This window comes from Streptomyces sp. NBC_01352, from assembly GCF_036237295.1.
Classification (GTDB): Bacteria; Actinomycetota; Actinomycetes; order Streptomycetales; family Streptomycetaceae; genus Streptomyces; species Streptomyces plumbiresistens.
The window spans coordinates 8,505,388-8,619,609 of sequence record NZ_CP108354.1 but is presented as its reverse complement, the minus strand read 5'-3'; the positions used below and the strand labels follow the sequence as shown (position 1 = coordinate 8,619,609).

Below are 114,222 nucleotides of genomic sequence, written 5' to 3'. Positions count from 1 at the left end.
GGACGTGGTGATCGAGGCGTCGGGGGTGGCCGCCGGGCTGGACACCGGGCTGCGGCTGGTGCGGCGCGGGGGCGTGGTCGTGCAGCTCGGGATGCTGCCGCCGGGGCAGTCGCCCTTCGCCGGGAACCTCGTCGTCAGCCGCGAGATCGAACTGCGCGGCGCGTTCCGGTTCGACGGCGAGTTCGACGAGGCACTGCGACTGCTCGCCGCCGAGGCCTCGTTCGACGGACTGGTCAGCGCGGTGCTGCCGGTGGCGCAGGCCGAGGCGGCCTTCGCGCTGGCGGCGGACCGGGGGCAATCCTGCAAGGTCCTCCTGGACTTCGCCTCTTGAGCACCCTTTGGCCCCTGCCTTCGCAGCCTGGGAGAAACCGCTTCCCGCCATGGGCCTGACGGTCCCATCATGAGCGGACGGTCCCCTCGCCAAGGGGACTTGAGGCAACGGGGGCGTCATGGCGGTCTCACTCGGGATGCGCATATCGGGCTTACTCGTCGCGGGAGCGCTCGCCATCGCGACGGCGGCGGCCTGCGGCAGCGGCGGCGGGGACGACGCGTCGGGGAGCGGCGGGGGCGGTACGAGTGTCTCCGGCGGGGTCGCCGACGGTGGCGGTGGTGGTCAGAAGGACGGCGGGTCGGGCGGGGGTACGCCTACCTGGGTGCCGCCGGAGGAGAACGGTGACGGTGGGTCCGGGGGATCAGGTGACTCCGGTTCGGGTGGCTCCGGTTCGGGTGGCTCCGGTTCAGGTGGCTCCGGTTCAGGTGGCTCCGGTTCGGGTGGCTCCGGTTCGGGTGGCTCCGCTTCGGGTGGGTCCGGTGGTACCAACGGGTCGGGGGGTTCCGGCGGGTCCGGCTCCGGGTCCGGGCAGGGGCCGGGTTCCGGAAGCAGTGATTCCGGAGGCTCGAGCGGCGGACCGGAGAAGGTAGAGGGGCCCGCGTGGCTTCCGCCCGGGCCGCGTTCGCCCAACACCGACGTGGCGCCCGACCCCGCTAGTGTGTACGACACGATCGGCGAGGCCCCGTCCGCGTGCGCGGGCACGGCGAAGGAGTACGCGAAAGCGAAGGAACCGGAGTGGCAGGTGCTCCGCGGTCTGGCCTCGGCGTGCGCGGCTGTCCAGGGCCAGGGCGGCAGCTGGGACACGGCGACTGCCGACTACTCCCGCACGCAGGGCGAGTTGACCTCCTGCAAGGGCCTGGCCGCCTATGAGGTACTCGGCAACCTCCTGGAGTTCCATCGCCGGCACCCTTCAGCCACCGTGCGGTTGAAGGGTTCGAAGGGCGCCGGCGGCGGGGCCGCCTGTGCCTTCCGGGTCGCCTCGGTGAACGTGGAGAAAGCGAAACCCGGCGACACGATCAGGATCACGTTCGAGGGCATCCACTTCGGCCTGACGAAGCAGGAGGTGGAGCAGATCGACGTCACGATCACGGACGGGGACCAGGAGGCGGAGCACCTCGGCGACCAGCCCGAGCTCGAGCCGGGCGGGCCCGTGTTGCTCGACGTCGTCGTTCCGAAGCTGAAGACGGGCCCCTACCCGAAGACGGTCAGCATCACGGCCACGTACGGCCCGTCGGCCACCCTGAACAGCGCCTTCACCGTCCTCGCCCCCGACCCCACCGGCCCGACCGACTCCTCGTCATCCGCCACGCCCTCGGTCACCCCGTGAGCGACCCCGACCGCCCGCGCCGCGTGCGCACGGTACTGACCCGCGCCCGGGACAGACTCCGCCGTACGCCTCCACCACCTACGCCTACGCCCGCCCCGGATCCCGAGCCGTCTCCCCCACCGGACCTACCACCGGTCCCACCACCGGTCCCACCTCCGGACCCGCCGTCCCCTCCTCCCCCACCTGGCCCTCCGAGATGGCTCGAACTCCTCGGCACCGTCGGTTCACTCGTCTCCCTCTTCACCGCGGTCCTCTTCTACTTCGGCTGGGCGAGCACCGACGCAGAGACCCGGGCGCTCGGCCTGCGGGACACCCTCTTCCGGTTCTCCACCGCCGACTACCTGCTGCGGAGCGTGGACGCGCTCTATCTGCCGGTCCTCGCGACGGCCGCCGCGGCCATGGCGGCAGCGGCGGCGCACCACCGGGTGCAGGACGATCCGGCGCGGGCCGCGCGCGTGTTGCGGGTGCTGCGGCACGCGTGGGTGCCGGCCGTCGTGCTGCTGCCGCTGTACTACGTCGCGCAGGGCGTCCTGAATCTCGTGATCCCGCTCGTGGCGCTGGTGGGCGTGCTGCTCAGCGCGTACGCCCGCACCCGCCCCGAGCCCGGCGAAACGTTGCTGCGACGGCCCGCGCGGATATGGACGCCGGCCCTTCTGGTCACGCTGGTGTCGCTGTTCTGGGCGGTGTACGCGTACGCCGGGATCGTCGGGCGCGGCCGGGCCGTCACGACGACGGCGGAGGTCGCCTCGGGCTTCCCGGCCGTGGTCGTGTTCAGCGAGCGGGACCTGCTGATCCGCGGCGGCGGCAGCTGTGTCGCCGCCGTCGCCGAGAAGGGCAGCCCGTACCGCTACCGGTACGCCGGGCTGCGGCTGTTCCACGTGTCCGGTGACCGGTTGTTCCTGGTGCCGCGGAACTGGGCTCCCTGGGACGGAACGCTGTACGTACTGCGGGAGCAGGAGGCCGGGGTTCGGGTGGAGTACGTCAGCGGGAGCGCGTACCGGGCGAGGGAGTGTCCTTGGTGAGCGGCCGGCTCAGAGGCGCCACAGCGGATGTTCCCGCTCCGCCCACTCCCGGCTCACCGCCCCCGTCCGCATCCCCCGCCGCGCCTCCGGATCGCCCAGCGCCATGCCGATGTGCCCGGCGAGGACGATGCCGATGGTCAGCGCCAGCCAGTCGTGGACGAAGGTCGCGCTGGTGCGCCACATCAGCGGGGTGAGGTGGGTGAACCACATGATCAGGCCCGTGCCGAGCATGACCAGGGTGGCGCCGGCGACCCAGGCCGTGTACACCTTCTGGCCGGCGTTGAACTTGCCCGCCGGGCGGGCTGCGCGCCGCTTGTCGCGGCGCAGGGCGGCGCGCAGCCAGAGGCGGTCGTGGGGGCCGAAACGGTTGAGGAAGCGCAGGTCGGCGCGGAACGCGCGGGAGACGAGGCCCGCCAGGACCGGCACCGGCAGGGCGAGGCCGGCCCACTCGTGGACGCGGACGACCAGTTCGCGGCGGCCGACGAGTTCGGCGAGCTGGGGGACGTACAGACAGGCCGCCGTCACCACGCACACGCCCATCAGGACGGCCGTCGTGCGGTGCACCCACCGTTCGGCCCGGGTGAAGCGGCGCACCCGCGTGGTCGGCGGGGTGTCAGCTCGTAGGCTCATCGTCCCGCCCGTTCGAACGGCCCACCCAGGCGTCGATGTCGTATCCCCGCTTCTCCCAGTAGCCCGGCTTCACGTCCTCGGTGACGGTGATGCCGGAGAGCCACTTGGCGGACTTGTAGAAGTACATGGGTGCCACATAGAGGCGGACCGGGCCGCCGTGGGAGTGGCTGAGGTCCTTGTCCTGCATGCGCAGCGCGACCAGGACGTCCGCGCGACGGGCCTGGTCGAGGGTGAGGCTCTCGCTGTAGGCGCCGTCGAAGCAGGTGAAACGCACCGCCCCGGCCGAGGGGCGCACTCCCGCGGCGTCCAGGAGCCGGGACAGGCGTACCCCCTCGAAGGGGGTGTCGGGGACCCGCCAGCCGGTGACGCACTGGACGTCCTTGACCATGCGGGTCTGGGGCAGCGCTCGGAGGTCGGCCAGCGTGTAGGTCTGCGGGCGGTCGACCAGGCCGTCGATGGTGAGCCGGTAGTTCTCGGCGTTCTTGCGGGGCACGGAGGACGTGACCGAGTAGTAGCGGAAGCCGCCGCCGTTCGGGAGCAGGCCCGTCAGGCCGGTGGGGTCCTTGTCGGCGGCGCTGCCGAGGAAGGCCTCCAGGCCGCGTTGCAGGGTGGGCGCGGCGACGACGCCCAGCGCGCCCAGGCCGAGGGTGCCGAGGAAGACGCGGCGGCCGACGGGGGTGCCGCGTGCCTCGGGCTGGTCCGTGCCCGTTCCGCCCGATTCCTCGGGCCGTTCGGTGTTCACGGGTTCATCGGAGTTCACAGGTTCATTCGAACACCCACGACCCGGGGGCGGCCAGGGGTCGCGGGTGCTCGTCAGGGTTCCGTAATCACTTCTTACGCGAATCTCAGGCGGTGGCGACGGTGATCACAACGGTCACGACGGTGGTCACGGCGTCTTCTCCGCCGCCTTCTCCAGCTGGAACGCCTCGTTGCCGAGCCCGATGCGGGCGTGCGCCTCGGGTGCCCTGGAGCGCAGGACCAGGCCCTGGAGCAGGCCGATCACCAGGGCGAGGCCGATGATGCCGGGCAGCGCCCAGCTCAGGGCGGAGCCGGGCCCGGCGCCGACCAGGACGTCGAAGTCCCTGACCGTGTAGCCGGCGATCACCAGGAGGGCGATGCCCGCGAGGGCGGAGGTGACCAGGCGCCAGGCCTGGGCGCCCGCGGCGCCGCGGCGGACGAAGAACACGACGACCGAGAGGGAGGCCGCCGCCATCAGCACGATCACGCCGAGCGCGCCGAGGTTGCCGCACCAGGTGAACAGGTGCAGGACGGGGGCGGTGGGGTCGCCGGCCGGCTTGTCGTCGGCGACCGCGAAGGCGGCCACGACCAGCACGGACACGGCCGTCTGGAGCAGCGAGCCGGTGCCGGGGGCGCCGCTCGCGCCGGTGGTCCGGCCGAAGGCGGCGGGCAGCAGGCCCTCGCGGCCCATGGCGAAGGCGTACCGGGCGACGACGTTGTGGAAGCTGAGCAGGGCCGCGAACATGCCGGTCACGAACAGGATGTGCAGGACGTCCGTGAAGGTGCCGCCGAGCCGGTCCTCGGTGAGGGTGAAGAGGAGTCCGGCGCTCTGCTGCCGCGCCTCGCCGACGATCGCCGCGGGGCCGGTGGCGACGGTGAGGGCCCAGCTGCTGAGCGCGAAGAAGACGGCGACTCCGCCGACCGCCAGGAACATCACGCGCGGCACCAGGATGTGCGGGCGGCTGGTCTCCTCGGCGTACACGGGCGCCTGCTCGAAACCGAGGAAGGCGGCGATGCAGAAGCACAGGGCGGTGCCGAGGCCGGCGCCGGTGAGCGTGTCCGGGTTGAAGGCGTGCAGGGACAGGCCCTGCGGGCCGGGGTCGGCGACGGCCGCCACGTCGAAGATGACGACCAGGGCGACCTCCACGATCAGCAGAACGCCCAGCACGCGCGCGTTGACGTCGATCTTCAGCCGGCCCAGCGCGCCGACCACGAGGGCGGCCGCCAGTGCCGGTATCCACCAGGCGATCTCCAGGTCGGCGTAGGTGGCGAACAGGCCGGCGACCTCGAAGCCGAAGATGCCGTAGATGCCGACCTGGAGTGCGCTGTACGCGACGAGGGCGACCAGGGCGGCGCTCGCGCCGGCGGTGCCGCCGAGGCCGCGGGAGATGTAGGCGTAGAAGGCGCCGGCGTTGTGGACGTGCCGGCTCATCTCCGCGTAACCGATGCCGAAGAGGACCAGGACGACGCCGAGGACGACGAAGAGGAGCGGTTGCCCGACGATGCCCATCACCGCGAATGTGGTGGGCATGACACCCGCGACCACCATGAGGGGGGCGGTCGCGGCGAGGACGGAGAGCAGCAGGCCGCCGGTGCCGAGGCGGTCGGAGCGCAGGGCGCGCTCCTGCCCCTTGAACGTACTGATGCCGCCCGGGGTGGTGGTGCTGCGCGAACTGTCCGTGGTCACGGGGAGACCGTCCTTTTCCGGGAGATGGGGCGTTACGCCGTGCCGAGCGCGCCGGCGCGGGCGGCACGGAAGGCGGGGCAGGGGTCGCGGTCCGGGTACGACCACGGTGCCGGGGTCACGTGGTCGCCGATGCGGTGGAAGAGGGCGGCCGCCTCGGCGCCCCGGCCCTCGCAGACCTTGGCGTGGGCGAGGAAGTTGAGGTCGACCAGTCGGCGCGGGTGGCCCTCGTGCTCCCACTCCAGCCACCAGTCGAAGGCGGCCTTCATCACCTGCCGGGCCCGGCGCCCGGCCCAGTGCCCGCAGGCGGCTGGGTCCGGGGGCTCGTGCCCGGCGGCGGCCAGCACGCGGTAGCGCTCGGCGTGCGCGACGACCGGGAGGATCGCGAGCGGGGAGTCGGCGGGGGCCTGCTCGGCGGCCCAGTGGGCGAAGTCGTACACCTCGTGCAGGGGGTCCGGGCCGGCCTCGGAGCGGCGCTCGGCGAGGTGGGCGACCATCAGGTGATGGGCGTGGTGGTGGTCGGCGTACCGCGCCCGGACCTCGCCGAACAGCCGGACGATCTCCTCGCCGGCGCCGAGGTCCCGCTCCAGCATGAGCAGGCCGAGCCAGGGGGTGGGGTCGGCGGGGGCGAGGGCGGCGGCGGTCCGGCAGGCCTCGCGGGCCATGACCGGTTTCTCCTTGCCCCGCAGGGTCCGCCGGACCTGGGCGAGGGCGAGCAGGACGGCCGCGTCGGCCGACTCCGGCTCGGCGAGCAGCCAGTCGCCGGCCCACGCGGCGCTGTAGGGCTCCAGGGCGAGCACCGTCACCCGGTGCCCCCGCCGGTCCCAGTCGTCCCCCGTCCGGGCGAGCAGCGCACGGGCGGCCTGCCATCGCCCCTGCGCCAGGGCGGCCCGGGCGGCGACGAGTTCGCTGTCGTCGAGGGCGGCGTCGAGGATCTGGGCGGCGGCGCGCTTGCGACTGCGCCCGAGGGGTGGCGGGGGTGGGGACACCGCGGGGACTTCCTCACGCGACGCGGCTCGTCGTCGGTATGCGGCCGACGTGGCGGCCGGCCTTCTGGTCTGGACGTTTCGGCTTGCCATCAGCTGATCACTCACAGCCAATCCTCAGCCAACGCTTTCCGTCAAGGGGGATACGGGCGTTACACGCGTCAACTTCCGTGACCTGAAAGGCACTTGTGGAGCGGCGGGCGAGACCGGGCACGGATCACCGGTTCTGTTGTGGCCCACGCCATGGCGCGGACCCGCCAGGACCCCGCACGATGGTCGGCACGGTCGCGCGCCCGCCCCGTCGAACGGGGCGCCGGGATCGAGTCAACCGCCCGGGTTCTCGGGCACTCCCAGGGGCATGGCGGACCCTGGGACGCTACAGTCGGCCGCCTACGCTCCCCGTGGCCCCGCCGGATGATCTCGAGGTACGCAGCGTGTCGGTTCTGGTCCTGGTTCTCGCCCTGAGCGCGGCCTGCTGTCTGGGCTTCGGATTCGTGCTCCAGCAGAACGCCGCCCGCCAGGCCCCGCTGAGCGACTTCCTCTCCCCCCGCCTGCTGCTCGACCTGATGAAGGTGCCGCGCTGGCTCGGCGGCATCGGGCTGATGGTGGCCGGCATGGCCCTCGGCGCGATCGCGCTGGGCCAGGGCGAGATCTCCCTGGTGGAGCCCCTCCTCGCCACCAACCTGGTGTTCGCCCTCGCCCTGTCCCGCAAGCAGAGCAAGCAGCCGCTGGGCCGCCAGGGCTGGGCGGGCCTCGTGCTGCTCGCGGGCGGGGTGACCACGTTCATCGTGGCGGGCGAGCCACGCGGCGGCACCGCGCTCACCGAACCCCTGCGCCACTGGCTGATCATCGGAGCCATGGTCGGCCTCGCCCTGCTGCTCACGACCTACGCCAAGCGCTCCCGGCTGAGCTCCGGCCCGGTCCTGCTCGCCCTGGCCGCCGGTCTGCTGTACGGCGTCCAGGACGCGCTGACCCGGGTCAGCGGCCAGCGTTTCTCCGAGGGCGGCCTGGTGGAGCTGCTGACCGGCTGGCAGCCGTACGCCGTGCTGCTGCTCGGCGTCACCGGGCTCATCCTCGTGCAGAGCGCGTTCGAGACCGCTCCCCTGCGGATGTCGCTGCCCGCCCTGACCGCGGCCCAGCCGCTGGCCGGGATCATCTGCGGCGTCGGCTTCCTCGGCGACCGGCTGCGCACCGACACGGGCGCGCTGGCCTGGGAGGCGGCGGGACTCGCGGCGATCGTCGTGGGCATCGTGGTCCTCGGCATGCATCCGGCGATGCCGTGCACGCAGACCGAGCGGGCGCGGGACCTTCAGCGCACCGACGCCAGGGCCTGATCCGGCCCCTGCTTGGATGGGGTCATGAGCGCTGCTGACGAGATCCTCGACATCGTCGACGAGAACGACACGGTCATCGGACAGTCGCCGCGGGGCGAGGCGTACGCGAAGGGCCTGCGCCACCGCTGCGTCTTCATCCAGGCCCGGGACGCAGAGGGCCGGATCTTCGTCCACCGCCGCACACCGGCCAAGCTGGTCTTCCCCTCCCTGTACGACATGTTCGTCGGCGGAGTGGTCGGCGCGGGCGAGTCCTACGACGACGCGGCCCTGCGGGAGGCCGAGGAGGAACTGGGCGTGAGCGGGCTGCCGCGCCCCGAGTACCTCTTCAAGTTCCTCTACGACGACGGTGCCGGCCGGACCTGGTGGTCCTCGGTGTACGAGGTCCGCTGCGATCTCCCGGTCAGCCCGCAGGTCGAGGAGGTGGCCTGGCACGACTTCCTGCCGGAGGACGAGGTGCTGCGCCGGCTGAGGGAGTGGGAGTGGGTGCCGGACGGGCTGGACGCGTACGAGCGGCTGCGGGCCTACCGCTCGATGGGCTGAGCCGCAGAGCCGACCGGTCCGCGGGTACTTCTACCGCCGCTCAGTGGGCTGTTGCCCGGAGCGGCCCAGTAGGGGCTCTCCCAGAAGGGATCCCCTCGGCCACCTCAGGGGCCGCCTCCGCCGTCATGCCCACGGCGACGAGCGCGGCGGCGATCCCTTCCACTGCCTCCTCCACGGGTGTCTCCGCGTCGCCGAACGCCGGGAGCAGCAGGAGCAGCCGCAGGCCGGGATCGCGTACGCCCTCGGCGTCCGCCGGGGCCGAGTCGGCGACGGCGACCAGATCCGGCCAGGACAGCCCCGGCCCGGTGAAGTGGCCCTCGATGGATGCCAGGGAGGTTTCCCGGGCCTGGTCGGGGTGGGTGAGCAGGTAGTCCGTGCCCGGGTCGTCGGGGAAGTTCCGGTGCACGATCCAGAGCAGGTGCCCGCCGGGCAGAGGTATGCGGTACGCGGGCCAGACCTCCGTCGCCCCGTACAACGCCTCGCCCGCCGCGTCCACGTCCGCCGTGTCGGCGCCGAACGCCTCTGGCTCGTCGGCGAATCCGTCCCAGGTGGGGCCGAAGTAGGCGGGCCAGAACCCGGGCAGGTCGAGCAGCCGCTCGGCGGGGGCGATGCCGTGCCCGGCCTGCGCGTACTGGGCCAGTGACGTGGGAACATCCATGCCCCCGAACGGTAGCGGGCGGCACTGACAACGCCCCGTGACAGTGCCCCCGGTAGGGTCCTGCACGTGATCGGTTTCGCACGCACCGTCCGGCTCTGGTTCGACCCCCGGGAGATCCGGCAGGAGGGCGTCACCCCCGACTACCGCTTCTCGCTGGCGAACGAGCGCACCTTCCTGGCCTGGCTGCGCACCGCGCTCGCGCTGATCGGCGGCGGCTTCGCCGTGGACCAGTTCCTGCCGGACCTGCGCTGGGGCTGGCGGGTGGGGCTCGCGCTCGCGCTGCTCGCTGCGGGCGTGCTGTGCTCGCTGCGGGCGGTCAACCACTGGGTGCGCTGCGAGCGGGCGATGCGCCGCGGCGAGGACCTGCCGGTGTCCCGGTTCCCGGCGCTGCTGAGCCTCGCGGTCGCGGTCGTGGCCCTCGCGATGGTCGTCGTGGTGCTCGTCGGGTGGGAGGGATGAGCGGGACGGCCGCCCGTCCGGCCTCGGACCGGGACCCCGGGCTCCAGCCCGAGCGGACCCGGCTGGCCTGGCGGCGTACGACCCTGTCCAGCACCGCCGCCGCCATCCTCGCCATGAAGACCACGCTGCACGGAGGAGTCTCGGCACCCGGGATCGTCGTCTGCGCCCTGTGCTGCGCCCTCTGGCTGGCCTTCCTGCTCATCGCCCACCACCGCATCCGCGCCCTGTCCGCCACGACCAGCCCGGCGGCACTCACCCCCCGGCACGCGACGGCGGGCGCACTCCTCACGGTAGGGCTCGCGGTGTGCGCGGCGGCACTGGTCTTCTAGGCGACGCACTGCCCGGAAGCCGGGCGCGGCCCTGCCAGCGAACCGGCACGGGATTCGTAGCGCACCGGCGTGGGCCCTGCAGGCCAACCGGCGACGGCCCCGTAGGCGATCCGGCGCGGATCCCGTACGCGCCCCGGCACAGACCTCGCATGCCAAACCGGCGCGGGCCTCTCGCCGGCAATCCGGCCACGGGCCCTCCTAGGCGATCCAGCGCGGATCCCATACGCGCCCCGGCACGGACTCGTACGCCAACCGACACGGACCTCGCAGCCCAACCGGCGCGGGCCTCATGGGAAATCCGGCGCGGGCCCTCCCGCGCGCCCCGGCGCGGATCTCGTACGCCCCCGGCAGGGAACCTCGTACACGACCTTGGTCCGTTCTTGGACCGCTCTTGGGGAGCGAGCCCTCTGGCGCCGCCTTACCGTCGGAGACGACGGGCTTCGTGGGCCCGCCCGCTCCTCAGGGGTGCCCGGACGCCACGCCAGGTCCGAATCGCCGGATACGCGGCGTTCGCGTGGCAGCCTGTCCGACGTCATCACCCGCACCTTCGAAGGTGAGCACCATGACCACCCTCCACCAGGAACACGCCTCCCACACGCACACGCACGGCCCGGACTGCGGCCACGCCACGGTGCCGCACGGCGACCACGTCGACTACGCGCACGACGGGCACATGCACCGCGAGCACGGCGGCCACTGGGACGAGTGCGAACCCTCCGAGCACGTCTCGCACGAGAGTCACGATCACCGGCACGGCCAGGACTGCGGGCACCCGAGCGTCCTGCACGGCGACCACGTGGACTATCTGCACGACGGCCACCGGCACGCCGAGCACGAGGGCCACTGGGACGACCACTGAGCCGACCTGGCCGAGAAGTCACCACCTGGCAGCTCCCCAGCGCCCTGCGCGGGGAGCTGCAGGCCTATCGTGGCCCCGATCACGTTCCGCCCACCTACTGGACGACATACCGACCGGTCGGCATCATGGTCATGTCGCGTTCACCCGTCCGTAGGAGCATTGATGAGTCTCGACCATCCGCCCGGTCTCGATCTCGACCGGCTGCGCGGCCTGCTCGACCGTGAGCGGCCCGGCCTGGTGCACGGCCCGCTGACCGGCCGGCTGATCGAGGGCGGACGGTCGAACCTCACCTACGCGGTCTCCGACGGCACCTCGAAGTGGGTGGTACGGCGGCCCCCGCTGGGCCATGTCCTGGCCACCGCGCACGACATGAAGCGCGAGCACCGGGTGATCAGCGCGCTGTACCCGACGAACGTGCCGGTGCCGCGTCCGGTGCTGCTGTGCGAGGACGAGAAGGTGTGCGGGGCGCCCTTCTACGTCATGGAGTTCGTCGAGGGCACGCCGTACCGCACCGCCGACCAGCTCGCCCCGCTCGGCCCGGAGCGCACCCGGGGTGCCGTGCTGGCCCTGGTGGACACGCTCGTGGAGCTGCACGCGGTGGACCCCGCCGAGGTCGGTCTCGCCGACTTCGGCCGCCCGGAGGGCTTCCTGGACCGCCAGTTGCGGCGCTGGGGCAAGCAGCTGGACGCCTCCCGCAACCGCGAGCTGGCCGGCATCGACGAGCTGCACGCAACCCTCGGCCGGCGGCTGCCGCACTCCCCCGCCCCGACCGTCGTGCACGGCGACTACCGGCTCGACAACGTCCTGATCGGCGACGACGACAAGATCAAGGCGATCCTCGACTGGGAGATGTCGACGCTCGGCGACCCGCTCACCGACCTCGGCCTGCTGGTGATGTACAGCCTGCCGCTCGGCATGCCCGACTCCCCCGTGTCCACCACCGCCGAGGCCGCCGGGCACCCGAGCCCCGCCGAGCTGATCGAGCGGTACGCGGCGCGTTCGGGGCGCGATGTCTCCGCGGTCGCCTGGTACACGGCCTTCGCCTGGTTCAAGCTCGCCGTGATCCTGGAGGGCATCCACTACCGCTACACCCTGGGCCAGACGGTCGGCCCGGGCTTCGACCGCATCGGTGACCTGGTCCCGGTCTTCATCGGGCACGGCCTGACCACTCTTCAGGAAGGCTGACGCAACATGGACTTCGCGTTCGACGCACGCACCGAGGAGCTGCGCGCCAAGCTGCTCGCCTTCATGGACGAGTACGTCTACCCGGCCGAGGCGGTCGCGGAGGAGCAGCGCGCCCTGCTGGCCTCGCCGTGGGACACCCCGGCCGTCGTCGAGGAACTGAAGGCCGAGGCGCGCAGGCAGGGCCTGTGGAACCTCTTCCTTCCCGGCACCGAGTACGGCGCCGGCCTCACCAACCTCCAGTACGCGCCGCTCGCCGAGATCACCGGCCGTTCCCCGCAGCTGGCGCCCACCGCGCTGAACTGCGCGGCCCCGGACACCGGGAACATGGAGGTGCTGACGCAGTTCGGCGACGAGCAGCAGAAGAAGCAGTGGCTGGAGCCGCTGCTGGCGGGTGAGATCCGCTCGGCGTTCGCGATGACCGAGCCGGAGGTGGCCTCCTCGGACGCCACGAACATCACCACGCACATAGAGCGGGATGGCGACGAGTACGTCATCACGGGCCGCAAGTGGTACATCTCCGGGGCGATGAACCCGGACTGCAAAATCTTCATCGTGATGGGCAAGACGGACCCGGACGGGTCCGACATCCGCCGCCAGCAGTCCATGATCCTCGTCTCCCGCGACACCCCGGGTGTCACGGTCGAGCGCGCCATGCAGGTGTTCGGCTACGAGGACCACTCCCACGGCGGCCACGCCGAGGTGGTCTTCGACCACGCGCGCGTGCCGGTGTCCAATCTGATCGGCGAGGAGGGCGGCGGCTTCGCCATCGCCCAGGCCCGGCTGGGTCCCGGCCGGATCCACCACTGCATGCGGCTGATCGGCATGGCCGAGCGGGCGATCGAGCTGATGTGCCGGCGGGCCGTGTCCCGTAGCGCCTTCGGCAAGGCGCTGGCCCAGCAGGGCGTCGTCCACAACTGGATCGCCGACGCGCGGGTCACCGTCGAGCAGCTGCGGCTGCTGGTGCTGAAGACGGCCTGGCTGATGGACACGGTCGGCAACCGGGGCGCCCATGCGGAGATCCAGGCGATCAAGATCGCCACGCCCCGCGCGGTCGTCGACATCATCGACCGGGCCATCCAGTTGCACGGCGCGGGCGGCGTCAGCCAGGACTTCCCCCTCGCCGAGCTCTACGCCGGCGCGCGCACGCTGATGATCGCGGACGGTCCGGACGAGGTGCACCAGCGGTCGCTGGCGCGGCGCGAGCTGAAGAAGTACGTGTGACGTGAAGGATGCGGGGCGGCCGCCTGGGTGGCAGCCGCCCCGTACGCGCGCGTGGCTACGGCCGCAGCGCCCGCAGCAGGAGGTCCGCGAGGTGGTCGGCGACCTCCTGGGGGCTCATCGGGCCTTCGGGGCGGTACCAGGTGGACAGGTGGTGGACCGAGCCGAAGTGGTAGTCGACCACCAGGTCCGCCGGAGTCGCCTTGGAGAAGACGCCCGACTGCTGGCCCTCCTCGACCAGCGCGCGGAAGCGCTCGTGGTAACGGCGGCGCTCGGCACGGACCTGCTTGTTCTTCTCGGGGCTCAGGTGGTGCATGGACCGCCAGAAGATCATCGCGTCGTCGAGGTTGTCGATGGTCGTCACCACGACGTCCGCGGCCGCGGCCCGCAGCCTCTTCTCCACCGGCTCTCCGGAGGCCGCGACGGCGTCGAGTCTCTCCTGCTGGACGCGCAGCACGCGCGCGTACACCTCGTGCAGGAGGTCGTCCTTGGAGCCGAAGTAGTGGTACAGCGCCCCCTTGGTGACACCGGCCGCCTCGACGATCTCCTGCACCGAGGTGCGGTCGTAGCCCTGCTCGGCGAAGAGCCGGGTGGCGGCGGCGAGGAGCCGCTGCGGCACGGGGGTACCGTCACCGTCCGTAGTCCTGGGCACTGCCGCCACCTGCCTTCCGAGACTTTCTTCTGTTGCTGTTTCTAGCCGTACGGGCGAGAACGCAGTTCCCGCCGGAGGATCTTCCCACTCGCCGTCTTCGGCAGGTCGGGCAGGATCTCCACCTGACGCGGGTATTTGTAGGCGGCCAGTCTCTCCTTGCAGTACGCGGCGAGTGCAGCCGGGTCCGTGTCGGAGCCCGGACGGAGGCTGATGTACGCCTTGACGGTCTCCCCGCGGTAGCCGTCGGGCACCCCGACGACGGCCGCCTCGCGCACCGCCGGGTGGGTGTAGAGCACGTCCTCGACCTCGCGCGGCCACACCTTGAAGCCGGACGCGTTGATCATGTCCTTCTTGCGGTCGACGACGTACAGCCAGCCCTGCTCGTCCATGAAGCCGATGTCCCCGGTGCGCAGCTCGCCGTCCGGGAAGGTCTCGGCGGTGGCCTCGGGGCGCCGCCAGTAGCCGGGGACGACCTGCGGCCCCCGTACGAGGATCTCGCCCTGCTCCCCGAAGGGGACCTCGGCGCCCTGGTCGTCGACGATGCGGACCACCGTGTCGGGGCCGGGCGCGCCCACGGCCAGTGTCCCGGAGGCCGGGTCGACGGGTGCCTCCACGTCCGGCGGTACGGAGGCGCAGGGCGCGGTGCACTCGGTGAGCCCGTAGCCGTTGCGGATGTACGGCCCGAAGCCGGCCCGGAACTTCTCCACCAGGGCGGGCGGCAGGGGGGCGCCGCCGGAGGAGATGTTCACGAAGGACGAGAAGTGGTCCGGGGTGACGTCGGGATGGGCGGCCAGCGCCATGAAGGCGGTGGAGGGGCCGACCGTGTAGTGCGGCCGGTGCTCGGCGAAGGCGTCCAGCACGGCACCGGCCTCGAAGCGGTACGCCAGGACGAGCGTGCCCGCGCTGTTCAGACAGGCGCCGAGCTGGCAGACCATGCCGGTGATGTGGAACAGCGGCGCCATCGCGAAGTAGACGGGCGCCTCGGGCAGAGCCAGGCCGGTCCGCTGCCGCTCGGCGTTGTGCATGATGTTGCCGTGCGTGTTGGTGGCGCCCTTGGGTGCACCACTGGTGCCCGAGGTGTAGCTGATCAGGGCGATGTCGGCCGGACCCGCGTCGCGGTCCTCGGGCGCCTTGTGACCTGCGCGGGCGACGGCCGTCAGGTCGTCGGCGTCGGCGGCCGGAGGCAGCCGCTCGAAGGTCAGCACGCGCGCGTCCTGGCGGTTCTGGAAGTCCAGCTCGCAGCCGGTCAGCACGATGCGTACGGGCGAGTCGGCCGCCGTCTCGCGCAGATACGACTCCCAGGCCCGGTCCGAGCAGACCAGCGCGGCCACCTCACCGTCCCGCAGGACGTGCCCGACCTCCCCCGACTTGTACATCGGGTTGACGGGCACCACGGTCGCGCCCGCCTTCCAGGCGCCGAGCAGGGCGAGCACGAAGTGCGGGGAGTTCTGCAGCAGGATCGCCACCCGGTCGCCGCGCTCCAGGCCACGGGCGGCGAGGTGCCCGGCGACGGAGTCGCTCAGCTCGTCGGCCTCGCGGTAGGTCAGACGGCCGTCGAAGTAGGTGAGGAAGGCGCGGTCCGGGGTGTCGGCGACGGCCCGGCGCAGGGCATGCACCAGCGAGTCGGCGGGGTCGATCGGGGCGCGCTGGGCGTCGTTGAGCAGGCCGAGCCAGGGCTTGGCCGCGTAACGGGAGTCGGTCACCGGCTCGCCTCCCACTTCTGCTGGAGGTGGTTCATGTTGGTCAGCCAGCGGTCGGGGTGGGCGGCCCTGGCCTGGTAGTACCCGGCGACCTCGGGGTGCGGCAGGATCAGGAAACGGTCCTCCTCGATGCCCTTGAAGAGGGCGTCCGCCACCTCCGCAGGGGCGATCGCGGTCGGCTGGAGGACCAGGTCGCCCGCACTGCCGGTGGCCGCCAGCATGTCGGTGCGCACGCCCTGCGGACAGATCGCGTGGACCTTCAGACCGCGGTGCCGATACGTCAGCGACAGCCACTCGGCGAAGGCGTACGCACCGTGCTTGGTGACGCTGTAGGGCGCGGCGCCGATCATGGTGAGCAGTCCGGCGGCGGACACGGTGGAGACGAAACGGCCGCTGCCGCGCTCCAGCCAGCCCGGGAGCAGTTCGTGGGCCGCGCGGACGTGTGCCATGACGTTCACGTCCCAGGACAGCGCCCAGGGCCGCTCGTCGAACGCCTCGCCGGTCTCCCCGCCCTCGAAGGCGACGCCCGCGTTGGCGCAGTACACGTCGACCGTGCCGCCCAGCGCCTCACGGGCCTCGCCGACGATCGCCGAGGCGTCACCCGGAACGGCGATGCCGCCGATCTCCTCGGCGACGGCCTTCGCCCGCTCGGCGTCCAGGTCGTTGACGACGACCCGGGCCCCCTCAGCGGCGAAACGCCGGGCAAGCGCGGCCCCGATGCCACCCCCGGCCCCCGTCACGACCACACCAGCACCCTGCACGGCTTCCACCATCGGTCTCCTTCGACGCGACGAGAATCGGATCCACCCCGTGACGCCCAGACTAACCGGTCGGTATGTAGCAAAGGAAGGGGACTTCGACGCCCTAGGGGCGCGGGGAACGGCGCGACCAGCCACAGACGGCCCGCACCTTCCACACAACCCGCGGAAGCACATACCGTGCCCATGCCGACGTCCAGATTCAAGGAGGTCACATGCGCCTGACCAGACGCAGCCTGCTCGCCGCGACCACGGCAGCAGCAGCACTCCCCACGGCGTCCCCCGCTTCCGCGGCCACCCGCCGCAGGCAAACCGGCTTCGAGCGCCTCGCAGAGCACGGCTACGCCCAGCTCAGCGGCCAGCGCACCGGCATCGTCACCAACCCCACCGGCGTCACCAGGGACGTACGCCACATCGTCGACGTCATGCACGCGGACGACCGGGTGAACCTCACCGCCGTCTTCGGCCCCGAGCACGGCTTCCGGGGCACCGCGCAGGCGGGCGGCTCCGAAGGCCGCTACGACGACCCGGCGACCGGCCTGCCCGTCTACGACACGTACCTGAAGAGCGGCCGGCCGCTCGCCGACATCTTCACCGCGTCCGGCGTGGACACCGTGGTCTTCGACATCCAGGACGTGGGCGCGCGCTTCTACACGTACATCTGGACGCTGTACGACTGCATGGAGGCCGCCCAGCTCGCGGGCAAGCGGTTCGTGGTCCTGGACCGGCCCAACCCGGTGACCGGACGGGCGGCCCTGGGCCCCGTACTGCACAAGGAGTTCGCGACCTTCGTCGGGCGGCAGCCGATCTCGCAGGCGCACGGGATGACGGTCGTGGAGCTGGCGCGGTTGTTCAACGGGGAGTTCCTGGCCGCGCCGGTGGAGCTGGACGCCGTACTGATGAGCGGGTGGAAGCGGTCCGAGTGGTACGACGACTCGGGGCTGCCCTGGGTGCCGCCGAGCCCGAACATGCCGACGCCGGAAACCGCCCTGGTGTACTCGGGGACGTGCCTCTTCGAGGGGACGAACCTCTCGGAGGGGCGTGGCACGACCCGCCCCTTCGAACTGCTCGGCGCGGAGGGCGTCGACGGGCGGTGGGCCGAGGCGGCGAACGGACTCGGGCTGCCCGGGGTGCGCTTCAGGGAAGCGTACTTCGCGCCCACCTTCTCCAAGTTCCAGGGGAAGACGATCGGGGGCGTGCAGGTTCATGTGCACGACCGGGACGCCTACGACCCCGTACGCACCGGGATCGCGCTCCTGGTGACCGCCAAGAAGGTGTGGAGCGGCTTCGCCTGGCGTGCGGACAACTGGATCGACAAGCTCACGGGTTCCACGCTGGTGCGCACGATGATCAACGCGGGGGCGGGTACCGACGAGGTGGTGGCGGGCTGGGAGGAGGAGCTGGCGGCCTTCCGGAGGGTGCGGCGGGAGTACCTCGTCTACCGGTGAGCCGGTGATTCACCCGGATGAGTCACGACGTATGGCCAACTCCGACCGGTAGCGGGACGATGCGCGCACATCGCACCGTTCCGGGGACGAGGGGGCCCGTCATGGCAGAGCCGGCAATGAGCGTGAGTCCGTACTGGGAGCTCACTTTCGACGCGGACGGGGACACGGACGGCGGGAAGCGGGACCGGCTGCTGGCCGGCGTCGCGCAACACGACGTGCGCGATCTCGTGGTCTTCTCGCACGGCTGGAACAGCGACCGCTCGGGTGCGACCCGGCTCTACAGCCGCTTCTTCGCGCCGATCCCGGCGCTCGCCCCGGCGGCCCGACTCGGGTACGTCGGTGTCGTGTGGCCGTCGATGCGGTTCTCCGACGAGCCGATCCCGGACTTCCCGCGGGCCCTGGCCGCCGAGCTGCCGCCGCGCCCGGCGCTCGACAAGGACACCCGGCACGCGCTGCTGGAGACCTTCCCCGGGCGGGCGACCGTGATCGACCAGATCGCGCGCATGCTGGACCAGCAGCCGCGCGAGGAGCGGGAGTTGGAGGAGTTCGGGCGGCTGGTGCGCCTGCTGGTGGACGTCGTGCCGCCGGGACCGCAGGTGCTGTTCGCGGCGGACACGATGGCCGAAGGGGTGCAGCAGAGTGAGCCCCTGATGTTCTCGGGGTCCACGGCGGAGATCTGCGAGGAGTTCGCGCGGGCGCTGGCGGAACTCGAGTCCCCGGGCGGTAGGGCCGGGTTCTCGCTGCCCAATCCGTGGGACGGCGCGCACGAACTGCTGCGCCAGGCGACGTACTACGCCATGAAGCGGCGCGCGGGGACCGTCGGCGAGCGCGGACTCGGGCGGGTGGTCGGGCAGTTGGCCGCGAAGGCACCGAACACGCGGGTGCACCTGGTGGGGCACAGCTTCGGCGCCCGGCTGGTGTCGTTCGCGCTGCGCGGGCTGCCGCAGGGCGTGCGCACGGTGAAGTCGGTGACGTTGCTCCAAGGGGCCTTCTCCCACTACGCGTTCGCGGCGCGGCTGCCGCACGACCCGCGCGCGGGAGGGGTGCTCCAGGGGCAGCACCTACGGATCGACGGGCCCTTGGTGTGCTGCCACTCCCGGCACGACTCGGCGCTCGGGACCATCTATCCGCTGGCCTCGCGGATGGCGGGCGATGCGCAGGGAGCCGCCGCCGAACTGGCCCTGGCACGCGGCCTCGGTGCCAAGTGGGGGGCGATGGGCTACGGCGGCGTGCAGGCGGTGCCGGGCACCCAGTCGTTCAAGCTCGCCGCCGCGTTGAAGGCGAAGCTGCCGGCCTCGGGGTGCGTGAACGTCGACGCGGCCGAGGTGGTCAGGCGCGGCGGAGCGCCGTCCGGCGCGCACAGCGACATCGTGCACCGGGAGCTGGCCCAGCTGGTGGTGGCGGCGGGCCGCATCCGCTGACCCGCCGCCACCCGCGCCCCACCGGCGCGATCGCCCTACCGGTGCGAGGTGAACTCCACGACCTGCTGGAACGTCGGCCGGTTCTGCCAGCTGATGTTGCCGTGCTTGATGCCGCCCAGCGTGCGCTGGACGATCGAGTCGGCGCACCACTGGTTGCCCGCCGAGCACAGGTCGTCACCGGGGTAGACCTGGGCGGCGGTCCTGCCGGCCGCCTCCTTCAGGGTGCTGATCAGGACGTCCCGGCAGGCGGTGAGGCTGCCGCCGCCGCAGTACTTCCGTGCGAGCGGCCCCTGGACCGACTCGCCCAGTACGGCCCGGATGTCCTTGTCGACATAGCTCCACCAGCCGTACTGGAAGGCGCTGCCCGCGTGCGCGCCGGTCGGGCCGTGGGCGGCCGACGGGGTCTCGTCGACGGGCAGGTTGGCGGTGAAGGCCGTGTACAGGTCGCTGCCGAGGCCGGGTTCGAACTCGGCCTTCACCAGCAGCGGCCACCACGCGTCCAGGATGCGGATCGCGTCGGCGTCGGCGTACGTCTTCGAACCGGCCGTCGCCTCCGTGCGCTTGGCGCCCGCCGTCACCCACGCCTGGAGCCTGCTCACCGCCGCCGCGGCCGTCGAGTCGGTCACCGGCGAGCTGGTGACCACCTTGAGGAGGTCCGGCAGCACGTCCTGTGCCCTCAGGTCGGCCAGCCCGGCGTCCGCCATCGCCTTCACCAGTGAGGCCCGGGTGACCCCGCCCGCGGCGACCAGTCTCTTGACCCGGTCGTCGAGGAGATTGCCGCGATGGACCGAACCGTCGCCCCAGGAGGCGGTCGTGTAGTCCTTGGCCTGCTTGTTGTTCCATGAGATGTAGTAGTCCTGGTCGATCGAGTTGGGGTGGGCCGAGGCCGGCGTGTACTGCGCCGTGTTCGTCGTCGGGTCCCAGTTCCGCCACTCGTACGCCGGCTGCGCCCACACCGGGAACTCGGCGTCGACGCCGGGGGCCCGCACCGGGTTGTCGCCGCTGTTGTAGTACGCGGTGTGCTCGGAGTCGGCGTAGAACCAGTTGAAGGTGTAGTTGATGTGCTGCGCCGCGCTCTGGAAGGTCTCCGGGCCGTTGACGTAGTCCGGGTCGTTCAGCATCTGGAAGCCGATGATCGAGTCGGCCTCGTGCATGAAGGACGAGCGCAGGGTGGTGTAGGCGACCTTCTTTCCGCCCACGGTCGCCCGGTACTCCACGGGGCCGTACTTCGTACGCCACACCCGCATCGTGTACGAGCCGGCCGCGGTGCCGTCGGCCGTGGTCGGGGTCCAGGCGTTCTTCCGCTCGACCTTCTCCATCGCCGTGCAGGTGCCGCGGTAGAGGTAGTGGTAGTCGTCCTGGCACAGCTCGACGGCGTAGGAGTCGATGATGTCCTGGCCCGAGGTGGTGGCACTCCACGCGTAGTCCTGGCCGCGGCCGAGCTCGACGTACATGCTCAGGCCCGCGAAGGAGGCGCCGCGGGCGCTGAGGCCGGGGCCCTGGATCTCCTGGAGCATGAGCAGCTGCGGCGCGAAGTAGCCGGTCTGCGGTCCGAAGACGGCAACGGGGTTGCCGCTCGCGGTGTGCTCGCCGCTCACCACGAGGGCGTTGGACATGCCGCGCTTGGCCGAGGTGACGGCCGTCTTCGCGGCCGTGGTGGAGGCGCCGGTGGCGCTCGACGTGGCCGCGCTGCCCGTACGGTCGTAGACCAGCTGCTCCGCGGCCACCGAGCCGGCGTCGGGCAGGGCCTCGCCCTGGGCGTCGTCGGGCTTCGAGGCGTAGGGGAAGCTGCCGTCGTGGAGGGTCAGGACCGCCTCGGGGTCGTTGCGCTCGCGGAAGGACTCCCACACCTTGGTGCCCTCGCTCACGCCGTACTTCTGCTGGGCGGCGAGCAGCGACAGCGCGTTGTTCACCTCGCCGCCGCCCCCGGAGCCGAAGAGCGCGCCGATCACGGAGGCCAGCGCGACCAGGTCGGTGGGCTTGAAGCGGTCGATCGTGCCGGCGTTGGTGACGGAGTCCTTGTGGCCGGTCAGGACGTACTCGCCGGGGAAGTAGCGGCCGCTGTCGGAGGCGTCGATGTAGGCGTTGATGCCGGCGACGTAGGCGTTCACGTCGGCGAGGGCCTGCTGCCCGCGGGCTCCGTTGGTGGCGACCGCGTTGTCGATCTGCGCCTGGAGATCGGCCTCGGTGTACGGGGCGGTGCGCCAGAACTGCTGCTCCAGGCCCTGGTTGGACGGGTCGCCGCCCGCGAAGGGAGTCAGCTGACCGCGTCCGACGTGACGGAAGACATCCATGAGCCACAGCCGATCCTCAGCCGCCGCATAGCCCGCACCGAACTCCGTGCCGTATCTGGTGGTACCGGTGATGTGCGGTACGCCCGTCTTCTTGTCGCGGACGATCGTCACGTCGCTGCGACCGGCGGGCTGGAGCGTGGAGGCGACTTGATCGGCAGGGACCCCGAAAGACGCGTCGTTGAAGAAGGTGTTGATCGTGGCGTCGGTGAGCGCGGGATAGCCCTTCGCCAGGTCGGCGTACGGGCCGAGTTGGTCCTCGGCGTGCGCGGGCTGGGCACCGAAGGCCTGGTTGAGCAGGATCTGCGCGAGGGTGGCGTTGCCGTTCTGACCGGGCGGCAGGATGTCGGAACACCCGCCCCCGCAGTAGTCGTTCGCCACCACGGCCTCGACGGTCGCAGTGTCCGCCGCCGCGGCCGCTTGGGAAAGCGGGGACAAAAGACCGGCAATCAGGACGCATACGGAGGCGGACTTCAGGAACCCGGGGAATCTGCCGGGAGTTCTCAGTCTGTCGAGTGCGGTGCGTGAGGTGCGCCGAGGCATGACAGCTCCTACCGACGGGGGCGGGCCGGACGTTACCGCCGGTATCCCCGGGATTGAAGATGAACATGCGTCACTTTTCGGAGTCGTTGGCATCGCTTATGGGGGTCATCGGAAATCGGATGGAGCCGAATCGCTTGTCGATACGTCTATTCGGCAACGTCGCGCGAAGTCCGTACGACGACGCCGAAGTGACCGAAGTACAGGTGCAGGTGTGACGGAGGTGCAGGGCGATGGCCGGTTTCCGGAGTTTGGCGAGACAGGTGCGCGATCCGCGATGCGATCTGGCGCTCCGGCGTTATTCGCTGCGCAAGTGCCTTGAGCGGTTCGCCCCTTACGGCCACAGGGCGACCTGGGACCATTTGTGCTCGCGAGCCGGGTTCGGTCCCGAGGACCGGTCCCCCGACCCAGCGCGGCTCGTGGCCGCACTGGAGGAGTTGGAAGAGGCGCGTTCGGTCTGGCTGGCCTACGAGGCCGGATTCGCCGAGCGACGCAAGAAGGAGAAGCACGACGGGCTGCGCAGGCCCGGCACCGTGGACGACTGGCACCGCCTGACCTGGGGCGGTTTCGGGGTCGCCTGGTGCGACGACCCACGGGTCCACCCGCACGAACCGCTGGCGGAGGTGCTGCGCCGGCTGATCTCCGCGCTGGAGCGGGAGCCGGGCGCGGAATGCCCGGTGTGCGGCGGGGAGCGCCTCCTCTGGAAGTACGAACTGGACCACGAACCCTCTACGGGTCCGGTCTGCACGGACTGCGGAATTCTCGTACCGCGTCCCGTGCTCACACCCGAGGCCCTGGCGGACGCCAGGCGCGGACGGTTGCTCGTGTCGGCCTGACCAGACTGACCGACTGACCCGACTGACCCGACTGACTCGACTGACCGGAACGAACCTAGGAACCGTGCGTGCGGGGGTGCGCCGGGGATGCCGCACCCCCTGTTTTGTCAGTGGTGGCTGGCACCATCGAGTCATGGTGCAGGTGTGTCTGAACGGGCCCCGCGGGGCCGCCGACGGTGCGGTGGTGCCGCTCACGCCGCAGGCGCTGGCCGAGTCCGCGGCCGAGGCCGTCGCGGCCGGTGCCACGGACGTGCATGTCCATCCCAAGACGCCGTGCGGGCAGGACAGTCTGTCGCCGCGCGTGCTCGCGGCGACGCTCGAGGCGATCCGAGCGCGGGTGTCGGTGCCGGTCGGTGTGACCACGGGCGCCTGGGCGGAGCCCGATCCGGTGGCCCGGCTGGGGCGAGTCCGGAGCTGGACCGTGCTGCCCGACCACGCCTCGGTCAACTGGCACGAACCGGGCGCCGAGGAGGTGGCCACCGCGCTGATCGACCTCGGCGTGGGCGTCGAGGCCGGCATCTGGTCGGGTACGGACGGGGCCGCGCGGTTCGCCGTCTCGCCACTCGGCCCGAAGGTGCTGCGGGTGCTGGCGGAGGTGACGGACCCTTCGTCCGAGACCGCCGAGGACACCGCGCGTGCACTCCTGGCCGACCTCGGTTCCGCGCACGGCCGCCCGGTGCTGCTGCACGGCGAGGACGGCGGCGCGTGGCCGGTGCTGCGGCTGGCCGGACGCCTCGGCCTCGCGACCCGAGTGGGCCTGGAGGACACGCTGACCCTTCCCGACGGGCAACGGGCCCTGTCCAACGCTCAGTTGGTGGCGGAGGGGCTGGTCGAGTACGGATGGGACCGGGCAGGTCGGGTGTCGCCGTCCGCCGAAGGCCGGGACCCTACCAGGCGATAATCCGCTCGCTCCAGCGCTTTCGCGTTGGACATTGGGAGGCGATGAGACACCGTTCCTAGGGACTGAGCGGGAGTGATTCCTGTTGCCAGGTCTCATGCTCGGCCGAACGCCCCGGACGGTGTTGGGCGTTCTGGTGGCCCGCGTTCACTCCGCGCCCGGGCGGCACGGATCGTGTCCGTGGTCCGGGAATGCGGGGGCGGGTTCCCTCACGCCCAGGGACCCCCGGTCGGGCCTGGACGGTCCGATGCCCCACCGCATCGCTCCGGTGCTGTGGGGGCGGTGCCGTCCGCCGCCGGATCGGGTGTCCCTGGGCGCGCCTTCCGATCGCCACAGCGGCAGCATCGTGGCGAGTGGTCTTACGAGTCGTGCTAGTGAGGGGCTTCTGCCAGTGCTGGGCGCCCCAGCGGCTGGTGTAGGCCGGGTCGACGGCGATGACCGTGATCCCCGTCTGGTCGGCCATCGAAGACAGCCGGACGCGGAGCTTCCCGGTAGGCATGCCGGAGACCAGTTGCCGGAACCGTTTGTGGCGCCCGTGCTTCTCGCGGGTCTTCTCCGCGGCGAAGTCCAGGTCCTCGACCGCGATCGCCTTGACGCCGCAGGTGCTGGCCCAGTGCAGGAGGCGGGTGAGGGCGTGGCGGACCTGGGCGTCACGATGGGGCGCGGTGCCGGACAGGTCGTAGAAGAAACGGCGCGGGCCGCCGGTCGGGTTGCCGTGGGCGTCCAGGCGCCAGGCGGCGAGGTGGTCGGCGTTCATGTCGACACCGATCACGCCGTGGGCGAGCACCGTCTCGATCGGGAGGGTGGGGGTGGGCGGGATCTGCCAGGACGCGGTCAGGTACCAGCGGTCCCGGCCCGTATCGAGGTGGATGCGGTAGGCGATCGCCCGGTTGGCCGCGACGCGATCCGCCCACTCCTCACCCCGGTGCGCGAACGTGACCCGGCAGGCCAGGACGTACCGTCCGTGCGGGGCGTTGGCCAGATGGGTCAGCGGTGCGGGCAGCTTGATGCTCACCTCGCCGTCCGGGCTGACCCGGATCGTCTCGTTGCCGTACCGCTTGCCGGACTCCCCGTCCGCCTGGCAGAACCAGCGCTCCGCCTCCCAACGCCCGCGCCACGCCGACTCCGTGAGTCCGGCGGCGTCCAGGTGGTGCCGGGTGCGGGCCAGATGTTTGCCGCCCCGTACGACCTGCACGAGGCCGGCCTCGCGGTCGGCCCGCGCGGTAGTCAGCCGGTCCTGCAGCACCCGCAGCCGCCTCGACTTGGCATGCCACTCCCGCTGGGACCGGTAACCCCCGGGCGCCTTCTTCGTTCCCTTCTGGCCGACCGGCTGGGACAGCCGGTGCTCGATGGTGTGGATGCCCGCTTCCAGGTTGTGGATGTGCGCGAGCTGGCAGCGGCGGGCCAACGCCCACTGGTCGTGCGTGGCCTTGGTGATACTGCCCGCCCACCGCGACGACGAGAACGGTGTCAGCTCCCGTTTGCGCACCGCCCACGTCCCGCCGGAGTGCTCCAGTCCGTCCCGGCAGCGCGCCTTGAGGTCCTTCGAGGCCAGCGATCCCAGATGCGCGCCCACCAGACGCAGCACCTTCTCATCGCCGGCTGTCAGGTGCTTGAGGCGGGTCCGCACAGCCACACCACTCGGACCGGACGCGACGAACGGCGCCGCCATGCTCCTCAGCTCACCCACCCGTCACTCCCGACCCGAGCCCACCAGAAGATCCCGTCGCCATGGCAAACGAGCGCCACCCATGAAGGTCACGCATTCGATGCGAGAACGCCAGTTCCCCACAAACCGACCTCACCGCCGAGGCACGCCACGACACAGACCACCCCCACTCATTCCCGCTCACCAGAACGCTCTTGAACGCACTCCATCGCCAACAGGTCCAAACCCCTGAGGAACTGGAGGAGTCCCGATGTCGACGCTCCGCGTCACCGCCGAAGTGCTCACCGTCCACGAACCTCCCAAGCCGACGCTCTCGAACTGGCGGAGGTGGGCCTCTACCGGGCCATCGTCACCAAGCGCGCATACCGCACTGGTGAGGCCGCCGGTACATCTCCGAGCAGTCCGTGCCCGGCCGGGCGGATCAAGGAGTTGGGGCTGACCGGGCGTACCCGCGCTTGCGAGGTGCTGGCATCTGTGGCCCGGGAGCGCCCCAGCGGCACGACCGCCCGCAGCTGCGACGGCGCGGGTGGACCTGCGGCTGGGACGGGTGCAGACCCCAGCCTACGGCGGCGCGGGCAGGCACGGCTGGGGGCGGCGCCAGTCTCCCCGGCCGCTGCCCCGCGGACGGACCCGCCGCTACGCCTGTCGGTCCCTCCGCTGCTCGACCAGCAGTCTCGAACCCGTCAAGCGTTCGCCGAACACGTCGTCCGGGTTGGACAGGACGCAGGTGTCCAGGGAGAGGCAGCCGCAGCCGATGCAGTCGGTCAAGTGGTCGCGGAGGCGGTTGAGCTGCTTGATGCGTTCGTCGAGTTCGGAGCGCCAAGCCTCGGAGAGGCGGGCCCAGTCCTCGTGGGTGGGGGTGCGTTCCTCGGGGAGCTCGGCGAGGGCCTCGCGGATCGTGGCGAGCGGGATGCCGACGCGCTGGGCGGCACGGACGAATGCGACCCGGCGCAGGGCGTCACGTGAGTAGCGGCGTTGGTTGCCCGCGGTGCGGCGGCTGCTGATCAGGCCCTTCGACTCGTAGAAGTGCAGGGCGGAGACGGCGGCGCCGCTGCGGGCGGCGAGCTGGCCGACCGTGAGCTCATGGATCTTCTCGTGAATCTGGGGCACTCCTCGGAGCCTACCCACCCCCTCCTCGCGCCGGTCCGTTGACATGGGGTTCGCGGCCGACCATGCTAAGCAGTCGCTTAGACATCACACGAGAGGCCGGGACATGGCAGAGCCGAGGATCTTCGCGTCCGTCGACGACCTGAAGGGGGCGGTGGGCGAGCAGCTGGGGTACACCGACTGGCTGGAGATCGACCAGAAGCGGATCGACCTGTTCGCGGAGGCCACCGGTGATCACCAGTGGATCCACGTCGATCCGGAGCGCGCCGCCTCGGGGCCGTTCGGGACGACCATCGCGCACGGGTACCTGACCCTGTCCCTGCTCCCACTCTTCGGGCCTCAGCTGATCAAGGTCGAGGGCATGAAGATGGGCGTCAACTACGGGTCGAACAAGGTCCGTTTCCCCGCCCCGGTCCCGGTCGGCTCCCGGCTACGCTCGACCGCCACGATCACCGGCGTCGACGATGTGCAGGGCGGGGTCCAGGTGACCGTCGCCTTCACCGTGGAGCGCGAGGGCGGGGACAAGCCGGTGTGCGTCGCGGAGTCCGTGTCCCGGTACTACCTCTGACACACCGCCGGCACACCGCCGGGCTTACTTCGCCCCCACCATCCGCAGCACGAGGTCGGCGTAGAGCGCGCCGACCTCCTCGGGTGTGCGGGGACCGTTGACGCTGAACCAGCGGGCCACGTCGACGCACAGGGAGAGCACGGCGAGCGTGGTCCCCTGGACGTCCAGGACGTCGAACTCGCCCGCCGCCACGCCGTCCTCGATGATGCCGCGCACCGCGGCGTCGCACTGCCGGCGCAGGGCGAGGATCTCGGCGCGGGCGTCCGGGCCGAGGGAGTCGAGTTCGTACTGCACGACCCGCGCGGTGGTACGGCCACCCGCGTGCCAGCGGACGAAGGAGCTGACCGCGTCGGCGAGCCGCTCGGCCGCGCTGCCCTTGCCCCCGGCCGCCACGCGCAGGATCTCCACGGCCTTCTCGTGGCCGATCCTGCTGATCCGGTGGAGGAGTTCTTCCTTGGTCTTGTAGTGGATGTAGAGCGCGGCCGGGCTCATGCCTGCGCGGCCCGCGATGTCACGGGTCGTCGTGGCGTGGTAGCCGCGCTCGGCGAAGGCCTCCACCGCGGCGACGAGCAGCCGCCGGGCCGCGTCGGGCGTGACCTCGCCCCACGCCGACGTCTCGCCGCCGGCCGTCTCCTCCGCCGTATTCATCACTGGCCCCTCTCGACTGGCACGACCCACACCATACCGCCGAAGGTGAGCGGGCGCTTAGCGTGGCCGCTCAGCGCTGCGCGAAACGGGTTCAGAGCTTCTCGAACGGGTTGTACGCCCCGCTCGCCGCCTCCTGGCGGTCCCGGATCACCTTGGACAGGGTGAAGGTGGAGGTCACCAGGTACAGGACGGCGATCGCGAGGAAGCCGCGCACCCAGGCGTCGCCCTGAAGGTTGTAGATGCCGATGCCGGTGGCCGCCATGGCCACGGAGAAGGACGCGACGGCCTGCCCGTAGAACGCGGCCGTGTTCTGCTGCTTGCCCTGTGTGTCACTCATGGGGACAAGGATCGGCGGACGTGGCCCGTGCCACATCCGCCGAAGTACTCAGAGAACGTACTCAGAAGGCCTCGGAAGCCCTCGTAAGTCCTCAGAACGCCGAAACCCCCGTCAGTGCCCGCCCGATCACCAGCTTCTGGATCTGGCTGGTGCCCTCGTACAGAGTCATCACGCGGGCGTCCCGCAGCAGCTTGCCCGCCGGGTACTCGTCGATGTAGCCGTAGCCGCCGAAGACCTGGAGGGCGTTGTTCGCGGCGCGGACGGCCGCCTCCGAGGCGAAGAGCTTGGCCTTGGAGGACTCGGTGGCGAAGGGCAGGCCGCGGTCGATCAGGTCGGCGACCCGCCAGGTCAGCAGGCGGGCGGCGTCCACGTCGACGGCGATGTCGCTGATCAGTTCCTGGACGAGCTGGTGGTGGGCGATCGTCCTGCCGAACTGCTCGCGCTCGCCCGCGTACCGGACGGCCACGTCCAGCGCGGCCTGGGCGATGCCGACGCAGCCCGCCGCCACCGACATCCGCCCCTTCGCCAGGGCCGACATGGCGACCGAGAATCCCTTGCCTTCTTCGCCCAGCATCGCGGAGGCGGGCACGCGGACGTCCTCGAGGACCAGCTCCGCGGTCGCCTGGCCGCGCAGGCCCAGCTTGCCGTGGATGGCGCGGCGGGTCAGGCCGGGGGTGTCGGTCGGCACGAGGAAGGCGGAGACGCCCTTGTGGCCGGGGGCGTCGGTGGAGCGGGCGAACAGGAGCACGACGTCGGCCCAGGTGCCGTTCGTGATGAACATCTTGGTGCCGTTGATGACGTAGTCGTCGCCGTCGCGCACCGCGCGCGTGGCGAGGTTGCCGGCGTCGGAACCGGTGCCCGGTTCGGTGAGGCCGAAGCAGCCGACGTACGCGCCGGAGGTGAGGCCCGGCAGCCAGCGCCGCTTCTGCTCCTCGCTCCCCCGGGCGGCGACGGTCTTGGCGACCAGCCCCAGCGAGACGGAGACGATCCCGCGCACGGACGAGTCGCCGCGGCCGAGTTCCTCCGTGACCAGGCAGTACGCGAGATGGTCGCCACCCGAGCCGCCGTACTCCTCGTCGATGGTCAGCCCCAGGAAGCCGACCTCCCCGAGCTTCTTGACGATCGACCTGTCGACCTCCTCGGCGCGGTCCCAGGCGATGACGTGCGGGGCGATCTCGCGGTCCACGAAGTCCCGGGCCAGCTGCCGGACCGCGGTCTGCTCCTCGCTGAGCTCAAGGTTCATGGCGTGTCACCCCAGTGTGAAAGTTGCACCTTCGGCAGCACCGTCAGCCGCACCTTTAAATTAGCACTGCTAGTTTACGGGCGCAGCCCTACTATGTGCGCCATGGCCCGACCGCGCAAGCCCCTCCTGAGCACCGACCGGATCGTCGCGACCGCCCGGGTGCTCGTGGACGCGGAGGGCCTGGCGGCCGTCTCCACGCGCCGGCTCGCCGCCGAGCTGGGGGTCAGCGGGCCCTCGCTCTACAACCACTTCCGCACCAAGGACGAGATCCTGGAGGCGGTCGCCGACTCGGTGAGCGCGCAGGTCGACCTGTCGATGTTCGAGGACGGGCGGGACTGGCGGACCTCGCTGCACGACTGGGCGGTCTCCTACCGGGCCGCCCTGCGCGACCATCCGAACATCGTCCCGGTGCTGGCCCGCGGCCCCGGCCGCCGCCCGGCCGGGCTCCGTCTCGCCGACGCCGTCTACGGCGCGATGGTCGAGGCGGGCTGGCCACCGGCCCAGGCCACCTCCATCGGCGCGCTGATGCGGTACTTCGTCATGGGCTCCGCGCTCGGTTCCTTCGCCGGGGGTTTCGTGGACGACGCGAGCGCGTACGACCCCGCGGACTACCCGCACCTCGGGCAGGCCCACCTCCTCGCCGAACAGCAGGAGAAGATCGACGAGCGGGCCTTCGAGACCGGGCTGACCGCGCTGCTGGACGGGCTGGTGCAGCAGTACGAGCAGGTGCGGCGCACCGCATAGTTCGGCCGATGCCGAACCGTCCGTGTTCCATGCTGGATCACATGACCACGAAGGACCCACGAGCGCACCCGCTGGCCCGTCTCGCCGGCCTCGTCGCCGACGAGACCCGGGCCGCCTGTCTGCTCGCGCTGCTCGACGGGCGGGCCTGGACCGCCGGTGAGCTGGCGCGGCACGCGGGCGTCGCCGCGTCGACCCTGAGCGAACACCTGGGCAAGCTCGTCGCGGGCGGGCTGCTCACCGAGGAGCGTCAGGGGCGGCACCGGTACGTACGGCTGGCCGACGCGCGGGTCGCCCAGCTGGTGGAGGACCTCGCCGCACAGGTCGCTCCGGGCGGTGATGCCGTACGGCCCCGGAACCTGCGCGAGTCCACCGCCGGGTCGGCGATGGCCCGCGGCCGCACCTGCTACGACCACCTCGCGGGGCGGCTCGGCATCGCGGTCACCGACGCCCTGACCGCACGCGAACTGCTGCGCCAGGACACCGGGTTCGCACTGACGGACGCGGGCGTCGCCTGGTTCGACTCCGCCGGGATCCGCCTCGACCGTACGAGCCGCCGCCCGCTGGCCCGCGCCTGCCTCGACTGGACCGAACGCCGACCCCATCTCGCGGGCGTGGCGGGTGCGGCGCTGTGCCGGCACGCCCTGGACGCGGGCTGGTGTGTGCGGATCGGCTCCGAGCGGGCGGTGAAGGTGACGGCGACTGGGGAGAGGATTCTGTCGGAGCTGCTGGGAATCCCGGCGAGGGCGCTTCAGTGAGCCGGGCGGCTTAGGGGGTGGGGGGTTGTGTGATGTGCCGGGTGCGGGTGCGTGGGGGCTGGTCGCGCAGTTCCCCGCGCCCCTAAGGGGGTGCGGCAGACGCCCGTTTGTCGGGTGCCGGCCCTTGGGCCCACCGTCCGAAATCCGCCAGCGCTGCTTACGCGGCGCCGCCTAGCCTCAGGAGCATGATGAACGCCTCCCCGACCCACACCGCCCGTCGTTCCCAGCTGCTCGCCGCCGGTGCCGCCACCGTCACCGTGGTGCTGTGGGCTTCCGCGTTCGTGTCGATCCGCAGTGCGGGGGCCGAGTACTCGCCGGGTGCCCTGGCGCTCGGGCGGTTGCTCGCGGGGGCGCTGACGCTGGGGGTGATCTGTCTCGTACGGCGGGAGGGGCTGCCGCCACGCTCGGCGTGGCGGGGGATCGCGATATCCGGGGTGTTGTGGTTCGGGTTCTACATGGTGGCCCTGAACTGGGGCGAGCAGCAGGTGGACGCCGGTACGGCGGCCCTGGTCGTGAACATCGGGCCGATCCTGATCGCCCTGCTCGGCGCGCGGTTTCTGGGCGACGCCATGCCGCCGCGGCTGCTGGCGGGGATGGCGGTGTCGTTCGCGGGCGCGGTCACGGTCGGGCTGTCGATGTCGGGCGGCGGCGGGTCGTCGCTGCTCGGTGTGGTGCTGTGCCTGCTCGCCGCGGTCGGCTACGCGGCCGGTGTCGTGGCGCAGAAGCCCGCCCTCGGCCGGGCGAGCGTGTTGCAGGTGACGACGTTCGGGTGCCTGGTCGGGGCGGTGGTGTGTCTGCCGTTCGCCGGTCAGCTCGTCCAGGAGGCCGCCGACGCGCCCGTCTCGGCGACCCTCAACATGGTCTACCTGGGCGTGTTCCCGACCGCGCTGGCCTTCACGACGTGGGCGTACGCCCTGTCCCGTACGACCGCGAGCCGCATGGGCGCGACCACGTACGCCGTGCCCGCCCTGGTCGTCCTGATGTCGTGGGTGGCGCTCGGCGAGGTGCCGGGGCTGCTCACGCTGGCGGGCGGCCTGCTGTGCCTGGCCGGGGTCGCGGTGTCGCGCTCGCGCACGCGGAAGGCCGCGGCTCCGGGAGCGGTTCCGGAGCCGCGGCCCGAGAGGGCGGCGGGGCCGTCAGCGTGAACGGGCCCGGTCCGCGAGGACCTTGATGGAGAGCAGCGCGATGACCGCGAGCCCGATGATGTAGCCGGACACCGCCATCGAGGTACCCGTGGCCTCCAGGAGCAGCACCATCAGGAAGGGCGCGAGCCCGCCGCCGAACACCGCCGCGATCTGGTAGCCGAGGGAGGCGCCCGTGTAGCGCATCTCGGCGGTGAACAGCTCGGCGAACAGGGCGGCCTGGGGGCCGTACATGATGCTGAGGAAGCAGCTGGCGACGAAGGTGCCGACCGCGAGCCACAGCAGCGAGCCGGTGTCGATCAGCAGGAACATCGGTACGGCCCACAGCCCGATGCCGGCCGCTCCGAACGCGTAGATCCGGATGCGGCCGACGCGGTCGGAGAGCGCCGCGGAGGCGGGGATCAGCACCAGCTGGGTGAGACTGACGCAGAGCGAGACCGTGAGCACCGCACTGCGCTTCATGTCGAGTTCGCGGGTCGTGTAGTCGAGAACGCCGGTGATGATGATGTAGAACGTCGCGGTGTTCACGGCGAAGGAGCCGCCGGCCAGGAGCACCGTGCCGAGGTGGCCGCGCAGGATCGTGCGCAGCGGGGAGTTCCGCTCGGCCTTCTCCTTCTGCGTCAACGCCTTCTCGGCCTCGCGGAATGCGGGGGTCTCCTCGACCCTGGTGTGGATGTACCAGGCGAGGACGAGCACGAACAGGCCGATCAGGAACGGGACCCGCCAGGCCCACGCGGCGAACTCGCTGTCCGTGGTGAACGCGCCGGCCAGCAGGAAGACCGAGTTGGCCGTCACCACGCCGATGGGGACGCCGAGCTGGACGACGCTGCCGTAGACACCGCGCTTGCCCTCGGGGGCGTACTCGGTGGCCAGCAGCATGGCGCCGCCCCACTGCGCGCCGACCGCGACGCCCTGGAGGACGCGCAGGGCCACCAGCAGGATCGGGGCGGCGACGCCGATGGTGTCGTACGTGGGGAGGAGGCCGATGCCGGTGGTGGCGAGGCCCATGAGCGTGAGGGCGAGGACCAGCATCGGCTTGCGGCCGCGCTTGTCGCCGAGGTGGCCGGCGACGATGCCGCCGAGCGGGCGGGCGAGGAAGCCGACCGCGAAGGTGGCGAAGGAGGCGAGGACTCCGGCGCTGGAGCTGCCCGCCGGGAAGTACAGGTCTCCGAGGACGAGGGCGGCGGCGATGCCGAAGACGAAGTAGTCGTACCACTCGACGGCGGAGGCGAGCGCCGCCGCGGTGGCCACGCGGCGGTGGCCGGCCTTGGGGAGGGCCGTGGTGGGGAGGGGGTGAGCGGGTGGTGCGGTGTCCATGTGTGCACACTCCGGTGGGTGCGGTGGGGACGTTCCCGGGAACATACTGACCGGACGGTATGGGGTCAACGGGTGTGCACGAAGGTTGCCCGGAGCACCCGAGGGCTCCGGGCGACCCACAGGCCTCAGAACACGACCAGCGCCCTGCCGCCCTTGCCCGCCAGCATGTTCTCGAACGCCGCCGGGATGCCCTCCAGGCCGATCCGTTCGGTCACCAGCGCGCCCAGGTCCAGGCGGCCCGCCCGGACGTGTTCGGCGAGCACCGGCAGGTCCCGGGCGGGGTCGGAGTTGCCGTAGACGCAGCCCGCGAGGGTCCGGCCCCAGTGGAAGAGCTCCAGGGCGTTGAAGGTGACCTGCTGGTCCTTGCCGCCGATGCCGACGACCGTCGTACGGCCGCCGCGGCGGGTGGAGTCCCAGGCCGTGCGGATCGTGGCCGCGCGGCCGACGCACTCGACGGCCACGTCGACGCCCTGCTTGGCGGTGAGGGCGCGGATCTCACGGGCGGTGGTGTCGGAGGCCACGACGTAGTCGGTGGCGCCGGCGCCCCTCGCCAGTTCCTCCTTCGCCGGGGAGACGTCGACCGCGACGATCCTGGACGCGCCCGCGATCCGGGCCGCCTGGAGGGCGGCGAGGCCCACTCCGCCGACGCCGTACACCGCGACGGTCTCCCCCGTGCGGACCCGCGCCGCGTGGTGAACGGCGCCGTAGCCGGTGAGGACCGCGCAGCCGAGGAGGGCCGCGTCGGTGAGCGGGATGCCTTCGGGGAGAGGGAGCACACAGTTCGCCGGCACCACCGTCTCCTCGGCGAAGGCGGCGACGTTCAGGCCGGGGTGGAGGTCCCTGCCGTCGGACGCGCGACGGGCGTACACGTCGGCGGCCCCGTTGAGGGCGTTGGCGCACAGCCAGACCTCGCCGAGCGAACAGGCGTGGCAACTGCCGCAGGACGGGGCCCAGTTGAGGACCACGGCGGCACCGGGCCGGAAGTCCGCGACCCCTTCGCCGACGGCGACGACCGTGCCGGCACCCTCGTGGCCGAGGACGGCGGGGACGGGGACGCGCATGGTGCCGTTGGAGAGGGACAGGTCGGAGTGGCAGACGCCGGCGGCGGCGAGGCGGACGCGGACCTGGCCGGGGCCGGGGTCCGGGAGGTCGATCTCGGCGATCTCCAGAGGAGCGCCGACGGCGGGGAGTACGGCGGCACGGACCACGTGAACGCTCCTCAGAACTGCAGGGACTTGGTCTGGAGGTATTCGGCGAGACCGTGCGCGCCGAGTTCCCGGCCGACCCCCGACTGCTTGTAACCCCCGAAGGGGGCAAGGGGGTTGAAGCGGCCGCCGTTGATGTCGACCTGCCCGGTCTCCAGGCGGCGCGCGAAGGCCACCGCCTCCTCCTCGTCACCGGCCCAGACGGCGCCCGCGAGGCCGTAGACCGTGCCGTTGGCGATGCGCAGGGCGTCCTCCTCGTCCTCGTAGCGGAGGATCGACAGGACCGGGCCGAAGATCTCCTCCTGCGCGATGGTCATGTCGGGGGTGACGTCGGCGAAGACGGTGGGGCTGACGAAGTACCCCTGCTCGCGCGGGGATTCGGGACCGCCCGCGACCAGACGGGCGCCTTCCGCCACACCCTTCTCGATGTAACTCCGCACGCGTTCCCGCTGCTTGGCGTTGACGACCGGGCCGATGCGGTCGCCGTACTTCGCGGCGGCCGCGGCGGCCAGCTCGACCGCCTCGTCGTACTGCTCCCGGTGCACCAGCATCCGCGTCCAGGCGCTGCAGGTCTGGCCAGAGTTGGACATGACGTTGGCGACGCCGACGTTGACCGCCCTGGCCAGGTCGGCGCTCGGGAGGATGACGTTGGCGGACTTGCCGCCCAGTTCGAGGGCGACCTTCTTCACGGCGGCGCTCGCCGTCGCGCCGATCTGTCTGCCGACGGCGGTGGAGCCGGTGAAGGAGACCAGGTCGACGCCCGGATGCTCGGCGAGGGCCTGTCCGGCGACCGGGCCGAGGCCGGTGACGAGGTTGAAGACACCCGCCGGTACGCCGGCCTCATGGACCGCCTCGGCGAAGAGCTGGGCGACGAGCGGGGTGTCCTCTGCGGGCTTCACGACCACCGTGCAGCCCGCCGCCAGCGCCGGGGCGACCTTGGCGACGATCTGGTGCAGGGGGTAGTTCCACGGCGTGATCGCGCCGACCACGCCGATGGGCTCGTGGAAGACGGTCGAGTTGCCGACCTTCTCCTCGAAGGCGTACGTCGCCGCCAGCTCGGCGTAGGAACCGGCGACGGCGATCGGCACGGCCGCGTGGACGGCCTGGGAGAACTTCAGGGGCGAGCCGAGTTCGGCGGTGACTGTCTCGGCGATCTCGTCCTTGCGGGCCGCGAGGGCGTCCCGGAGGGCGGCCAGACGCGCGGCCCGCTCGGCGGGGCCGGTCGCGGCCCAGGCCGGGAGGGCGGCGCGGGCGGCCCGTACGGCGGCGTCGACGTCCTCGGCGGTACCCGCCGGGACCCGGCCGACGACCTGTTCGTCGACCGGGTTCACGACCTCGATCACGTCCGGGCCGGCGGCGGGGCGCCACTCGCCGTCGATGTACATGCCGTCGTGTGCCTTCATCGTGCGTCCTCCCGGGCGGGGCTGCGTCGTCCACCACATAAACTAGCGGCGTTAGTTTTTGTCCGCCAGTTCAGGGGATCGGCCGGTCCGTCACAGGATCAGCGAGCCGGGAGCGGTTGTCTCGCCCCCGCCGCCCCTTCCCGTTCCCGACCTTGAGGGCTCCGCCCCCAGACCCCCGCTCCTCAAACGCCGGAGGGGCTGAATTTCAGCCCGTCCGGCGTTTGAGGACGAGGCCCTTCGGGCCGAAGCGGGGGTCTGGGGGCGGCAGCCCCCAGGACGGGACGGGAAGGGGCGGCGGGGGCGAGATCCCACGGGAGCCGAGGCGTCACTCGTCCAGATCCGGCAGCCGCGCCGGGGCCGGGGAAATGCGCTCGCCGTGCTGGTCGAAGACGAACAGGTGGGCGATGTCGACGAGGAGGGGGACGTGCATGCCCCGGCGGAGGTCGATGTCGGGAGTGGTGCGGACGACGAGGTCGCCGGGGAGGCGGCCGTCGGCCGGGGCGGGTTCGGGGGCGGGGTCCGTCGGGTCGTCCAGGACCACCACCGGGCCGGCGCGCAGGGCACCCGCCCGCTCCCGGAAGCGGTTCAGGACCGTGCCCTCGCGGCGGCGGCGCCGGTCCGTGGGGGCGGTGGGGCGTGGGGCCTCCAGCTCCGGTACGAGGGCGGGGCGGGAGCCGGTGTTGAAGTGGACGAGGACCTCGTGGCCCTGGAACTCGACGTGTTCCACGAGGCCGCTGATCGCCACCTCGCCGGGGCGGGCGTCGGCCGGCTTGGCGAGGCGGACGGCCTCCGAGCGCAGGCCGACGATGACCTCGCGGCCCTGCTGGACGCGGAGCAACTGGTGGTCCAGGCAGAGGGGTTCGGGCAGCCGCAGGTACTGCTTGCCGAGGCTGATGGTCATCGCGCCGTCCAGCGGGGCGCGGACCAGGCCGCGCAGCAGGTTGATCCGCGGGGTGCCGATGAAGGCGGCGACGAAGACGTTGCGCGGCAGGGCGTACACCGAGCGCGGGGTGCCTACCTGCTGGAGGACGCCGCCGCGCATGACGGCCACCCGGTCGCCGAGCGACATGGCCTCGGCCTGGTCGTGGGTGACGTAGACCGTGGTGACGCCCAACTGGCGGGTGAGGGCGGCTATTTCGGCCCGCAGGTGGTTGCGGAGCTTGGCGTCCAGGTTGGACAGCGGTTCGTCCATCAGGAAGGCGGAGGGGTGGCGGGCGATCGCCCGGCCCATGGCGACGCGCTGGCGTTCGCCGCCGGAGAGCTGGCCGGGGAGGCGGTCGAGGAGGTCCTCGATGCCCAGCATGCGGGCGGTGGCGTCCACCCGCGGGCTCGGGTCCTCGCCGGGTGCCTCGATGCGCAGCGGGAAGCCGATGTTGCCGCGGCTCGTCATGTTCGGGTAGAGGGCGAAGTTCTGGAACACCATTGCCATGCGCCGGTCGGCGGGGAGCAGGTTGTTGGCGTACTCGCCGTCGAGCAGCAGCTGCCCCTCGGTGATCTCCTCCAGGCCGGCGATCATTCTGAGCACCGTGGACTTGCCGCAGCCCGAGGGGCCGAGCAGCACGAGGAACTCGCCGGGCGCGATGTCCAGCGACAGCCGGTCCACCACGCGGACGCCTCGCGTGTAGGTCTTGCTCACGTCGTGCAGAGAGATGGCGCGTGTCATGGCAGTGCCCCCGGGGGCTCACTTGGGCGCTGGTGCTCCGCGGTCGGATGTCCCGTGCGGGTCGTACGGGCTTGTGAGTCACGGAAGTTAACGGACCGTGCCCGGCCGGGGGAAGGGAAGGGGCCGGATCGGGCGCTCCCGTCCAGTCGGTGAGAAAGCGGACGACCGGATTCAGCGAGTGCGGGCGGCCCTGCCGGGTTCGCGGACCTGGGTGAGGTGGGCGAAGACGACGACATTGCCCGAGTAGCCGTTCCTGCGGTCGTAGGTGCCGCCGCAGGTGATCAGCCGGAGCTCGGGGCGGCCCCGGGCGCCGTACACCTCCCGGTCGGGGAAGTCCTTCTTCTCGTACTTCTTGATGGCGTCGACGGTGTAGACGGCGGTCCGTCCGTCGGCGCGCCTGATCTCGACGGTGCGGCCCGGTTTCAGTTCGGTGAGGCCCGCGAAGACGGCGGGGCCGGTGTCGGTGTCGAGGTGGCCGACGGCGACGGCGGTCCCCTGCTCGCCGGGCGTCGGTCCGCCGTCGTACCAGCCCACCAGGTTCGGACGATCGTCCGGCGGTGCGGGCAGGCGCCGCTCGCGGTCGAGGCGGAGGGCCATGACCGGGGCGTCGACCTTCAGGTACGGGATGGCCAGCCGGGTCGCGCGGGAGCGGGGCAGGGAGCGCTGCGGCGACGGTGCCGGGGGGCGGCGGACGAACTTGGGCCGTGGTGCCGGGCGGCGGGGCTGCGCCGTGCGCGCGCCGGCCCGGGCCCCGGGCGGCCGCGGTTTCGGCCTGCTCGCGGCGCTGCCCGCCCTGGGCGGCTCGGGCCGGGCACGGCCGGTGCCGGCCCCGGGTGGTGAGGACTTCGCCGCACCCGCACCCGCACCGGCCCCGGGCCGCGGTGGCTTCGCCCGGGTTGCGTCGACGGCCGGTCGCGGTCGCTGCGGCCTCGCCGTCCTGGCGTCGGCTCGGCCCTCGGGCGGCTCGCGGCGAGCGCCGAACGGCTCGGGGCGGCCCCCGTGCAGTCCGGTGCCGGTCGCGCGCCCCTGCTGTGACACCGCGGGCGCTTCGGCGGGGGCGAGCGGGGCAGCGGTGGCGGCCTCGGCGGGCTCCTCGTCCTGGGCCCACCAGACGCCGCCCACCACCAGCAGGACGGTCAGTACGGCCGTCCTCGCCAGGCGGTAGGCGCGCGTCCGGTACCAGGGCCTGCGGGTCCGTCTACGCGGCGCCATGCGAGCGGCGACGGAGCCGGAACCAGGCCACCCCACCGACGGCGGCCAGTCCCACGGCGGCGGCACCGGCGACCGGGGTGAAGGCGTCGGCGCGGGCGAGGCCGCCGCCACCGGCGGGCGGACCACCGTTCGGGACGCCGGCGGCGGGCGTGTCCTTGCACTCGACGGTGAACACCTTGGTCTTGCCCGCGCCGGCCGCGCCGACGATGTTCCAGGTGAGCTTGTACATGCCGTCGGGCAGCGACACGATCTCGCTGCTGCCCGTGCCGTCCGGGAGGTTGAGGAGACCGTCGCGGGTCGCGCCGCCCGGCACCAGAGGCTGCGTCACGATGGACCATCTGACCGTCTGGTTGAGGTCGAACCCGTTGGCGTCCAGGTAGAACTTGCAGACCTTCGACTCGTCCTTCGGGTCACCGGGGGGCGTCGTGCGGGTCGCCTCCACGCTGTGGATCTTGACGGTGTCGGGGTCACTGGGGGCCGCCGGCACGGCGACTGCCGTCGTCGTCCCCGCCAGCGCGCCTACGGTGACGGTGAGCGCCGCGAGGGCGGCGGAGCGCATTCCGGCGCGGCGCGGAAGAAGCGTGGTGGACATGCGGGTCCCTCGGAGTCAGACGATTTTCGTACAAATCGCAGTTGATCTGACTCTCTTTCACATCCGCGCCGCGGATGGTGGGAGCAGCGCCCTACGTCCCGTCAGGCATCCCTCTTCCGGTCCAGTGCCAGCCCCGCGCTGCGGGGCTCGGAGTCCGGCGCCCGTTCTCCGGCCGGCCCGCCCGGCGAAGGGGACCGCAGCGCGACCCCCGAGGACACCAGCAGCAGCGCGCCGAGCATCACGAACGGCGCCGCCACGCCCGCGACCCCGGCGATCAGACCGGCCGCGGCGGGGGCGGCGACCTGGCCGAGGCGGTTGCCGGTCAGACGCAGGGCGAGGGCGGTGGAGCGGGCGCCGTCGGGGGCGGCCTGGACGACGGTCGTCATGGACAGCGGCTGGCCCACGCCGAGGCAGAAGCCGAGGGCCGCGAGCATCACGGCCAGGCCCCACACCGGCACCGGCAGCGCGATGCCGGCGCACAGCACCGCCGCCAGCAGACAGGTGACGGTGAGCAGCAGCGCCCGGCCCAACAGCCGCAGCAGCGGCGTCAGTACCAGGCGGCAGGCGATCGTGGCCGCGGCCCGCAGGCTGAGCAGGAGGCCGATCACGGAGGGGGCGATGCCCCGGTGCTCGCCGACCACCGGGAGGTAGGCGGTGAGGATGTCGGTCGCGGAGAGCACGGAGAGGCTGATGAAGATGCCGGCGGGTACGCCCCGGGCGCGCAGGATGCGCTGGACGGGGACGCGGTCGCCCTGGCCCGTACGGGACTTGACCGTCGTACGGTCCTCTATGCGCCACAGCGACGTGAACGCGACCGCGGCTCCCGCGCCCGCGACGACCAGGGCGAGCGCGCTGGTGCCCGCCATGTCCCGGCCGCCGATCAGGGCGCCCGCCGCGATCGGGCCGACCAGCTGGCCGAGGGAGGCGCCGATGGTGAAGTGGCCGAAGTTGCGGTCCTGTTCGTGCGGGGCGGACTGGCGGGCCACCAGCGACTGGGCGCCGATCACGAAGCAGAGGTGGCCGAGGCCCATCACCCCGCTCCAGACCGCCATGGCCCAGAGGGAGTTGGCGATGCCGCTGAGTGCGCAGCCGCCGGATATCAGGACCACCCCGGCCGGCAGCAGGGGCGCGCAGCGGCCGTGGTCGGTGCGTCGGCCCAGCGGTACCGCGACGAAGAGCGGGAGCAGGGCGTACACGCCCGCGATGACGCCGATCGCCCGCTCGTCGGCGCCCAGCGCGAGGGCCCGGTAGGACACGGCGGGCCGGGCCATCGACACCGCCCCCTGCGCGAAGCTGAAGGCGATGACGAGGCGGAGCAGCCAGCCGCGGTGCGCACCGGGCCTCACGGTCGTTTCCTCCATGGCGAGTTGGCCGACGGGTCTGGCCGACGGGTCTGTCAGATGATCCCGAAGAGGATTCCTGCCCCGAGGATGATCAGAGATGTCAGCGCGGCCCACTTGACCACGAACCGGGTGTGGTCGCCGAACTCGACCTTGGCCATGCCGACCAGGACGTAGACGGCCGGGACGAGCGGGCTCGACATGTGCAGCGGCTGGCCGACCAGCGAGGCGCGGGCCATCTCCAGCGGCGAGACGCCGTGCGCCGCGCCGGCCTCGGCGAGGACCGGGAGGACGCCGAAGTAGAAGCCGTCGTTGGACATGAAGTAGGTGAGCGGAAGGCTCAACACGCCGGTGACGAGGGCCATGTGCGGGCCCATGCCCTCGGGGATGACGTCCACCATCCACTTGGCCATGCTGTCGACCATGCCGGTGCCCTGGAGGACGCCGGTGAAGACGGCGGCGGCGAAGACCATGCCGGAGACGTTGAGGACGTTGTCCGCGTGGGCGGCGAGGCGGGCCTTCTGGTCGGGGATGTGCGGGAAGTTCACGGTGAGCGCGAGCGCGGCGCCGATCAGGAACAGCACCGGGATCGGCAGGTACTCCATGATCATGGCGGTGAGCAGCACGACCGTGAGGAGGAAGTTGAACCACAGGAGCTTGGGACGCAGGGTGGCCCGGTTCTGGTCGAGGCCCTGGAAGTCGTCGGCGTCGCCGTCGGCACCGGCGTCGGTGCCGAAGCCCGCGCCGCCGGTGCGGGCCGGGGTCTTGCCGTCGCCGGAACCGCCCGCGCCGACCAGGACCGTCTCGGTCTCCTTCTCCTCGACCTTCTCGTCCGCCAGGATCTCGCCCAGCGTCAGCACGCCCAGCCGCCTGCGCTCACGCACACCGAGGACGTACGACAGGATGAAGACGCCGAGGAGGCCGACCAGCAGGGCCGGGATCATCGGGACGAAGATGTCGCTGGCGTCCAGCTTGAGGGCGGTGGCGGCGCGGGCGGTGGGGCCGCCCCACGGCAGGGTGTTCATGACGCCGTTGGCCATGGCGGCGACACCGGTCATCACGACCAGGCTCATCTTGAGGCGCTTGTACAGCGGGTACATCGCCGAGACCGTGATCATGAAGGTGGTCGAGCCGTCGCCGTCGAGCGAGACGATCGCGGCGAGGACCGCGGTGCCGACGACGATCCGCATCGGGTCGGCCTTCGCGAACTTCAGGATCCCGCGGACGACCGGGTCGAAGAGGCCGACGTCGATCATCACACCGAAGTAGACGATCGCGAACATGAGCATCGCCGCGGTGGGGGCGAGGCTGGTGACGCCGTCGATGACGTAGTCACCGAGCTTGGCGCCCTTTCCCACGAACACACAGAACAGTGCGGGGATCAGTACGAGCGCCGCGATCGGCGACATCTTCTTCATCATGATCAGGACCAGGAAGGTCGCGATCATGGCGAAGCCGAGGATGGTCAGCATGAGTGGATACCTAACGTTCGCCCTTGAACTCCCACCAGGGCCGGCGGTGGCGACGACGTTAGGACTCGTCAAGTGGCGTTAACAAGACGTTGACACGCGAGCAATAAGCGCAAAACTCCTGGTCACAGCTTTGCTCAGGTCAGAGCAGGGAACTTTTCGGTCACGGCGGCCACCTCGACGGGCACTCCGTTGAGAACGGCGTTGCCCGAGAGCGGGTCGAGCAGGCTGCCGTCGAGGATCTGGTTGACGTTGACTCCGGGGTCGGCGGAGGCGTGGCTGAGCCGGGTTCCGGGCCGGTCGTGGCCCCAGCCGTGCGGCAGGCTCACCACACCCCGGCGCACGCCGTCGGTGACCTCCGCGGGGGCGGTCACCTCTCCCCCGGCGCCCTTGACCCGCACGGGCGCCCCGTCCCGTACGCCCAGGCGTTCGGCGTCCTCGGGGTGGATGTGCAGGGTGCAGCGGTTGGTGCCGCCGGTGAGGGCGGGCACGTTGTGCATCCAGCTGTTGTTGGAGCGCAGATGACGGCGGCCGACCAGGACGAGCCCGGCGGGCCGCTCGTGCAGGGCCTGACGGAGGCGGGGCAGGTCGCCGGCGATCGGCTGCGGGAGCAGCTCGACCTTGCCGCTGCGGGTCTTCAGCGGCTGCGGCAGGCGCCGGCTCAGCGGGCCGAGGTCGATGCCGTGCGGATGCGCGAGCAGCTTCTCAAGGCTCAGCCCGTCCGGGCGTACGCCGAAGCCCTCGCCGTAGGGGCCGAGGCGCAGCATCAGGTCGAGGCGCCGCTCGGGGCCGGTCTCGCCGGTGAGCTGTGTGGCGAGCTCGCGGGGATCCCGGCCGTGGACCGGGGAGTGCGGCTCCTTCACCGCCTTGCCGAGGGTCTGGTCGATCACCATCGCGTCGACGGCGGCCGGGTCGGCGCCGTGCATGCCGGTCGCGGCCAGGACCAGCCGGGCCAGGATCTCGGTCTCGGCCATCCTGCCGGGCTCCAGGGGCACGGCGGGGCGGGTGTAGCGGACCTGGTTGCGGACGGCGAGGGTGTTGAAGGCGAAGTCGTGGTGCGGGCTCTGGGAGGGCGGGGGCGGCGGCAGCACGACGTGGGCGTGGCGCGAGGTCTCGTTCAGGTACGGGTCGACGCTGACCATGAAGTCGAGGGAGTCGAGGGCCTTGTCGAGTCGGTTCCCGTCAGGGGCGGACAGCACCGGGTTGGCGGCGACCACGATGAGCGCGCGGACCGGTTCGCCCTGCTCGGTGGCCGTGTCGATCTCCTCGGCGAGCGCGGAGAGCGGCAGCTCCCCCTTCGCCTCGGGGTGCCCGCTGACCCGGGAGCGCCAGCGGCCGAGCGCGAAGCCGTGGCCGGGCCCGGCGGGGCGTGGCGTCCTGTCGGTGGCCGCCTGCGGGAAGAGGGCGCCGCCGGGCCGGTCGAGGTTGCCGGTGAGGATGTTGAGGACGTCGACGAGCCAGCTGGCGAGGGTGCCGTGGGGCACGGTGCAGCTGCCGATGCGGCCGTATACGGCGGCGGTGGGGGCGGCGGCGAGTTCGCGGGCGAGGGCGCGGATCGTGACGGCGTCCACGTCACAGGCGTCGGCCACGGCTTCGGGGGTGAAGTCCCGTACGGACGCCGCGAGTTCGTCGAGCCCCTGCACGTGGGCGGCCAGGTCTGCGAGCTCCACGAGGCCCTCCTCGAAGAGGACGTGTGCCATCGCCGCGAGCAGCAGGGCGTCGGTGCCGGGCCGGATGGCGATGTGGCGGTCGGCGAGCTTGGCGGTACGGGTACGGCGGGGATCGACCACCGTGAGCGTGCCGCCGCGGGCCTTGAGCGCCTTGAGCTTGCCGGGGAAGTCGGGGGCGGTGCACAGACTCCCGTTGGACTCCAGGGGATTGGCACCCAGGAGCAGCAGGTGGTCGGTGTGGTCGAGGTCGGGTACCGGGATGGCGTTGGCGTCGCCGTACAGCAGGCCGCTGGAGACGTGCTTGGGCATCTGGTCGACCGTGGACGCGGTGAAGATGCTGCGGGTGCCGAGCCCGGCGAGGAGCACCGGCGGGTAGAGCGCGCCGGCCATGGTGTGCACGTTGGGGTTGCCGAGGACGACGCCGACGGAGTTCGCGCCGTACCGCTCGACGACGGTCCGGATCCCGGCGGCGACGGCGTCGAAGGCCTCCTCCCAGGTGGCCTCGCGCAGTTCGCCGTCCTTGCGGACGAGGGGTCCGCGCAGCCGGTCGGGGTCACCGTCGACGGCCCCGAAGGAGGCGCCCTTGGGACAGATGAACCCCCGGCTGAACACATCGTCCCGGTCACCGCGGGCACCGGTGACGCGGGTGCCCTCGATGGTGAGCGTGAGCCCGCAGGTGGCCTCGCACAGGGGGCAGATTCGCAGGGCGGTGCGGGACACGGGTCCTCCCGGGGCGGCGGCTTCGGTGACGCGCGGACGAGAGTGAGCATACCGACCGGTATGCACGGAGGGGAGGGGCAGCGGGGGACGAGGTCGGAAATTCACGAACCGTTACAGCGCCGGTCCGGCGGACCCGGGCGCGGACGCCCTAGGGCCTGTCCGGCGGATCGTGCCGCAGACGCGGGGTCTGGTGCGCCCATCTGCGGCGTTGTCGTCGGTTGCCGACTCCCCCATCGCGTCGACGCCCTCCTCCGCCTTGCAGCTGGACGCACCAGACCCCGCTCACCTGCGTTGATCAGGCGCCGCCGATTTCCTGCGACCTGATCCGCCGGACAGGCCCTAGTCCAGTACCCGCGCCAAATACGCCCGCAGCAGCTCCCGGGTCTCCTCGATGATCTTCTCGTCGCCCTCCGGAGCCACCCGGAAGGCAAGGTGGACAAGGGTGTCGGCGGTTTCCACGGCGACCAGGAAGGTGCGGCGCAGGTCCTCGTCCGGGGCGCGGTCGAGGTAGCCGGAGAGGAGGTCGGTGAGGCGGTCGGCGACGCGGTGGTTGGGTTCGGCGTAGCGGGAGCCGACCGGGATCTGGTTGCCGAAGTCGACGAGGGTGAAGCCGGGGGCGGTGCGCTTCATGGCGAGGTACTCGTCTAGTACGGCGTCCACCGCCGCCCGCCAGCCACCCTCGCCGGTCCCGCGCAGGCGCTCGGTGACGCGCTCGGTGTAGCGCTCCAGGTTGCGCTGGGCGAGGGCGTCGGCCATCGCGCGCTTGTTGCCGAAGAAGCGGTAGACCGACCCGATCGGAACGCCGGCGCGCAGGGCGACGGCCCGGGTGCTGAGCGCGTCGTAGCCGACCTCGTCGAGGAGGTCGGCGCAGGCGTCGAGGATCCTCGTCAGCCGTTCGGCGCTGCGCCGCTGCACGGGCGCTCGGCGGAGCGATGTCGCTGGGGGCACGGGCTTCATGATGCCTTTCCGCCGCGGTCCGGGAAACCTCGCCCCTCAGTACGGAGCACGGAGCCCGGTGCGCTCAGCGCGCCGTTCGCGGTCCCGGCCGCTTCCGGCGACGTCTCAGTCCCTTCCGACTCCGACTGCGCCGACGCCGTGACGTCCGCCGTGCTCTCGACCGGCTCGCCGTCGACGGCCCACACCGTGCCGTCGTCGGCGTACAGGCGGGCGGTGACGTGGTGGGTGCCGTGCGGGACGTAGCGGGCGGAGAGGCGGTACTCGGAGGTGCGCAACTCGGCGACGAGGTGACCGTTCACGAAGAGCCGGACGGTGCCGCGGCCGGCCACCGCCTCCGGCTTCGCGCCGGCGGGCGAGAAGCGGAAGTCCTCGAGGGTCAGGCGGACGTTCCAGCTGTTGCCGGCGGCGGGCTGCACCTCGATGCCGACGTCGGGTGCGCCCTCTTCCTCGACCTCACGGTAGCGATGCCCCTCTTTGTCGGTCTCGTCGAGGAGTTTGCCCACCGGTGAGGGTGAGGGGTCGTTCCTCCGGTTCTGTTGCTCGTCCGCACCGCTGGTGCCACAGCCCGCGGATCCTGTCAGCAACAGGACACAGACCGCGAGCGCAGCAAGAAGTGCCCGCGTCCACGCCATGTCGGGGAGCGTAGAACACCGGTACGACACCCCGTATCCCCCTGGAGTCTGGTTCCCGCGCTCCGACCTCCTCCGTGAGGAGGTCTCCCTGTCCTCTTGCGCCGGGGAAAACGCAATCCTACGGTGATACATAGGAATCAGACCGCAAAGGAGCGATCATGAACGGGGACGCGCGGAAGACCGCCGAGGGCCTCACCTACCTCTCCGGCTTCGGCAATGAGCACAGCTCGCAGGCCGTCCCGGGCGCACTGCCCGAGGGCCGCAACTCGCCCCAGCGGGCCCCTCTCGGGCTGTACGCGGAGCAGCTCAGCGGTACGGCGTTCACCGAGCCCCGGTCGCACAACCGCCGTTCCTGGCTGTACCGCGTCCGCCCGTCGGCCGCCCACCCGGCGTTCACGCGCACGGAGAACGGCCGGATCCGTACGGCTCCCTTCACGGAGTGCGTGCCGGACCCGAACCGGCTGCGCTGGGACCCCCTGCCGGAGCCCACCCCGGGCACCGACTTCCTCGCCGGGCTGTGGACCCTCGGCGGCAACGGCGACGCGACCCAGCGCACCGGCATGGCCGTGCACCTGTACCACGCCGACGCCTCGATGGACCGCGTCTTCAGCGACGCGGACGGCGAGCTGCTGATCGTGCCGGAGCGCGGCGGGCTGCTGCTGCGCACGGAGTTCGGGCTGCTCCATGTGGAGCCGGGACATGTGGCCCTGATCCCTCGTGGCGTCCGCTTCCGTGTGGAGCTGCTGGATGCGTCGGCCCGCGGCTATGTGTGCGAGAACTACGGGTCGCCGTTCCGCCTCCCCGACCTCGGCCCCATCGGCGCCAACGGCCTCGCCAACCCCCGGGACTTCCGGGCGCCGGTGGCCGCCTACGAGGACGTGGAGGGCCCGGTGGAGGTGGTCAACAAGTTCTGCGGCAACCTCTGGACGGCCACCTACGACCACTCGCCGCTCGATGTCGTCGCCTGGCACGGCAACCATGTGCCCTACGTCTATGACCTGCGCCGTTTCAATGTGGTCGGGACCATCTCGTACGACCATCCCGACCCGTCGATCTTCACGGTGCTGACGTCGCCGTCGGACACTCCCGGCCTGGCCGGTGTCGACTTCGTGGTCTTCGCGCCACGCTGGCTGGTGGGCGAGGACACCTTCCGGCCGCCGTACTTCCACCGGAACGTGATGAGCGAGTACATGGGGCTCATCGAGGGCGCCTACGACGCGAAGACCTCCGGCCCGGGGGGCTTCGTGGCCGGCGGGGGCTCGCTGCACAACATGATGTCGGCGCACGGCCCGGACCGGGACACCTTCGACCGGGCGAGCGCCGCCGAGCTGCGACCCCAGAAGGTCGACGACGGGCTGGCGTTCATGTTCGAGACCCGCTGGCCGGTGACCCTGACACCGGACGCGGCCCGGGCGGAGCACCTGCAGCAGGGCTACGACGACGTGTGGCAGGGCCTGGAGCGGCATTTCCGCCCCTTGCACTGAAGATTCCCTACCGGTACGGATGGCCCCGTGACCTCCTTCGCCCCGGACTCGATCGTCCTGAACCGCAAACTGCCGCTCTGGTACCAGGTGTCGCAGTCGCTGCGCGCCTCGATACTGGGCCGCTCGCCGCAGGACCCGCTGCGGCTGCCCACCGAGGAGCAGTTGGCGGGGCACTACGGGGTGAGCGTGCTGACCATGCGGCAGGCGCTGAAGGAGCTGGAGGACGAGGGCCTGATCACGCGCCACCGCAGGCGCGGCACGTTCATCGAGCCGGACGCCCTGAGGGGCGCCCCGGTGCGGCTGCTCGGCTCGGTGGACGCGATCGTGGCCCAGCAGTCCGGCATGGCGACGCAGCTGCTGGAGCACGGCAGGGCGCCCGTGCCGCCCGAACTCGCCGAGTTCTTCCCGGATCTCGCCGAGGTGGCGACGTACCACCGCCTGCGCGGCGACGAGAAGACCGGCGAGCCGACCAACCACGCCCGCAACTACGTCCGTCCCGAACTCGCCGCGCGGATCGACCCGGAGGACCTGGTCCGCTGGCCGATGACCAAGGTGCTCAGGGATGTCGTCGGGGCGGACATCAGCCGCATCACGGACACCGTGGAGGCCCGCCTGGCGGACCCGGAGACCTCCCGCCTCCTCCAAGTCCCGCTGCTCAGCCCGATCCTGCACTACACGGGCGTCACCTACGACACGGACGGCCGCCCCCTGGACGTGGCCGTCATCCACTACCGGGGCGACCGCTTCTCCTTCACGGTGACGTTGGACGCCACCTGAGCCGGCTGTCCGTGGCAGGTCGTACGATGCCGAGCGTGACGCACGACGATGCCCCGCCGCTGGCGGACCTCATGCCGTGGTCCGTCGCACCGCCGCGGCTCGGCCGGGGGTGGCCGACGGGCCCCGACGCGGCATCCCTGAAGGCCCGCTGGGACGCCCTGATGAAGGCCGAGGGCCCGGACCGGGAGGCCCTGTTCGAGCCGACCCGCTCGCGCACCCTGCGCTCGGCGGTCGGCCAGCTGCCGGGCCAGGCGGGCAGCACGGAGAAGCTGATCCGCGCCTCGGGGCCCTGCCCGGAGCCCGTACGGGTGCTGAACGCGCCCTTCGACGAACAGTGGCTGATCCCCGACCACCGGCTGATCGACGCGGCCCGGCCCGAACTGTGGCGGGTGGCGGACGAGCACCAGATCTTCGTCACGGAGAGCCCCGAGACCCCCGGCCCGCTCCTCCTCGCCACCTCCCTGCTCCCGCTCCACCGCCCCGGCCGGATCCGCCCCCTGTACCGCCGCCCCGGGGGCGCGGAACCCAATCTCGCGCCGGGCCTGTTGGACCACCTGGCCGCCCGTCTCGGCCTCTCCCCCACCCCGGCGGACCTCCTGGCGTGGACCGTGACGGCGGTCCGCCCCGGACTCACCGTCCCCCTCACCGAGGACCCCGGACTCTGGGCGCACGGCGTCGAACTCGGCCACCGCGTCCTGTGGCTGATGCGCCGCGACGGCAGCCGCCCGAAGCTGCCGGGCGGCCGCCGCCCGTACGTCCGCGCGCCCCTGCCCTCCCGCCCCCTCTCCGTGCACTACGACCGCGACGAGGAGGCCCTCCACCTCGACGAGGGCCGGATCTCCCCGGTGCCCCCGGAGTCCTGGGACTTCGAGGTGGGCGGAACACGCGTACTGGAACAGTGGTTCACGGCCCGCACCACCGACCCCGAGCCGGGCACCCTGGAGGCGATCCGCCCGCCGACCTGGCCGCAGGTGTGGACGTCGGAGCTGCTGGAGCTGATCACGGTGCTGGCGCTGCTGGCGGAGCTGAGGCCGCGGCAGGAGGAACTGACGGTGACGGCGCCGATCACCACGCAGGAGCTGCGCAAGGCCGGCGTGCTGCCGGTGCCGGAGGCGGCACGCCGGCCCGCGTCGGTGCTGGACCACCACGAGGAAGGCCCGGAAGGCCAAGTCGCCTTGCTCTAGGCCCTGGGTTCGAAGGCGTCCATGACCCGCTGGAGCGCCCGTTCGAACACCTCCTCCAGATCGATCGGCCCGGAGGCCTCCATGAAGGCCGCCGCCACCCGCGGATAGGCGCCGGTGGCCACCTGGCTGCCGAGGTAGGCGATCCGGACCGCGTTCTCCTCCTCCTCGGACCAGGGCGTGGAGCGGGTGCGCTCGGCGGTGGCGAGCTCGTTGGCGGTGTACGTCGTCACGACGCCGTTGAGCAGCGCGACCAGCTCCATCTTGATGCCGTACGGCTGGTCGAGCGGTTCGAGGCAGGCCAGGCAGTGCTCCAGGTAGCGCAGGGTGTTGGGGCTGAAGCCGTAGATCCCCGCCATCAGGCGCGGCACCCACGGGTGGCGGCGCATGATGGTGCGGGTCTCATAGGCGTTGCGGAGCATGTCGGCGCGCCAGTCGCCCGAGGGCTCGCCCATCTCGTGCTCGGCACCGATGGCGTCGAGCATCAGCTCGTACAGGTCCTCCTTGCGCGGGACGTAGTTGTACAGCGACATCGTTCCGCAGCCCAGTTCGGCCGCGACGTGCCGCATGGAGACACCGTCCAGCCCCTGCGCGTCCGCGATGCGCACGGCCGCCGCCGCGACGTCCGCGCGCGTGAACGCCGGCTTCGGCCCCCGGCCCGTCCGCTCGGGACGGGCCCAGATCACTTCGGGTACGGCCGCTCGGCCAGCCATCGATCATCACCTCGGCCACCATCCTAGTTACGTACAGCGTACGTAGTGCGCTATGGTCGACCCATGACTTCTACGTACGCTGTACTTAGTGAAGGTCTGGAGAAGCGGTTCGGTGCCGTGCACGCCCTGCGTGGCCTGGATCTCGCGGTGGCGACCGGCACGGTCTGCGGCATCCTCGGCCCGAACGGGGCGGGCAAGACCACGGCCGTACGCCTGCTCACCACGCTGCTGCGACCGGACGCGGGCTCGGCGCGGATCGCCGGCCACGACCTCGTCCGGGAGGCGGCGGCCGTACGGCGCAGCATCGGCGTCACCGGGCAGTACGCGTCGGTCGACGGGGACCTGACCGGGCGCGAGAACCTGCGCCTGTTCGCCCGGCTGCACCGGGTGCGGGGGCCGGCCGAGCGGGCCGGCGAGCTCCTGGACCGCTTCGGGCTGGCCGAGGCCGCCGACCGGGCCGCGTCCACCTACTCGGGCGGGATGCGCCGCCGGCTGGACCTGGCGGCGAGTCTGATACGCCGTCCCGAGGTGCTGTTCCTGGACGAGCCGACCACCGGGCTCGACCCGGCCAGCCGGAACCTGATCTGGTCCGCCGTGCGCGACCTCACCGCGGAGGGCACGACCGTGCTGCTGACCACGCAGTACCTGGAGGAGGCCGACCAACTCGCCCACGACATCGCCCTGGTGGACCGCGGGCGGGTCGCGCACACGGGTTCGCCGGCCCAGCTCAAGTCACTCATCGGGACCCATGTCGAGGTCGTCGTCGCGGACGCGGACGTGCTGGCGAAGGCGGCGGCCGTGCTGGACCAACTCACCGGTACGCAACCCTCGTTCGACCATGAGCGCAACGCCGTCGGCGCGGTCAGCCGGGACTCGACGCTCACCATCCCCCGCCTGGTGCGCGAACTCGACGCGGCGGGCGTGCCGTTGCTGGACGCGAGCCTGCGTCCGCCGACCCTCGACGACGTGTTCCTCCGGCTCACCGACGACCACCAGGAGCGTGCGGCATGACCACACTGGCCTACGACGGCGGCGCGATGCTCGGCCGTCAGCTGCGGCGGATGCGGAACAACCCGGGGCTGCTGATCCTGACCCAGACGATGCCGATCAGCATGCTGCTGTTCTTCGGCTACGTCTTCGGCAGCGCGCTCGCGATGCCGGGCGAGCAGTACCGCGCGTTCCTGCTCCCGGGCCTGCTGGTGGCGACCGCCGCGAACGGGATCATGACCGGGATGTTCCAGGCGGCCGGGGACACCCACCGCGGCGTGATGGACCGCTTCCGCACCCTGCCGATGAGCCGGGCGGCCGTGCCGCTGGGGCAGGCGGTGGCGGACCTGGTCGTCACGGCGGCCGGTACGGTTCCGCTGCTGCTGGTCGGCCTCGCGGTGGGCTGGCGCGTGGAGGGGAGCGCTCTGGAGGCGGTGGGTGCCTTCGGTCTGTTGCTGCTGTTCCGGTTCGCCACCACCTGGATCGGGATCTTCCTGGGCCTGCTCACCCGCAACGAGGAGGCCGCGGGCCAGCTCGGCGGCGCGACCTTCCTGCTGCCGCTGCTGTCCAACGCGTACATCCCGGCCGAAGGGCTGCCGGGCTGGCTCCGGACGGTCGCCGAGTGGAACCCCATCAGCGCGGTGACGACGGCCCTGCGGGACCTCTTCGGCAACGCCCCCGTGCCGGAGGGTGCGGCCTGGCCGGTGGCCCATCCCGTCGCCGGGTCACTGGCCTGGTGCGCGGTCCTCCTCGCGGTGTTCGTGCCACTCGCCGTGCGACGGTACGCGCACGGCGAGCGCTGACCGCCTGTCGCGGCCCTAGGTCTGCGGGGCCAGTTCGGGCCCGAGCGAGGAGAACTTCTCCTGGGAGACGACCCGCTTCGGCGGCCAGGTGATGTTGTCCGGCGGCCAGCTCTGGCCGGTCTTCTTCAGGAACCACTGGGGCGGCTCGTACATCGGCGGCTCGTAGCCGTCGGGGAGGGACGTCTTCCACTCGACGCCCTTCGTCCGCTCCGTGAACTCGGCCTTGATCGCCTTCAGCCGTTCGGGCTGGGTGATCAGGTCGACGGCCGTGGCCGCGAGATAGCGCGCGGCGGCGAGCAGGGCCGCCTGGCCGGGGGCGGCCGCCGCGCAGGAGGCGGTGGACCAGGTGTGCATCTTGGTGCCGATCGGGGCGAGCGCCGCGCCCATGGAGACGGTCGGCACGTTCCAGCTGATGTCGGCCACGTCCGTGGAACCGCCGCCCATGAACACCGGGTTGGGGGCGGTGAGCGCGGCGACCTCGGCGTGCATGCCCTTCTGCGGCAGCCCGAGGGACTCCTGCAGCTCCTTGGCCAGCTGGTGGGCCTCGTCGGAGTACTCGGGCGGACCTATCTGCCGCATGTTGTCGTGCATCAGCTCGGCGAAGGCCTTGGAGGGCAGCTGGTTCCAGCAGGCGGAGGTGATGCGGTGCCGCACCTTCGTCTGCGAGGCCTTGGCGGCGGCCTCCGAGACGGCGATCACCTTGTCGAGGAGGACCTGGACGCGGGCGGGGCTGCCCTCCCGTACGTAGTAGGAGATCTCGGCGATCTCCGGGGTGACGTTGGGGATGTCCCCGCCGTTGTTGATCACCCAGTGCAGGCGGCCGGACGGGGCCAGGTTCTCCTCGCGCAGGAACTCCGACATGGTCGCCATCATCACGGCCGCGTCCAGCGCGCTCTTGTTGCCGAGCGGGGTACCGCCGTGACCGGCGACGCCGAGGAAGGTGAAGGTCACGGCCGTCATCGCGGTCGAGGAGCCCCACCCGGTGGCGTTGGAGGTCGACGGGTGCCAGTCGAGGAACGCGTCGAGGCCCTCGTACACGCCCTTGCTGACCGCGTACGTCTTGCCGATCAGGGCCTCCTCGGCGGTGGAGCCGAAGAACTTCACGGTGACCGGAAGTCTGTGCTTCTTGGCGGCCTGCGCGACGGCCGCCGCGGCCGCTGCCGCCGCCGTGCCGAGGGCGCTGTGGCCGCAGCCGTGGCCGGGGCCGTAGCTGGGGGCGAAGGGGTCGTGGACGTACTCGCGCGGGTCGTGGTGGCCGACGCCCTTGTGCTGCGAGAGGCCGGGCAGGGCGTCGTACTCGCCGCTGAAGCCGAGGACGGGGCCGCCGCTGCCGTACGAGAAGGTCGCGGTGAACGCGGTCGGGAAGCCGGCGGTGCCGAACTCGACGTCGAATCCGGCCTTCTCGAGGAAGCCCGCCTCGGCGAGGGAGGAGTTCCACTCGCGCAGGCTGAGCTCGGCGTTCTCCCAGATCTCGGAGTTGAGAGCGGTGATCCGGCCCGAGTTGCCCTTGATCCAGTCCAGGGCGGTCGTCTTGGCGGGGCTGTCCTGGGCGAGACCGGTGGGTGCCTGGTAGGCGGACGGGGTGTCGTCGGCGGAGGCCGCCATCGCGGGGTCGGTCTCGGCGGCCATCACGGCGGTCGTGACACCGGCCGCGCCCAGCAGCTGCATGATGCGGCGGCGGCTCAGCGCCTGGCCGTTCGCGGACATCGTCTCGTGTTCATGCTGATCGTGCAGGTCACACACGCGCGCCTCCGGCGGTTGAGGATCGGTGCATCAGCCACGTGAAACGTGTAAACGATCAACAACCCTGGACCGGCAACGTTGCCGGGTCAACATGCGTGCATGACAAAGGTGTTACGCGCGGGGGCAACGGGAGACGGGAGGGTGAGGAGACGTACCCGCGCTCGGCGGACACACCTGGACGCCGCTGCATGCCGTGGGGATGACGGACGACGGGATCGCAGCACTACGCCGGGACGGTGTGGCCGCCTGAGCGCGGGTCAGGAACTCCGAACGCGAGGGCTCAGCGCCCGCCGAACAGCGAACGGCTCAGTCGGCGCAGTGGCGCGAACAGCGAGAGCCGCCTCACTCGCGCACCCCTGGGGCTGCGCTCGCGCGCGTCACGTGCGGTCAGCTCACGCATCAACGAGGTCGCCTCGACCGTCTCCCGTTGGGGGACGGCAGGACCGCCCAGCACCGAGAGATGGCGGTCGAGACGCGAACTGGTCGCGCTGCTCCCGCAGGTGATCGCAGGGACCCTCGCCCTGCTGCGCACTGTTATCTGTTCCATGTCACTCCCCACCCGTACGAGTCCACCCGGCCCGGGCAGGGTAACCCTATCGCCCCCTTGGGGCACTCGTGTATCGCGGTCACAGGATTCACCTTCCCTGTAAGGAGGTTGACGACTCCTCTTTGATCACTCTCCGAATCCAACCGATTTCAGGGCGAGTTGGACAACCGGCTGGGTAGTGGGCTGCGGTGATCCCCCGTCGGGCTCGACGGTCACAGCGAGTGAGGTGGCGGAGGTGTCGAGACCGGACGCCACCAAGGGCGTGTCGTCGTCGAAGAGCCCCAGGGAGCGCGGTTGCGCGTCGGGGCGCATGAGCCACAGTTGGCGCACACGGTCGCTCGGCAGGTCGTCGTATCCGCTCAGGGTGACGACCGCGCTCCCCTCCGAAGCGGAGGCGACCACTCCGATACTGCGGCCCTCGGTGTCCTGGCCCCTCGTCGCACGCGCGTCGGGAGCCGCGAGAACGTGGGCGATCTCACGCGCCTGGGCCCGCTCGGCGTTCAGTTGGTCCTCCGTCTGCCCGGCCTGGACGGCGAACAGGGACGCCACCACGAGGGCCGCGGCGGCGGTCGCCGTCGCGAAGGGCACGAACAGAGGGATCCGCCGCCGCTCACGGGGCGGCGGCTGCACCCCCCACACGTGCGGCGGCAACTGGGGCGTACGCGCGCGTGCCGCCTCCCGCGGGGCGTTCTCCTGCGGAGTGGTGCGTACGGCGGCCAGGACCCGTTCGCGCATCGCGGCCGGCGCCGGGGCGGCCGCCGACCAGGCGAGCCGGACGGCGTCCTCGGCCAGGGCGCGCACCTCGGCGGGGCAGCTGTCGCACTTCTTCAGGTGCTTCTCGAAGCGGCGGCGCTCGTCGGGTTCCAGGGCGTCCAGGGCGTAGGGCGCGGCCAGGGAGTGGAGGTTCTCGCGGCGGAACAGGCTCACGCCACACCTCCCAGGCACTCGCGCAGGCGGGTCAGTCCGTCACGCATCCTCGTCTTCACCGTGCCGAGCGGCAAGGAGAGTCGCTCGGCCACTTCACGGTAGGTGTACCCCTCGTAATAAGCGAGGGTGACCGACTGGCGCTGCAGAGTCGTGAGGCGGTCCAGGCAGCGGCGCACCCACTCGCGTTCGAGGCCGGCCTCCACCTCCTCGGTGACCTGGTCGAAGGCGGGGTTGTGGGACCGCCTCGCCTCGCGCTGCTCGCGTTCGCCGGCCGCGCGGGCGCTGCGCACCCGGTCGACGGCCCGGCGATGGGCCAGGGTGAGGATCCAGGACAGGGCGCTGCCCCGCCCCGGGTCGAACCGCCCCGCCGACCGCCAGAGTTCGAGCAACACTTCCTGCGACACCTCCTCCGACTGCGCCGGATCCCGTACGACCCGTCTCACCAGCCCGAACACGGGCCCGGACACCAGTCCGTACAACTCTTCGAACGCCCTCTGGTCACCACCCGCCACGAGCACCAGCAGCTCGTCCGCCTCCACCCCGGCTCCCCCTCTCCGCACACCGCACCCGGCCCGCCCCGTCCCACGAGGTATTCGCAACGAACCCACCTCCGGATGGGGTACGGATCAGCGGGCCGAAAACGCGGGCCGGGCAGGGAGAAAAAGAGTTTTCAGATTCGACCAATCCGGCCGGCCCCCCGCTCCGAATCCCCCGGCGTCAGGCAAGTTGGACTGAGGACGGACGGCATGACACCTATCTCCAGGAGCGGTTCGGGACGCAAGCACCTCGCGACCCTCGTATGTGGTGCGCTGGCCGCCGGGGGGCTCGCAGCCGCCGGCGTGACCGCGCTGGAACCGGGGGCGGCCGCCGCCTCCAGCCACCGGGAGGCCCCGCTGATATCGGGGCAGCCCCAGTACGACAACACGGACGTGTACGCGTTCGTCAGCCCGGACAAGCCCGACACGACGACGATCGTGGCGAACTGGATCCCCTTCGAGGAGCCGGCCGGCGGTCCGAACTTCTTCCCGTTCGCCGAGGACGCGCAGTACGACCTCCACATCGACAACAACGGGGACGCGCAGGGCGAACTGCTGTACCGCTTCACCTTCAAGACGCACGTCAAGAACGACAAGTCGTTCCTGTACAACACCGGGCCGGTCGAGAGCCTGGACGACCCGGACCTGAACGTCACCCAGACGTACGACATCGAGCTGCTGAAGCTCAAGAAGCAGAAGCTGGTGTCGAAGACGAAGGTCGCCGACGACGTGCCGGTGGCGCCGTCGAACGTGGGCAAGGCGTCCATGCCGGACTACGCCAAGCTGCGCGACCAGGCGGTGCACGAACTGCCCGGCGGCTCGACGACGTTCGCCGGCCAGGCCGACGACCCGTTCTTCCTGGACCTGCGGGTCTTCGACCTGCTGTACGGCGGGAACCTCACCGAGGTCGGCAACGACACCCTCAAGGGCTACAACGTCAACTCCATCGCCCTCCAGGTCCCGACCCACATGATCACCGAGTCGGCCGAGCAGCCGATCGTCGGTATCTGGTCGACGACCCAGCGCAAGAACGCGCAGGGCTACTACTCCCAGGTCTCGCGCCTCGGCATGCCGCTGGTCAACGAGGTCGTCAACCCGATCAAGGACAAGGACAAGTTCAACGCGTCCGCGCCCTGGGACGACGCCCAGTTCCTCGAGAACGTGACCAACCCGGAGCTGCCGAAGCTCATCGAGGCGATCTACAAGATCGACGCGCCCGACGAGCCGCGCAACGACCTCGTCGACGTCTTCCTGAAGGGCGTCAAGGGCCTCAACCAGCCGCCGCACGTGCGCGCGTCGGAGCAACTGCGCCTCAACACCTCGATCCAGCCGGTCGCCGACCCCAAGCGGCTCGGTGTCCTCGACGGCGACAACGCGGGCTTCCCGAACGGACGCCGCCTCACCGACGACGTGATCGACGCCTCGCTCCAGGTCGTCGAGGGTGAACTGCTGGGTGCCAAGAACGACCTGGGCGACGCCGTCGACAAGAACGACAAGGACTTCGAGAAGGCCTTCCCGTACGTCGCTCTGCCCACCGAGGGTTCCCGCGGCCCGCTCGCCAAGGGCACCACCGACGGCAACGACGTCCGCAGCCAGATCGGCGACGCGCTGCAGCCGACCGGTGCGGGCGGGACCGACGACACCACGCTGATCGCCGCCTCCGCGGGCGCCGGCGCGGCCGGCATCCTCCTGATCGGCACCGGCCTGATGTGGTGGCGCCGGATGAGGGGCCGGGCGTACTGATCCGTACTCCCCATTGACTGGCGCGGCCCGCACCTTCCCATTCCCCCACGGCGCGGGCCGCGCCGCAGCTTCCCTGCACAGCGAGCCGACCGAGGAGAGGGCATGGCCCGGCGTACGAACGACAGCGCACCGGAGAACGACCAGGGCGCAGAGCCGACGGCGCCGCCGGAGCGCGGGCGTGGCCCGGGCATGGACGCGGGGCCGGGACACGAGGGCGGTGCGGGTATGGCCGTGGCCGCGGGGCCGGGACACGAAGGCGGCGCGGCTGCGGCTGCGGCTGCGGCTGCGGCTGCGGTGCCCGTGGACGGGGCGAGCACAACCGCCGTGCCGGGGGCGGGGACGGGGACGGGGGCGGGCCCGGATTCTTCGGCTGCGCCAACCACCTCCGCCCCGGAGCCGGTCGCGCCGGAGGCCAAGGGCACCCCGGAGACGACTCGGCCCAAGCCGAGGGCCGACTCGAAATCACCCCAGCCGCGGAGCGCGTCCCGGGCGGGGGCGGGGACGAAGGCCGCGTCAGCGGATCCTCGGACCGGCGGCCGAGCTACCCCTAAGACCGCTCAGCCCAAGCCGGGGCCCGACTCGAAAGCATCCCCACCCCAGAACGCAACCCCGCCGGAGGCCGACACCGCGTCAGCGGACCCTCGGCCCGATACCCAAGCCACGCCGGAGGCGGCCCGTCCCGCTCAGGGCTCCGAAATCGCCGTGACCGATCAGCGCGTTGCCGCCGTGCGGCGGGTGGGGGCTGCCGGGCGGCGTTGGCGGGCCGCTCAACTGGCCGGTTGTGCCGTGCTGTTGGCCATCGCGTTCACCGCCGGTTCCATCGCGGTCGGTGCCGTGCGGGACGGCGGCACGGCGGAGGTCGTTTCCGCACCCGCCGCCGTGTCGCCCGAACTGCTCACCGGCGGTGACCTCGACGCGAGCATCACCGCCCTGCAGGCTCATCTGCGCGCCCAGCCGAGGGACTTCGGCGGCTGGGCCACGCTCGGTCTCGCCTATGTCGAGCAAGCCCGGACGAAGGGCGACCCGTCGCGCTATCCGCAGGCGGAGCGGGCGCTGAAGCGCTCCCTCGGCCTGGAGCCGGACAACGTCCAGGCGCTCGCCGGCCGCGCCGCCCTCGCCGCGGCACGGCACGACTTCGAGGACGCGCTCGCCTACGCCGACCAGGCGCTGGAGCAGAACCCGTACAGCGAGCGCGCCCTGTCCTCCCGTGTCGACGCGCTCGTCGAACTCGGCCGCTACGACGACGCGTTGAAGGCCGCCGAGCTCGCGGACGAGCGGCGGCCGGGCATTCCCGTCTTCACGCGGTACGCGTACGTGCACGAGCTGCGCGGCGACGTGCGCACCGCGCGCCGGGTGCTGGAGCAGGCGCTCGCGTCCGCCACGGCCCCCGGAGACGTGGCGTACGTGGCCACCGCCCTCGGCCAACTCGCCTGGAACCAGGGCGAGTACGAGACGGCCCTGGACCACTACGCCCGCGCCCTCGCCGCCGACGACACCTATCTGCCCGCCCTGGAGGGCCGCGCCCGCACGCAGGCCGCGAACGGCGACCGGGCGGCCGCGATCAAGGGCATGGAGACCGTCGTCGCCCGCTACCCGCTGCCCGGCCCGCTCGTCGCACTCGGCGAGCTGTACGAGGCCCGCGGCGCCGAGGGCGACCGGGCGAAGGCCGGCGACCAGTACGCCCTCGTGGACGCCTGGACGGCACTCGCCCGGGCGGGCGGCGTCAACGCCGACCTCGACACCGCGCTCGCCGCCGCCGACCACGGCGACCGGGCCGAGGCCCTGCGCGCGGCCCGCGCCGAATGGGCCCGCCGCCACACCGTGCACACCGCGGACGCCCTCGCCTGGGCCCTGCACGTCAACGGCCGCGACGAGGAGGCCCTGCCGTACGCCCGCCGGGCCACGGCCACCGGCTACCGCAACGCCGCCTTCCTCTACCACCGCGGTGTGATCGAACACGCCGCGGGCGACGAGAAGGAGGCCCGCACCCACCTGAAGGCGGCCCTGGATCGCAACCCCGGCTTCTCGCCCCTGGGCGCCCGTGAGGCCCGTAAGACGCTGGAGGCGGCCAAGTGAAGACCCGGCCCCAGCTCCAGCCCCACCATCAGTCCCGGCCCCGTCGCCGCGTCCTCGCCTCCGCCGCGGCCGTCCTCACGGCGGCCTGTGCGCTCGTGCTCGTGCCCTCGGGGACGGCCGGCGCCCATCCCCTCGGTAACTTCACCGTCAACCACTACGACGGCCTCGTCACCGCCCCCGGCGAACTGCGCGTCGACCACGTCGAGGACCTCGCCGAGATCCCGGCGACGCAGGCCGGTCCGGAGATCGAGCGGCTGGGCATGACCGAGTGGGCCCGGCAGCGGTGCGCCCGGGCCGCTGAGGGCAGCAGGGTCACCGTCGACGGCCGGGGGGTCGCCCTCACCCCGGAGAGCAGCACGGCACGCCTGCGCCCCGGCCAGGCCGGCCTCGACACCCTCCGCGTGGAGTGCCGCCTCACGGCCCCGCTCCCCGAGGGCGACGCCGTCACCCTCGGCTTCCGCAGCGCGGCCACGGACTCCGGCCCCGGCTGGCGGGAGATCACCGCGCGCGGCGACCGCACGACGCTCACCGAGTCGGACGTACCGACGACGTCGCCGTCCCGCGAACTGACCGCCTATCCCGAGGAGTTGCTCTCCTCCCCCGCCGACACCAGCACGGCCGCCCTGCGCGTCCGGCCCGGCGGCCCGGCCCTCGTCGAGGAGCAGACGGACGCCCCCGCCGCCTCCGTCCTGCCCCGCGGCGCCGACCGCTGGACCCGGGCCCTGGACTCCCTGGTCGCCCGCAACGACCTCACCGTCGGCTTCGCCGCGCTCGCCCTGCTCATCGCCGTCGCTCTCGGCGCGATGCACGCCCTCGCACCGGGCCACGGCAAGACCCTGATGGCGGCGGTGGCCGCGGCACGCGGAGGGCGGGCCCGGATGAAGGACGTCCTGCCCCTCGCCGCCTCCGTGACGGTCACCCACACCCTCGGCGTGGTCGCCCTCGGCCTCCTGGTCACGGCCGGCTCGGCGGCGGCACCCTCGGTGATCGCCTGGCTGGGCATCGCGAGCGGCGCCCTGGTGACGGTGGCGGGCGCGACCCTCGTACGACGGGCCTGGCGAAGCCGCCGACCGCCACACGGACACGACCACCCCCACCCGCACGACCACGACCACGGACACCCGCACCCGCACGCCCACGAGCGCACGCCGGTCCTGGTCGGCGCCCACAGCCACGCCACTCCCACGGGCCACACCCACGAAGCCCCTCACCCGCACGCCCACCCCCACCCCCACCACGACCACGACCACGACCACGACCACAGTCACGACCACGGGCACAGCCACGAAGGCGACCACCCCCACGCCCACCCCCACACCGTCGAACACACCCACGGCGGCTTCACCCACACCCACGCCACCGCCCCCACCCTCCGCGGCACGATCCTCCTCGGCTTCGCCGGCGGCCTCGTGCCCAGTCCGTCCGCCGTCGTCGTACTCGTCGGCGCCGCGGCGCTCGGGCAGGCCTGGTTCGGGCTGCTGCTCGTCGTCGCGTACGGCGTCGGGCTCGCCCTCACCCTCACCGCGGCCGGCTTCGCGGTCGTCAAACTGGGTACCGGAGTCACCCGGGTGCTGGACAAACGCCCGCGCTGGTCGAGCAGCCCGCTGACGGCCCTGGTCCGCCGGACCGCACCGCTGGGGTCCGCACTCGTCGTCGTGGCTCTTGGGGCCGGACTGGTGCTCAAGGGGGCGGCATCCGCACTCGGCTGAGTTACTTTTGGGGAGAAATCTCGCGGATGCGAAGAGGGGGCGCACGTGTCCGAAGAACCGGGCAGTGAACGTCTGATCGCGGGCCGCTACCGTCTGCTGTCCCCGCTCGGCGAGGGCGGCATGGGAACGGTGTGGCGCGCCCGCGACGAGTTGCTCAGCCGCGAGGTCGCCGTCAAGGAGGTGCGCGCGCCCTCCGGACTGCCCGGCGCGGACATCGAGCGGATGTACGCGCGGCTGGAGCGGGAGGCATGGGCGGCGGCCCGGATCTCCAACCGCAACGTGGTGACGGTGTACGACGTGGCCACCCAGGACCACCGCCCCTGGATCGTCATGGAGCTGGTCCGGGGCATCTCGCTGGCCGAGCTCCTGGAGGCCGAGGGCCCGCTCACACCGCAGCGCGCCGCGCACATCGGCGCGGAGGTGCTGGCCGCGCTGCGGGCCGCGCACGAGGCGGGGGTGCTGCACCGGGACGTGAAGCCGGCCAACGTCCTGCTGTCGAACGACGGACGCGTGGTGCTGACCGACTTCGGCATCGCGATGGTCGAGGGCAGCTCCGCGCTGACGATGACCGGCGAGGTCATCGGCTCGCCGGAGTTCCTGGCGCCGGAGCGGGCGCTGGGCCGCACGCCCGGCCCGGAGTCGGACCTGTGGTCGCTCGGCGTGCTGCTGTACGCGGCGGTCGAGGGCAACTCCCCCTTTCGGCAGAACACCCCGCTCAGCACCCTGCGCGCGATCGTCGACGAGGAGCTGCCGCCGGCGCACCGGGCCGGTCCGCTCGCCCCCGTGATCGAGGGACTGTTGCGCAAGGACCCGGCCGAGCGGCTGCCCGCCGACCGGGCCGAGCAGGATCTGCGGGTGATCGGCGCGGGAGGCACCCTCCGCTCGGACGCCGTCCAGGCCTCGCCCTACACGCCGACGATCGCCGCCTACCAGCAGCCGCCCCAGCCCCCGCCGACGCACGCCCAGTCGTCAGCGACGGCGCCCGTCCCACCACCGCCTCCGTGGACCCACTCCGGAGGCACGGCCACAACCACGACCGAGGAGCCCCGTCGCAACCGCCGAGCCGCCGTCGTCCTGATCGCCGGGATCGTCGCCCTCGCGCTGGCGGTCGCCGGGCTGACGTACGCGCTGCTGAACCGCGATGACGACGGCAAGGAGGCCGGAGGCCCCAAGAGCGAGACGACAGGCCTGAGTTCCCCCTCGGTGAGCGACCCCGACCGCAGTGACACGGCGGAGCCGAGCCGCTCCCCGAGCCCGAGCCCCAGCAGCAGCGCCACGACCTCCGCTCCGCCCGCGTCGGTGAAGGTCACGCTGGCCGGCGCGCACACGGAGTACACCGGCACCTGCCCGCCCCCGCAGGACGAGGCGCCCGCCTTCACGGCGACCCTCACGGTGGGCAGCCTGCCGTCGGAGGTGACCTACCGCTGGGTGTCCAAGGACGGCGAGATCATGGACCAGGGGTGGAAGACCCTCTCGTTCCCGGCGGGCGGCGGCCTGACCAAGCAGGACACGGCGTTCGTGACGACGAACGACGAGAACGGCAGCCTGGAGAACGAGATCAGTGTCGAGGTCCGCTCTCCGGTGGAGACGACGTCCAACTCGGTGCCGTTCTCGGTGACCTGCGTGACGGAGACCCCGCCGGACGGGGCCTCCGCTTCCGCTTCGCCTTCCTCCTGACGGTCAGGGCCTGGCCGGCGGATCATGCCGCAGACGCGGGGGCTGGTGCGCGCACCAGCCCCCGCTCACCGGCGTTCATCAGGCGCCGCCGATTTCCTGCGCCCCGATCCGCCGGCCAGGCCCTAGGCCAGGCCGTTGAGGACCGGCAGGTAGCCGCCGGACTGGCCGGCCGCCGTGGGGTGGTACGACTCGCCGATGTTCAGCAGGTTGAGGCTGTGCAGCCAGGAGCTTCCGGAGCAGAGCTCGTGGCCGGTGAAGGTGGTGCGGACGTCGCCGAAGACGTAGCCGAAGTTCGCGGCGCGCTTGGCGATGGCGGTGTCGAGATAGTCGGCCGCGTCGTTGATCGCCTTCCGTTTGGTCTCGGAGAGGCCGAGGCAGGCGGTGCCGAGCTTGTAGAAGCGGGGGTAACCGAGCACGACCACGCGGGCGTTGGGCGCCTTGGAGCGGATCGCCGAGTAGACGCCGTCGAGCTTTCCGGGCAGCGTCGAGTCGACGTACGCCTTCGCGGTGTTGATCCGGGACAGGCAGGCGCTGTCGGACTGGAGCACACAGGTCGTCATGACGTCGGCGAACCCCGCGTCGTTGCCGCCGACGCTGATCGAGACGAGGCCGGTGGTGGCGCTGAGCGGGGTGAGCTGACTCGCCAGAACATCACCCGTTCGGGCGCCCGAGCAAGCGGTGAAATGGAACGACGAGGGTGAATGGGCGGCGGCCCAGAGGTAGGGATAGGCCTTCGTGCTGCGCTTGCAGTCGCCGCTCGCGGAGAGGTAGCTGCCCGCGCCGACCCCGGAGGAGTAGGAGTCGCCGAGGGCCACATAGCCGCCGGGGGCGGCGAGTTGGGATGCCTGCGCGGTCGTGGCCCCGGTGAGGGCGGTGACGGCGGCGAGGAGGAGCGAGCCGACGTAAGCGGCAAATCGGGAACGTCTCATGGAACCTCCCTTTAGCAGGATCTCTGCCACAACCGTCGTAGCAACTACGCGTGTTGACGGGAAGTGTTCATGCCAAGACTTTTCGGGCGCGCTGACGGCGCGTTGGATTACGCGTCCATGACAAACATGTGACAGGTCCTCAAGTCCCTTGATCTACGCCCGTAGACCACTGATTCTTTACACAGCCGCGGGGCGGAACGCGACGCTCCACGGCCGTGCGTGCGACAACGCGCGCACCCCCCACAGACGCGCGCCCCACCCAGGCATGCGTCGCCTATGAGGAGGACTCCCTCGTAATGGCACAACTGCGTAGCAACAAAATCCGGCTCGCCGCGATAACCAGCCTGGCGACCGCCGCCCTCGTGGGCGGACTCACCACCCTCCCCGCCCAGGCCGCCCCCGCCCAGGGCAAGGTCCTGGCCGCCGGATCCCCCACGGCCATCAAGGACAGCTACATCATCACGCTCAAGAAGGACGCCGGCTTCAAGGCGTCCTCCAGCGAAGGCAAGAGCCTGATCAAGGAGTACGGCGGCTCGGTCAAAAAGACGTTCGGCGCCGCGCTGAACGGCTACACCGCCACCCTCTCCGCCACCGAGGCCAAGAGACTCGCCGCCGACCCGTCGGTGGCCGTGGTCGAGCAGAACCAGCGCGTCCAGCTCACCGACACCACCCAGTCCAGCGCGCCCTGGGGCCTGGACCGCAGCGACCAGACCTCGCTGCCCCTGTCCGGCACCTACACCTACCCGGACACCGCGGGCACCGGTGTGACGGCGTACGTCATCGACACCGGCGTACGGATCACGCACTCCCAGATCAGCGGCCGTGCCTCGTACGGCTACGACGCGGTCGACGGCGACACCACCGCCTCCGACGGCAACGGCCACGGCACCCATGTGGCCACCACGATCGCGGGCTCGACCTACGGCATCGCCAAGAAGGCGAAGATCGTGGCGGTCCGCGTGCTCGACAACGCCGGCTCCGGCACCACCGCGGGTGTGATCGCGGGCATCAACTGGGTGACCAACAACCACTCCGGCCCCTCGGTCGCCAACATGTCGCTCGGCGGCGGCGCCTCCACCACGCTGGACAACGCCGTGGCGAACTCCATCGCCAGCGGCGTGACCTACGCGGTCGCGGCCGGCAACAGCAGCGCCAACGCCTCCTCGTACTCCCCGGCCCGCGTCGCCTCGGCGATCACGGTCGGCGCCACCACCAGCACCGACGCCAAGGCCAGCTACTCGAACTACGGCTCGGTTCTGGACATCTTCGCCCCCGGCTCCTCCATCACGGCCGGCTGGTACACCAGCGACACCGCGACGAACACCATCTCCGGTACGTCGATGGCGACCCCGCACGTCGCGGGCGCGGCCGCGGTCTACCTGGCGGGCCACACCTCGGCCACCCCGGCCCAGGTCGCCACGGCCCTCATCAACGGCTCGACCACCGGCAAGGTCACCAGCGCGGGCACCGGTTCCCCGAACCGCCTGCTGAAGATCGTGCCGTAAGCAACCGCAAACCAGTTCCCCGTGCCCGGTACCGGGCACGGGGAACTGCCGTTGTCCGGCTTCGCAGTCTTGACGATGCCCGGGCGACTGCGCGACATTGAAGCCCGGCATCCGGCGCTTCGGGGGGCAAAGTCGCCAATGCAGACCATACGTGGCACAACATCTTCAACGGCGGACGGCGCCGAGGGGGCGCGACCAGGACCGGGGAGGGACCTGGCGCCGCTGCTCGCGGGCGCCGCGACGGCCGTCGGGGGGTTCGGCGCGGTCCTCGCACTCGCCGGCTCGGACTCACCCCTGCGCGGCCCGCTCACGCTGTTCTACCTGCTCGCGGCACCCGCCGCGGCCATCGCCGCCGCGCTGCGCGGCCTCGAACCCTTCGGCCGGACCATCGCCGCGCTCGCGGGCTCGGTCGTCGTCAACATGCTGGTGGCCCAGGGCATGCTGGCCCTGCACAGCTGGTCGGTGCGCGGCGGGATCGTGGCCGTGACCGCGATCAGCGGTGTGCTTCTCCTGCTGGTTCTGCTACGACGACCACGTGGCCGTACGACGACAAGGCAGGGCATCTGACGTGGACATCAGCGTGTACCGCCCGGGCGAGCTGAGCGCGGCCGACCGGACGGCGTGGACGGCGATGCAGTCCAAGGCCCATCTGCTCGGCTCGCCGGAGCTGGCGAACCCGTTCCTGTCCCCCGAGTTCGCGCTCGCGGTGGGCCGCTACCGGCGCGGAGTGCGGATCGCGGTCGTGCGGGAGGCCGGCGAGCCCGCCGCGTTCTTCCCGTACCAGCGGACCGCCACCGGCGTCGGCCGGGCGATCGGGCTCGGCATCTCCGACGCCCAGGGCGTGGTGCACCGGCCCGGGTTCGCCTGGGACGCCCGGGAGCTGCTGCGGGCCTGCGGGCTCGCCCTGTGGGAGTTCGACCACCTGGTGGAGGGCCAGCCCGCGTTCGAGGCCGCGGCCACCGGGACCTTCCCCTCGCCGGTCATGGACGTGGACCAGGGCTACGAGGCCTATCTCGGCCAACTCCGCGCCCGGTCACCGAAGTTCACGCGTACCACGCTCGCCAAGGAGCGCAAGCTCGGCCGGGACGCGGGCGAGGTGACGTACGTGCACGACGAGCGCGACCCGGCCGCCCTGCGCACCCTGATGAACTGGAAGTCCGCGCAGTACCGCAGGACCGGGCGCAGCGACCGCTTCGCGCACGACTGGATCACCCGGCTCGTGGAGCACCTGTTCCACACCCGCTCCGAGTCGTTCGCGGGGATCCTGTCCGTGCTGTACGCGGACGGCAAGCCGATCGCCGCGCACTTCGGGCTGCGCACCGAGCGGGTGCTCGCGTGCTGGTTCCCGGCGTACGACCCGGCGTACTCGAAGTACTCTCCCGGCCTGGTGCTGCATCTGCGGATGGCCGAGGCGGCCGCCGCCGACGGCATCGCCTATCTGGACCTGGGACGGGGCCAGAAGGAATACAAGGACTCCCTGAAGACACGTGAGCTGCAGGTGTCCGAGGGGTGGGTGACCCGGCGTCACCCGGTCGCGGTGGGACATCGTGTCCGCCGCGCTCCGGTCAGGGCACTGCGCAACGCGGTGGTGTCCCGTCCGGAGTTGTTCGAGCCGGCCGACAAACTGCTCAAGCGGGCGGGAAAGATCCGCTCGTTCCGTCGGTAACGGTCAAACCAACAAAAACGTGAGGGCTCGTTCCAGGTCTTGCCATACGGGTTCAATCGTCAATACCGTCGTACATCTCACCCGCATCGGTCCATCACTACGCGGCTCTAGGGGAGGGCTCAAGGACCGCGATGGCCCGGCGCGGGGCGCGGTAGGGGGGTGCCGTGCTCGGTGACCGTACTGGTGACCGAGTCGTGCCGCGCGGTCGACAGCCGTTTTCGGCGGCCGGCCAGCTTTGCCAGCTCACCCGGCAGGTGCGGAGCTCAATTCCGTGCTGCCATGCGTGAGAAACCCCCCTTTCGAACCGGACACAGAAACCGGACCGCCCAGGGGCGGGCGGTCCACCGGACGAGAGGGACCAGACTCATGAGCTTCGATCTGCGCCCGGCCACTTCAGGCCAGGACGCCTTACTGGCCGGCCAATACCGACCGATCTCCTCTCACCTGGCCATCACACCGCCGGTGAGCGTGGTGATTCCCGCCATGAATGAGGCGGAGAATCTCCCCTACGTCTTCAAGACCCTTCCGAACTGGATCCATGAAGTGGTCCTGGTGGACGGCAATTCCACCGACAACACCGTCGACGTCGCCCGGGAGCTGTGGCCGGACGTCAAGGTCGTCGAGCAGCGCGGCAAGGGCAAGGGCGACGCCCTGATCACCGGGTTCAACGCCTGCACCGGCGACATCATCGTGATGGTCGACGCGGACGGCTCGGCCGACGGCAACGAGATCGTGTCGTACGTCTCCGCCCTCGTCTCGGGCGCGGACTTCGCCAAGGGGTCCCGCTTCGCCAACGGCGGCGGCACCGACGACATGACCTTCATCCGCAAGCTCGGCAACTGGGCGCTGTGCACCACCGTGAACCGCAAGTTCGGCGCCCGCTACACGGATCTCTGCTACGGCTACAACGCGTTCTGGCGGCACTGCCTCGACAAGATCGACCTCGACTGCACCGGATTCGAGGTCGAGACCCTGATGAACATCCGGGTGGTCAAGGCGGGGCTCAAGGTGCAGGAGATACCGAGCCACGAGTACCTCCGGATCCACGGCACCAGCAATCTGCGGGCCGTGCGGGACGGGATCAGGGTGCTCAAGGTGATCCTGCGGGAGCGCTCCAACCGGCGTGCCCTGCGCAGCCGTAAGCACCACTCCCCCATGCTCGACTCGGTCCGGGGAGAGGTGTCTTGAGCGGTCCCGACATCTCCGTCGTGATCTGCGTCTACACCGAGGACCGCTGGGAGGACATCCTCGCGGCGGTCTCCTCGGTGCGGGCGCAGTCCCGGCCGGCCCTGGAGACCCTGCTGGTCGTCGACCACAACGCGGCTCTCCTGGACCGGCTCACGAAGGAGTACAAGGAGTACAAGGAGTACAAGGAGTCCGGGAACGGATCGGTCGTGCGGGTGCTCGCCAACGCGGGCCCTCGCGGCCTGTCCGCCGGCCGCAACACCGGCATCGCCGCCTCGCGCGGCGAGGTCGTCGCCTTCCTGGACGACGACGCCGTCGCCGAGCGGGACTGGCTGCGGCATTTCGCCGAGGCGTACGCCGATCCGCGGGTGATGGCCGTCGGCGGCCGTACGGAGCCCATCTGGGCCTCGGGCCGCCGGCCTGCCTGGTTTCCCGAGGAGTTCGACTGGGTGGTGGGCTGCACGTACAAGGGGCTGCCGCCCGGCCTGGTGCGGGTGCGCAACGTGCTCGGCGGCAACGCGTCCTTCCGGCGCAGCGCCTTCGACGCGGCGGGCGGCTTCGCCACCGGCATCGGGCGCGACGGCGACAAACGCCCGCTGGGCTGCGAGGAGACGGAGCTGTGCATCCGTCTCACCCGGGCCCGGCCGGACGCGGTCCTCCTGATCGACGACCGGGCGGTGATCCACCACCGGGTGCCCGAGGCGCGCGAGCACTTCGGGTACTTCCGTACGCGCGCGTACGCCGAGGGCCTGTCCAAGGCCCTGGTGGCGCGAAGCGTCGGCGCCGACAAGGGGCTGGAGTCGGAGCGCCGGTACGCCACCCGGGTCCTGCCTGCCGGGGTGGCGCGCGGGCTGCGGGACGCCCTGCTGGCCCGGCCGGGCGGCGCGGGCCGGGCGGGCGCGATCGTCGCCGGGGTGTTCACGGCGGCGGGCGGGTACGTGGTGGGCAGTGTCCGGGCCCGCCGGGGCGGGGCAACCTTTTCGGTGGCTCCGCTGTCGGACAGCGAGGGGGGAAGACATGACTGAGGCATCCGTGCCGATCCTCATGTACCACGCGATCGACACCGACCCGAGCGAGGCGACCCGCGAACTGTCGGTCACACCCGACGACTTCGCGGCCCAGCTGGCGCTGATCGGTGACCTGGGCCTGACCCCGGTCACCACCGCCGGTCTCGCCGCCCGCTGGCGCACCGGCCGCCCGCTGCCCGCGCGGCCCGTCCTGATCACCTTCGACGACGGCTACGAGGGCGTGCACCGGCACGCCCTGCCCGTGCTCGCCAAGCACGGCTTCGCGGCCACCCTGTTCGTCTCCACCGGCTGGATCCGCGGCCCGTACGACACCGGCGCCGGCCTCGACACCATGCTCGACTGGGACCAGGTCCGCGAACTGGCCGCGGCGGACGTCGAGATCGGCGGGCACAGCCACACCCACCCGCAGTTGGACCAGCTCGACGACGACAGGCTGCGGCACGAGCTGATCCACTGCAAGGAGATCGTCACCGACGAACTCGGCACCGTCCCGACCTCCTTCGCCTACCCCTACGGCTACTCCAGCCGCCGGGTGCGGCAGGCGGTGCGCGAGACGGGCTACGGCCAGGCGCTCGCCGTGGGCAACGGCCTCGCGCGCCGCCGCCAGGGGCCGTACGCCCTGCGACGCGTCACCGTGCGCCGCAGCACGGGCATCGAGGAGTTCGAGCGGCTCGTCCAGGGCCGTGCGATCGCCCGGAACTTCGCCCGGGACCGTGCCCTCACCAAGGGGTACGCCCTGGTCCGCAGAGCACGCCAGGTCCGCCGGAAGGCCATCCGTTCCCGTGTCTGACACGACCACGACCACGACCGAGGACACCTCGCCCGCGACCGGGGCGCCGCAGCGGCCGGGGCGCCGGCTCCGGCTGCCCGGCCTCGGCCGGTCGCCGGGGGGCAGCCAGCTGTTCCGCAACGCCTACGCCCTGATGCTCAACACCGGCATCTCCGCGGTGCTCGGCCTCGGGTTCTGGCTGGCCGCGGCCCGCTACTACTCGGAGGCGGCCGTCGGCCAGGGCTCCGCCGCGATCGCCGCGATGAAGCTGCTCGCCGGTCTGACCGCGGTGACCCTGACGGGGGCGCTGGCCCGCTTCATACCGGTCGCGGGCCGTGCCACCGGGCGGCTGATCTTCCGTACGTACGCGGGCAGTTCGGTGGTCGTGGCGCTGGCGGCGGGCGTCTTCCTGCTGACCCTGGACATGTGGGGGCCGTCGTACCGCTTCCTGAACCCGCCCATCAACGGGCTCGGCTTCGTGGTGGCGGTGGTCGCCTGGAACCTGCTCACGCTCCAGGACGGGGTGCTGACCGGGCTGCGCAGCGCGCTGTGGGTGCCGGTCGGCAACACCGTGTTCTCCGTGGTGAAGCTGGGGCTGCTGGTCGCGTTCGCGGTGGCCATCCCCACGACCGGCGTGTTCGTGTCGTGGGTCGCGGCGATCGCCTTCTCGGTGCTGCCGCTGGGCTGGCTGGTGTTCCGGCGTCTGGTGCCCCGGCAGGTGAAGGCGACCGAGGAGCACGCGCATCCGCCGAGCTGGAAGGAGATCGGGCGGTTCCTGGCCGGAGACTACACCGGCTCGCTGTTCTCGCTCGCCGTGGTGTACCTGATCCCGGTGATCATCGCCTCGCAGGTCAGCTCCGAGGACAACGCGTACTTCTACATCACCGCCACCATCGGCGGCACGGTCAACCTGCTCGCCATCAACATGGGCGCCTCCCTGACCGTCGAGGGCTCGCACGATCCGCGGCGGCTGGCCGGCAACACCCGGGCCGCGCTCAAGCGGATGACCCGGATCATGCTGCCGGTGGCCGCGGTGCTGTTCTTCGGAGCGCCGTGGATCCTCGGCGTCTTCGGCGCGGGCTACGCGGACGCGGCCACCGGGCTGCTGCGGTGGTTCGCGGTCGGCGGGCTCCTGCGGGTCGTCATCGAGACGTACTTCGCGGTGCTGCGGGCGCAGAGCCGCACCGCCGGACTCGCCTGGCTGCAGGGCCTGCTGTGCGTCCTGGTCCTCGGTCTGACGCTGCTGCTGCTTCCCCGCATGGGGCTCGTCGGCGCGGGCGTGGCGGAGATCTCGGCCCTCACGTTGATCGTCGCGATCGCCGCACCCAAGCTGTACAAGATCGTCCGGGGTGCGTCGGGTGCCGCCTCCGACGGCGCGGCACCCGACGGGGACCTCGCCGACCTGGGGGCGCGCGAGGTCCCCGCCCCGGCGGCGCACAAGCGCGGGCCCGCCTGGGCGCTCGACCAGGACACGCTCGCCCTGGGCATCCACGTCGACTTCGACCACCTGGAGCGCCGGCCCGACGTACGCCCGGGCCCCGGCACCCCGCCCGCCGGCACGCCCGCGGTGCACGAGGACCATCGGCCCACCTGGGCGCGCAAGCGGGAGCTGGGGCTGCCGGTCGAGGCGCGCGAACCGGGCTCCGAGGCGTCCTTGGGGCCGGTCGAGGCGGAGGTGGACGCGCCGTTCGAGGAGCCGGAGAACCGCGAGGAACAGGAGAAGGTCGTACAGGAAGAGGCACCGGAGACCGAAGAGGTACGGGAGCCGGCGGAGGTACCGCCCCTGGCCTGGCATGCGCGTCTGCTGCCCACCCGTCTCGGTGTGGTCCTCGGCTGCCTGCTGACCGCCGCGCTCCTGCTGTACTGGGTGCCCGCGCTGCGGCTCGGCGAGGCCGACCTGGACGAGATGGGCGGGCTCGGGCTGATCTCCGTGCTGCCGACGGCCACGCTCGTCGGCGCCGGGCTGCTGGTGGTGGTCTTCGCCTCGCTGCTGTGGCTGGGCCGCGAGCACCGGACACTGCTGCTGGTCACGCTGCTGGCGACGCTGGTCTCGCTGCACGCGCTGCCCGCCGTGATCGAGACCGAGCCGCGCTTCGCGACCGCCTGGCAGCACCTCGGCTTCCTCGACTACATCGACCGGACCGGGACCGCGGTGCCCGACCTGGACGCCCGCTGGAGCTGGCCGGGCTTCTTCGCGGCCGCCGCGTTCGTGCTGAAGGCCTGCGGGGTCAGCGACTTCACCGAGGTCATCCGCTGGTGGCCGCTCGCGATCCAACTGCTGTATCTCGCGCCGATGTTCCTCCTCGTCCGCTCGATGCGGGCGAGCTGGCGGGCCAAGTGGACCGGCATCTGGATCTTCGTGCTCAGCGGCTGGGTCGGCCAGGACTACTTCTCCCCGCAGGGCTTCACCTATCTCCTCTACCTGGTCTTCGTGGCGGTGCTGCTCGTCTGGTTCCGGGCACCGGGCGTGATCTGGACGAAGCGGCGCCCCGGCGAGATCGAGGTCGAGCCGACCAACCGGCGGCAGCGGGCCGTGCTGCTGATGGTGGTGATCGGCCTGTTCGCGGCGAGCGTCCCGGCCCACCAGCTCACCCCGTTCGTGATGCTGGGCGTGCTGACGGTGCTCGTCCTGATCGGGCGCAGCGAACTGCGCGGGCTGCCTGTCCTGTTCGGCGTCCTGGTGACCGTGTGGATCGGCTTCATGGCCGAGCCGTACTGGTCAGGACACTTCAACGAGATGTTCGGCGGGGTCGGCGGCGTCGGCGGCAATGTGTCGTCCTCGGTGTCCGGCCGGATCGAGGGCGGCAGTTCGACCCACAAGCTCGTGCTGTACGTGCGGGTACTGCTCGCCGGCGGGGTGATGGCCTTCGCCTGTTACGGCTGGTGGCGGCGGCGCGAGCACAAGTACCGCGAGCGGTCGCTGCTGGTCCTCACCTTCGTGCCGTTCCTGGGCTTCGGCATGCAGTCGTACGGCGGCGAGATGGCCCTGCGGGTCTTCATGTTCGCCCTGCCCGGCGCGGCCCTCCTCGCGGGCCTCGCCCTCTTCCCGCGCACCGGCGTCACCGTCGAGGAGCGCGACAAGGACCGGGTGAGCCTCGCTCCGCTGGCCGCGCTGATGGCGGGCCTGGTGCTCATCGGCGGCTTCCTGGTGGCACGCTGGGGCAACGAGCCGTTCGAGCGGACCCGCAGCGGCGAGATCGCCGCCATGGAGTACGTGTACGCGCACGACGATCCGACGGCTCGTCTGCTGTGGTTGAGCAACGACACGGTGAACGTGGTGACGCCGTCGCTGCCGTGGGGTTCGAAGGACATGGAGAAGGTCGAGTACGTGCCCACGCTGGCGCCGACCGACCCGGTGCTGGTGTCCGGCCTGGTCAAGGCGCTCAAGGACGCGGGCCCGAACTCCTACCTGATGATCAACCGCAGTCAGGTCGTCTACCTCCAGCTGGACGTGGGCTACTCGGCCAGCTGGGAGCCGCGGCTGATCAAGAACCTGGACGCGCGGAAGGAACTGAAGAAGGTCTTCGTCAACGAGGACGTGACGATGTACGCGCTGGCCAAGCAGCCCGAGGGCAAGGTCCCGGCCGCGGACCCCGGTCCGGTCGGGCCGCTGGTGACCTGGACGCCGTGGTCGGTCGTCGGGGCGCTCGCGGCGCTCGCGCTGATCGTGCTGCTCTCGGCCCGGGAGGTCGTCCGGGTCGCCGTGCGGCCGAGTGTGCGGCAACTGCGGTGGATGCAGAGCACCTTCTGGTTCTCGCTGCCGTTGCTGGCGGTGCTGCTGGCCGCGTTGGTGCAGCGGTTCCTGACGATGAAGTGACGCGGGCGCCGGAAGAAGTGGCGGAGGTGACGGTCAAGTGGCTCAGCGCGTGAGCCACTTGACCTGGTACGCCTGCAGCACGACCTCCTGGCCGTCGACCTTCGTGCTGATCGTCCGGTCGAGGGTGTTGACGACCAGGATCACCTTGTCGGTCGCCAGGACCCGGACGTCGGGCGAGTCGACCGGCACCGTCCGGTAGGCGGTGTCCGGCGGGAACTCGCGGCTGAAGCGCGCGACCAGGTCGTACATGGGCAGCTTCTCGCCGCCGCTGCCGGCGTGGGTCGGCGTCCACAGGCAGCCGGGGCAGTCGGTGCCCTTCTCCTTCTCCGGGTTCCAGTAGAAGCCGGAGGAGGCGCCGCCCTTGACCATGGCGATCATCCCGGCGGCCTGGACGGCGACCCGGCGGGTCTCGGACCAGCCCTTGCGCTCGTCCTTGCCGTCGGCCGGCTCGACGTAGTACTCGGCCCACCACAGCGGCAGTTCGCCGGTGCGCGCCCGCACCCAGTCGCCCACCGCGGTGAACTTGTCGGTGGCCGCGAACTCGTCGGGCAGCAGCTCGTCGTCCTGGGTGTAGCTGGACCCGTCCACGACCACGAACTCGGCGCCCACCTTGTGCTTGTTCCAGTGGTCGAAGGCGTCGAGGACCCGCTGGTCCATGGCACCCCAGGGGCCCCTGAAGGTCGCCGAGGCGTCCTCCGACCGCGGGTCGAGGCTGTCCATGACCAGGTAGGGCCCGCCGACCATGATGTCCTCGTCGACCTTCTTCAGGGCTTTGTGAACGAGGTTGTAGAGCTCGGTGTACCCCTCGTAGTCCCAGCGGGCCTTCGCGTCGTTCCAGAAGCCCTTGAACTCGTTCCAGACGATGAAGTGGCGTACGTCCGGATAGCGCTTGGCGACGGTCGCTGCCAGGTCGGCGAAGTCCTGGTAGTGCTCGGGCTCCGGGGCGGTCTCCAGGGCGGCCTGGCTCCAGTCCGTGTTGTCGACGCCGGCCTTGCCGCCCTTCATCCAGTCGGGGGCGCAGCACAGGGTGATCACGGGCGTGCCGCCGGACGCGCGCATGAAGTCGACGCGGAGGTCCATCGCCTCGAAGTCGTAACGCCCCTTCACCGGCTCGGGGTTGTCGGCGCCCCAGCCCATGAGGTGCTGGATCTGCGGCAGGCCCCCGGCCTCGGACAGCCGCCCCTCGACGCGCTCGACGGCGGCGGCACTGCCCTCGTCGGCGCTGAACTGGGTGTGGGTGAAGCCCCAGCCCACGTCCGGCCCGGTCACGGCCGGCGCGGCGGTGGGCGTGCCGTGCACCTTGTCGCCGTCGCGCGAGGTGCCCTCGGTGCCCGAGCCGCCTCCGGGAAGCGTGTTGAGGAGGGTCACCACCAGGGCCAGAGCGGCCACACCCACACCGAGCAGCGCGGTGAGCCGCCACCGCCCCACCCCCGAATTCCACCCATGACGTCCCATCGAGGGCAACGGTAGCCGCCTTGATGGTCTTTGCGGCAGATGTCGTGGGTGCCCAGCGGAAATCCGGTGCGTGGGACGCCTGGGTGCCGGATCATGGCGGCATGTCTGCGAACCCACACGACGCTCTGCCGATCCGGCTCAACGTCGACGACAGCGACTCACCGTCCGATGTCGTCGACGCGCTGTTCCTCGGCCGCTTCGCGACGGGCGAGCAGCCGTACTCGCACGCGGCCAACATCGACCGCGTCCGCTCCGGGGCCACGCTGCTGCCGGCGGGCTCGCGGGTGCTGCGCGTGGCCCGCGACGACGACCGCAGCGCGACCCTCGCCGAGGGCGAGGGCTGGACGCTGCTGATCTCCCGCTGGAACCGCGGCGCCGACGTCACCGTGACGGCGACCAGCCCCGAACTGGCCGAGAAGGTCCTCGACCAGGCCACCGACGGCGCGGCGGACGAGCCCGAGCCACAGCCGGAGAACGTCACCATGGGCTTCTGGTACGTCTCCCCGAGGCGCGGCCCGCACCGCACCACCCGGCAGATCTCCGCGGGCACCTGGGACGAGGTGCGGGACAACTACACCGCGCCGGTCGCGGACGCGATGGACCGCCTGATGAAGACGACCCCGCAGGACATCGCGGGCCGTCTGCTGCTCCTGCACGGCCCGCCCGGCACCGGCAAGACCTCGGCGCTGCGGACACTGGCCCGGTCCTGGCGGGACTGGTGCCAGGTGGACTGCGTCCTGGACCCGGAGCGCCTCTTCTCCGACGTCGGCTATCTGATGGACATCGCGATCGGCGAGGAGGACGGCACGGGGAAGGGCCGCTGGCGGCTGCTCCTCCTCGAGGACTGCGACGAGCTGATCCGCGGGGAGGCGAAGCACACGGCGGGCCAGGCCCTGTCCCGGCTGCTCAATCTGACCGACGGTCTGCTCGGCCAGGGCCGCAACGTCCTCGTCGGCGTCACGACCAACGAGGACCTGGAGCGCCTGCACCCGGCCGTGGTCCGCCCCGGCCGCTGTCTGGCCCGCATCGAGGTGGGTCGGCTGACCCACCGGGAGGCGGTGAACTGGCTGGGCACCGAGGAGGGCGTGGGCCGCGAGGGCGCGACGCTGGCGGAGCTGTACGCGCTGCGCCGGGGCACCTCGCCGACCTCGGTACCGGAGCCCCGGCCGGGGGCGGACGCAGGGCTGTACCTGTAGTGCTTTGATGGAGGTATGACCCTGTTCGTCGGCACGTCGGGGTGGCAGTACAAGGACTGGCGGGGTGTTCTCTACCCCGCCGGGTGCCCCACCCGGCTGTGGCTGGAGGAGTACGCGACGCGCTTCTCGACGGTGGAGAGCAACAACGCCTTCTACCGGCTGCCGTCCCGGGAGACCTTCGAGGCCTGGCGGGAGCGCACCCCGCCGGACTTCGTCGTCGCCGTCAAGGCCAGCCGCTTCCTCACCCACATCAAGCGGCTGCGGGACCCCGAGGAGCCGCTGGACCGCCTGCTGAGCCACGCGGCGGGCCTGGGCGACCGTCTGGGCCCGGTCCTGCTCCAGCTGCCGCCGACCCTGCGCGCGGACGCGGGGCTGCTGGACGCCTGCCTGTCCTGCTTCCCGGCCGGCACGAGGGTCGCGGTCGAGCCGCGCCACGACTCGTGGTGGACGGACGAGGTGCGCGAGGTGCTGGAAGCCCGAGGGGCGGCCCTGTGCTGGGCCGACGTGCGGTCCCGCCCGGCGACCCCGCTGTGGCGCACCACCGACTGGGGCTACGTCCGCTTCCACGTCGGACGCGCCCGCGCCTGGCCGCACTACGGCCGGCAGTCCCTGAAGACGTGGGCCGAGCGGATCGCCCAGGCGTGGTCCGCGCGGCAGGACGTGTACGCCTACTTCAACAACGACCCGACGGGGGCGGCGGTGGAGGACGCGATGACCTTCGCGAGGGCGGCGCGGGCGGAGGGCCTGGACGTCACTCGAGTACCGGAGCACCTGGAACGGGCATGAGGTCCCGATCGTTGCGCGCCCCCAACGTCGTGCTCAGCTCTTTCCCCACCGCAACGGCGCCCAGCTCCTTCTCCACCGCAACGGCGCTCAGCTCCTTCTCCACCGCAACGGCGCCCAGCTCCTTCTCCACCGCAACGGCGCCCAGCTCCTTCTCCACCGCAACGGCGCTTAGCCACAACGGCGCATTCCGGCGGTGCCGAACCCCGCTCAGCCCTCCTCCGAAACCCGCCCAACCCTCCAAAGCCGAGCCCCGCTCACCCCTCCCGCCGGGCCCGCTCGCCCCTCCCGGCCGAGCCCCGCTCACCCTCCCGCCGAGCCCCGCTCACCCTCCCGCCGAGCGCTGCTCACCCCTCCCGTCGAGCCCCGCTCACCCTCCCGCCGAGCCCCGCTCACCCTCCCGCCGAGCCCCGCTCACCCCTCCCCGTAAGCCGCCCGCAGGGCATCCCGCACCGCCGCCAGCGCATCCGCCTCCGTGAGTCCCAGCCGCCTGGCCCGCTCCACGTAGGACTGGGCGGCCGACGCCAGCTCGCGTTCCGCCGCCGAGCCCGCGGCGGCGACGTACGTTCCGTTGCGGCCCCGCGTCTCGATCACCCCGTCCGACTCCAGTGCCCGGTACGCCTTGGCGACCGTGTTCGCGGCGAGCCCGAGGGACTCGGCCAGCCCGCGCACCGTGGGCAGCCGGTACCCGACCGGCAGCACCCCCGACCGCGCCTGCTCGGAGATCTGCGCCCGCACCTGCTCGTACGGCGGGGCGCTGTCATCGATGTGGATCTTCAAGGTCACGGGGTGATTGTCCCGCACCCGCCAGAAAATGAGAGGCACCGCGGTGCATCTCCCCCGTAGCGTGCGCGTACATGACTGTGACCGTCCGCGACCTCGTCCCCGAGGTCCGAGCCGACGTCGAGGGTTTCGCCCGCGTCCGCCATCTCGCGCTTCCCTTCTTCCTCGTCACCCCGGACTCCCTCGCCTACGACCTCGCACACGCCCGCCCCGAGGCCCACTACCGGCCCCTGGTCGCGGAGGAGGACGGCGAGGTCATCGGCACGGCCCAGGTGGGGCTCGTCCACGACAGTCCGGAGCCCGGCCTGGGCTACGTCAACGTGTACGTGCACCCCGGGCGGACACGCCGCGGCGCCGGCTCGCTGCTGGTCCACGCCGCCGAGCGGCACCTGGCCGACCGGGGCGCGACGAAACTCTTCGCCTGGGTGCTGGACGAGCCGGGCAACCTCGCCTTCGCCGAGCGGCACGGCTACCGCGGCAGCCGCTCCGCCCACTTCCTCCGCCTGGACCTGACGGGCGACCTGCCGCCGCTCCAGCCGCTTCCGCCGGGCGTCGAACTGCGCACGGGAGCCGACTTCGCGGCCGACCCGCGCCCGCTGTTCGAGCTGGACTCGGAGACGATGTCGGACGAACCGAGCGACATCGCCTACGAGTTCACCGACTACGAGGCCTGGCTGGCGGAGACCTGGTACAACCCTCTCTTCAGCCCCGAGCTGACCTCGGTCGCCGTGGCCGACGGCCGCCCCGCCGCCTTCAGCATGGCCCGCACGGACGGCGGCACCCGCTACGGCACCGTCATGACCGGCACCGCCCGCGCCTTCCGCGGCCGGGGCCTGGCCAAGCTCGCCAAGAACGACTCCCTGCACCGCGCCCGTGCCGCCGGATTCACGGAGGCGTTCACGGGCAACGACACCGGCAACGGCCCGATGATCGCGATCAACAAGTGGTTCGGGTACGAGATCTGCGCTACGGAGGTGCGGTATGTCCGCGAACTCGGCTGACCCCTCGGTCCTCCTGGACGTCGTCCTCGTCAAGGCGGGCCGTACGAAGATCCGTTACGAGGCCGAGCTCCTCGGCGACGACGGCACGCGGCTCGCCGTCCGCGCCCCCTGGGCCGGCGAGGGCGTCCGCGACTTCGGCTTCGTCCGCTTCGAGCCCGGCGACGTGTTCACCGAGTACTACTGGCGGGACCGCTGGTACTCGGTGAAGGAGGTCCGCGACGCGTCCGGTGCCCTGAAGGGCTGGTACTGCGACATCACCCGTCCCGCGACGCTCGTCGGAACCGAGCTGATCGTCGAGGATCTCGACCTGGACCTGTGGCGCTCCGCCGGCGGCGATGACGTACGGCGGCTGGACGAGGACGAGTTCGAGGAGAGCGGACTCTCGGAGAGGGACCCTCAGGCCGCGGCGGCGGCCGTCGCCGCCCTCGACGAGCTGGAGGCGTTCGCCACCGTCGAGGGCGGCCTGGAGTCGCTGCTCGCGTGAGGGGCCTTGAGCCGCTGGTGTGAACGGCGGGCCGCTGCTGATGTGAGCGGCCCGGCACCTCACACCGTCGCCACCACCGCATACCGCTCGTCCGCCACGTCTCTCCCCCACAGCAGCGCGTCGCCCGACAACCGGTCCACGCGCACCTGTCCGGCGAGCGGCGCGAGGAGTGCGGTGAGCCGGTCGGCGGGCAGCCCCACCGGACTCACCGCGCCCCACACACCCTCGACCAGCACCAGCCGCCCGCCCGGACGCAGCAGCTCCCGCCAGTGCCGCAGGGCACGGCCGGGGTCGGGCAGCGCCCACAGCACATGCCGTACGAGCACGACGTCGAAGCGCTGCTCCCCCACCGGTGGTGCCGCCGCGTCACCGGCCAGGAACACGGCGTCACGCCCGGCCAGCTTCGCTCGCGCGAGGTCGATCATGGCCGGGGAACTGTCCACGCCGGTGACACGGTGTCCCTGTTCGGCGGCGAGGAGCGACAGGCTGCCGGTGCCGCAGCCAAGGTCGAGGACGTCGGAAGGGCGCTCGGGCAGCCAGCCGCGCAACCGTCCGGCCCAGGCCTGGCGCACTTCCGGGTCGCGCAGGCCGTGGTCCGGCTCGTCGTCGAAGACGGCGGCCTGTGCGTCCCAGTCGACATCCGCCGAGGTCGTGCCGTCACTCTCGTTCGTCATGTGCCCAAGAGTGACACCCGCCACTGACAGTCGAATCGTGACAGCGGCCACTGACAGAACGCCAACCGATGAGGAACTCTCCCTGAACGGGTCTACCTCCGTGAGAACGCGGAACACGTAGACCGTGAAGGAGGCAGCCATGCGCCGTGTGACCGTGCAGAAGCCCCTGAAGAAGACGGACTCCCGCCAGGTCCGCGAGGAGGCCGACGAGCGCCCTTCGGGACGCCCGGAGGTCCGAAAGGACATCGCACGCACGTGGTGGCCGGACGGGTGAGGAGCCCAAGCTCCCTCAGTCCGAGTTGACTCAGTCCGAGTCCAGTCAGTCCGAGTCCAGTCAGTCCGAGTCCAGTCAGTCCGAGTTCGCTCAGCCCAGCCGCTTGCGATAGTGAATACGGTCGTACGGCCCATCGACGCGCCGCTCCACGACCTCGTACCCGTACTTCGGGTAGATCTTCTGGTTCTCCCACATCATCGCGTTCGTACAGAGCCTGACCTCGGGGAGACGCAGCGCACGCGCGCGTGCCTCCACGAAACGCAGCAGCCGTCCGCCCACGCCCGTCCCGTGCGCGTCGGGGTGGACGGCGATGCTGTCCAGGTACAGGTGGTCCTCGTACGCCTCGACCACCACGAGCCCGCTCACGGGCTCCCCCGTGACGAACACCTTCCCCTCGGCCACGTTCGCCGCGTGGTCCGCCTCCATGGGATGCGGCACCACCCCGATGCGCTCGATGTAGGGGTGGAACGCGGCGTCGGTGACGGCTTTCACGGCGGGCACGTCGGCCGGCGTCGCGGGCCGGATCTCCTCGTTCGTCATGAGGCGCACGCTACCTACCTCATCTGAGTCTCAGCACTCCCTTAAGGCGGCCATAAAGATCGTCGCCGACCGCCCCCAGCAGGCGTTTTCACGGTTTCTTTGATCCGGCACGCATCAGTTCCGGTTTCGAGGAGATCCCCCATGCCCGCACGCCGCAAGGCCGCCGCCGTCACCGCTCTCGGCCTGACCCCGCTCGCCCTGACCGCGCTGTCGGCCGCCCCCGCGTCCGCGCACGGTTCGATGGGGGACCCGGTCAGCCGGGTCTCGCAGTGTTACGCGGAGGGTCCCGAGAGCCCGGCGTCGGACGCGTGCAGGGCGGCGGTCGCGGCCGGCGGCACGCAGGCGCTCTACGACTGGAACGGCATCCGCATCGGCAACGCGGACGGACAGCACCAGGCGCTGATCCCGGACGGCAAGCTGTGCAGCGCGAACAACGACGCGTTCAAGGGACTCGACCTGGCCCGCGCCGACTGGCCGGCGACGAGCGTGAGCAGCGGGTCGTACACCTTCAAATACCGCGTGACGGCCCCCCACAAGGGCACCTTCAAGGTGTACATCACCAAGCCCGGTTACGACCCTTCGCAGCCGCTCGCCTGGGACGACCTGGATCTGTCCGACCCGGTGGCGACGGTCACCGACCCGGCCGCGTCCGGCGGTTTCTACACCTTCTCCGGCACCCTTCCCGAGCGCTCCGGCAAGCAGCTGCTGTACGCGGTCTGGCAGCGCTCGGACAGCCCGGAGGCCTTCTACTCCTGCTCGGACGTGGCGTTCGGCGGCGGCAGCAGCAGCGGTGACGGCGGTACGACGAGCAGCCCGTCCCCCGCCCCGACCGCCTCCGCTCCCTCCGAGGAGCAGATCGAGGACGGCGGCGACCAGTCGACGGTCGAGCACGACGGCCACGGTGACCAGGACGCCGGCACGTCGGCGGAGCCGGAAGCGGAGCTGGAAGCGAAGTCGGACGCGGAAGCGGAGCCCGTCGCGCAGACCCAGAGCTCCGTGCCCAACGAGCCGAAGGCGGCCGGCAGCACCGAGAACCTCGCCGAGACCGGCGGCGACAGCAGCACGCCGTACCTCGCCATGGGCGGTGCGGCGACGCTGGCGCTCGGTGCGGCGGTCCTGTTCGCCTCGGTCCGCCGGCGGGCGGTGAGCGGCGGCCGGCACGGTCGCTGATCCGAGGGGTTCCGGGGCCTGACCGGCGGCTCAGGCCGGACAGGCCCCGGCGGCACTCAGCCGACCGCCGACGCGCAGGTGGTCGGGGTGGCATGCGCCGGGTCGAGGGCGTTGGCCACCTCATGGAAGGCGATCCGGTCGAGCAGTCCGATCAGGGCGTGCTCGGACAGGTCGACGGGGCACAGGTCCTGGAGCAGGACGTTGCGTACGCCGGGTCCGCTGAGGAACTGGGTCCGGTACGGCGTGACCACCTCGTCGTACTTGGTGGCGAGCACCGTGTACCGGACGCCGGGCACGGTGTCGCCGCCCTCGTTGAGCTTGGTGAGGAAGGCGGAGCCGGCGACCTGGTCGGCGAGGGCGGGGGTGTTGGTGGTGAGCAGGTCCTCGATGCCGGGGAAGTACGGCAGGAGGTGGGTGAACCCGGCGAGTGTGGTGCCGTGGTTGCTGGGCGCGATGCCGACGAGGGCGTTCACCTTGGCGGCTCCGCCGAGGAACTTCAGGTAGTAGCGGGGCATCATGCCGCCCTGCGAGTGGCCGACGAGGTCGGTCTTCGCGGCGCCGGTCGCGGCGAGCACCTTGTCGACGTAGGTCTTCAGCTGCTCGGCCGACTTGTCGACCGGGCCGAGGCCGTGGACTAGGGGGACGCCGGGGAGCTGTCCGTAGTCGAGCGAGAAGACGCAGTATCCGCGGTTCTTCAGGTAGGGCGCGAGGCCCAGCCAGTTGTCGACGGAGTTGGCGAAGGTTCCGTGGACGAGGACGACGGGGCGGGGATGGGCGGCGGACGGCTTGCAGGAGTAGTCGTTCCAGCCTCTGCTGGGGGCGTCGGCCGCCTGGGCGGTGGTGGTGGCGGGGAGGATGGTGACCGCGGCGGTCAGCAGCAGCGCGGTCAGGGGTCTGAGCACTCGTTTCCAGGGCAGCATCGGGTGATCTCCTTGCGGCTCAAGGGAGTTGCGACGGCTCTACGCCCTGTGACCCGGATCACGAGGATGCTGTTCACTGTCAAGTTACGGACGAGTAGTGCGCTTGTGAAGTTACGCGTCAGTAAAAAACTTCCAGTGGTAACCGTGGACGGCTGGAGCCGCTGGGTGAACCACTGACGGATCGTCACCAGGCGGGCCTGATGGGACCATAGGGCGCAATGCGCCCCAATTGGTCGCGCAACGCGCGCACTCCACCCTCACCGAGCAGCGCCACCCACGCCCCCACGGCCTCCGCGGCCGCCTCCTCCGCCGCACGAGTACACGCCCACCCCCGCCCGGTCAGCACGACCAGCCGGGCCCTGGCGTCGTCGGGATGGGGCCGACGCTCGGCGTATCCCTTGCGCACGATCTCCTCGACCAGCTGGCTCGCGGCCTGCTTGGTCACCCCGAGGTGGGCCGCGAGTTCGGTGACCGTGGCCCCGTCCGGAGCGAGCCGGACGAACGCGAAGCCGTGCGCGGGCCTGATCCCCTCGAAGCCACGGGCCACGACACCCTCGTTGATGCGCTGCGTGAGCTCACCGGCGACGGCGAGCAGGGCGGCGGACAGGGCCATGGCTTCGGAGTTCTCCACGGAGGCATTGAAACACTCTTGACGAACTGGTCAAGCAGCTTGACCATGGAGCAATATAGTCAAGCTACTTGACCATTTGGCCCGTCCGACATTGGAGAGCCCCTTGCCCGTCATACGCCCGTCCGAAGCCGTCACCCACGAGATCCACGGCGCCCGCTTCGTCTCGTACGCCACTCCCCGCACCGGCAGCAGGGAGCTCTGCGCCTGGCGAGGGGAGATCCCGGCGGGGACCAAGGCGCCCGCACACACCGTCAACCGGGAGGAGATCTTCCATGTGCTCGGCGGCGAACTCCTGATGACCCTCGACGGCCACACCCACCACGTCACCGCGGGCGACACGGTGATCATCAACGCCGGGTCGACCCTCGCCGTCGAGAACCCGACGACCGAGGTCGCGGTCTCCTGGGTCACCACGTCCATCGGCCTGGAGGCAGAACTCGCCGACGGCACGCGGATCACGCCCCCGTGGGCCAACTGACTCCTCGGGCCCGTCCGGCGGATCAGGCCGCGGACGCGGGGTCAGGCACGCCCAGCTGCCGCGTGCCACCAGCGTTGATGAGGCCCCGCCGGTTTCCTGCGCGCCGATCCGCCGGCCAGGCGCTACGCGGCCAGCGTCCCCGGCATCACCGCCCGTGGCCCGAACTTCGCTCGCGCGCGGTCCGCGACCTCCTCGATGCGGCGGAGCTTCTCGTCCACGGGGTCGAAGGCGAGCTGGTAGGAGGCCTGTTCGGCGGGGCCGAGGGCCTCGGCGCGCAGGGTGACCGAGCGGACCCGGGCGCGCTGGAGGCCGAGGGCCTCGTACAGGCCGTAGGCCGCCTTCGTCAGCGCGGCCGAGTGTGCGGTCGGTTCCTTGAGGGTGCGGGTGCGGTTCGTCGAGGAGCGGTCGGCGTAGCGCACGGTGAGGGTCAGGGTGCCGCAGACCTTGTCGAGGGCGCGCAGCCGGGCGCCCAGTTCCTCAGCGGCCGAGAGCAGGGCGCGGCGGTGCCGGTCGGCGTCCAACTCGTCGCGGTGGAAGGGGCGTTCGGCGGCCAGCGAACGGGACACGGCGTTCGGCACGACCCGGCCGCGATCGATGCCGTTCGCCTTCTCGCGCAGCTCACGGCCGGCCTTCGCGCCGACCAGACGCTGGAGCGTGGACAGGGGTGCGGCGGCGACCAGGCCGAGGGTGTCGAGGCCGTACTCGCCCAGGGTGCGGGCGGTCGCGGCGCCGACGCCGGGGAGCGCGGCGACGGGCCGGCCGGCGAGGAACGCGGCGACGGCGTCCTCGGGCACCGCACAGGTCACCCCCGGCTCGGCGTCGCGCAGCGCGATGCGGGCCAGCATCGGGCCGGGCCCGGCGCCGATCACGCAGTCGACGCCGTGCAGGGCGAGCGACCGGACCCGGATCACCGACGCCAGCTCCACGGCGCTGCGCCCGAAGTACCGTTCGGCGCCCCGCAGATCGGCCAGCGCCCCGTCCGGCGGCAGCGCCTCGACGACGGGCGTGAACTCCTCGAGCAACCCGAGCAGCCCCGGCAGGGCCGCCTCGTGCGTCGGCGGCAGCTGGAAACGTACGCAGAGGATGGTCATCCCGCACTCCCCGGACTCTGATGCCACAACTTCCGTACCTTCGCGGGCTCTTCGCCCGCAGGGCGCAGATCGGCCCACGGATGCAGTTCGTATCCGGTGGGCATCTGGATTCGCCTGCCCCCTGTCGAATCCCCGCCCCCTTCCGGCACGGGCTCCGCCAGCCGTGCCGCCACCACGTCGAGCCCGCCCTCGGCGCGCAGTTCGACCAGTTCGGCGAGGTTCCAGGCGGCGGAGCCCACCACGCTGAGGCTGCGCGGGCCGCGGCGCTGCACCACCCCGCGCACCAGCAGCAGCCAGGAGTGGAAGACGGTGTGCGCGCAGGCGTCGTGGGAGTCGTCGAAGAAGGCGAGGTCGACCAGGCCGGTGCCGTCGTCCAGGGTGGAGAAGATGACCCGCTTGCCGGACCGGATCGGCGGCGTCTGGGTGGCCGCCTTGGCGCCCGCGACCAGCACCGTCTCCCCGTGCCGCGCCTCCCGCAGCCGCCGCGCCGACACCACGCCCAGCTCGTCGAGGAACGCCCGGTGGTCGTCCATCAGATTGCGCGAGGCGTCCATGGACAGCACACCCAGCTCGGCGCTCAGCTTCTCCGCCGAGGAGAGGTCGGGCAGCCCGGCCGGGGCCGTCTTGCGGCCGCCAGCCAGCGGGAGTTGGCCCCCGCCGCTGCCACTGCCCCGGGCTCCCCGGTGCAGCTCGGTCAAGTGCAGTTGCAGATCACGGCGGTTGGCGCCGAAGGCATCCAACGCGCCCACCTGCGCGAGTCGCTGGGCGAGCGGACGGCTCGGGCGGGCCCGTTCCCAGAAGTCGAGCAGCGAGGCGTACGGCTGCCCGTCCGCGACCCGCGCCGCCTCGGCCTCGCTGATGCCGTGGACGTCGGAGAGGGCCAACCGCAGCCCCCACACCTTCGATTCAGACACCAGTTCGATACGGTGGGCGACCGCCGACCTGTTCACGTCCAACGGCAGGATCGGCACCCCGCGCCGCCGCGCGTCCGCCAGCAGCAGCCGCTTCGGATACATCCCGGGGTCGTGCGTGAGCAGCCCGGCATAGAAGGCGGCCGGGTGGTGCGCCTTCAGCCACGCCGACTGGTACGTGGGTACGGCGAAGGCGACCGCGTGCGCCTTGCAGAAGCCGTACGACCCGAAGGCCTCGACGATCTCCCAGGTCCGCTGAATCGTTTCTGCGTCGTAGCCCTCGGCCGCCGCGTGCTGCGCGAACCAGGTCCTGATCCGCCCCTGCGACTCCGGGTCGGACAGCCCGCGCCGCACCTGGTCCGCCACCCCGCGCCCGCAGCCGGTCATGATGGCGACGATGTCGATGATCTGCTCGTGGAAGACGACGACTCCGTACGTCTCCTTCAGCGGCCCTTCCAGATCCTGGTGCGGATAACGCACCGGCGCCCGTCCGTGCCGCGCCTCGATGAACGGCCGCACCATGTCGGCGGCGACCGGACCGGGCCTGAAGAGCGAGATGTCGACGACGAGGTCGTGGAAGGTGGCCGGCTGGAGCCGCCCCACCAGGTCCCGCTGGCCCGGCGACTCGATCTGGAAGCAGCCCAGGGTCTCGGTGGAACGGATGAGTCGGTACGTGGCCGGGTCGCCGTCCGGCACCGCGTCCAGGTCGAGCCGCTCCCCCGTCGCCCGCTCCACCTCCGCGACCGCGTGCGCCATCGCCGACTGCATCCGCACGCCCAGCACGTCGAGCTTGAGCAGCCCGAGGTCCTCGACGTCGTCCTTGTCGAACTGCGCCATGGGCAGCCCCTCGCCGCTGGTCGGCATGACCGGCGTACGGGAGAGCAGGGAGGCGTCGGAGAGCAGGACCCCGCAGGGGTGCATGGCGACTCCGCGCGGGAGGGCGTCGAGGGACTCGACCAGCTCCCAGAGGCGTCCGTACCGCTCCTTCTCCCCCGCCAGCTGCCGCAGTTCGGGCAGCTCCTCCAGGGCCGCGCGGGCGTCACGGGCGCGGATGTGCGGGAAGGACTTGGCGATGCGGTCGATGTCGGCCGGGTCCATGGACAGGGCGGCGCCGACGTCACGGATCGCGTGCCGCACCCGGTAGGTCTCCGGCATCGCTACCGTCGCGACCCGCTCGGCGCCGAACCGGCCGATGATCGCGCGGTAGACCTCCAGGCGGCGCGCGGACTCCACGTCGATGTCGATGTCCGGCAGGGCGATCCGTTCCTTGGACAGGAAGCGCTCCATCAGCAGCCCGTGCGCGACCGGGTCGGCGTGCGCGATGCCGAGGAGGTGGTTGACGAGGGATCCGGCGCCGGAGCCGCGGGCGGCCACGCGGATGCCCATGTGCCGTACGTCGTCCACCACTTGAGTGACCGTCAGGAAGTAGGAGGCGAAGCCGTGGTGGGCGATGATGTCCAGTTCCTGGTGCATCCGCTCCCAGTAGGAGCGCTTCCCGGCGTAACCGCGCTGCACCATCCCCGCCGCCGCCCGGGAGGCCAGCGCCCGCTGCGCGGTGCGGCGGCCCGCGCCGACCAGGTGCGGTTCGGGGAAGTGGACGGTGCCGATGCCGAGGTCGTCCTCCGCGTCGACCAGGCACTCGGCGGCCGTCGCCCGGGTCTGTTCCAGCAGGCGGTGGGCGGTGTCGCGGCGGTAGCCGGCGGCTTCGACGACCCGCTCGGCGGCATGGACCATGGCACCCTCGCCCTTGAGCCAGGCCTCGCCGGAGTCCAGTTCCTTGGTCGCGTCGACGGGCACCAGGCGGCGGGCGGCGTCCAGGACGTCGGCGACCGGGCCGAGCCCGGGATCGGCGTACCGGACGGCGTTGCTGAGCACGGGCCGGATCCGCTGTTCGGCGGCGAAGCCGACGGTGCGGGCGGCGAGGCGCAAGGAGCCGGGTCCCGTACCTTTGCGGCCGTGCCAGACGGCTTCGAGGCGCAGGGCGTCGCCGTAGACCTCCCGCCAGGGGGCGAGCAGCTTGGCGGCGCGGTCGGGGCGTCCCGCGGCGAGGGCGCGGCCGACGTCGGAGGCGGGGCCGAGCAGGACGGTCAGACCGTCCGCCATGTTGTCGGCCCAGGGCAGCAGGGGCGTGCCCTCCCCCGCGTGCGAGGCCGTGACGAGCCGGCACAGGTCGGCCCAACCGCGGGCGCCGTCCCGGGCGAGGAAGGTGACGCGGGGTGTCGACTCGTCGATGAAGGCACCTCCGCGCACGGGGGTGCGGCGCCGCTCCTGCCGTCCGCGCCCCGGCACCTCCACCGCGAGGTCCACGCCGAACAGCGGGCGGACCCCTTCCTTCGCGCACGCCTTGGCGAAGCGGACCGTGCCGGCGAGGGTGTCGCGATCAGTGAGGGCGAGGGCGTCCATGCCCCGTTCGGAGGCGCGCTCGGCCAGACGCTCCGGGTGCGAGGCTCCGTATCGCAGGGAGAACCCGGAGACGGTGTGCAGATGCGTGAAACCCGGCACACGCACCTCCCGCACTCGTGAGCCCGACGGGCTCTCGAACATCTGTTCCCAACCACCTCACCCCCACCATAGACCAATTTTCGAATGTGTGTGCGACATCCGTTCGGGCCCGTCCCACCTGCGCAAACACCCCACGGACCGGACCGTGGGGGCATGACGCAGCCCACCGGTGCCGACCCTTCGCGCACCTCCTTCCTCGGCGAGGCGAGGGACACCGTCACCCCGCGGGCGACGCTGCTCGTGCTCGGCGCAGCGGCCGTCGACGGGGCACCGACTCGACCCACGCGTGGCGGCGGGTCGGTCCCGCACGACGTGAAAGTCCCGCCCCTCGCGCGCGGGGCGGGACTTTCACGAAACCGGACCGTCGTGCGTCAGCCGATCTGCGTACCGGTCGCGGACAGCGCCTCCGTCACCGGCTGGAAGAAGGTCTCCCCGCCCGAGGTGCAGTCGCCGCTGCCGCCGGAGGTGAGGCCGATCGCGCTGCTGCCCGAGAAGAGCGAGCCGCCGCTGTCGCCGGGTTCGGCGCAGACGTCGGTCTGGATCAGGCCGTTGACGATGTCGCCGCTGCCGTAGTTCACGGTGGCGTCCAGGCCGGTGACCGTGCCGTCGTGCACCTGGGTGGTCGAGCCGCTGCGGGTCACCTGCATACCGACGGTGGCCTCGGCCGCGCCGGTGATCTGCTGGGCGGAGCCGTCGTACAGGTCCACCTCGCTCGGGTGGTCCACGTCGGCGGTGTACTTGACGAGGCCGTAGTCGTTGTCCGGGAAGCTGGAGACCTCGTTGGTGCCGATCTCGGTGCCGCTGGAGTCCGACCAGGTGGAGATGGACTCGGTGCAGTGCCCGGCGGTGAGGAAGTACGGCTCGCCGCCCTTGACCACGTTGAAGCCGAGCGAGCAACGCCCGCCGCCTCCGGTGATGGCGTCGCCGCCCGCGATGAAGGGCTTGAACTCCCCCTTGGTGGTCTTGAGTTCGGCCGTGGCGCCGAGTTCGTCGACGACCTTGGTCAGCTTGGCCAGCTCGGCCTTGGAGACCGTGCGGTCGGCGGTGACCACGACCTTGTTGGTCGTCGGGTCGGTCGCCCAGGAGGTGCCGGGGATGGTCGCGTCCTGGGTGAGGGTGCTGCGGGCGCTCTTCAGCTCGGCGAGGGAGTTCTCGACGATTCTCGCCTGGGCGCCGGCCTCCTCGACGGTCTTGGCCGCGGCCTCGTCGAGCACGTTGACCACGAGGCTCTTGGTCTTCGCGTCGTAGAACGTACCCGCGGCGTCGGAGCCGAGGTCCTGGCCGAGCGTCGAGGCGAGCTTTCCGGCCGACAGGGCCGAAAGGACCTGGAGCTCAGGGGTGTTCGCCGGCTCGCTGGCGTTCGCAGTCTGGAAGGTGACTCCCGCGGCGACCAGTGCGGCGATGCCCGCACCTGCCACGGCGGCCCGCCGCCTGGGTATGCGTCGGTGCTTCAACTCGCGTCCTCCTGTGGGGGGTCGGTCCGGAGGATGTGGGGATCTCGCGGACCGGAAGGCTGGTTGACGAGCGCCTACTCTTCCGAACCCCACAGGGGGCGCACAAGGTCGACTTCCGGACGCGCGTAGAACGCGATTGCGCGCCCCCTCCGATTTTGACTGTCCACGGTCACCCCAGGCCCTTCGCGCTGCAAACACTACGTGCGAGTAACCTTCATCAGCCTGTGAGGTCTAGTCCTGTCTTGAAATCGACCCCTGCACATCGGAGTTCGGCCGGGGCTCAACGGACGGACGTTGCTCCTGCACCGGTTGCTGCGCCACGGGCGGCGCCTGCTGCACCGGCTGTTGCGCCCTCTCCAGGAACCGCAGCAGCTCCACCGGGAACGGCAGCACCAGCGTCGAGTTCTTCTCGGCGGCGACCGCCACCACCGTCTGCAGCAGCCGCAGTTGCAGCGCGGCGGGCTGATCCGACATCTCCTTGGCGGCCTCGGCCAGCTTCTTCGACGCCTGGAGCTCGGCGTCGGCGTTGATGACCCGGGCCCGCCGCTCCCGGTCCGCCTCGGCCTGGCGGGCCATGGACCGCTTCATGGTCTCGGGCAGCGACACGTCCTTGATCTCGACCCGGTCGATGGTCACGCCCCACTCCACGGCCGGGCTGTCGATCATCAACTCCAGCCCCTGGTTCAGCTTTTCGCGGTTGGAGAGCAGATCGTCCAGCTCGCTCTTGCCGATGATGGACCGCAGCGAGGTCTGCGCCATCTGCGCGACCGCGAACCGGTAGTCCTCCACCCGGACGACCGCCTCGGCCGGCCCGGTCACCTTGAAGTAGACGACGGCGTCGACCCGCACGGTGACGTTGTCCCGGGTGATGCCCTCCTGACCGGGCACCGGCATCGTCACGATCTGCATGTTGACCTTCCGGAGCTTGTCGATGCCCGGAACGATCATGGTGAAGCCCGGTCCGCGCACCTCCGACCGGAGTTTGCCGAGCCGGAAGACCACACCCCGTTCGTACTGTTTGACGACCCGCGCCGCGGCCATCACGTACACCGCTCCGGCAGACGCGAGCGTCACTCCCGCCGCCACCAGCTCCTCGACCATCACGGCCCCCAGGGTCCGATGTGACCGCCTGTATGTCGACGGTAACGCCGGTGCCGGACAAGGGCGAGCCCCCGCACGAGAGTTGCGTGCGGGGGCTCGTCTGCTGCTGGCTGCAGGCCAGGCCGTACGGGTGCCGGAGTTCGGCCGGGGCCTAGTAGACGCTGACGCCGTAGGCGCTGAGCGCCTCGGTGACAGGCTGGAAGAAGGTCGTGCCGCCGGAGCTGCAGTTGCCGCTGCCGCCGGAGGTGAGACCGTAGGCGGTGCCGTTGCTGCCGTACAGCGAACCGCCGGAGTCGCCGGGCTCGGCGCAGACGTTGGTCTGGATCAGACCCGAGACGATGTCGCCGCCGCCGTAGTTGACGGTCGCGTTGAGGGCGGTGACACGACCGCTGTGCGTACCGGTGGTGGAGCCGTCGCGGATGACGGTGGTGCCCACGGCGGGCGTGGCCGCGCGGGTGATGTCCACACCGTTGGCGGTGCCGGGCCTGCTGACGGACCCGGAGTACCGCACGATGCCGTAGTCGTTGCCCGGGAAGCTGGAGCCCGTGGTCGAGCCGATGACCGTGGTGCGGGCGGAGTTGGAGTACCAGCTGCCCGCGCCGTCGGTGCAGTGACCGGCGGTCAGGAAGTACTGGACGCCACTGCTGTTCTGGACGTTGAAGCCGAGGGAGCAGCGCCAGCTACTCGCATAGATGGCGTCGCCGCCCTGGATCAGCTTGTTGAACTTGCCGGGGGTCCGCTTGATCGTGAGCGCGTCGGCGGTGGTGCCCGCCTGCTCCTTGATCTTCGCGATCTCGGCCTGGGAGACCGTGCTGTCGACGGTGACGACGACACGGTTGGTCTTGCTGTCGACCGCCCAGGCGGTGCCCGGGATGTCGGCCTTGAGCACCGAACTGCTGGCGCTCTTGAGGGCGGTGGCGCTGAACGTGGTGGGGGCGTCGGACGCGTTCGCGCTGGGGATCGCGACGGCTGCGGCGGCGGCGAGTCCGGCGGTCACGGCGATCAGCCGGGTCCGTCTCGTGATGCCACTGCGGGGGGTGGTGCGCTTGATCCTCACTTTTCGTTCCTCCACATGGGAAGTCGGGGGCCCTCGTGGGGTCGGGCCCGTGAGGCGCAGCCAGGGTGCAGGGTGCCCGGATTCCGAACACGCCGTGCTCCTGACAAGCGCTGAGGGGGAGTATTCGGCCGAACGACCGGTCGACGCAAGGGCGCCTTTCGGCCGTCAAGCTTTGAACGATCTCTACGGTCTACGCGAGATGACTGCTTTTCAGAGCAGGTGCCGCTCCCCCGCCTCGACCGCGAGCTCCAGCGTGTTCCCCGGTGGCGGGAAAGGGCAGATGAAATGGTCGGCGAACGCGCACGGCGGCAGCAGCGCCCGGTTGAGGTCGACCGTCGTACGCCCGTCGGCATCGGGCGCGGCGGGCCGCAGGAACCGGAAGCGGTAACTGCCGTTCCCGCTCGTGGCATCGCCGAAAACCGCCCACAGCGAACCGTCGCCCTGGACCGTCACCTGAAGCGTCAGCTCCCGCCCGTCCAGACGGAAGGCCAGTTCCCCGCCGAGGCCGAGACCGCGCGCGCGTCCGTCCGCGTTCTCGACCCGTACGGTGCGGTCCTCGCCGTACGGCGTGAAGCGCCCCGGCACCGCCCAGCGCGGATCGTACGGCGTGGCCTCGATGCCCCGGAACGCCCGGCGGGCGGCGGAGGCGGGGTCGAAGTCGCGCACGCCCCACACGCCTTCACGCACAGCACGACCAGCCGCCGCTCGCCGTACGCCACCCGGGAGGCGCCGGCCGGGCCCCGGTCGGCGGTGAGCCGCACCGCACCGGCGAAGGGCTGCCCGTCCACGGTCAGGCCGTCCCGGTCGGCGGCCGTGAGGACGACCGCCTCGTCCTCGACGGTCCATGACCCGGTGATGTCCGGAAGTCGCCCGTCCGGATAGTCCGCCAGCCAGTGGGTGCCGGTCAGCGCGAGCGGCCCGTAGGGCGCCGCCACCGTCTCGGTGCGGTGCTCGTGCCACTGCTTCCACGCCTCGGACGCGTCCGTCGTCATGTGCTCAACCCTTCCCTGCCGGGCCGGAAAGCCCGAGGTGAGAGCGCAGGGTGGCGCCCTCGTATTCCGTACGGAAGGCGCCGCGCTCCTGCAGCAGCGGCACCACCCGGTCCACGAACTCGTCGAGCCCGCCCGGTGTGAGGTGCGGGACGAGGACGAAGCCGTCGGCCGCGTCCCGCCGTACGCACGCGTCGAGTTCGGCCGCGACCGCCTCCGGAGTGCCGATGAAGGACGGCCGGCCGCAGCCCGCCTCGATCACTGTCTGCCGGATGGACAGCCCCTTCTCCTTCGACAGCGCCCGCCACTTCTCGGCCACCGCCACCGAGTCACCGTGCCGCGGCCGCCCCTGCGCGATCGCCGGTTCCGGCACCGGGTCGATCTCGGGCACCGGCCCGTCCGGGTCGTACGACGACAGGTCGACGCCCCAGATCCGCTCCAGCGTGCGCAGGGCTTGCTGCGGGGAGATCTGCTGCCGCCGGATCCCGGCCGCCCGCTCCCGCGCCTCGGCGACGGTGTCGCCGAGGACGACGGTGACGGCGGGCATGATCCTCAGGTCGTCGGGGGTACGGCCGTACTTCTCCAGGCGCTTCTTGACATCGGCGTAGAAGGCACGCCCGCCCTCCAGGGTCCCGTGCCGCGTGAACATCACGTCGGCCGTGGCGGCGGCGGACTCCCGCCCCTCCTCCGAGTCCCCCGCCTGGAGGACGACCGGGTGCCCCTGCGGCGGGCGCGGGACGGTGAACTCGCCCGCGATGTCGAAGTGCCGCCCCCGGTGTGCGAAGGGCCGGGAGACTCCGTCCGGGGTCCAGGAGTCCCACAACTCCCTGGCGACGGCGACGAACTCGGCAGCGCGTGAGAAGCGTTCGGAGCGGTCCGGATGTCCCCCGCGCCGGAAGTTCTCGCCGGTGAAGGCGTCGGAGGAGGTCACCACGTTCCAGCCGGCCCGCCCGCCGCTGAGATGGTCCAAGGTGGCGAGTCTGCGGGCGAGTTCGTACGGCTCGTTGAAGGTGGCGTCGACGGTCGCGGCGAGTCCGAGCCGGTCGGTCACGGCGGCGAGGGCGCCCAGCACCGTGAGCGGCTCGGGGCGTCCGACCACGTCCACGCCGTCGATCCGGCCCTCGTGTTCACGCGGCCGCAGCCCGTCCGCGAGGAGGAGGAAGTCGAACAGGCCGCGTTCGGCGGTGCGGGCGAGATGCTCGAAGGAGGCGAACTCGATCCCGGGCCGGGAGGTGTTGTCGACGCCGGGAACCTGCGCGGCGAGGTGGATCCGCTTCCGCCTTGGGCGTTGCCGTGCGGTCATGACGTTCCCCCTGCCACGGCGTACTGGTTGGCGGGCCGGGCGAGCCCCAGGTGCTCCCTGAGCGTGCTGCCCGGGTAGAACGTGCGGAACAGTCCCCGGTGTTGCAGCAGCGCCACCGTGCCGTTGACGAGCCGCTCCAGGTCGCGGCGGGGCTCGGCGGGCGTGAGGTGGAAGCCGTCGGTGGCGCCGTCCGTGTACCAGGCGGCGATCAGCTCGGCGAGGTCGACGGGACCGCCCCGGTACAGCGGGCCCCGGGCGGTGGGCCGCGGGCCGCCCCCGCCGTGGCCGGGCTCGGCCGCGTACTCGCCGCCGCCGAGGTCGACGACGAGACTCGCGAGGACCCGCAGGTCGTCCGGGTTCCGTCCGAACGCCGAGGCGGTCTCCCGGAGTTCGTTCCGTACGGCGGCGAGCTGCGCCGGGCTCACGGCGCGGACGAGCGCCACGTCGGCGTACCGGGCGGCGGTCCCCCGGGCGTGCTTCTCGGTGGCGTCGACCACGCGCACCGGGTGGCCCTGCGGGGGTCTCGGCACGGTCGAGGGACCCTGGACCGAGAAGGTGGAGCCGGTGAAGTCGACGTGGTGCAGCGTGCCCCGGCGGTTGAAACGGCCGGTCGCCGCGTCCCGTGTCCCGGCGTCGTCCTCCCGGCTGTCCCACAGCCTGGCCGCCACCTCGGCGACTTCACCGGCCTCCTGCCACAGCGCGTCGGGCGGGGCCGCGTTCCGCCGGCCGAAGAGACGGGCCTCGCCCTCGGTGGCCGACACGTCGATCCGCCAGCCGGCCCGGCCGCGGCTGACCCAGTCGAGGGTCGCGACGGACGCCTGGACGTGGAAGGGCTCGGTGTGCGTGGTCGTCACGGTGGGCACCAGGCCGACCCTGCCGGTCGCGGGCGCCACCCGGGACAGCACGGAGAGCGCGTCGGGGCCCGGGCGGGCGAAGGCGTCGTCCAGGGTCACGAAGTCGAGGCCGCCGCGTTCGGCCAGTCGCGCCAGAGCGACGTAGGAGTCGGCGTCGTACACGCTCTGCTGGTCGACGGCGGCGGCCAGGTGCAGCAGGCGCCGGCCGTGCGATGAGGTCATGGGAAAGAAACCCTTCTTGGCAGGCCCCAGAGGCCCTTGGAGTCTCAGAGGTCCTTGGAGTCTCAGAGGACCTTGGAGAGGAAGGCTCGGGTCCGCTCGTGGCGCGGCGCGTCCAGCACGTCACCGGGCGCGCCCTGCTCGACGATCCGCCCGTCGTCCATGAACACCACGGTGTCGGCGACCTCGCGGGCGAACCCGATCTCGTGGGTGACGACGATCATCGTGGTGCCCTGGTGGGCCAGATCCTTGATGACGTCGAGGACTTCACCGACCAGCTCGGGGTCGAGCGCGGAGGTCGGTTCGTCGAAGAGGAGCAGCCTGGGCTCCAGCGCGAGCGCCCGGGCGATCGCCACCCGCTGCTGCTGTCCGCCGGAGAGGTGCCGGGGATAGGCGTCGGCCTTCTCGGCGAGTCCCACCCGGTCGAGCAGGCGGCGCGCGCGCTCGACGGCGTCCTTGCGGGGCCGCTTCAGCGCGGACACCGGCGCTTCGGTGATGTTGTCCAGCACGGTGAGGTGCGGGAAGAGGTTGAAGTTCTGGAAGACGAACCCGATCCGGGTGCGCTGCCTCAGCACCTCGCGCTCGCGCACCTCGTACAGCCGGTCGCCGGAGCGCCGGTAGCCGACCAGCACCCCGTCCACGCTGATCGCGCCCCGGTCCACCTTCTCCAGGTGGTTGATGGTGCGCAGCAGCGTCGACTTGCCGGAGCCGGACGGGCCGAGGATCACGGTGACCTCGCCCGCGCGCACGGCGAGGTCGATGCCCTTGAGCACGTCCAGCGAGCCGAAACTCTTGTGGACGGACCTGATGTCGACCATGACGGTCATGGCGGATTCCTCACGGTAGAAGCTGGGGTGTCTCACGCGGCCGCACGCCCGTAGAGCGCGCTCAGGAACGTCAGCGCGGCCCGGGCCGTCGCGTCGTTCTGCCGGAACGCGGGCCCGCCGGTGCGCGGCCGGGTGAAGGCGCCGGGGGCGCGGGCGTCGGTGTGCGGCCCGAGGGCGAAGCGCCGGGGATGCGGACGGCCGGCCAGGTCGAGGATCCGCCCGTCGGCCGGGTCCACCCGGAGCAGCCCGTCCGGCGTCTCGGCCACCCCGTCGGCGTGCAGCTCGCGCAGCAGCGGGTCGCGGGCCCGCGCGAGAGTCGGCCCGGGCAGCCGCGCCTCGACCAGCGCCCGGGCCTCGACGACGGAGTCCGGCACGGTGGCGCTCGACGCCCGGAACACCCCGCCCTCGGCGCTGACGGTCATGTCGGCGCCGAGGAACCTCACCACGCCCGCGCGGGACAGGGCGAGCAGCTGCCGCAGCCGGGGCCCGGGCGGCCCGGAGGCCAGATAGCTGAAGAACCCGTGCCACCAGGGCCCGATGTCCCCGAGCCGGACCAGCTGGCCGTAGACGGAGAGCAGCCCGAGGAAGACCGCCAGGTCAGGGCTGCGGGACGGATCGTGACGGCGGCTCAGGTCACCCTCGACATACCCGCGCAACCCCTCCTGGAGCTCCTCGTACGACCCGTACCGCACCCCCTCCAGCGGATGGTCGAGCGCCGCGAGGTCGAGCCGGTCGGCGGGATCGGGCACGGCGGACGCGACCAGGGCCGCCCGCCCGGCCGGGTCGTCGACGGCCGCGTACTTCTCCTCGAAGACGCTCCAGACCTCGGTGGTCCGCTCGGGGTGGACCGTGAAGAGCCGGTGGTAGTGCGCGAAGCCCAGCTCCTTCTCCACCAGCGGCCACACGTCCCGCCGGAAGTCGAAGCCCCCCGGCCGGGCGAGCAGCCCGTCCACCTCGGCGGGCCCGAAGAACCTGGGCAGCGGCGGCCGTTCACCGGTCCAGTCGTACCCGATCTTCGAGTGGTACGGCACTCCGCGCCGCGACCCGACGTACAGGACCGGCTCCTGCCCCGAAGGCACGTACGTGTCCCCGGCGTACCGCCCGCCCCGGCCCTCGGTGAGCAGTGCCATCAGGTCGACGAAGGCGAGCCCGAAGCCGCGGACGAGGACGGGTTCGCCGGGTGCGAGCGGGGACAGGTCGCTGTCGGCGGTGAAGTCCGGCGGGAGGTGGACGAGGCCGTGCTCGCGGGCGTACGCCGCCAACGCACGTTGCTCGTCGTCGAGTTCGGCGTCCAGGTGGCCGAGGGCGAGCACCACGAGGTCGGCGAGGAGCGGGCGCGCGCGGCCCTCCAGCCACACCTGCTGGCGCCCCTTCGACGGCCCGCCGACCCGCAGGGCACGGCGTGGATGGTGGTGGACGACGACACCCGGCGGCAGCGCGGCCACCGCCCGCTCGTGCACCCAGCTCAGGTAGGCGCCCTGGAGCCGCCGGTCCGCGAAGGTACGGCCGTCGATGCCGGCCCACTCGTGCAGGGTGGGGCCCTCCCGCACGGGCCCGGCCATGTCGACCGTGTCGTCGGTGAACATGGTGACGTCCTCGGCGTGCGAGTTCATCCACAGCAGCGGCGACTGGGCCGGGCGCCAGATGCGTCCGGCGCCCGGCGGATGCGGGTCGACCAGGTGGATGTCGAGGCCCGAACCGGCGTACAGCTCGGGCGCGTTGGCGGCGATCCGCTCGATCAGACCGGTCCCCCGCGGCCCGGCCCCGACGATCACGAGAGCGGGCCTCATCGGATGCTCCCCGAGTCGGTGCCCCGTGCGTAGTGCCGCTCGACGTAGTGCTGGCCGACGCTGAGCACCGAGGTGACGACGGTGTACCAGACGGTGGCCACCATCAGCAGCGGGATGACCTGGTAGGTGCGGTGGTAGACGAGCTGCACCGAGTAGAGCAGGTCGTGGACCGCGATGACGCTGACGATGGAGGTGCCCTTGAGGGTGCCGATCAGCATGTTGCCGGCCGGCGGCACGATGGAGCGCATCGCCTGCGGGAGCACGATCCGCCACCAGCGGCGCCATCGGCTCAGGCCGAGCGCCTGCGCGGCCTCGATCTGCCCGCGGTCGACGGAGAGGATGCCGCCGCGCACGACCTCGGCGGCGTACGCGGCCTCGTGCAGGGTGAGGCCGATGACCGCGACGGTGACCGGGCCGAGCAGGTCGACCGTCCTCACGCCGAGGATCTGCGGGTACAGCGCCCCGATGTTGAACCACAGCAGCAGCTGCACCAGGATCGGGATGGACCGGAACAGCCAGACGTATCCCCAACTGACGGTTCTGAGCACGGGGTTGGCCGACAGCCGGAACGCGGCGAGCAGCGTGCCCAGCGCGAAGCCGAGCACCATGACGACCGCGGTGAGCCACAGGGTGAGCCACAGGCCGCGCAGCACGGCGTCCGTGGTGAAGTAGTCGGCGACGACGTCCCACTGGAAGGCCCGGTTGCGCAGGACGGAGTTGACGGCGAGCGCCAGCAGCGCCATGACGGCGACGGCGGCCGTCCACTGGCCGAACCGGCGTTGCGGGACGATCCGCAGGGAGTCCGCGGGCTCCGGGATGTCCGGTGCGGCGGGGGATGTGACGAGGGTGTCGGAGGACATGCGAAGGCTCCGTGGCAGCGAGTCGGTCGAACTCGGGCGTGCCTTCACACGGTTGCGGCCGAGCCCCTCAGCAGGGCCGCCCTTCGAGAGTACGGGTGCGTTTCCCCTCTCTGTCAAGGCTGTCCGGACTGTGAGCCGTACGTCTCAAGTCGGTTGACGCTCCACCGGATGCCTGTTCCACTTGGCCCATGCATCCACAGCAGTGGCTGGTCAAGCGCTCCCACATCGACTTCGGTCGCGTGTGGTCCTCTTCCTGTTGAGCTGACCCACTGCGCGCCCTGATCCGCTGATCACCGATCCGGCCGGGCGCTCTCGCGTTCTCCCCTTCGCGTTCACACGCGTTCGCCTTCACACGCGCGCCTTCCCCTCACCCAGCGCTTCCCGCTCCCAGGAGACCGCTTCCCGATGCGCACGCCCACGCATGCCCGAAACACGTTCATCATCCCCTTTGCCCTGATCACCGCGGCGACCCTGCTCCTCACCGCATGCGGTTCCGGCACGGACGACACCGTCAGCACCTCCGCCCGGTCCGACCAGGTCCCGACCGCGGACGTCGTCTCGGCCGTCAAGAAGGACGAGGCGGCCGCCAGGCTCCTGCCGTCCGGTGCGTCGAGCCTCACCCTCGCCGTCAGCGTCTCCGGCCAGCCGCCCGGCACCTCGATCCTGGACGACGGGAAGACCCTGGCCGGCCAGGACGTCGACTTCGCGCATGCCGTCGCCAAGGTCCTCGGCGTCAGGCTCAGGACCGAGCAGGCGAGCTTCGAGGCGATCCTGCCGGCCCTCGACAGCGGCAAGTACGACCTCGGCGTCGGCAACTTCGGCGTGACCGACGAACGCCGCAAGACCATCGACTTCGTCACCTACATCAACGACGGCCAGGGCTTCGCCGCCCGCAAGGACAGCAAGCTCTCCCAGGTCACCGACCTCAAGCAGCTGTGCGGCCTGAACATCGCGACCGGCGCGGGCACCACCTTCGAGGCCACCCTGGAGGACAGCAGGCACCTGTGCGCCGACGCGGGCGAGAAGGCGTACGAGGTGCAGACCTACAACGAGCAGGGCGCCATCTGGTCCTCGCTCCAGCAGGGCCGCAGCGACGTCGTGATGTCCACGATCAACGGCCTGCGGTACGCGGTCGCCCGCCAGGAGGGCGTGAAGTTCCTCAACGAGTTCCACCGCCTGGACGTCGGCTTCGCCTTCAAGAAGGGCACCGAGCTGGCCCCCGCCTTCCAGGCCGCGGTGAACAGGCTCATCGCGGACGGGACGTACGACAGGATCCTGAAGAAGTGGGGGACGACAGGCTCGGCGATCACCAAGTCGGAGATCTCACCGCCGGAGCTCAAGGACTGACCGGAGCGCCTCAGCAACTGCAGCCGCAGTCGCACCCGTCGCAGCCGCAGCCGTCGTCGCCGCAGCAGTTCCCGCAGCACTCACAGCAGCTGCAGCAGTCACCGCAGCCACTGCAGTCGGTGTTGGAGCACAGTCCTTCCCGGCGCTCCCGGCTCCACGGGTCGTCGAACCCTCCGCAGCACATCTGGCAGGTACAGGCGAGCCCCATCCACACCGCGCACCCGGCGAGCAGCCCGCGCCGGTCGCGGCGGGGCGGCTCCGGGGGCAGCGGGGCCCACGGGCCGCCGGGCGGGGCGTACGGGCCGCCCGGCATCGCTCCCGTCGGCGCGGGCCCGTGCGCGCAGGAGGCGGTGCCGAAGGCCCGGTCCACGGAGGTGCGCAGCTCGTGCACGAGCAGCCGGTGCGCGAGCCTCGGGTCCGTGAAGTCGGCCTCCCGCAGCGCGAGCCGTATCCCGTGCACGGCGTCGTCGGCGAGCCGCCGGGCCTCGGTGAGGGGCGTCCCGGTCGCGGTGAGCGGGTTCCAGGCACCCGACGCGGCGTCAGCCTCCTTGTCCTCCACGGCGTCCAGGAGATGCGCGAGCCGCCCGAAGAGCCGCCCGGCCTCGGCGAGCGGTTCGGCGTTGCCCGGCCGGCCGGCGAGGACCGCGGTGTGGGCGAAGGCGGCGGCGGTCGCGGTCTCGGTGGGTTCGGTGACCGTGAGCAAGGGTGTTCCGAGCCCGGCCAGCGCCTCGATGCCGACCTGCCGGTCCACGGCGTCGACGAGCAGGGCGGTGTCGAACCCGACGTCCGAGCCGGTCCGCTCCCCGGCCCGCCCCCAGCTCGCGGCGACCCGGCGCGCGGCGAGCGCCACCGGTTTGCGGGCCAGCAGCCCGTCCTTGTCGGCGACATGGTCGCGCACCTTGGCCGAGGCGAGCACCAGCGAGACGGCGGCCGCGAGCCGCGCCCCCTCACCGTGCGCGACGGAAGCGCTACGCATTCCGCGCAGCGGACACGGCCCCGCCGTGCGCCGCCCGCCACCGGCCTTCTCGGCCTGAGCCTCCGTCAGAACGGATATCAGCAAGCCGTCGTAGTTCGTGACGACCCTCGCGAACTGTCCGTGGTCCTTGCGCAGCGCGAGGCACAGCCCGCACAAATGCGCCATCCACTGGGTTTTGAGACTCTCCGAGAGCCTGTGACGGCACGGCCTGACGATTCCGAACACGACGATCCCCCGTGGTACGTACGACGTTGAACTGCGGTGAGCTGCGGCATCGTACCGATCGCCGCGTTCACCCGTACGCACCGCCCATCACCCATACGCCGTGAAGAATCATATTTCACTCACAGTCAGCAGCCGTTTGCGGAACGACCCTTGGGACACACGGACTCTCGACGGATTCGCTGTGCACCAGTACCGTCACAAACCCCCCGCGCGGCGTCTATCCACTTGGCGCGACGTCCGCATCATGGATGACCATAGGGATGCGGAAAGCAGAAAAGACCGCTGTGAGAGGAGGCGTCCATGGGATCGGTACGCAAGGCAAGTGCCTGGCTTGGCCTCGTCGACGACAACGATGACGAGCGTTACTACGACGACGACTACTCCGAAGGGACCGAGCAGCCCGGGGATGCCTGGGTCACCGACCCGCGGGTCAAGGTGGCCTCGGACGTCGCCGAGGAGAAGGGCCGCCGGATCGGTACGGTCACCCCGGACAGCTTCCGGGATGCCCGCGCCATCGGCGAACTGTTCCGCGAAGGCGTCCCGGTCATCATGAACCTCACGGCCATGGAGGCCGCCGACGCCAAGCGCGTCGTCGACTTCGCGGCCGGGCTGATCTTCGGCCTGCGTGGTTCGATCGAGCGCGTGTCCACCAGAGTGTTCCTGCTGACCCCCGCCAACACGGAGATCGTGAACGGCGACCCGGCCGCGCACCGCACGGACGGCTTCTTCAACCAGAGCTGAGGCAGGGCCGCTCACCGGCCCTGCCGCTGCTGGGGGAATTCAGCGGAAGGCGTCGAGCCCGGTGAGCGCCTTGCCCAGCACGAGCTGGTGCATCTCGACGGTGCCCTCGTAGGTGAGCACCGACTCGAGGTTCGTCGCGTGCCGCATCACGGGGTATTCCAGCGAGATCCCGTTGGCACCGAGGATGGTCCGGGCCGTACGGCAGATGTCGATGGCCTCGCGGACGTTGTTGAGCTTGCCGAAGCTGACCTGCTCGGGACGCAGGCGGCCGGCATCCATACGACGCCCCAGGTGATGGGCGAGCAGAATCCCCTTGTGCAGCTCGACCGCCATGTCGGCCAGCTTGGCCTGGGTCAGCTGGAAGCCGCCGATCGGCCGCCCGAACTGCTCCCGCGTCTTCGCGTAGTCGACCGCGGTCTCGAAGCAGCTGCGGGCCGCGCCCATGGCTCCCCAGACGATGCCGTAGCGGGCGTGGGACAGACAGCTGAGCGGGCCCTTGAGCCCTGCCCCCTCCGGCAGTACGGCGTCGGCGGGCAGCCGTACGTCGTCGAGCAGGAGCTCACTGGTGACGGAGGCGCGCAGCGACCACTTGTGCTTGATCTCCGGGGCGGCGAACCCGGCGCTGTCGGTCGGGACGACGAACCCCCGGATCCCGTCCTCGGTCTGCGCCCACACCACGGCCACCCCGGCCACGGACCCGTTGGTGATCCACATCTTGCGGCCGTTGAGCACCCAGTCGCTGCCGTCGCGCTTGGCGTACGTCCGCATCGAGGCGGGGTCGGAGCCGTGGTCGGGCTCGGTCAGTCCGAAGCACCCGATGACCTCACCGGAGGCCATGCGCGGGAGCCAGCCCTGCTTCTGCTCCTCGCTCCCGAACCGGTGAACGGCGTACATGGCGAGGGACCCCTGCACCGACACCAGCGACCGGATCCCGGAATCGGCGGCCTCCAGCTCCAGACAGGCCAGCCCGTACTGCACGGCGCTCGCACCGGCGCACCCGTACCCGCTGAGCGACATCCCGAGCGCCCCGATCCCGCCCAGCTCCCGCGCGAGCTCCCGGATCCCGGGCAGCTCCCCGCTCTCGAACCACTCGGCGACATACGGCAGCACACGATCACCGGCCCACGCCCGCACGGTCTCCCTGATCGCCAGGTCCTCGGGCGCGAGCAGGTCATCGATACCGAGGGGGTCGGCGGGGTCGAACGAAGCCATGAGCACGTCCTCTCAAAACTAGCACCGCTAGTTACATATCCGACCCTGACGTTACGACGCAGTGTCCCGCACGTCCAGGACATCCCCCACCCACGCACCACCCGTGACAGCCAGCTGAAATGGTGAACGTCGCCAGTGGGGGTACTACGGCAGGCGACCCGCGGCCGCCGACGGCGGTCCACCCCCACGGGAGAGCTCACCTCTCAAGGTGACAGTCACGGGCGGTGCGTGGGTGGGAGAAGCACTTCGTCAGGCGGAGACGCGGGAGTCCGCAACCTCCCGAGGCGCAGGTACCTCCACGGCCCCGGCCCCGACCTCCCCGCACTGCATGACCCGCGGCAACCGCAACGCCATCACCGCGCCCAGCAGCAACAACCCCGCGCTCACCAGCAACGTCACATGCAGCCCGAACACGAAACAGTCCTGAGCCGTCCGACGCAGGGCCACCCCGGCCGACCCCCCGAGCCGCTCGGACACCTCGTACGCCTCGCCCAGCGAATGCCCCGCAGACGCCGCCGCCGACGCCGGAACACCCGGCACCGACGACAGCCCGGGCGCGTACGCCGCGTTCATCACGCTGCCGAGCAGCGCGATCCCGATGCCGGCACCGAGCTGGTACGAGGTCTCCCCGATCGCCGCCGCCCCACCCGCCTGCTCCGGCGGAGCCTCGCTGAGCATCGACTCGTACGCCCCGAAGAGAGTCGTCTCCAGGCCGAAGCCCAGCAGCACGAACCCGAACAGCATCAGAGGCGGGTTGTCCTCGCCGCCCATCGCCGTCAGCAGCACCACGGCCACCGCCGTCAGCAGGAAACCGCAGCTCACCATCCGACGCGGTCCGAACCGCCGTAGCAGCCGCGCACCCGCAAGCCCCGCCGCCATCGCGGCGACGGTCAGCGGCAGCAGCCGCAGCCCGGTCTCCAGCGGAGACAGGCCCAGCACCAGCTGCAGATACTGCGCCGCGATCAGCTCGAGGCCGACCAGCGCGAGCATCGCCAGCACGATGCAGCCCACCGACGTGCTGAACGCCGGCCGGGCGAACATCCGCAGGTCCACCAGCGGATGCGCCCGGCGCCGCTGACGCCGTACGAAAAGAACGATCAGCGCCGCGCCCACGACCACCGGCACCACCGTGAACGGGCCGAGCTCCCCGCTCCCGAGCCGCTTCACGCCCAGCACCAGGCAGAACAGCCCGGCCGCCGCCGTCAGCGCGCCGACCACGTCCCAGGGCCCGCGCCCGTCGCCCTTCGACTCGGGCAGGAACAATCGCCCGATCGGCAGGCTGACCAGCATCAGCGGGATGTTGACGAGGAACACCGAACCCCACCAGAAGTGCTCGAGCAGGAAGCCGCCGAGCAGCGGACCCACCGCCGCACCGACCGCCGCCACCGCACTCCAGATGCCGATCGCGAGCGCCCGCTCACGCCGGTCGGGAAAGACCTGGCGGAGGATCGAGAGCGTCGCCGGCATGATCATCGCGCCGCCGACGCCGAGCAGCGCCCGCGCCACGATCAGCACCTGGGCGGTGTCGGCGAGGGCTGCCATGGCGGAGGCGACGCCGAAGAGCGCGTATCCGAGGAGCAGGATCCGTCTGCGGCCGACGCGGTCGCCGAGCGTGCCGAAGAGGATCAGCAGCGAGGCGCAGACGAGGGGATAGATGTCGACGATCCAGAGCAGCTCTATCGCGCCGGGCTTGAGGTCCTCGGTGACGGCGGGGACCGCCACGTGCAGCACGGTCGCGTCGAGAGCGACGAGGAGCAGGCTGGCACACAGCACCACAAGGACGACCCAGCGGTTGGCACCGGCCCCGGCCGCCCGACGGCGCAGCGCAGCGGCCGTGGTCGTCCCGGACATGTACGTACCTCCCAGATGTTCCTCGCTTCGGCGGGCTCACGGGGTGGGGACTCCCCATGACTCGGCCGGAGAGGAGCGGTGGTCTCCGGCCCGCGCAACGGTGGCGAGTGACACGTCAGCGTACGCGAGTTCGTGCCGGTACCAAGTGGCGGACCTCTCAGAGGTTGCACGGAACGCGTGTGGCGTGCACCACTTCTCTCCCCCTCACTCCCCTATCGACCACGCCCCGGCCGGACCCCCGGTTCCGCACGCCGTCGATAATCGAGCCCGTGACCGATCTTGAAACGCGCGCGGCCCCGCCCGTCGCCCCGAGCCTGCGCCGGGCGGCTCCGGCGCTGCTCGGCTACGCGGCCGTACGCGCCCTGGGGCTGCTCACGCTGGCCCTGTGGAGCGCGGCGCGCGACAAGAGCGCGTACACGCTGCTGACGGCCCGCTGGGACGCCCTGTGGTACACGAGGGTGGCCGAGCTGGGCTACGGCTACGAGGTACGCCTGCCGAACGGCGACGTCCACTCGAACCTCGCGTTCTTCCCGCTGCTGCCGTGGCTGGAGCGGCTGCTGGCCGCCGCGACCCCGCTGTCGTACGCCGACGCGGGCTTCGCCGTCGCGTTGCTCGCCTCGGTGGCGGCGGCCTGGGGCATCTTCGCGGTCGCCGATCATGTCCACGGCCGCCGGGCGGGGGTCTGTGCGGTGCTCGTGTGGGCCGTCCTCCCCGTCGGGATCGTGCAGTCGATGGCGTACAGCGAGTCACTGTTCACGGCCCTGGCCGCCTGGTCGCTGTACGCGGTCCTGACCGGCCGCTGGGTGACGGCCGGCACCCTGGCGCTGCTGGCGGGCCTGACCCGCCCGGTGGGCCTCGCGGTCGTCGCGGCGGTGTGGGCGGCCGCCGTCGCCTCGTACGTCCGGGAACGCGGCCCGGCGCGACCGGACGGCGCCCACCCCGAAGAACGCGCCCCGAGCGCGCGCCGAGCCCTCGGCATGCTCCTCGCCCCCCTCGGCGCCGCCGGCTACGTCCTGTGGGTCGGCCACCACACGGGCAAGGGCCCCCTCGGTTACCTCGACGTCCAGGCCGGGTGGCGCAACGGCTTCGACGGCGGCCAGGCCTTCGCCCGCTTCGTCGCCGACAAGTTCACGTCGTTTCCCTCGGCCCTGGCGGGCGTGGGGCTGATCGTCGGGGTCGGGCTGCTCGTTTGGCTGTACGTCGTCTGTGTACGACAGCGCCAACCGCTCCCGCTCCTGGTGTACGCGGGGATCGTCACCGCCCTCGCCCTGTGCGCGTCGAGCTACTTCGGCTCGAAACCGCGCCTGCTGATGCCCGCCTTCCCCCTGCTGCTGCCCCTCGCCCTGGCCCTGGCCCGGCTGCGTACGCCCAGGTCAGCCGTGGTGCTCGGGACGATCGCCGTGGCGTCGTCCCTGTACGGGGCCTTCTGGCTGAACGGCTCCGGTCCGCCGTGACCGACTCCGGAGCGCGATGAGCGTCCGGAGAATTCCACCCCATGATTTGGTGAACGAATTCATAAGCTGAATAAAACCGCAACCCAGAATGATCAAAGGAATTGAAGGGCGCCGCCCGTCGACATTGCGGAATCCCTGGAAATAAACCTCTCGCTGAGAGGAATCCCACATCACATCGTCATCACAAAGCCGCTGATTCGCCGGGGAACTGAGCTCACTCGCTGTAACGTCGATTGGGTGCGTACCGAACGAAACCTCACCCGTCTGGACCGGGTGTTCGCGAGGCTGGACCGGGAGCCGGAACGGCCGGCTCATATCGACGTGCCGAAGATGAGCCGTCACCGGGTCGCGCTGCTCGCCGGAACCCTGGCCTTCTACCTGGCGATCGTGTGGCTCGTCGTGATCACGTCCTGGCTGGTCCGTCTCGACTGGCAGGTCATGTTCTTCCGCCCGTACCAGCAGTGGGCCGAGATCCACTGGTTCGTCGACTACTACGTCGTACTCGGCCAGCGCGGCCCGACCGCGGTGATGATCGCGTCCTGGCTGGCCTGGCGCTCCTGGCGGCAGCACACCCTGCGCCCGATGCTGACCCTGGCCACCTCCCTGCTGCTGCTGAACATCACGGTCGGCGCCGCCAAGATCGGCATGGGAAGACTCGGGCCGCACTACGCGACCACCATCGGCTCGAACGAGATGGGTCTGGGCGGCGATATATTTCCCAGCGGCCACACCGCCAACGCCGTGGTGACCTGGGGAATCCTGGCCTATCTGGCTTCCACCCCGAGAGCGCGCCGCTGGTTGTCCGCCCTGTCCGCGGTGACCTCGCTGGGCGTCGGCATGGCCACGGTCTACCTCGGTACGCACTGGCTGAGCGACGTACTCCTCGGCTGGGTCGCGGGCCTGCTGGTCCTGCTGGCGCTGCCGTGGTTCGAGCCGCTGATCGCCCGCGCCGAGGACCAGATCTTCGACCTGCGCGACCGCTGGCGGGCCCGCGGCAGCAGGACGGCACCGGCGCCCCTGTCGCCCGTCGAGACCCCCGTACGGCTCAAGCCGCGCCCGGCCTCCCAGAACGAGACCGCGGCCCGCGCCGCGGCACCCCGAGCGCCCGTCTACCTGGCCCCCGGCCCGCACACGACCCGCTCGGAACGCACCCCGGTCACCCCGGTCGGCAGCCGCCGCCCGCCCCAGACGGACCGCACCGCACGCGGTACGGCCTCCACAGCCCGTCCCCTGACAGGCGGCTGACCCGCGACAGCAGCGGGGCCGGTACGCACGCCCCACCCCGCACGGCGACGGCCTCGGCTCCGGAGAAGGAGCCGAGGCCGTCGTCGTCGAGTCGAGGGGTCAGCCCTTCCAGGCCCGGGCCACCTGCCCGTCCTTCACCTCGAAGTTCAGCCGCCCCACGCGGTACTCCATGGTGATGATCGCCCCCGGCGGCAGCGAGCGCACCGTCGACCACCCGCGCTCGCGCGCGAGCCGTTCGGCCCGGTCGGCGTCGAGGCCGACATAGGCGTCCGGACTGTCTTCGGGTTCGGCGGGAGGAGTCGGAATCTGTGCCATACGGCCACGCTAGGCCCTGTCCGACGACCGGGGAAGTCCGGGCTGAGCACCGGCGTCACGCGTCCCTCTCCGGTCACGCTTCTGTCACAGAATCACGACACTCGTTTTGGCCCAACTCCGTCACACGTACGAGCGGTTTCCTGGTCCTTCCGCAGGTAATCGAACGCAATTCCCGCGTGTCGCGAGGGACGCGGGAAAAGACCCGTGGAAAGTTCCGGAAGTACCGTTCCCGACCCCTTTCCCCCGCTCGATTCCGCAGGGGCCCGCGGGTGCTGACACCACATAAGAAATACACGGTTCCAGCACAGAACCCCCGCACGCCCCCTGTCGGAGCACGCGACGGCGCGAGCATCATGACGTGAGCTCGCGGGTACGCGTGGCGCGGGCTTCAGCGGGCCCGGGGCAGGGCGAGCGAAGGGGCGAGCGAGCGATGGGGACGCAGACCGCGCAGGCGACGGCACGACCCGTGCGGAGCGAGCGGCACGGCCAGGTGGTCGTCGACTGGCTGACCACCACCGACCACAAGAAGATCGGCCATCTCTACCTGATCACGTCGTTCGCGTTCTTTCTGATCGCCGGCGTGATGGCGCTGCTGATGCGTGCCGAACTCGCCCGGCCCGGTCTGCAGATCGTGGACAACCAGCAGTTCAACCAGCTCTTCACGATGCACGGCACGATCATGCTGCTGCTGTTCGCGACCCCCAGCTTCGCGGGCTTCGCCAATGAGCTGATGCCGTTGCAGATCGGCGCGCCCGACGTCGCCTTCCCGCGGCTGAACATGCTGTCGTACTGGCTGTTCCTCTTCGGCGGCCTGATCGTGCTCGGCTCGCTCGCGGTGCCGTCCGGTCCGGCCGCCTTCGGCTGGTTCGCCTACGCGCCGCTCAACGACTCCGTGCACTCCCCCGGCATCGGTCCCGACCTGTGGATCATGGGCCTGGCGCTGGCCGGTTTCGGCACGATCCTCGGCGCGGTCAACTTCATCACCACGATCATCGGGATGCGGGCCCCCGGCATGACGATGTTCCGGATGCCGATCTTCGTCTGGAACACCCTGTTCACGTCGATCCTGATCCTGATGGCGTTCCCCGTACTCGCTGCCGCGCTGCTGGTCCTGGAGGCGGACCGGCGGTTCGGCTCGCAGGTCTTCGACGCGGGCAACGGCGGGGCGCTCCTGTGGCAGCACCTGTTCTGGTTCTTCGGACATCCCGAGGTCTACATCATCGCGCTGCCGTTCTTCGGCATCATCACGGAGATCATCCCGGTCTTCAGCCGCAAGCCGATGTTCGGTTACCTGACGCTGGTCGCGGCCACGATGTCGATCACCGGTCTGTCGATGGTGGTGTGGGCGCACCACATGTTCGCCACCGGCGCGGTGCTGCTGCCCTTCTTCTCGTTCATGAGCTTCCTGATCGCGGTGCCGACCGGCGTGAAGTTCTTCAACTGGACCGGGACCATGCTCAAGGGCTCGCTGTCCTTCGAGACGCCGATGCTGTGGGCGACCGGCTTCCTGGTGTCGTTCCTGTTCGGCGGCCTGACCGGAGTGATCCTGGCCTCGCCGCCGCTGGACTTCCACGTCACGGACACGTACTTCGTGGTCGCGCACTTCCACTACGTCGTCTTCGGCACGGTCGTCTTCGCGACCTTCGCCGGCTTCTACTTCTGGTGGCCGAAGTTCACCGGCAAGCTGCTCGACGAACGGCTCGGCAAGATCCAGTTCTGGACGCTGTTCGTCGGCTTCCACACCACGTTCCTGGTGCAGCACTGGCTGGGCGCGGAGGGCATGCCCCGCCGGTACGCCGACTACCTCGCCGCAGACGGCTTCACCGCGCTCAACACGCTCTCGACGATCGGCGCCTTCCTGCTCGGCATCTCCACGCTGCCGTTCCTCTACAACGTCTGGAAGACCGCCAAGTACGGCCGGAAGGTCGAGGTCGACGACCCCTGGGGCTTCGGCCGCTCCCTGGAGTGGGCGACCTCCTGCCCGCCGCCCCGGCACAACTTCAACACGCTGCCCCGGATCCGCTCCGAGTCCCCGGCGTTCGATCTGCATCATCCGGAGTACGCGGCCCTGACTCCGCAGCCCGAGCCAAAGAGCGAGCAAGCCGGTCGCGAGCCGTCCTGATCGCCTCGGTCAGCTCCGAGGGCTCCAGCACCTCGAACTCGAAACCCAGCATCATCAGGTGGAGCACCATCACGTCGAGGCTCGCGGCTCCGGTGCGCAGGACGCAGCTGGCTTCGTCGGAGGCCTCCAGCGTCCCCGCGGAGGGCGAGATCCGCTCGGCGGCCTCCTCCATCGGCACGAGCAGCCGGATGACCGCGTGCGAGGCGTACGCGCGCGTGGAGACGCCTGTGGAGACGTAGGCGGCCAGGTCCTCCGCGGGCGGCTCGCGTGGCTCGAAGCGCGGGCCGTGCGGCGGCTTGGGGGTGATGCGGTCGACGCGGAACGTACGCCAGTCCTCGCGGTCGAGGTCCCAGGCGACCAGGTACCAGCGGCGCTCGCTGCACACCAGGCGGTGCGGTTCGACGCTGCGGCGGGTCGGGGCGCCCTCGTGATCGCGGTACTCGAAGCGCAGCCGCTCGGTGTCCCGGCAGAGGTTGGCGAGTTCGGTGAGGACGGCCGGGTCGACGGACGAGGGCAGGGGGCCGCGCAGCATCGGCACGGTGAAGGCGTTCAGGGCGCTCACCCGGCGGCGCAGCCTGCCCGGCAGGACCTGCTCCAGCTTGGCGAGGGCGCGGACCGAGGTCTCGCCGATGCCGTCGATGCCCTGCCCGGCGGCCGTGCGCAGCCCCACGGCGACCGCCACGGCCTCGTCGTCGTCCAGGAGCAGCGGCGGCAGCTCGGCGCCCGCGCCCAGCTGGTAGCCGCCACCGGTGCCGGGGCTGGCGTTGACGGGATAGCCCAGCTCACGCAGCCGGTCCACGTCCCGGCGCACGGTGCGCGGGGTGACGCCGAGGCGGTCGGCCAGATCGGGGCCGGACCATTCGCGGTGGGCCTGGAGCAGCGAGAGCAGGCGCAGCAGTCGTGCCGAGGTCTCCAACATGGGGCCGAGTCTGCCAGCGATCGCGGACAGCTGCTGTCCGCAAGTGCCTCAGGAACCGACCGGGCTCACGGACACCGACAGGTCGTTGTCCCGCGTGTAGTACGGCCCCGCCTCCACCGGCCCGTCCGGCGTCTGCACGCGCGCGCGTGGATAGGTGAACACGGGCTTCTTGTCGGCGACGTCGTCGAGCAGCCGTGCGATCCGTACCCGGGGCCCGGCCTCGCCGCCGGGCCTGAGCCACAGGTCCCAGACGCCGGGCTCCAGACGCGCGTACGCCACCGAGAAGCCGAACTTGGTCCGGTCGACGGAGACTTCGGTACGCCGGGCGGGGTCCGGGCGGTGCCGGCCGCGCAGTTCGGCGTACGCGTTTGGGGCGAAGTCCGTGCCGTACACCCGCCCCTGGACCGTCAACGCGGCGCTGGAGACGCGCAGTTCGCCCACCTCGGCGTGCGGGGCGCGCAGCCAGCTGCGGACCGTGAGGTTGCCCTGCCGGGTGGCGTACGGGATGCGGACGGCGACGTGGCCGCGGGAGGCGCTCGGGATGCGGGCGGCGAGCGAGCTCAGGTCGGTGGCGCCCGGAGCAAGGCGCTGCGGCTCGCTCCCGGTCACGCGGGCGTAGGCGTCCCAGCGGCCCTCGGGCAGGGCGACGGTGCTGGGCAGGGCGGCCCGCAGCCGGCCGTCCGCGACCGGCGTCAGCGGCAGACCGATCTCCTCGTCCGCGTCGCGCCGACGCAGCACCAGATGCGCCACACCACTCGCTCCACGCGCGGTGACGTCGAAGGTCAGTCCGCCCGCGGAGTCGGCGACGCAGTCGGCACACAGCGGTGCGACCCGAGGAGCGGGCATCGTCATGCGACGGCGATCCTCCTTTGGATCAGTACTGCCCGGTTAGACCACCGAACGGACACTTTGGTTGCCTGTCACGGCCGATACGGCAGCTGCGGAACGTCGAAACACGTGCTGTCCATGTCCCCCTGGGACACCCATCCCCGGCCGTCCTCCCAGCTGGCCACCGACAGACAGGTCCGGCGGGTCTTCGGCGGCTCGGCACGCCGCTCGAACACCACGGGGGCGAGCAGCCCGTCCGCGGTGTACTCCTCGCCGCGGTTCATGAAAGCGTCCACGCACGCGCGCGTGACGCCGGTTTCGGGGCAGGACCGTGCCGCGTCCGTGAACCACATCGCGGCCGCCCAGCCCTCCAGCTGCCACTGCGAGTGCGTCTTGAGGCCCTTCGTGGCGTCCCTGAACTCCCGTACGGCCTCATGGCCGGTGTCCTCGTGGTTGCGGCTGGACGCGGTCGCCCAGAGGGCGTTGCGGCAGCGCGGGGCGTCCTTGTAGTCCTCGGGGACGGTGGACGTCCAGTTCTGTACGTTCGTGACCTTGGCGGTGACCTCAACGCCCGCGTCGTCCATCGCCTCGCACAGCCGGGCGTTGCCGTGGCTGTCGATGGCGTCGAAGACGAGGTCGACGCCCTGCTCCTTCAAGTCGGCCGCCACGGCACGGAAGTTGGGCAGCGCGAAGTCGACCTGCTCGGTCACCACCTGGTAGCCCTCGGTCTTCAGCCCCCGCTCGACGAGCGAGGCGTAGGCGGCGGACGCGGCCTGGTTGTAGGAGACGACGGCGGCCGTCCGGGCGCCGTGCTCGCGCTTGAAGTAGCGGTAGACCTCGGTGCCGCCGTACTGCTCGCCGTCCCAGCCGGTCGTGCCGTCGCGGGGCGCGAGGCTGCCGTAGATGCCGTAGAGGTGCGGCCAGGTGTCGTAGGCGGCGCCGATGGGCTGGCCCCCGATGTCGGGCACGCGCGCGCGTGCGACGCGGGAGGCGCCCGCGTAGTCGAGGGCGGTGGTGGCGACCAGGGCGACGACCTTGTCCTCGTCGATCAGCTTGTGCACGCAGGTGTTGTTGCCGACGCCGCTGCCGCCGTCGTCGCACAGCCGTACCTCGACCGGGCGGCCGTCGATGCCCCCGCGCGCGTTGAGGCGGTCGAAGTAGGCCTTGGCGCCGTCGCGCGGGCCGGTGAAGGCGTTGCCGCCGACCGGGCTGGTGGCGCTGGTGATGATGCCGACGCGGAGGGGGCTGCCGTCCCGCTGCGCGGGCGTCGGCGTCCGGCCGCCGTGCTCGAAGTCGCTCTCCGGGAGGCGGCTGCCGCAGGCCGTACTCAGGAGGAGCAGCAGGCCCGCGACGGCCGTCTCAGCAGCCCGGGCCCGGCGAGGCATTGCCGCTCAGGCCGACCAGCCCGCACAGCGTCTTGACGGAGACCTTCCACACGTCGTCCTGCTCGACGGCCGTGCCGGCGGCGTCGGGCATGACCGTGGCGCCCTTCAGGGTGAGGGTGTACGTCACGTTCGCCTCGGTCGGCGAGGTGAACTCGACCTTGCCGACCTTGGCCTCCACCTGCCCGCCGCGCTCGTCGCCGCTGAAGCTGTCGAGGA

Annotated in this window: 101 protein-coding genes and 3 pseudogenes (2 of these 104 cut by a window edge); 47 read left to right on the top strand and 57 right to left on the bottom strand. The window is 71.5% G+C overall.

The annotated features are described in order from the left end of the window. From OG252_RS39635 to OG252_RS39625, 3 genes are all read left to right on the top strand, one after another. On the top strand, positions 1–331 hold the final stretch of the coding sequence (locus OG252_RS39635; RefSeq protein ID WP_266442387.1) for an L-idonate 5-dehydrogenase. It extends 695 nt beyond the left edge of the window; 331 of the gene's 1,026 nt are visible here — the last part of the coding sequence; the start codon falls outside the window, past its left edge; its stop codon occupies positions 329–331. Between the two features lie 658 nt (positions 332–989). After that, on the top strand, positions 990–1,658 hold the full coding sequence (locus OG252_RS39630; protein WP_329342253.1) for a hypothetical protein: 669 nt from the start codon (positions 990–992) through the stop codon (positions 1,656–1,658). After that, positions 1,655–2,680 (top strand): hypothetical protein, encoded by a 1,026-nt coding sequence (locus OG252_RS39625; protein ID WP_329342251.1) that lies wholly within the window; start codon positions 1,655–1,657, stop codon positions 2,678–2,680. Before OG252_RS39630 ends, OG252_RS39625 begins: the two co-directional genes overlap by 4 nt. A gap of 9 nt (positions 2,681–2,689) precedes the next feature. Here the strand turns inward: OG252_RS39625 and OG252_RS39620 are convergent, their stop codons facing one another. The 4 genes from OG252_RS39620 to OG252_RS39605 all read right to left on the bottom strand — a co-directional run bounded on the left by OG252_RS39620 (position 2,690) and on the right by OG252_RS39605 (position 6,721). Beyond that, positions 2,690–3,310 (bottom strand): cytochrome b/b6 domain-containing protein, encoded by a 621-nt coding sequence (locus OG252_RS39620; RefSeq protein ID WP_266442379.1) that lies wholly within the window; start codon positions 3,308–3,310, stop codon positions 2,690–2,692. Next, a complete protein-coding gene (locus OG252_RS39615; RefSeq protein WP_266442377.1) occupies positions 3,294–4,052 on the bottom strand; it encodes a molybdopterin-dependent oxidoreductase in 759 nt (252 codons plus the stop codon). Before OG252_RS39615 ends, OG252_RS39620 begins: the two co-directional genes overlap by 17 nt. Positions 4,053–4,196: 144 nt before the next feature. Then, positions 4,197–5,735, bottom strand: coding sequence for an APC family permease (locus OG252_RS39610; RefSeq protein ID WP_266442376.1), 1,539 nt, complete (start codon positions 5,733–5,735; stop codon positions 4,197–4,199). A gap of 32 nt (positions 5,736–5,767) precedes the next feature. Next, complete coding sequence (locus tag OG252_RS39605; protein WP_266442374.1) at positions 5,768–6,721, bottom strand: hypothetical protein; 954 nt, start codon at positions 6,719–6,721, stop codon at positions 5,768–5,770. A 431-nt stretch (positions 6,722–7,152) separates the two neighbouring features. Between OG252_RS39605 and OG252_RS39600 the strand changes: the two genes are divergently transcribed. After that, a complete protein-coding gene (locus tag OG252_RS39600; protein WP_266442372.1) occupies positions 7,153–8,052 on the top strand; it encodes a DMT family transporter in 900 nt (299 codons plus the stop codon). Between the two features lie 24 nt (positions 8,053–8,076). Continuing rightward, positions 8,077–8,592: an NUDIX hydrolase gene (locus tag OG252_RS39595; RefSeq protein ID WP_266442370.1), complete on the top strand. Its 516-nt coding sequence runs from the start codon at positions 8,077–8,079 to the stop codon at positions 8,590–8,592. A 40-nt stretch (positions 8,593–8,632) separates the two neighbouring features. Here OG252_RS39595 and OG252_RS39590 read toward each other — a convergent pair whose 3' ends face one another. Beyond that, the gene (locus OG252_RS39590) at positions 8,633–9,250 is read right to left on the bottom strand and encodes a hypothetical protein (RefSeq protein ID WP_329342246.1); all 618 of its coding nucleotides are present in this window, start codon (positions 9,248–9,250) and stop codon (positions 8,633–8,635) included. Between the two features lie 66 nt (positions 9,251–9,316). On the opposite strand from OG252_RS39590, the gene OG252_RS39585 reads away from it, so the two are divergent. The 5 genes from OG252_RS39585 (at position 9,317) to OG252_RS39565 (ending at position 13,303) form a co-directional block, all read left to right on the top strand. Next, entirely contained in the window at positions 9,317–9,709 is a 393-nt protein-coding gene (locus OG252_RS39585; protein WP_266442365.1) for a YidH family protein, read from the top strand. After that, positions 9,706–10,038: a DUF202 domain-containing protein gene (locus OG252_RS39580; protein ID WP_266442363.1), complete on the top strand. Its 333-nt coding sequence runs from the start codon at positions 9,706–9,708 to the stop codon at positions 10,036–10,038. Before OG252_RS39585 ends, OG252_RS39580 begins: the two co-directional genes overlap by 4 nt. A 562-nt stretch (positions 10,039–10,600) precedes the next feature. Further along, the gene (locus OG252_RS39575; protein WP_266442360.1) at positions 10,601–10,897 is read left to right on the top strand and encodes a hypothetical protein; all 297 of its coding nucleotides are present in this window, start codon (positions 10,601–10,603) and stop codon (positions 10,895–10,897) included. A 162-nt stretch (positions 10,898–11,059) separates the two neighbouring features. Continuing rightward, a complete protein-coding gene (locus tag OG252_RS39570) occupies positions 11,060–12,082 on the top strand; it encodes a phosphotransferase family protein (protein WP_266442357.1) in 1,023 nt (340 codons plus the stop codon). A 6-nt stretch (positions 12,083–12,088) separates the two neighbouring features. After that, a complete protein-coding gene (locus OG252_RS39565) occupies positions 12,089–13,303 on the top strand; it encodes an acyl-CoA dehydrogenase family protein (protein ID WP_266442355.1) in 1,215 nt (404 codons plus the stop codon). Positions 13,304–13,358: 55 nt separating this feature from the next. Here OG252_RS39565 and OG252_RS39560 read toward each other — a convergent pair whose 3' ends face one another. From OG252_RS39560 to OG252_RS39550, 3 genes are read right to left on the bottom strand one after another with little or no spacing between them, the layout of a single operon-like run. Next, complete coding sequence (locus tag OG252_RS39560) at positions 13,359–13,952, bottom strand: TetR/AcrR family transcriptional regulator (RefSeq protein WP_266442352.1); 594 nt, start codon at positions 13,950–13,952, stop codon at positions 13,359–13,361. A 41-nt stretch (positions 13,953–13,993) separates the two neighbouring features. After that, positions 13,994–15,655, bottom strand: a complete 1,662-nt coding sequence (locus OG252_RS39555; protein WP_266442350.1) for a class I adenylate-forming enzyme family protein — start codon at positions 15,653–15,655, stop codon at positions 13,994–13,996. Then, a complete protein-coding gene (locus OG252_RS39550) occupies positions 15,652–16,425 on the bottom strand; it encodes an SDR family oxidoreductase (RefSeq protein WP_266442348.1) in 774 nt (257 codons plus the stop codon). The genes OG252_RS39555 and OG252_RS39550 overlap by 4 nt, the downstream gene beginning before the upstream one ends. Before the next feature lie 200 nt (positions 16,426–16,625). On the opposite strand from OG252_RS39550, the gene OG252_RS39545 reads away from it, so the two are divergent. Together OG252_RS39545 and OG252_RS39540 are read left to right on the top strand one after the other, a co-directional pair. Then, positions 16,626–17,858 carry an exo-beta-N-acetylmuramidase NamZ family protein gene (locus OG252_RS39545; protein WP_329342239.1) on the top strand — a complete coding sequence of 411 codons (1,233 nt, stop codon included), beginning with the start codon at positions 16,626–16,628 and terminating at the stop codon, positions 17,856–17,858. 101 nt (positions 17,859–17,959) lie between these two features. Continuing rightward, the gene (locus OG252_RS39540; protein WP_329342237.1) at positions 17,960–19,279 is read left to right on the top strand and encodes a serine-threonine protein kinase; all 1,320 of its coding nucleotides are present in this window, start codon (positions 17,960–17,962) and stop codon (positions 19,277–19,279) included. A 35-nt stretch (positions 19,280–19,314) separates the two neighbouring features. On the opposite strand, the gene OG252_RS39535 is transcribed toward OG252_RS39540, so the two are convergent. Further along, positions 19,315–22,113 carry a penicillin acylase family protein gene (locus tag OG252_RS39535; protein WP_329342235.1) on the bottom strand — a complete coding sequence of 933 codons (2,799 nt, stop codon included), beginning with the start codon at positions 22,111–22,113 and terminating at the stop codon, positions 19,315–19,317. A 230-nt stretch (positions 22,114–22,343) separates the two neighbouring features. Between OG252_RS39535 and OG252_RS39530 the strand changes: the two genes are divergently transcribed. Continuing rightward, complete coding sequence (locus OG252_RS39530; RefSeq protein WP_266442338.1) at positions 22,344–22,946, top strand: hypothetical protein; 603 nt, start codon at positions 22,344–22,346, stop codon at positions 22,944–22,946. Positions 22,947–23,079: 133 nt separating this feature from the next. After that, the gene (locus tag OG252_RS39525) at positions 23,080–23,847 is read left to right on the top strand and encodes a 3-keto-5-aminohexanoate cleavage protein (RefSeq protein WP_266442336.1); all 768 of its coding nucleotides are present in this window, start codon (positions 23,080–23,082) and stop codon (positions 23,845–23,847) included. Positions 23,848–23,902: 55 nt separating this feature from the next. Here OG252_RS39525 and OG252_RS39520 read toward each other — a convergent pair whose 3' ends face one another. Further along, complete coding sequence (locus tag OG252_RS39520) at positions 23,903–25,534, bottom strand: transposase (protein WP_329342231.1); 1,632 nt, start codon at positions 25,532–25,534, stop codon at positions 23,903–23,905. Positions 25,535–25,763: 229 nt separating this feature from the next. Here OG252_RS39520 and OG252_RS39515 point away from each other — a divergent pair. After that, positions 25,764–25,960, top strand: a pseudogene (locus OG252_RS39515) (RNA ligase (ATP)); the annotation flags it as partial. A 189-nt stretch (positions 25,961–26,149) separates the two neighbouring features. Here OG252_RS39515 and soxR read toward each other — a convergent pair. Beyond that, positions 26,150–26,623, bottom strand: a complete 474-nt coding sequence (gene soxR, locus OG252_RS39510) for a redox-sensitive transcriptional activator SoxR (RefSeq protein ID WP_307673685.1) — start codon at positions 26,621–26,623, stop codon at positions 26,150–26,152. A 103-nt stretch (positions 26,624–26,726) separates the two neighbouring features. On the opposite strand from soxR, the gene OG252_RS39505 reads away from it, so the two are divergent. Beyond that, the gene (locus OG252_RS39505; RefSeq protein WP_266442331.1) at positions 26,727–27,188 is read left to right on the top strand and encodes a MaoC family dehydratase; all 462 of its coding nucleotides are present in this window, start codon (positions 26,727–26,729) and stop codon (positions 27,186–27,188) included. Positions 27,189–27,212: 24 nt separating this feature from the next. On the opposite strand, the gene OG252_RS39500 is transcribed toward OG252_RS39505, so the two are convergent. From OG252_RS39500 to OG252_RS39490, 3 genes are all read right to left on the bottom strand, one after another. Continuing rightward, positions 27,213–27,836 carry a TetR/AcrR family transcriptional regulator gene (locus tag OG252_RS39500; RefSeq protein WP_329342227.1) on the bottom strand — a complete coding sequence of 208 codons (624 nt, stop codon included), beginning with the start codon at positions 27,834–27,836 and terminating at the stop codon, positions 27,213–27,215. Between the two features lie 91 nt (positions 27,837–27,927). Further along, a complete protein-coding gene (locus OG252_RS39495; RefSeq protein ID WP_266442325.1) occupies positions 27,928–28,173 on the bottom strand; it encodes a YiaA/YiaB family inner membrane protein in 246 nt (81 codons plus the stop codon). Positions 28,174–28,264: 91 nt separating this feature from the next. Beyond that, the gene (locus OG252_RS39490; RefSeq protein ID WP_266442323.1) at positions 28,265–29,416 is read right to left on the bottom strand and encodes an acyl-CoA dehydrogenase family protein; all 1,152 of its coding nucleotides are present in this window, start codon (positions 29,414–29,416) and stop codon (positions 28,265–28,267) included. Positions 29,417–29,518: 102 nt separating this feature from the next. On the opposite strand from OG252_RS39490, the gene OG252_RS39485 reads away from it, so the two are divergent. The 3 genes from OG252_RS39485 (at position 29,519) to OG252_RS39475 (ending at position 32,060) form a co-directional block, all read left to right on the top strand. Next, positions 29,519–30,160, top strand: a complete 642-nt coding sequence (locus tag OG252_RS39485; RefSeq protein ID WP_329342224.1) for a TetR/AcrR family transcriptional regulator — start codon at positions 29,519–29,521, stop codon at positions 30,158–30,160. Positions 30,161–30,201: 41 nt separating this feature from the next. Next, positions 30,202–30,915: an ArsR/SmtB family transcription factor gene (locus tag OG252_RS39480; protein WP_266442320.1), complete on the top strand. Its 714-nt coding sequence runs from the start codon at positions 30,202–30,204 to the stop codon at positions 30,913–30,915. 185 nt (positions 30,916–31,100) lie between these two features. Next, positions 31,101–32,060, top strand: coding sequence for a DMT family transporter (locus OG252_RS39475; RefSeq protein ID WP_443068452.1), 960 nt, complete (start codon positions 31,101–31,103; stop codon positions 32,058–32,060). On the opposite strand, the gene OG252_RS39470 is transcribed toward OG252_RS39475, so the two are convergent. The 11 genes from OG252_RS39470 to OG252_RS39420 all read right to left on the bottom strand — a co-directional run bounded on the left by OG252_RS39470 (position 32,052) and on the right by OG252_RS39420 (position 46,237). Continuing rightward, positions 32,052–33,374, bottom strand: a complete 1,323-nt coding sequence (locus tag OG252_RS39470) for an MFS transporter (RefSeq protein ID WP_266442317.1) — start codon at positions 33,372–33,374, stop codon at positions 32,052–32,054. The two genes, OG252_RS39475 and OG252_RS39470, sit on opposite strands and share 9 nt — an antisense overlap. Positions 33,375–33,499: 125 nt before the next feature. Next, complete coding sequence (locus tag OG252_RS39465; RefSeq protein ID WP_329342221.1) at positions 33,500–34,582, bottom strand: Zn-dependent alcohol dehydrogenase; 1,083 nt, start codon at positions 34,580–34,582, stop codon at positions 33,500–33,502. Positions 34,583–34,593: 11 nt separating this feature from the next. Beyond that, positions 34,594–35,982: an aldehyde dehydrogenase family protein gene (locus OG252_RS39460; protein WP_329342219.1), complete on the bottom strand. Its 1,389-nt coding sequence runs from the start codon at positions 35,980–35,982 to the stop codon at positions 34,594–34,596. 325 nt (positions 35,983–36,307) lie between these two features. Further along, positions 36,308–37,645, bottom strand: coding sequence for an ABC transporter ATP-binding protein (locus tag OG252_RS39455; RefSeq protein ID WP_266442310.1), 1,338 nt, complete (start codon positions 37,643–37,645; stop codon positions 36,308–36,310). 171 nt (positions 37,646–37,816) lie between these two features. Further along, positions 37,817–38,857: a class F sortase gene (locus OG252_RS39450; RefSeq protein WP_443068451.1), complete on the bottom strand. Its 1,041-nt coding sequence runs from the start codon at positions 38,855–38,857 to the stop codon at positions 37,817–37,819. Next, on the bottom strand, positions 38,844–39,449 hold the full coding sequence (locus OG252_RS39445; RefSeq protein WP_266442307.1) for a hypothetical protein: 606 nt from the start codon (positions 39,447–39,449) through the stop codon (positions 38,844–38,846). The genes OG252_RS39450 and OG252_RS39445 overlap by 14 nt, the downstream gene beginning before the upstream one ends. Positions 39,450–39,550: 101 nt before the next feature. Continuing rightward, positions 39,551–40,795, bottom strand: coding sequence for an MFS transporter (locus tag OG252_RS39440; protein ID WP_266442305.1), 1,245 nt, complete (start codon positions 40,793–40,795; stop codon positions 39,551–39,553). A gap of 50 nt (positions 40,796–40,845) precedes the next feature. Continuing rightward, positions 40,846–42,261, bottom strand: a complete 1,416-nt coding sequence (locus OG252_RS39435; protein WP_329342215.1) for a CitMHS family transporter — start codon at positions 42,259–42,261, stop codon at positions 40,846–40,848. A gap of 134 nt (positions 42,262–42,395) precedes the next feature. Then, on the bottom strand, positions 42,396–44,648 hold the full coding sequence (locus OG252_RS39430) for a molybdopterin oxidoreductase family protein (protein ID WP_329342214.1): 2,253 nt from the start codon (positions 44,646–44,648) through the stop codon (positions 42,396–42,398). Between the two features lie 339 nt (positions 44,649–44,987). Continuing rightward, the gene (locus OG252_RS39425) at positions 44,988–45,605 is read right to left on the bottom strand and encodes a TetR/AcrR family transcriptional regulator (protein ID WP_266442293.1); all 618 of its coding nucleotides are present in this window, start codon (positions 45,603–45,605) and stop codon (positions 44,988–44,990) included. Then, positions 45,602–46,237 carry a hypothetical protein gene (locus OG252_RS39420; RefSeq protein WP_266442290.1) on the bottom strand — a complete coding sequence of 212 codons (636 nt, stop codon included), beginning with the start codon at positions 46,235–46,237 and terminating at the stop codon, positions 45,602–45,604. The genes OG252_RS39425 and OG252_RS39420 overlap by 4 nt, the downstream gene beginning before the upstream one ends. A gap of 158 nt (positions 46,238–46,395) precedes the next feature. Here OG252_RS39420 and hmgA point away from each other — a divergent pair, with 158 nt between their 5' ends. From hmgA to OG252_RS39405, 3 genes are read left to right on the top strand one after another with little or no spacing between them, the layout of a single operon-like run. Beyond that, positions 46,396–47,721, top strand: a complete 1,326-nt coding sequence (hmgA, locus tag OG252_RS39415) for a homogentisate 1,2-dioxygenase (RefSeq protein WP_266442287.1) — start codon at positions 46,396–46,398, stop codon at positions 47,719–47,721. A 27-nt stretch (positions 47,722–47,748) separates the two neighbouring features. After that, entirely contained in the window at positions 47,749–48,498 is a 750-nt protein-coding gene (locus OG252_RS39410; protein ID WP_329342210.1) for a GntR family transcriptional regulator, read from the top strand. Positions 48,499–48,524: 26 nt separating this feature from the next. Further along, positions 48,525–49,682 (top strand): type ISP restriction/modification enzyme, encoded by a 1,158-nt coding sequence (locus OG252_RS39405; RefSeq protein ID WP_329342208.1) that lies wholly within the window; start codon positions 48,525–48,527, stop codon positions 49,680–49,682. Here OG252_RS39405 and OG252_RS39400 read toward each other — a convergent pair. After that, positions 49,679–50,392, bottom strand: coding sequence for a TetR/AcrR family transcriptional regulator (locus OG252_RS39400; RefSeq protein ID WP_329342206.1), 714 nt, complete (start codon positions 50,390–50,392; stop codon positions 49,679–49,681). The genes OG252_RS39405 and OG252_RS39400 overlap by 4 nt on opposite strands. Before the next feature lie 63 nt (positions 50,393–50,455). On the opposite strand from OG252_RS39400, the gene OG252_RS39395 reads away from it, so the two are divergent. Together OG252_RS39395 and OG252_RS39390 are read left to right on the top strand one after the other, a co-directional pair. Beyond that, positions 50,456–51,403, top strand: coding sequence for an ATP-binding cassette domain-containing protein (locus OG252_RS39395; RefSeq protein WP_266442273.1), 948 nt, complete (start codon positions 50,456–50,458; stop codon positions 51,401–51,403). Next, entirely contained in the window at positions 51,400–52,182 is a 783-nt protein-coding gene (locus tag OG252_RS39390) for an ABC transporter permease (protein ID WP_266442270.1), read from the top strand. The genes OG252_RS39395 and OG252_RS39390 overlap by 4 nt, the downstream gene beginning before the upstream one ends. Positions 52,183–52,197: 15 nt before the next feature. Here OG252_RS39390 and OG252_RS39385 read toward each other — a convergent pair whose 3' ends face one another. From OG252_RS39385 to OG252_RS39370, 4 genes are all read right to left on the bottom strand, one after another. Continuing rightward, positions 52,198–53,889 (bottom strand): amidohydrolase, encoded by a 1,692-nt coding sequence (locus OG252_RS39385; protein WP_329342202.1) that lies wholly within the window; start codon positions 53,887–53,889, stop codon positions 52,198–52,200. Positions 53,890–54,205: 316 nt separating this feature from the next. Then, on the bottom strand, positions 54,206–54,472 hold the full coding sequence (locus OG252_RS39380; RefSeq protein WP_266442263.1) for a hypothetical protein: 267 nt from the start codon (positions 54,470–54,472) through the stop codon (positions 54,206–54,208). A 126-nt stretch (positions 54,473–54,598) separates the two neighbouring features. Further along, the gene (locus OG252_RS39375; RefSeq protein WP_266442260.1) at positions 54,599–55,399 is read right to left on the bottom strand and encodes an anti-sigma factor; all 801 of its coding nucleotides are present in this window, start codon (positions 55,397–55,399) and stop codon (positions 54,599–54,601) included. Then, on the bottom strand, positions 55,396–55,938 hold the full coding sequence (locus OG252_RS39370; protein ID WP_266442257.1) for a sigma-70 family RNA polymerase sigma factor: 543 nt from the start codon (positions 55,936–55,938) through the stop codon (positions 55,396–55,398). The genes OG252_RS39375 and OG252_RS39370 overlap by 4 nt, the downstream gene beginning before the upstream one ends. Before the next feature lie 207 nt (positions 55,939–56,145). Here OG252_RS39370 and OG252_RS39365 point away from each other — a divergent pair, with 207 nt between their 5' ends. From OG252_RS39365 to OG252_RS39350, 4 genes are all read left to right on the top strand, one after another. After that, positions 56,146–57,678 carry a DUF4331 domain-containing protein gene (locus OG252_RS39365; RefSeq protein ID WP_266442255.1) on the top strand — a complete coding sequence of 511 codons (1,533 nt, stop codon included), beginning with the start codon at positions 56,146–56,148 and terminating at the stop codon, positions 57,676–57,678. Between the two features lie 189 nt (positions 57,679–57,867). After that, on the top strand, positions 57,868–59,754 hold the full coding sequence (locus OG252_RS39360; protein ID WP_443068511.1) for a tetratricopeptide repeat protein: 1,887 nt from the start codon (positions 57,868–57,870) through the stop codon (positions 59,752–59,754). Beyond that, positions 59,751–61,463, top strand: a complete 1,713-nt coding sequence (locus OG252_RS39355) for an urease accessory protein UreH domain-containing protein (protein ID WP_329342196.1) — start codon at positions 59,751–59,753, stop codon at positions 61,461–61,463. Before OG252_RS39360 ends, OG252_RS39355 begins: the two co-directional genes overlap by 4 nt. A 45-nt stretch (positions 61,464–61,508) precedes the next feature. Beyond that, complete coding sequence (locus tag OG252_RS39350) at positions 61,509–63,140, top strand: serine/threonine-protein kinase (RefSeq protein WP_329342194.1); 1,632 nt, start codon at positions 61,509–61,511, stop codon at positions 63,138–63,140. Positions 63,141–63,262: 122 nt separating this feature from the next. On the opposite strand, the gene OG252_RS39345 is transcribed toward OG252_RS39350, so the two are convergent. Further along, the gene (locus OG252_RS39345; protein ID WP_329342192.1) at positions 63,263–64,069 is read right to left on the bottom strand and encodes an SGNH/GDSL hydrolase family protein; all 807 of its coding nucleotides are present in this window, start codon (positions 64,067–64,069) and stop codon (positions 63,263–63,265) included. A gap of 296 nt (positions 64,070–64,365) precedes the next feature. Here OG252_RS39345 and OG252_RS39340 point away from each other — a divergent pair, with 296 nt between their 5' ends. The 7 genes from OG252_RS39340 (at position 64,366) to OG252_RS39310 (ending at position 74,039) form a co-directional block, all read left to right on the top strand. After that, positions 64,366–65,574, top strand: a complete 1,209-nt coding sequence (locus OG252_RS39340; RefSeq protein ID WP_266442243.1) for a S8 family peptidase — start codon at positions 64,366–64,368, stop codon at positions 65,572–65,574. A 138-nt stretch (positions 65,575–65,712) separates the two neighbouring features. Further along, complete coding sequence (locus OG252_RS39335) at positions 65,713–66,141, top strand: hypothetical protein (protein ID WP_329342189.1); 429 nt, start codon at positions 65,713–65,715, stop codon at positions 66,139–66,141. A 1-nt stretch (position 66,142) separates the two neighbouring features. Next, entirely contained in the window at positions 66,143–67,240 is a 1,098-nt protein-coding gene (locus tag OG252_RS39330; RefSeq protein WP_329342187.1) for a GNAT family N-acetyltransferase, read from the top strand. 366 nt (positions 67,241–67,606) lie between these two features. Further along, a complete protein-coding gene (locus OG252_RS39325) occupies positions 67,607–68,428 on the top strand; it encodes a glycosyltransferase family 2 protein (protein ID WP_266442232.1) in 822 nt (273 codons plus the stop codon). Continuing rightward, positions 68,425–69,450, top strand: coding sequence for a glycosyltransferase family 2 protein (locus OG252_RS39320; protein ID WP_329342185.1), 1,026 nt, complete (start codon positions 68,425–68,427; stop codon positions 69,448–69,450). The genes OG252_RS39325 and OG252_RS39320 overlap by 4 nt, the downstream gene beginning before the upstream one ends. Next, a complete protein-coding gene (locus OG252_RS39315) occupies positions 69,443–70,243 on the top strand; it encodes a polysaccharide deacetylase family protein (protein ID WP_329342183.1) in 801 nt (266 codons plus the stop codon). Before OG252_RS39320 ends, OG252_RS39315 begins: the two co-directional genes overlap by 8 nt. After that, on the top strand, positions 70,236–74,039 hold the full coding sequence (locus tag OG252_RS39310) for a lipopolysaccharide biosynthesis protein (protein WP_329342181.1): 3,804 nt from the start codon (positions 70,236–70,238) through the stop codon (positions 74,037–74,039). Before OG252_RS39315 ends, OG252_RS39310 begins: the two co-directional genes overlap by 8 nt. A gap of 42 nt (positions 74,040–74,081) precedes the next feature. On the opposite strand, the gene OG252_RS39305 is transcribed toward OG252_RS39310, so the two are convergent. Next, positions 74,082–75,494, bottom strand: coding sequence for a GH39 family glycosyl hydrolase (locus OG252_RS39305; RefSeq protein WP_329342179.1), 1,413 nt, complete (start codon positions 75,492–75,494; stop codon positions 74,082–74,084). Positions 75,495–75,595: 101 nt separating this feature from the next. Between OG252_RS39305 and OG252_RS39300 the strand changes: the two genes are divergently transcribed. Further along, entirely contained in the window at positions 75,596–76,690 is a 1,095-nt protein-coding gene (locus OG252_RS39300; RefSeq protein ID WP_329342177.1) for a DUF5925 domain-containing protein, read from the top strand. A 15-nt stretch (positions 76,691–76,705) separates the two neighbouring features. Then, complete coding sequence (locus tag OG252_RS39295) at positions 76,706–77,476, top strand: DUF72 domain-containing protein (RefSeq protein WP_329342175.1); 771 nt, start codon at positions 76,706–76,708, stop codon at positions 77,474–77,476. On the opposite strand, the gene OG252_RS39290 is transcribed toward OG252_RS39295, so the two are convergent. Both OG252_RS39290 and OG252_RS39285 read right to left on the bottom strand, forming a co-directional pair. Then, entirely contained in the window at positions 77,442–77,633 is a 192-nt protein-coding gene (locus OG252_RS39290) for a hypothetical protein (RefSeq protein WP_329342173.1), read from the bottom strand. The genes OG252_RS39295 and OG252_RS39290 overlap by 35 nt on opposite strands. A gap of 254 nt (positions 77,634–77,887) precedes the next feature. After that, positions 77,888–78,259, bottom strand: coding sequence for a GntR family transcriptional regulator (locus OG252_RS39285; RefSeq protein WP_266442211.1), 372 nt, complete (start codon positions 78,257–78,259; stop codon positions 77,888–77,890). A 71-nt stretch (positions 78,260–78,330) separates the two neighbouring features. Between OG252_RS39285 and OG252_RS39280 the strand changes: the two genes are divergently transcribed. Together OG252_RS39280 and OG252_RS39275 are read left to right on the top strand one after the other, a co-directional pair. Then, positions 78,331–79,257, top strand: coding sequence for a GNAT family N-acetyltransferase (locus OG252_RS39280; protein ID WP_266442209.1), 927 nt, complete (start codon positions 78,331–78,333; stop codon positions 79,255–79,257). Further along, positions 79,238–79,741 carry a DUF402 domain-containing protein gene (locus OG252_RS39275; RefSeq protein WP_266442207.1) on the top strand — a complete coding sequence of 168 codons (504 nt, stop codon included), beginning with the start codon at positions 79,238–79,240 and terminating at the stop codon, positions 79,739–79,741. Before OG252_RS39280 ends, OG252_RS39275 begins: the two co-directional genes overlap by 20 nt. Positions 79,742–79,800: 59 nt before the next feature. Here OG252_RS39275 and OG252_RS39270 read toward each other — a convergent pair whose 3' ends face one another. Continuing rightward, positions 79,801–80,415 (bottom strand): class I SAM-dependent methyltransferase, encoded by a 615-nt coding sequence (locus OG252_RS39270; protein WP_266442205.1) that lies wholly within the window; start codon positions 80,413–80,415, stop codon positions 79,801–79,803. 139 nt (positions 80,416–80,554) lie between these two features. Between OG252_RS39270 and OG252_RS39265 the strand changes: the two genes are divergently transcribed. After that, positions 80,555–80,689 (top strand): hypothetical protein, encoded by a 135-nt coding sequence (locus OG252_RS39265; protein WP_266442203.1) that lies wholly within the window; start codon positions 80,555–80,557, stop codon positions 80,687–80,689. Positions 80,690–80,779: 90 nt separating this feature from the next. On the opposite strand, the gene OG252_RS39260 is transcribed toward OG252_RS39265, so the two are convergent. Then, positions 80,780–81,229: a GNAT family N-acetyltransferase gene (locus tag OG252_RS39260; RefSeq protein WP_266442201.1), complete on the bottom strand. Its 450-nt coding sequence runs from the start codon at positions 81,227–81,229 to the stop codon at positions 80,780–80,782. Positions 81,230–81,370: 141 nt separating this feature from the next. Here OG252_RS39260 and OG252_RS39255 point away from each other — a divergent pair, with 141 nt between their 5' ends. Further along, the gene (locus OG252_RS39255; protein WP_329342168.1) at positions 81,371–82,399 is read left to right on the top strand and encodes a lytic polysaccharide monooxygenase auxiliary activity family 9 protein; all 1,029 of its coding nucleotides are present in this window, start codon (positions 81,371–81,373) and stop codon (positions 82,397–82,399) included. A 56-nt stretch (positions 82,400–82,455) separates the two neighbouring features. Here OG252_RS39255 and OG252_RS39250 read toward each other — a convergent pair whose 3' ends face one another. Together OG252_RS39250 and OG252_RS39245 are read right to left on the bottom strand one after the other, a co-directional pair. Then, complete coding sequence (locus OG252_RS39250; protein ID WP_329342166.1) at positions 82,456–83,319, bottom strand: esterase/lipase family protein; 864 nt, start codon at positions 83,317–83,319, stop codon at positions 82,456–82,458. Between the two features lie 184 nt (positions 83,320–83,503). Next, positions 83,504–83,950 (bottom strand): MarR family winged helix-turn-helix transcriptional regulator, encoded by a 447-nt coding sequence (locus tag OG252_RS39245; RefSeq protein WP_329342164.1) that lies wholly within the window; start codon positions 83,948–83,950, stop codon positions 83,504–83,506. A 103-nt stretch (positions 83,951–84,053) separates the two neighbouring features. Here OG252_RS39245 and OG252_RS39240 point away from each other — a divergent pair, with 103 nt between their 5' ends. Next, entirely contained in the window at positions 84,054–84,428 is a 375-nt protein-coding gene (locus OG252_RS39240) for a cupin domain-containing protein (protein WP_329342162.1), read from the top strand. Positions 84,429–84,550: 122 nt separating this feature from the next. Here OG252_RS39240 and OG252_RS39235 read toward each other — a convergent pair whose 3' ends face one another. The 11 genes and pseudogenes from OG252_RS39235 to OG252_RS39185 all read right to left on the bottom strand — a co-directional run bounded on the left by OG252_RS39235 (position 84,551) and on the right by OG252_RS39185 (position 99,386). After that, positions 84,551–85,519: a DNA polymerase Y family protein gene (locus tag OG252_RS39235; RefSeq protein ID WP_266442188.1), complete on the bottom strand. Its 969-nt coding sequence runs from the start codon at positions 85,517–85,519 to the stop codon at positions 84,551–84,553. Next, complete coding sequence (locus OG252_RS39230; RefSeq protein ID WP_329342160.1) at positions 85,516–88,932, bottom strand: DNA polymerase III subunit alpha; 3,417 nt, start codon at positions 88,930–88,932, stop codon at positions 85,516–85,518. Before OG252_RS39230 ends, OG252_RS39235 begins: the two co-directional genes overlap by 4 nt. A 371-nt stretch (positions 88,933–89,303) precedes the next feature. Continuing rightward, positions 89,304–90,386, bottom strand: coding sequence for a S1 family peptidase (locus tag OG252_RS39225; RefSeq protein WP_266442182.1), 1,083 nt, complete (start codon positions 90,384–90,386; stop codon positions 89,304–89,306). 231 nt (positions 90,387–90,617) lie between these two features. After that, positions 90,618–91,487, bottom strand: coding sequence for a slipin family protein (locus tag OG252_RS39220; protein WP_266448714.1), 870 nt, complete (start codon positions 91,485–91,487; stop codon positions 90,618–90,620). 151 nt (positions 91,488–91,638) lie between these two features. Continuing rightward, positions 91,639–92,544, bottom strand: coding sequence for a S1 family peptidase (locus tag OG252_RS39215; protein WP_266442180.1), 906 nt, complete (start codon positions 92,542–92,544; stop codon positions 91,639–91,641). 210 nt (positions 92,545–92,754) lie between these two features. Continuing rightward, a pseudogene (locus OG252_RS39210) lies at positions 92,755–93,536 on the bottom strand (DUF1684 domain-containing protein). 4 nt (positions 93,537–93,540) lie between these two features. After that, on the bottom strand, positions 93,541–94,836 hold the full coding sequence (locus OG252_RS39205; protein WP_329342157.1) for an NtaA/DmoA family FMN-dependent monooxygenase: 1,296 nt from the start codon (positions 94,834–94,836) through the stop codon (positions 93,541–93,543). Further along, positions 94,833–95,912 carry an LLM class flavin-dependent oxidoreductase gene (locus OG252_RS39200; RefSeq protein WP_329342155.1) on the bottom strand — a complete coding sequence of 360 codons (1,080 nt, stop codon included), beginning with the start codon at positions 95,910–95,912 and terminating at the stop codon, positions 94,833–94,835. Before OG252_RS39200 ends, OG252_RS39205 begins: the two co-directional genes overlap by 4 nt. 62 nt (positions 95,913–95,974) lie before the next feature. Beyond that, a complete protein-coding gene (locus tag OG252_RS39195) occupies positions 95,975–96,736 on the bottom strand; it encodes an amino acid ABC transporter ATP-binding protein (protein WP_329342153.1) in 762 nt (253 codons plus the stop codon). A gap of 32 nt (positions 96,737–96,768) precedes the next feature. Continuing rightward, positions 96,769–98,526 carry an FAD/NAD(P)-binding protein gene (locus OG252_RS39190; RefSeq protein WP_329342151.1) on the bottom strand — a complete coding sequence of 586 codons (1,758 nt, stop codon included), beginning with the start codon at positions 98,524–98,526 and terminating at the stop codon, positions 96,769–96,771. Next, a complete protein-coding gene (locus OG252_RS39185) occupies positions 98,523–99,386 on the bottom strand; it encodes an amino acid ABC transporter permease (RefSeq protein WP_329342149.1) in 864 nt (287 codons plus the stop codon). The genes OG252_RS39190 and OG252_RS39185 overlap by 4 nt, the downstream gene beginning before the upstream one ends. A gap of 405 nt (positions 99,387–99,791) precedes the next feature. Between OG252_RS39185 and OG252_RS39180 the strand changes: the two genes are divergently transcribed. After that, complete coding sequence (locus OG252_RS39180) at positions 99,792–100,733, top strand: ABC transporter substrate-binding protein (protein WP_266442169.1); 942 nt, start codon at positions 99,792–99,794, stop codon at positions 100,731–100,733. A gap of 10 nt (positions 100,734–100,743) precedes the next feature. Here OG252_RS39180 and OG252_RS39175 read toward each other — a convergent pair whose 3' ends face one another. Next, positions 100,744–101,934 carry a DUF5685 family protein gene (locus tag OG252_RS39175; RefSeq protein WP_329342146.1) on the bottom strand — a complete coding sequence of 397 codons (1,191 nt, stop codon included), beginning with the start codon at positions 101,932–101,934 and terminating at the stop codon, positions 100,744–100,746. A 300-nt stretch (positions 101,935–102,234) separates the two neighbouring features. On the opposite strand from OG252_RS39175, the gene OG252_RS39170 reads away from it, so the two are divergent. Then, positions 102,235–102,675 carry a cell division protein SepF gene (locus tag OG252_RS39170; protein WP_266442164.1) on the top strand — a complete coding sequence of 147 codons (441 nt, stop codon included), beginning with the start codon at positions 102,235–102,237 and terminating at the stop codon, positions 102,673–102,675. A 39-nt stretch (positions 102,676–102,714) separates the two neighbouring features. On the opposite strand, the gene OG252_RS39165 is transcribed toward OG252_RS39170, so the two are convergent. Then, positions 102,715–103,887, bottom strand: coding sequence for an acyl-CoA dehydrogenase family protein (locus OG252_RS39165; RefSeq protein WP_266442161.1), 1,173 nt, complete (start codon positions 103,885–103,887; stop codon positions 102,715–102,717). Between the two features lie 249 nt (positions 103,888–104,136). Further along, positions 104,137–105,738, bottom strand: coding sequence for an MFS transporter (locus OG252_RS39160; RefSeq protein WP_266442159.1), 1,602 nt, complete (start codon positions 105,736–105,738; stop codon positions 104,137–104,139). A gap of 269 nt (positions 105,739–106,007) precedes the next feature. On the opposite strand from OG252_RS39160, the gene OG252_RS39155 reads away from it, so the two are divergent. Together OG252_RS39155 and OG252_RS39150 are read left to right on the top strand one after the other, a co-directional pair. Next, a complete protein-coding gene (locus tag OG252_RS39155) occupies positions 106,008–107,192 on the top strand; it encodes a mannosyltransferase family protein (RefSeq protein ID WP_266442157.1) in 1,185 nt (394 codons plus the stop codon). A gap of 237 nt (positions 107,193–107,429) precedes the next feature. Continuing rightward, positions 107,430–108,437, top strand: a complete 1,008-nt coding sequence (locus OG252_RS39150; protein ID WP_266442155.1) for a phosphatase PAP2 family protein — start codon at positions 107,430–107,432, stop codon at positions 108,435–108,437. Positions 108,438–108,536: 99 nt separating this feature from the next. Here OG252_RS39150 and OG252_RS39145 read toward each other — a convergent pair whose 3' ends face one another. Further along, the gene (locus tag OG252_RS39145) at positions 108,537–108,752 is read right to left on the bottom strand and encodes an I78 family peptidase inhibitor (RefSeq protein WP_266442153.1); all 216 of its coding nucleotides are present in this window, start codon (positions 108,750–108,752) and stop codon (positions 108,537–108,539) included. A 430-nt stretch (positions 108,753–109,182) separates the two neighbouring features. On the opposite strand from OG252_RS39145, the pseudogene ctaD reads away from it, so the two are divergent. Continuing rightward, positions 109,183–110,754: pseudogene (gene ctaD, locus OG252_RS39140) on the top strand (aa3-type cytochrome oxidase subunit I); the annotation flags it as partial. Here the strand turns inward: ctaD and OG252_RS39135 are convergent. The 4 genes from OG252_RS39135 to OG252_RS39120 all read right to left on the bottom strand — a co-directional run. Next, positions 110,753–111,793 (bottom strand): helix-turn-helix transcriptional regulator, encoded by a 1,041-nt coding sequence (locus tag OG252_RS39135; protein ID WP_329342140.1) that lies wholly within the window; start codon positions 111,791–111,793, stop codon positions 110,753–110,755. The pseudogene ctaD and the gene OG252_RS39135 overlap by 2 nt on opposite strands. Positions 111,794–111,841: 48 nt before the next feature. Next, positions 111,842–112,645: a hypothetical protein gene (locus tag OG252_RS39130; RefSeq protein WP_329342138.1), complete on the bottom strand. Its 804-nt coding sequence runs from the start codon at positions 112,643–112,645 to the stop codon at positions 111,842–111,844. Between the two features lie 68 nt (positions 112,646–112,713). Further along, positions 112,714–114,006: an ABC transporter substrate-binding protein gene (locus OG252_RS39125; protein WP_266442146.1), complete on the bottom strand. Its 1,293-nt coding sequence runs from the start codon at positions 114,004–114,006 to the stop codon at positions 112,714–112,716. Next, positions 113,981–114,222 carry the 3' end of a hypothetical protein gene (locus tag OG252_RS39120; RefSeq protein ID WP_411151929.1) on the bottom strand. 295 nt of this gene lie beyond the right edge of the window, so 242 of the gene's 537 nt are visible here — the last part of the coding sequence; the start codon falls outside the window, past its right edge; it ends in the stop codon at positions 113,981–113,983. The genes OG252_RS39125 and OG252_RS39120 overlap by 26 nt, the downstream gene beginning before the upstream one ends.

What these genes read in the sequence shown, in the direction of transcription:
- OG252_RS39620 (WP_266442379.1), bottom strand. Translation starts at nt 3,310, where the DNA reads ATGAGCCTACGAGCTGACACCCCGCCGACCACGCGGGTGCGCCGCTTC.
- OG252_RS39595 (WP_266442370.1), top strand. Translation starts at nt 8,077, where the DNA reads ATGAGCGCTGCTGACGAGATCCTCGACATCGTCGACGAGAACGACACG.
- OG252_RS39590 (WP_329342246.1), bottom strand. Translation starts at nt 9,250, where the DNA reads ATGGATGTTCCCACGTCACTGGCCCAGTACGCGCAGGCCGGGCACGGC.
- OG252_RS39580 (WP_266442363.1), top strand. Translation starts at nt 9,706, where the DNA reads ATGAGCGGGACGGCCGCCCGTCCGGCCTCGGACCGGGACCCCGGGCTC.
- OG252_RS39575 (WP_266442360.1), top strand. Translation starts at nt 10,601, where the DNA reads ATGACCACCCTCCACCAGGAACACGCCTCCCACACGCACACGCACGGC.
- OG252_RS39570 (WP_266442357.1), top strand. Translation starts at nt 11,060, where the DNA reads ATGAGTCTCGACCATCCGCCCGGTCTCGATCTCGACCGGCTGCGCGGC.
- OG252_RS39565 (WP_266442355.1), top strand. Translation starts at nt 12,089, where the DNA reads ATGGACTTCGCGTTCGACGCACGCACCGAGGAGCTGCGCGCCAAGCTG.
- OG252_RS39550 (WP_266442348.1), bottom strand. Translation starts at nt 16,425, where the DNA reads ATGGTGGAAGCCGTGCAGGGTGCTGGTGTGGTCGTGACGGGGGCCGGG.
- OG252_RS39545 (WP_329342239.1), top strand. Translation starts at nt 16,626, where the DNA reads ATGCGCCTGACCAGACGCAGCCTGCTCGCCGCGACCACGGCAGCAGCA.
- OG252_RS39540 (WP_329342237.1), top strand. Translation starts at nt 17,960, where the DNA reads ATGGCAGAGCCGGCAATGAGCGTGAGTCCGTACTGGGAGCTCACTTTC.
- OG252_RS39535 (WP_329342235.1), bottom strand. Translation starts at nt 22,113, where the DNA reads ATGCCTCGGCGCACCTCACGCACCGCACTCGACAGACTGAGAACTCCC.
- OG252_RS39530 (WP_266442338.1), top strand. Translation starts at nt 22,344, where the DNA reads ATGGCCGGTTTCCGGAGTTTGGCGAGACAGGTGCGCGATCCGCGATGC.
- OG252_RS39525 (WP_266442336.1), top strand. Translation starts at nt 23,080, where the DNA reads ATGGTGCAGGTGTGTCTGAACGGGCCCCGCGGGGCCGCCGACGGTGCG.
- OG252_RS39505 (WP_266442331.1), top strand. Translation starts at nt 26,727, where the DNA reads ATGGCAGAGCCGAGGATCTTCGCGTCCGTCGACGACCTGAAGGGGGCG.
- OG252_RS39500 (WP_329342227.1), bottom strand. Translation starts at nt 27,836, where the DNA reads ATGAATACGGCGGAGGAGACGGCCGGCGGCGAGACGTCGGCGTGGGGC.
- OG252_RS39495 (WP_266442325.1), bottom strand. Translation starts at nt 28,173, where the DNA reads ATGAGTGACACACAGGGCAAGCAGCAGAACACGGCCGCGTTCTACGGG.
- OG252_RS39490 (WP_266442323.1), bottom strand. Translation starts at nt 29,416, where the DNA reads ATGAACCTTGAGCTCAGCGAGGAGCAGACCGCGGTCCGGCAGCTGGCC.
- OG252_RS39485 (WP_329342224.1), top strand. Translation starts at nt 29,519, where the DNA reads ATGGCCCGACCGCGCAAGCCCCTCCTGAGCACCGACCGGATCGTCGCG.
- OG252_RS39480 (WP_266442320.1), top strand. Translation starts at nt 30,202, where the DNA reads ATGACCACGAAGGACCCACGAGCGCACCCGCTGGCCCGTCTCGCCGGC.
- OG252_RS39475 (WP_443068452.1), top strand. Translation starts at nt 31,101, where the DNA reads ATGATGAACGCCTCCCCGACCCACACCGCCCGTCGTTCCCAGCTGCTC.
- OG252_RS39470 (WP_266442317.1), bottom strand. Translation starts at nt 33,374, where the DNA reads ATGGACACCGCACCACCCGCTCACCCCCTCCCCACCACGGCCCTCCCC.
- OG252_RS39460 (WP_329342219.1), bottom strand. Translation starts at nt 35,982, where the DNA reads ATGAAGGCACACGACGGCATGTACATCGACGGCGAGTGGCGCCCCGCC.
- OG252_RS39455 (WP_266442310.1), bottom strand. Translation starts at nt 37,645, where the DNA reads ATGACACGCGCCATCTCTCTGCACGACGTGAGCAAGACCTACACGCGA.
- OG252_RS39450 (WP_443068451.1), bottom strand. Translation starts at nt 38,857, where the DNA reads ATGGCGCCGCGTAGACGGACCCGCAGGCCCTGGTACCGGACGCGCGCC.
- OG252_RS39445 (WP_266442307.1), bottom strand. Translation starts at nt 39,449, where the DNA reads ATGTCCACCACGCTTCTTCCGCGCCGCGCCGGAATGCGCTCCGCCGCC.
- OG252_RS39435 (WP_329342215.1), bottom strand. Translation starts at nt 42,261, where the DNA reads ATGCTGACCATCCTCGGCTTCGCCATGATCGCGACCTTCCTGGTCCTG.
- OG252_RS39425 (WP_266442293.1), bottom strand. Translation starts at nt 45,605, where the DNA reads ATGAAGCCCGTGCCCCCAGCGACATCGCTCCGCCGAGCGCCCGTGCAG.
- OG252_RS39420 (WP_266442290.1), bottom strand. Translation starts at nt 46,237, where the DNA reads ATGGCGTGGACGCGGGCACTTCTTGCTGCGCTCGCGGTCTGTGTCCTG.
- hmgA (WP_266442287.1), top strand. Translation starts at nt 46,396, where the DNA reads ATGAACGGGGACGCGCGGAAGACCGCCGAGGGCCTCACCTACCTCTCC.
- OG252_RS39405 (WP_329342208.1), top strand. Translation starts at nt 48,525, where the DNA reads ATGCCGAGCGTGACGCACGACGATGCCCCGCCGCTGGCGGACCTCATG.
- OG252_RS39400 (WP_329342206.1), bottom strand. Translation starts at nt 50,392, where the DNA reads ATGGCTGGCCGAGCGGCCGTACCCGAAGTGATCTGGGCCCGTCCCGAG.
- OG252_RS39395 (WP_266442273.1), top strand. Translation starts at nt 50,456, where the DNA reads ATGACTTCTACGTACGCTGTACTTAGTGAAGGTCTGGAGAAGCGGTTC.
- OG252_RS39390 (WP_266442270.1), top strand. Translation starts at nt 51,400, where the DNA reads ATGACCACACTGGCCTACGACGGCGGCGCGATGCTCGGCCGTCAGCTG.
- OG252_RS39385 (WP_329342202.1), bottom strand. Translation starts at nt 53,889, where the DNA reads ATGTCCGCGAACGGCCAGGCGCTGAGCCGCCGCCGCATCATGCAGCTG.
- OG252_RS39380 (WP_266442263.1), bottom strand. Translation starts at nt 54,472, where the DNA reads ATGGAACAGATAACAGTGCGCAGCAGGGCGAGGGTCCCTGCGATCACC.
- OG252_RS39365 (WP_266442255.1), top strand. Translation starts at nt 56,146, where the DNA reads ATGACACCTATCTCCAGGAGCGGTTCGGGACGCAAGCACCTCGCGACC.
- OG252_RS39360 (WP_443068511.1), top strand. Translation starts at nt 57,868, where the DNA reads ATGGACGCGGGGCCGGGACACGAGGGCGGTGCGGGTATGGCCGTGGCC.
- OG252_RS39345 (WP_329342192.1), bottom strand. Translation starts at nt 64,069, where the DNA reads ATGAGACGTTCCCGATTTGCCGCTTACGTCGGCTCGCTCCTCCTCGCC.
- OG252_RS39340 (WP_266442243.1), top strand. Translation starts at nt 64,366, where the DNA reads ATGGCACAACTGCGTAGCAACAAAATCCGGCTCGCCGCGATAACCAGC.
- OG252_RS39335 (WP_329342189.1), top strand. Translation starts at nt 65,713, where the DNA reads ATGCAGACCATACGTGGCACAACATCTTCAACGGCGGACGGCGCCGAG.
- OG252_RS39325 (WP_266442232.1), top strand. Translation starts at nt 67,607, where the DNA reads ATGAGCTTCGATCTGCGCCCGGCCACTTCAGGCCAGGACGCCTTACTG.
- OG252_RS39315 (WP_329342183.1), top strand. Translation starts at nt 69,443, where the DNA reads ATGACTGAGGCATCCGTGCCGATCCTCATGTACCACGCGATCGACACC.
- OG252_RS39305 (WP_329342179.1), bottom strand. Translation starts at nt 75,494, where the DNA reads ATGGGACGTCATGGGTGGAATTCGGGGGTGGGGCGGTGGCGGCTCACC.
- OG252_RS39300 (WP_329342177.1), top strand. Translation starts at nt 75,596, where the DNA reads ATGTCTGCGAACCCACACGACGCTCTGCCGATCCGGCTCAACGTCGAC.
- OG252_RS39295 (WP_329342175.1), top strand. Translation starts at nt 76,706, where the DNA reads ATGACCCTGTTCGTCGGCACGTCGGGGTGGCAGTACAAGGACTGGCGG.
- OG252_RS39280 (WP_266442209.1), top strand. Translation starts at nt 78,331, where the DNA reads ATGACTGTGACCGTCCGCGACCTCGTCCCCGAGGTCCGAGCCGACGTC.
- OG252_RS39275 (WP_266442207.1), top strand. Translation starts at nt 79,238, where the DNA reads ATGTCCGCGAACTCGGCTGACCCCTCGGTCCTCCTGGACGTCGTCCTC.
- OG252_RS39270 (WP_266442205.1), bottom strand. Translation starts at nt 80,415, where the DNA reads ATGACGAACGAGAGTGACGGCACGACCTCGGCGGATGTCGACTGGGAC.
- OG252_RS39265 (WP_266442203.1), top strand. Translation starts at nt 80,555, where the DNA reads ATGCGCCGTGTGACCGTGCAGAAGCCCCTGAAGAAGACGGACTCCCGC.
- OG252_RS39260 (WP_266442201.1), bottom strand. Translation starts at nt 81,229, where the DNA reads ATGACGAACGAGGAGATCCGGCCCGCGACGCCGGCCGACGTGCCCGCC.
- OG252_RS39255 (WP_329342168.1), top strand. Translation starts at nt 81,371, where the DNA reads ATGCCCGCACGCCGCAAGGCCGCCGCCGTCACCGCTCTCGGCCTGACC.
- OG252_RS39250 (WP_329342166.1), bottom strand. Translation starts at nt 83,319, where the DNA reads ATGCTGCCCTGGAAACGAGTGCTCAGACCCCTGACCGCGCTGCTGCTG.
- OG252_RS39235 (WP_266442188.1), bottom strand. Translation starts at nt 85,519, where the DNA reads ATGACCATCCTCTGCGTACGTTTCCAGCTGCCGCCGACGCACGAGGCG.
- OG252_RS39220 (WP_266448714.1), bottom strand. Translation starts at nt 91,487, where the DNA reads ATGGTCGAGGAGCTGGTGGCGGCGGGAGTGACGCTCGCGTCTGCCGGA.
- OG252_RS39205 (WP_329342157.1), bottom strand. Translation starts at nt 94,836, where the DNA reads ATGACCGCACGGCAACGCCCAAGGCGGAAGCGGATCCACCTCGCCGCG.
- OG252_RS39200 (WP_329342155.1), bottom strand. Translation starts at nt 95,912, where the DNA reads ATGACCTCATCGCACGGCCGGCGCCTGCTGCACCTGGCCGCCGCCGTC.
- OG252_RS39195 (WP_329342153.1), bottom strand. Translation starts at nt 96,736, where the DNA reads ATGACCGTCATGGTCGACATCAGGTCCGTCCACAAGAGTTTCGGCTCG.
- OG252_RS39190 (WP_329342151.1), bottom strand. Translation starts at nt 98,526, where the DNA reads ATGAGGCCCGCTCTCGTGATCGTCGGGGCCGGGCCGCGGGGGACCGGT.
- OG252_RS39185 (WP_329342149.1), bottom strand. Translation starts at nt 99,386, where the DNA reads ATGTCCTCCGACACCCTCGTCACATCCCCCGCCGCACCGGACATCCCG.
- OG252_RS39180 (WP_266442169.1), top strand. Translation starts at nt 99,792, where the DNA reads ATGCGCACGCCCACGCATGCCCGAAACACGTTCATCATCCCCTTTGCC.
- OG252_RS39170 (WP_266442164.1), top strand. Translation starts at nt 102,235, where the DNA reads ATGGGATCGGTACGCAAGGCAAGTGCCTGGCTTGGCCTCGTCGACGAC.
- OG252_RS39165 (WP_266442161.1), bottom strand. Translation starts at nt 103,887, where the DNA reads ATGGCTTCGTTCGACCCCGCCGACCCCCTCGGTATCGATGACCTGCTC.
- OG252_RS39160 (WP_266442159.1), bottom strand. Translation starts at nt 105,738, where the DNA reads ATGTCCGGGACGACCACGGCCGCTGCGCTGCGCCGTCGGGCGGCCGGG.
- OG252_RS39145 (WP_266442153.1), bottom strand. Translation starts at nt 108,752, where the DNA reads ATGGCACAGATTCCGACTCCTCCCGCCGAACCCGAAGACAGTCCGGAC.
- OG252_RS39135 (WP_329342140.1), bottom strand. Translation starts at nt 111,793, where the DNA reads ATGTTGGAGACCTCGGCACGACTGCTGCGCCTGCTCTCGCTGCTCCAG.
- OG252_RS39130 (WP_329342138.1), bottom strand. Translation starts at nt 112,645, where the DNA reads ATGACGATGCCCGCTCCTCGGGTCGCACCGCTGTGTGCCGACTGCGTC.
- OG252_RS39125 (WP_266442146.1), bottom strand. Translation starts at nt 114,006, where the DNA reads ATGCCTCGCCGGGCCCGGGCTGCTGAGACGGCCGTCGCGGGCCTGCTG.